The 115,343-nt window shown below is 31.5% G+C and carries 75 protein-coding genes (2 of these 75 running past the window's edge); 64 read left to right on the forward strand and 11 right to left on the reverse strand.

The genetic code is table 11. The features are described from left to right. The 25 genes from Q0L44_RS03310 to Q0L44_RS03430 form a co-directional block, all read left to right on the forward strand. Nucleotides 1-832 carry the 3' portion of a formylglycine-generating enzyme family protein gene (locus tag Q0L44_RS03310; RefSeq protein WP_296635245.1) on the forward strand. It extends 197 nt beyond the left edge of the window, so only the last 832 of its 1,029 coding nucleotides appear in the window; its start codon lies off the left edge, out of view; the stop codon is at nucleotides 830-832. A 720-nt stretch (nucleotides 833-1,552) separates the two neighbouring features. Then, a complete protein-coding gene (locus tag Q0L44_RS03315) occupies nucleotides 1,553-2,380 on the forward strand; it encodes an SDR family oxidoreductase (protein WP_296635248.1) in 828 nt (275 codons plus the stop codon). 93 nt (nucleotides 2,381-2,473) lie between these two features. Continuing rightward, entirely contained in the window at nucleotides 2,474-3,661 is a 1,188-nt protein-coding gene (gene uxuA, locus Q0L44_RS03320; RefSeq protein WP_296635250.1) for a mannonate dehydratase, read from the forward strand. Between the two features lie 26 nt (nucleotides 3,662-3,687). Further along, nucleotides 3,688-4,530: a 5-dehydro-4-deoxy-D-glucuronate isomerase gene (kduI, locus tag Q0L44_RS03325; RefSeq protein ID WP_296635252.1), complete on the forward strand. Its 843-nt coding sequence runs from the start codon at nucleotides 3,688-3,690 to the stop codon at nucleotides 4,528-4,530. A gap of 4 nt (nucleotides 4,531-4,534) precedes the next feature. Further along, complete coding sequence (locus Q0L44_RS03330; protein ID WP_296635255.1) at nucleotides 4,535-5,329, forward strand: gluconate 5-dehydrogenase; 795 nt, start codon at nucleotides 4,535-4,537, stop codon at nucleotides 5,327-5,329. A 63-nt stretch (nucleotides 5,330-5,392) separates the two neighbouring features. Continuing rightward, nucleotides 5,393-6,556, forward strand: a complete 1,164-nt coding sequence (locus Q0L44_RS03335) for a DUF4861 family protein (protein WP_296635256.1) — start codon at nucleotides 5,393-5,395, stop codon at nucleotides 6,554-6,556. A 14-nt stretch (nucleotides 6,557-6,570) separates the two neighbouring features. After that, nucleotides 6,571-7,557: a TRAP transporter substrate-binding protein gene (locus tag Q0L44_RS03340; protein ID WP_296635259.1), complete on the forward strand. Its 987-nt coding sequence runs from the start codon at nucleotides 6,571-6,573 to the stop codon at nucleotides 7,555-7,557. Further along, nucleotides 7,557-8,027, forward strand: a complete 471-nt coding sequence (locus Q0L44_RS03345; protein ID WP_296635261.1) for a TRAP transporter small permease — start codon at nucleotides 7,557-7,559, stop codon at nucleotides 8,025-8,027. The genes Q0L44_RS03340 and Q0L44_RS03345 overlap by 1 nt, the downstream gene beginning before the upstream one ends. 3 nt (nucleotides 8,028-8,030) lie before the next feature. Continuing rightward, nucleotides 8,031-9,329, forward strand: a complete 1,299-nt coding sequence (locus Q0L44_RS03350) for a TRAP transporter large permease (protein WP_296635264.1) — start codon at nucleotides 8,031-8,033, stop codon at nucleotides 9,327-9,329. A gap of 57 nt (nucleotides 9,330-9,386) precedes the next feature. Beyond that, a complete protein-coding gene (gene uxaC, locus Q0L44_RS03355; protein ID WP_296635267.1) occupies nucleotides 9,387-10,793 on the forward strand; it encodes a glucuronate isomerase in 1,407 nt (468 codons plus the stop codon). 230 nt (nucleotides 10,794-11,023) lie between these two features. After that, nucleotides 11,024-14,152 carry a TonB-dependent receptor gene (locus Q0L44_RS03360; protein WP_296635269.1) on the forward strand — a complete coding sequence of 1,043 codons (3,129 nt, stop codon included), beginning with the start codon at nucleotides 11,024-11,026 and terminating at the stop codon, nucleotides 14,150-14,152. Nucleotides 14,153-14,163: 11 nt separating this feature from the next. After that, on the forward strand, nucleotides 14,164-16,074 hold the full coding sequence (locus Q0L44_RS03365; RefSeq protein ID WP_296635271.1) for a RagB/SusD family nutrient uptake outer membrane protein: 1,911 nt from the start codon (nucleotides 14,164-14,166) through the stop codon (nucleotides 16,072-16,074). Nucleotides 16,075-16,111: 37 nt separating this feature from the next. Then, a complete protein-coding gene (locus Q0L44_RS03370) occupies nucleotides 16,112-19,201 on the forward strand; it encodes a SusC/RagA family TonB-linked outer membrane protein (protein ID WP_296635274.1) in 3,090 nt (1,029 codons plus the stop codon). 24 nt (nucleotides 19,202-19,225) lie between these two features. Continuing rightward, on the forward strand, nucleotides 19,226-20,956 hold the full coding sequence (locus Q0L44_RS03375) for a RagB/SusD family nutrient uptake outer membrane protein (protein WP_296635276.1): 1,731 nt from the start codon (nucleotides 19,226-19,228) through the stop codon (nucleotides 20,954-20,956). A 38-nt stretch (nucleotides 20,957-20,994) separates the two neighbouring features. Beyond that, nucleotides 20,995-22,164 (forward strand): DUF5627 domain-containing protein, encoded by a 1,170-nt coding sequence (locus Q0L44_RS03380; RefSeq protein ID WP_296635278.1) that lies wholly within the window; start codon nucleotides 20,995-20,997, stop codon nucleotides 22,162-22,164. 219 nt (nucleotides 22,165-22,383) lie between these two features. Further along, complete coding sequence (locus Q0L44_RS03385) at nucleotides 22,384-25,917, forward strand: sulfatase-like hydrolase/transferase (RefSeq protein WP_296635281.1); 3,534 nt, start codon at nucleotides 22,384-22,386, stop codon at nucleotides 25,915-25,917. 125 nt (nucleotides 25,918-26,042) lie between these two features. Then, nucleotides 26,043-28,148, forward strand: coding sequence for a BNR-4 repeat-containing protein (locus Q0L44_RS03390; RefSeq protein ID WP_296635286.1), 2,106 nt, complete (start codon nucleotides 26,043-26,045; stop codon nucleotides 28,146-28,148). Between the two features lie 483 nt (nucleotides 28,149-28,631). After that, entirely contained in the window at nucleotides 28,632-28,775 is a 144-nt protein-coding gene (locus tag Q0L44_RS03395) for a hypothetical protein (protein ID WP_296635288.1), read from the forward strand. A 639-nt stretch (nucleotides 28,776-29,414) separates the two neighbouring features. Continuing rightward, nucleotides 29,415-30,386, forward strand: a complete 972-nt coding sequence (locus Q0L44_RS03400; RefSeq protein ID WP_296635290.1) for a Gfo/Idh/MocA family oxidoreductase — start codon at nucleotides 29,415-29,417, stop codon at nucleotides 30,384-30,386. Beyond that, nucleotides 30,387-31,751 (forward strand): family 43 glycosylhydrolase, encoded by a 1,365-nt coding sequence (locus Q0L44_RS03405; protein ID WP_296635292.1) that lies wholly within the window; start codon nucleotides 30,387-30,389, stop codon nucleotides 31,749-31,751. 9 nt (nucleotides 31,752-31,760) lie between these two features. Next, the gene (locus Q0L44_RS03410) at nucleotides 31,761-34,028 is read left to right on the forward strand and encodes a glycoside hydrolase family 3 N-terminal domain-containing protein (protein WP_296635295.1); all 2,268 of its coding nucleotides are present in this window, start codon (nucleotides 31,761-31,763) and stop codon (nucleotides 34,026-34,028) included. Nucleotides 34,029-34,034: 6 nt separating this feature from the next. Beyond that, nucleotides 34,035-35,177 carry a glycoside hydrolase family 88 protein gene (locus tag Q0L44_RS03415; RefSeq protein ID WP_296635298.1) on the forward strand — a complete coding sequence of 381 codons (1,143 nt, stop codon included), beginning with the start codon at nucleotides 34,035-34,037 and terminating at the stop codon, nucleotides 35,175-35,177. Nucleotides 35,178-35,189: 12 nt separating this feature from the next. After that, nucleotides 35,190-35,507 (forward strand): L-rhamnose mutarotase, encoded by a 318-nt coding sequence (rhaM, locus tag Q0L44_RS03420; RefSeq protein ID WP_296635301.1) that lies wholly within the window; start codon nucleotides 35,190-35,192, stop codon nucleotides 35,505-35,507. Between the two features lie 39 nt (nucleotides 35,508-35,546). Continuing rightward, nucleotides 35,547-37,721, forward strand: coding sequence for a beta-xylosidase (locus Q0L44_RS03425; RefSeq protein WP_296635304.1), 2,175 nt, complete (start codon nucleotides 35,547-35,549; stop codon nucleotides 37,719-37,721). A gap of 212 nt (nucleotides 37,722-37,933) precedes the next feature. Beyond that, a complete protein-coding gene (locus Q0L44_RS03430; RefSeq protein ID WP_296635307.1) occupies nucleotides 37,934-38,407 on the forward strand; it encodes a hypothetical protein in 474 nt (157 codons plus the stop codon). 84 nt (nucleotides 38,408-38,491) lie between these two features. Here the strand turns inward: Q0L44_RS03430 and Q0L44_RS03435 are convergent, their stop codons facing one another. Continuing rightward, entirely contained in the window at nucleotides 38,492-39,418 is a 927-nt protein-coding gene (locus Q0L44_RS03435; protein ID WP_296635310.1) for a hypothetical protein, read from the reverse strand. 239 nt (nucleotides 39,419-39,657) lie between these two features. Between Q0L44_RS03435 and Q0L44_RS03440 the strand changes: the two genes are divergently transcribed. From Q0L44_RS03440 to Q0L44_RS03460, 5 genes are all read left to right on the forward strand, one after another. Next, nucleotides 39,658-43,125, forward strand: coding sequence for a glycosyl hydrolase (locus tag Q0L44_RS03440; protein ID WP_296635313.1), 3,468 nt, complete (start codon nucleotides 39,658-39,660; stop codon nucleotides 43,123-43,125). A gap of 137 nt (nucleotides 43,126-43,262) precedes the next feature. Then, complete coding sequence (locus Q0L44_RS03445; RefSeq protein ID WP_296635316.1) at nucleotides 43,263-45,197, forward strand: RICIN domain-containing protein; 1,935 nt, start codon at nucleotides 43,263-43,265, stop codon at nucleotides 45,195-45,197. 74 nt (nucleotides 45,198-45,271) lie between these two features. Then, nucleotides 45,272-46,399: a T9SS type A sorting domain-containing protein gene (locus Q0L44_RS03450; RefSeq protein WP_296635318.1), complete on the forward strand. Its 1,128-nt coding sequence runs from the start codon at nucleotides 45,272-45,274 to the stop codon at nucleotides 46,397-46,399. A 192-nt stretch (nucleotides 46,400-46,591) separates the two neighbouring features. Next, entirely contained in the window at nucleotides 46,592-48,508 is a 1,917-nt protein-coding gene (locus tag Q0L44_RS03455; protein WP_296635321.1) for a hypothetical protein, read from the forward strand. A gap of 222 nt (nucleotides 48,509-48,730) precedes the next feature. Then, nucleotides 48,731-48,919, forward strand: coding sequence for a hypothetical protein (locus Q0L44_RS03460; RefSeq protein ID WP_296635323.1), 189 nt, complete (start codon nucleotides 48,731-48,733; stop codon nucleotides 48,917-48,919). Nucleotides 48,920-48,968: 49 nt separating this feature from the next. On the opposite strand, the gene Q0L44_RS03465 is transcribed toward Q0L44_RS03460, so the two are convergent. From Q0L44_RS03465 to Q0L44_RS03475, 3 genes are read right to left on the reverse strand one after another with little or no spacing between them, the layout of a single operon-like run. Then, nucleotides 48,969-50,162, reverse strand: coding sequence for a Gfo/Idh/MocA family oxidoreductase (locus tag Q0L44_RS03465; RefSeq protein WP_296635326.1), 1,194 nt, complete (start codon nucleotides 50,160-50,162; stop codon nucleotides 48,969-48,971). A gap of 3 nt (nucleotides 50,163-50,165) precedes the next feature. Beyond that, the gene (locus Q0L44_RS03470) at nucleotides 50,166-51,509 is read right to left on the reverse strand and encodes a Gfo/Idh/MocA family oxidoreductase (protein WP_296635328.1); all 1,344 of its coding nucleotides are present in this window, start codon (nucleotides 51,507-51,509) and stop codon (nucleotides 50,166-50,168) included. Next, on the reverse strand, nucleotides 51,509-52,885 hold the full coding sequence (locus tag Q0L44_RS03475; protein WP_296635331.1) for a DUF1080 domain-containing protein: 1,377 nt from the start codon (nucleotides 52,883-52,885) through the stop codon (nucleotides 51,509-51,511). The genes Q0L44_RS03470 and Q0L44_RS03475 overlap by 1 nt, the downstream gene beginning before the upstream one ends. A 132-nt stretch (nucleotides 52,886-53,017) precedes the next feature. Between Q0L44_RS03475 and Q0L44_RS03480 the strand changes: the two genes are divergently transcribed. From Q0L44_RS03480 to Q0L44_RS03570, 19 genes are all read left to right on the forward strand, one after another. Then, complete coding sequence (locus Q0L44_RS03480) at nucleotides 53,018-53,263, forward strand: L-rhamnose/proton symporter RhaT (protein WP_296635465.1); 246 nt, start codon at nucleotides 53,018-53,020, stop codon at nucleotides 53,261-53,263. A gap of 77 nt (nucleotides 53,264-53,340) precedes the next feature. Further along, on the forward strand, nucleotides 53,341-56,175 hold the full coding sequence (locus Q0L44_RS03485) for a DUF1553 domain-containing protein (RefSeq protein WP_296635334.1): 2,835 nt from the start codon (nucleotides 53,341-53,343) through the stop codon (nucleotides 56,173-56,175). Nucleotides 56,176-56,185: 10 nt separating this feature from the next. After that, nucleotides 56,186-57,649 (forward strand): DUF1501 domain-containing protein, encoded by a 1,464-nt coding sequence (locus Q0L44_RS03490; protein WP_296635335.1) that lies wholly within the window; start codon nucleotides 56,186-56,188, stop codon nucleotides 57,647-57,649. Between the two features lie 14 nt (nucleotides 57,650-57,663). Beyond that, nucleotides 57,664-58,767, forward strand: coding sequence for a 6-bladed beta-propeller (locus Q0L44_RS03495; RefSeq protein WP_296635338.1), 1,104 nt, complete (start codon nucleotides 57,664-57,666; stop codon nucleotides 58,765-58,767). A gap of 12 nt (nucleotides 58,768-58,779) precedes the next feature. Further along, nucleotides 58,780-59,049 (forward strand): hypothetical protein, encoded by a 270-nt coding sequence (locus Q0L44_RS03500; RefSeq protein ID WP_366085050.1) that lies wholly within the window; start codon nucleotides 58,780-58,782, stop codon nucleotides 59,047-59,049. Next, the gene (locus Q0L44_RS03505; protein ID WP_296635341.1) at nucleotides 59,043-59,201 is read left to right on the forward strand and encodes a hypothetical protein; all 159 of its coding nucleotides are present in this window, start codon (nucleotides 59,043-59,045) and stop codon (nucleotides 59,199-59,201) included. Before Q0L44_RS03500 ends, Q0L44_RS03505 begins: the two co-directional genes overlap by 7 nt. Before the next feature lie 9 nt (nucleotides 59,202-59,210). After that, nucleotides 59,211-60,440 carry a mandelate racemase/muconate lactonizing enzyme family protein gene (locus Q0L44_RS03510; RefSeq protein ID WP_296635343.1) on the forward strand — a complete coding sequence of 410 codons (1,230 nt, stop codon included), beginning with the start codon at nucleotides 59,211-59,213 and terminating at the stop codon, nucleotides 60,438-60,440. Nucleotides 60,441-60,493: 53 nt separating this feature from the next. Beyond that, nucleotides 60,494-61,930, forward strand: a complete 1,437-nt coding sequence (locus Q0L44_RS03515; protein WP_296635345.1) for a sulfatase — start codon at nucleotides 60,494-60,496, stop codon at nucleotides 61,928-61,930. Nucleotides 61,931-61,938: 8 nt separating this feature from the next. Continuing rightward, entirely contained in the window at nucleotides 61,939-62,106 is a 168-nt protein-coding gene (locus tag Q0L44_RS03520) for a hypothetical protein (RefSeq protein ID WP_296635348.1), read from the forward strand. 75 nt (nucleotides 62,107-62,181) lie between these two features. Next, entirely contained in the window at nucleotides 62,182-62,358 is a 177-nt protein-coding gene (locus Q0L44_RS03525) for a hypothetical protein (protein ID WP_296635351.1), read from the forward strand. Between the two features lie 21 nt (nucleotides 62,359-62,379). Then, nucleotides 62,380-62,712, forward strand: a complete 333-nt coding sequence (locus Q0L44_RS03530; protein ID WP_296635354.1) for a glycosyl hydrolase — start codon at nucleotides 62,380-62,382, stop codon at nucleotides 62,710-62,712. A 5-nt stretch (nucleotides 62,713-62,717) separates the two neighbouring features. Beyond that, a complete protein-coding gene (locus Q0L44_RS03535) occupies nucleotides 62,718-65,018 on the forward strand; it encodes a glycosyl hydrolase (RefSeq protein WP_296635467.1) in 2,301 nt (766 codons plus the stop codon). Between the two features lie 245 nt (nucleotides 65,019-65,263). Beyond that, on the forward strand, nucleotides 65,264-66,937 hold the full coding sequence (locus tag Q0L44_RS03540) for a T9SS type A sorting domain-containing protein (RefSeq protein WP_296635357.1): 1,674 nt from the start codon (nucleotides 65,264-65,266) through the stop codon (nucleotides 66,935-66,937). A gap of 49 nt (nucleotides 66,938-66,986) precedes the next feature. Then, entirely contained in the window at nucleotides 66,987-69,854 is a 2,868-nt protein-coding gene (locus tag Q0L44_RS03545; protein ID WP_296635359.1) for an alpha-L-rhamnosidase, read from the forward strand. Between the two features lie 76 nt (nucleotides 69,855-69,930). Then, nucleotides 69,931-70,932, forward strand: coding sequence for a T9SS type A sorting domain-containing protein (locus Q0L44_RS03550; protein ID WP_296635362.1), 1,002 nt, complete (start codon nucleotides 69,931-69,933; stop codon nucleotides 70,930-70,932). Then, nucleotides 70,933-72,519 carry a sulfatase gene (locus Q0L44_RS03555; protein WP_296635365.1) on the forward strand — a complete coding sequence of 529 codons (1,587 nt, stop codon included), beginning with the start codon at nucleotides 70,933-70,935 and terminating at the stop codon, nucleotides 72,517-72,519. 3 nt (nucleotides 72,520-72,522) lie between these two features. Continuing rightward, nucleotides 72,523-73,275, forward strand: a complete 753-nt coding sequence (locus Q0L44_RS03560) for a DUF1080 domain-containing protein (RefSeq protein WP_296635367.1) — start codon at nucleotides 72,523-72,525, stop codon at nucleotides 73,273-73,275. 503 nt (nucleotides 73,276-73,778) lie between these two features. Then, a complete protein-coding gene (locus tag Q0L44_RS03565; RefSeq protein WP_296635370.1) occupies nucleotides 73,779-75,515 on the forward strand; it encodes a sulfatase in 1,737 nt (578 codons plus the stop codon). A gap of 392 nt (nucleotides 75,516-75,907) precedes the next feature. After that, a complete protein-coding gene (locus tag Q0L44_RS03570; protein WP_296635372.1) occupies nucleotides 75,908-77,308 on the forward strand; it encodes a cellulase family glycosylhydrolase in 1,401 nt (466 codons plus the stop codon). A 73-nt stretch (nucleotides 77,309-77,381) separates the two neighbouring features. Here Q0L44_RS03570 and Q0L44_RS03575 read toward each other — a convergent pair whose 3' ends face one another. From Q0L44_RS03575 to Q0L44_RS03605, 7 genes are all read right to left on the reverse strand, one after another. Beyond that, a complete protein-coding gene (locus Q0L44_RS03575) occupies nucleotides 77,382-78,284 on the reverse strand; it encodes a sugar phosphate isomerase/epimerase family protein (protein ID WP_296635375.1) in 903 nt (300 codons plus the stop codon). A 36-nt stretch (nucleotides 78,285-78,320) separates the two neighbouring features. Further along, a complete protein-coding gene (yiaK, locus tag Q0L44_RS03580) occupies nucleotides 78,321-79,328 on the reverse strand; it encodes a 3-dehydro-L-gulonate 2-dehydrogenase (protein WP_296635378.1) in 1,008 nt (335 codons plus the stop codon). Between the two features lie 119 nt (nucleotides 79,329-79,447). Beyond that, entirely contained in the window at nucleotides 79,448-81,028 is a 1,581-nt protein-coding gene (locus Q0L44_RS03585) for a ThuA domain-containing protein (RefSeq protein WP_296635380.1), read from the reverse strand. 175 nt (nucleotides 81,029-81,203) lie between these two features. Next, a complete protein-coding gene (locus tag Q0L44_RS03590) occupies nucleotides 81,204-82,118 on the reverse strand; it encodes an aldose 1-epimerase (protein WP_296635382.1) in 915 nt (304 codons plus the stop codon). Between the two features lie 22 nt (nucleotides 82,119-82,140). After that, a complete protein-coding gene (gene xylE / locus Q0L44_RS03595) occupies nucleotides 82,141-83,562 on the reverse strand; it encodes a D-xylose transporter XylE (protein WP_296635387.1) in 1,422 nt (473 codons plus the stop codon). 68 nt (nucleotides 83,563-83,630) lie between these two features. Further along, nucleotides 83,631-84,947: a xylose isomerase gene (gene xylA / locus Q0L44_RS03600; protein ID WP_296635389.1), complete on the reverse strand. Its 1,317-nt coding sequence runs from the start codon at nucleotides 84,945-84,947 to the stop codon at nucleotides 83,631-83,633. 83 nt (nucleotides 84,948-85,030) lie between these two features. Continuing rightward, nucleotides 85,031-86,518, reverse strand: coding sequence for an FGGY family carbohydrate kinase (locus Q0L44_RS03605; protein ID WP_296635392.1), 1,488 nt, complete (start codon nucleotides 86,516-86,518; stop codon nucleotides 85,031-85,033). 482 nt (nucleotides 86,519-87,000) lie between these two features. Here Q0L44_RS03605 and Q0L44_RS03610 point away from each other — a divergent pair, with 482 nt between their 5' ends. The 15 genes from Q0L44_RS03610 to Q0L44_RS03680 all read left to right on the forward strand — a co-directional run. After that, entirely contained in the window at nucleotides 87,001-87,936 is a 936-nt protein-coding gene (locus Q0L44_RS03610) for a T9SS type A sorting domain-containing protein (protein WP_296635394.1), read from the forward strand. 84 nt (nucleotides 87,937-88,020) lie between these two features. Further along, nucleotides 88,021-88,335 (forward strand): L-rhamnose mutarotase, encoded by a 315-nt coding sequence (gene rhaM / locus Q0L44_RS03615; RefSeq protein ID WP_296635397.1) that lies wholly within the window; start codon nucleotides 88,021-88,023, stop codon nucleotides 88,333-88,335. A 110-nt stretch (nucleotides 88,336-88,445) separates the two neighbouring features. After that, nucleotides 88,446-90,923, forward strand: coding sequence for a BNR-4 repeat-containing protein (locus Q0L44_RS03620; protein WP_296635399.1), 2,478 nt, complete (start codon nucleotides 88,446-88,448; stop codon nucleotides 90,921-90,923). A gap of 167 nt (nucleotides 90,924-91,090) precedes the next feature. Further along, on the forward strand, nucleotides 91,091-93,694 hold the full coding sequence (locus tag Q0L44_RS03625) for an alpha-L-rhamnosidase (protein ID WP_296635403.1): 2,604 nt from the start codon (nucleotides 91,091-91,093) through the stop codon (nucleotides 93,692-93,694). A gap of 18 nt (nucleotides 93,695-93,712) precedes the next feature. Continuing rightward, a complete protein-coding gene (locus Q0L44_RS03630; protein ID WP_296635405.1) occupies nucleotides 93,713-93,904 on the forward strand; it encodes a hypothetical protein in 192 nt (63 codons plus the stop codon). Further along, the gene (locus tag Q0L44_RS03635; protein ID WP_296635408.1) at nucleotides 93,897-96,674 is read left to right on the forward strand and encodes an alpha-L-rhamnosidase; all 2,778 of its coding nucleotides are present in this window, start codon (nucleotides 93,897-93,899) and stop codon (nucleotides 96,672-96,674) included. Before Q0L44_RS03630 ends, Q0L44_RS03635 begins: the two co-directional genes overlap by 8 nt. Nucleotides 96,675-96,680: 6 nt before the next feature. Beyond that, complete coding sequence (locus Q0L44_RS03640; protein WP_296635410.1) at nucleotides 96,681-98,687, forward strand: hypothetical protein; 2,007 nt, start codon at nucleotides 96,681-96,683, stop codon at nucleotides 98,685-98,687. 41 nt (nucleotides 98,688-98,728) lie between these two features. Next, complete coding sequence (locus Q0L44_RS03645) at nucleotides 98,729-100,177, forward strand: sulfatase (protein WP_296635412.1); 1,449 nt, start codon at nucleotides 98,729-98,731, stop codon at nucleotides 100,175-100,177. Nucleotides 100,178-100,296: 119 nt separating this feature from the next. Beyond that, nucleotides 100,297-101,337, forward strand: a complete 1,041-nt coding sequence (locus tag Q0L44_RS03650) for a GntR family transcriptional regulator (RefSeq protein WP_296635414.1) — start codon at nucleotides 100,297-100,299, stop codon at nucleotides 101,335-101,337. 140 nt (nucleotides 101,338-101,477) lie between these two features. Further along, nucleotides 101,478-105,530, forward strand: coding sequence for a two-component regulator propeller domain-containing protein (locus Q0L44_RS03655; RefSeq protein ID WP_296635416.1), 4,053 nt, complete (start codon nucleotides 101,478-101,480; stop codon nucleotides 105,528-105,530). A gap of 129 nt (nucleotides 105,531-105,659) precedes the next feature. Beyond that, nucleotides 105,660-108,689, forward strand: a complete 3,030-nt coding sequence (locus Q0L44_RS03660; RefSeq protein WP_296635419.1) for a sugar-binding domain-containing protein — start codon at nucleotides 105,660-105,662, stop codon at nucleotides 108,687-108,689. A 16-nt stretch (nucleotides 108,690-108,705) separates the two neighbouring features. After that, complete coding sequence (locus tag Q0L44_RS03665) at nucleotides 108,706-109,092, forward strand: hypothetical protein (RefSeq protein ID WP_296635420.1); 387 nt, start codon at nucleotides 108,706-108,708, stop codon at nucleotides 109,090-109,092. A 3-nt stretch (nucleotides 109,093-109,095) separates the two neighbouring features. Next, nucleotides 109,096-112,575 carry a glycosyl hydrolase gene (locus tag Q0L44_RS03670; protein ID WP_296635423.1) on the forward strand — a complete coding sequence of 1,160 codons (3,480 nt, stop codon included), beginning with the start codon at nucleotides 109,096-109,098 and terminating at the stop codon, nucleotides 112,573-112,575. Further along, on the forward strand, nucleotides 112,575-113,999 hold the full coding sequence (locus Q0L44_RS03675; protein ID WP_296635425.1) for a BNR-4 repeat-containing protein: 1,425 nt from the start codon (nucleotides 112,575-112,577) through the stop codon (nucleotides 113,997-113,999). Before Q0L44_RS03670 ends, Q0L44_RS03675 begins: the two co-directional genes overlap by 1 nt. Nucleotides 114,000-114,014: 15 nt before the next feature. Further along, on the forward strand, nucleotides 114,015-115,343 hold the 5' portion of the coding sequence (locus tag Q0L44_RS03680; protein ID WP_296635428.1) for a sulfatase-like hydrolase/transferase. It continues 9 nt past the right edge of the window; 1,329 of the gene's 1,338 nt are visible here — the first part of the coding sequence; it begins with the start codon at nucleotides 114,015-114,017; its stop codon lies off the right edge, out of view.

Raw genomic sequence — 115,343 nt, forward strand, 5'->3', positions numbered from 1 at the left:
TGAGGTAACTAATAAACAATTTGAACAATTTATTAAATCAACAAATTATATTACTGTTGCAGAGAGAAAAATAGATTGGGATGAAATAAAAAAGCAACTACCATTAAATACATCAAAACCACATGATTCCATTTTGCAACCAGGTAGTTTAATATTCAATAAGAATATTGACGTTGTAGTCAACATGAATAACTATAATCAATGGTGGACATGGAAGGTTGGAGCAAATTGGAAACATCCTGAAGGTCCAGAATCTTCGCTTCTTGGTAAAGAAAATTATCCTGTAGTTCATATTGCTCTAGAAGATGCACTAGCTTATTGTAAATGGGCAAACAGACGATTACCTACTGAAGCTGAATGGGAGTCTGCTGCCCTAGGAACTAATAATAATACTATTTATACATGGGGTAATAATTCAGAAGAATTAAATTTTAAAGCCAATACTTGGCAAGGCCAATTTCCCACTAAAAATGAATCAAAAGATGGTTATGAACTTATTGCACCTGTTATGTCTTACCCTCCAAATAGTATCGGTTTATATGATATGACAGGTAATGTATGGGAAATCACAAGTGATTTATTCAATGTGAATTATTACAGACATATAGATATTTCTAAAACAATCTTAAATCCAAAAGGAGCTAAAACATCATACAGTCCAAGTAACCCTTACGAAAAAGAATATGTTATGAAAGGAGGTTCTTTCTTGTGTCATGTTTCTTATTGTGCAAGTTTTAGAATCTCAGCTAAAATGGGATTTGCTGTAGACTCAGGGTCTGACCACATGGGATTTAGAACTATAGCAACAAAAGAGATGCTTTTAAAGAATTAAAAAAGGTTCATTCAGAAAAAATAATATTAGATCTTTCGATATTTCAAATGAGTTATTTACTATTGTAGAATAATCGGTTTTTTTAATCCTTATTTTTTATGATTATTATGTTTTGTAAATGAATTAATCAGTTGAAAATCTAATTCATATCATTATTTCTGTACTTTCTGCTTACTTGAGCTAGTGCTATTCTTGTAGAAAACACCAATTTCTAACTTAAATATTTTGTTTCGTAATCTCCTAAAGTTTTTGATTAATTGATGTTTTGAATTGATCTAAATATATTTTCAATTTTCTTGTTTAATTTTTATTAAATTATTGTTTAGAAATTTTTTACTTTATTTTAATGCAAAATTGTAAAGGATATGTTAGCGTTTCTAAAATTAATTTTGTTTCTTAGTATTCTATTAAACCAATTTAGAAAACCATTTGTTTGTTTGATATAAGTTTGCTTTCTCTTGGGTAAATAATTACATATCTAATTTTATATTAATGTAAAATTATTCCATATATTCTTTAAATATTTTATTTTTTGAAATGATGACATAGATTTTATAAATATTAATCTTTTCATTTTTTACAATTATATTGTTTAAAAACAGTCAGTAAGGTAGTTTTGTGTTTAATAAATACGCTTACCAAGATAGTACAGGACATGAAGTTTATTTTAAAATATTAATTTTATTTATTAATAAATTGTAATATATATTTTAAGTTTTTATGAGTAAAATAATAGTAATAACTGGTGCAGGAGGAGTGTTATGTAGTACAATGGCAATCGAACTTGGAAAGCAAGGTCATAAAATAGCTGTATTAGATTTAAGAGAGGAGTCTGCAAATAAAGTAGCAAAAGAAATTAAAGATGCAGGAGGAGAAGCTATTGGAGTTGCTGCAAATGTTCTAGAAAAAGATTCTTTAGAAAAAGCAAAAGAAATTGTTAATGATGCTTTTGGTAATGTAGATATTCTAGTAAATGGAGCAGGAGGTAATCATCCTTTAAGTACCACTTCTAATCCATTTTTTGCAATTGAAGATTTAAAAAATACAACAGAAGGATTTAAAACTTTTTTTGATTTAGATCCAAAAGGAATTGAATTTACTTTTAACTTAAACTTCTTAGGTTCTTTAATACCTACTCAGGTTTTTACTAAAGACATGGTTGGTAGAGAAGGATGTTCTATTTTAAACATCTCTTCAATGAATGCCTATACACCATTAACCAAAATACCTGCATATAGTGGTGCAAAAGCAGCTATATCTAATTTTACACAATGGTTATCAGTGCATTTTTCTAAAGTAGGTATTCGTGTAAATGCTTTAGCTCCAGGGTTTTTCTTAACAGATCAAAACCGCGCATTATTAACTAATGAGGATGGAAGTTTAACGCAAAGAGGGCAGCAAATTATAGATCAAACACCAATGGGACGTTATGGGACTCCAGATGATTTAATTAGTGCTACCAAATTTTTATGTGATGATGCGTCAGCTTTTGTAACAGGAATTGTAATTCCTATTGATGGTGGTTTTTCAGCATATAGTGGTGTATAATAAAGCTTTTTCTCAATTATATATTCTTATAATCTTTTAAAACTGATTTTTTATTAATGCAGCGAAAGCTAAATATTAAAAACAATTAGAACAATGACTCAAAATTTAGAACAAACTTGGCGTTGGTATGGGCCAAATGATCCAGTTTCTTTATCAGATATCAAACAGTCAGGAGCAACAGGGATTGTTTCTGCATTACATCATATACCAAATGGAGAAGTTTGGACAATTGAAGAAATTACGAAAAGAAAAGAACTTATAGAAAACGTAGGTTTAACATGGTCCGTAGTAGAATCTGTGCCAATCCACGAAAATATTAAAACTAAATCGGGAGATCACAAACTGTACATTGAAAGATACAAGGAAACATTACTAAATTTAGGTAAATGCGGAATTGACATTGTATGTTATAATTTTATGCCAGTTTTAGATTGGACACGCACCAATTTAGATTATGAAGTTTCTGATCAATCTACAGCATTGCGTTTTGAAGCTGCTGCTTTTGCTGCTTTTGAGTTGTATTTGTTAAAAAGACCAGGAGCAGAAAATGAGTATTCAGATGCTCAAAAGCAAAAAGCTTCTGAATATATACAGAACGCATCCGAAGAGGAGCAAACTAAGTTAGTACGAAATATTATTGCTGGTTTGCCAGGAGCAGAGGAAGGGTATACTTTAAAGGAATTCAATCAAATATTAGCAACGTATAAAAATATTGGACCTAAAGAATTAAAAGCAAACCTGTTTTCGTTTTTATCAGAAATTATTCCAGCTGCAGAAAAAGCTGGTGTATTAATGTGTATTCATCCAGATGACCCGCCATTTCCAATCTTAGGTTTACCAAGAGTAGTATCCACAGAACAAGATGTTGAAGATATTTACAATGCAGTACAATCTCCAAATAATGGATTAACATTCTGTACAGGATCTTTTGGTGTAAGAGCTGATAATGATCTAACAGGAATAGTAGAGCGTTTAGGGGATAGAATTCACTTTATTCATTTAAGAGCTACAAAACGTGATGAAGATGGAAACTTCCATGAAGCAGATCATTTAGAAGGAGATGTAGATATGTATGCAGTACTAAAAGCCTTAATTTTAGAGCAGCAAAAAAGAATTGCAGTTGGAAGACAAGATATACGCATGCCTTTTAGACCTGATCATGGACATAAAATGTTAGATGATTTAAAGAAAAAAACCAATCCTGGTTATTCAGGTATTGGGCGTTTACGTGGTTTAGCAGAATTACGTGGATTAGAGTTAGGAATCAGACGTTCTTTATAAATATAAACAAACACAAAAAAATAAAAATGGCAACTACTTTTGAAACAAGATATGCTTCAAGCCCGCAAGCAGTAAAAAAATACGATACACAAGAATTAAGAGATGAGTTTTTAGTTCCAGATTTAATGCAACCAGGAAGTATAAAGTGGGTTTACACTCATTATGATAGATATATGGCAGGTGGAGCAGTTCCAACTTCAGAGGCTTTAACTCTAGAAACGATTGACCCTTTAAAATCTGATTACTTTTTAGAAAGAAGAGAAGTTGGAGTTATTAATGCTGGAGGAACAGGAACTATTATTGCTGATGGTGAAAAATTTAAAATGTTGCATAAAGACGCTTTATATCTTGGTAAAGGTGTAAAAGAAGTTGTTTTTAAAAGTGATGATGCTAACAATCCAGCAAAATTTTACATGAATTCTGCACCTGCACATTCAGCTCATCCAACAAAACAAGTTACCAAATCAGAAGCTAATAAAATTGAGTTAGGTAGTTTAGAAACTGCAAATCACAGAACAGTAAATCAAATGATTATTGGCGGCATTGTAACTACTTGCCAATTACAAATGGGAATGACAGAATTAAAAATAGGTTCTGTTTGGAATACTATGCCTGCTCACGTCCACGATAGAAGAATGGAAATATATTATTATATGGACATTATGGATGAGCAAGCAGTTTGTCATTTTATGGGAGAACCTCAAGAAACACGACATATTTGGATGCAAAATCACGAAGCTGTAATTTCTCCACCTTGGTCTATTCACTCAGGTTCTGGTACATCTAACTATACATTTATTTGGGGTATGGCTGGAGAAAACCTAGATTACAATGATATGGATGTTGCAAAAATTACAGATTTAAGATAATAATATGTCTCAAACACTATTTGATATTTCAGGAAAAGTAGCTTTAGTAACAGGTTCTACACATGGTTTAGGAATGTCTATGGCTATGGGATTAGGAAAAGCAGGTGCAATCATTGTTGTAAATGGTAATTCATCACAAGAAAAAATAGACAATGCAGTGGCTTTGTATAAAGCAGAAGGAATTAACGCTTTTGGCTACAAATTTGATGTTGCTGACGAAACTCAAGTTATTGCTGCAATTTCTAAAATTGAGGCTGAAGTTGGTAATATTGATATTTTAGTAAATAACGCAGGAATCATAAAAAGAACGCCACTTGCAGAAATGGAGGTAGCAGATTTTAAACAAGTGATTGATATAGATTTAGTAAGTCCTTTTATCGTTTCTAAACACGTTATTAAAGGGATGATGGAACGTGGAGCTGGTAAAATTATTAATATTTGTTCTATGATGAGCGAATTGGGTAGAAATACTGTAGGAGCTTATGCTGCAGCAAAAGGTGGTTTGGTAATGCTAACCAAAAATATGGCTACAGAATGGGCACGTTTTGGTGTGCAAGTTAATGGTATTGGACCAGGATATTTTGCAACTTCGCAAACTGCTCCAATTCGCGTAGATGGACATCCGTTTAATGATTTTATCGTAAATAGAACACCTGCGAAAAAATGGGGTGATCCTAATGATCTAGCAGGAGCGGCAGTGTTTTTGTCCTCTAAAGCAAGTGATTTTGTAAATGGACATATTTTATATGTTGATGGAGGAATTTTAGCAACAATCGGGAAACCTTCAAACGAAGAATAAATTAATAATAACATCCTATACTATTTTAAATAGTGTAGGATGTTTTATAACAAAGCATTTATAATGAAAAAAATAGTTTTCTTTTTTCTAACCGTTTCTCTTTTTATTAATTGTGATAAAAAAGCAGAAATTATTTCTACAGTCACAATAAAAAACAACTTATCTATTGATAGAGAATTTGAAACAGTAGAGTTTGATATTTCTAGTATATCTTCAGAGGAAACTGTTGGTTTAGTAGTTTTAGATGCTGAAAATAAAGTTGTTACTTCACAAATAGTCGATACAGATTTAGATGGTAAAAATGATGTGATTTTATTTCAACCATACATAAAAGCAAACGATACGAAAACATATACTTTGTCAATTTCTGATGAAAAGAAAGACTCAATAACAGATTATTGTTATTCGCGTTTTGTGCCAGAAAGAACGGATGATTATACTTGGGAAAACAATAGAGTTGCCTTTAGAACTTTTGGGCCAGTAGCTCAAAAAATGGTAGAAGATGGTATAAAAGGAGGAACATTATCAAGTGGAATAGACGCTTGGTTAAAACGTGTAGAGTACCCAATTATCAATACTTGGTACAAAAGGAATGATGTTAAAAAAGGAGCCTATCATAAGGATTATGGTGAGGGTTTAGATAATTTCCATGTTGGTGTGAGTCGTGGAATTGGAGGTACTGCTGTAAAAGTAGATACTTCGTATTATTTTTCTAAAAACTATACTTCTTATAAAACTATTACAACAGGCCCAATTAGAACAAGTTTTATATTAACCTATGCGACTTGGGATGCTAATGGAAAACAAATAGATGAAACCAAGCACGTTTCTTTAGATTATGGTCAGAATTTAACACGTTTTGAAATTGATATAAATGGTACAGAAACCATATCCTCAGGAATTACTTTACACAAGAAAACAGGAGTTACAAATGAAGATGATGCTAACTTTTGGGTTAGTCATTGGGAGACTTTAGATGATTCTGAAGTAGGAACAGGAATTGTAACTACAAAACCATATTTTTCTGGTTCAGAGAAATATGTAACCTCAAGAAAGGATGAAAGCAATCATTTTTTACACTTAAATGTTTTAGATCATAAAGTTGTTTTTTACAGCGGTTTTGGATGGGTAAAGAGTAAACAATTTAATAATCAGCAAGAATGGGAAAATTACTTGGCAGATTTTTCTAAAAAAATAAATAGTCCTTTGATTGTGACTAAAAACTAAATTAACTTATAAAAATGAAGACACCTCACTTTTTTCAATATCTATTTGTGCTAACCATTTCAGTATTTGTTTTGGGTTGTCAATCAGAAACATCAATTACGACTTTACGATTAGGTCATTCTTTAGATACTCAGCATCCAGTACATAAAGCTATGGTGATTTTAGGTCAGGAAATAGAAAAGCAGTCACAAGGAAAGTTAAAATTAAACATCTATCCAAGTGGACAGTTAGGAGGAGAAAGAGAGTGTTTAGAATTGTTACAAATTGGTAGTTTAGATATTACAAAAGTATCTGCTGCAGTTTTAGAAAATTTTATCCCAGAATACAAAGTTTTTAGTGTGCCATATATTTTTAGAGATAAATCACATACGTTTAGCATTTTTGACAGTAATATTGGAGAAAATTTATTATTGAAAGGTGAGAAATTTAGACTTCGAGGTTTAACTTTTTACGATGCAGGTAGTAGAAGTTTTTATATGAAAGAAGCACCTATAAAATCGCCATCAGATCTAGTAGGAAAAAAAATTAGAGTACAAAAAAGTAATATGGCTGTGGCTATGGTAAATGACTTGGGAGGTTCACCAACACCAATTTCTTGGGGAGAATTATATACTGCATTACAACAAGGAGTTGTTGATGGAGCAGAAAATAATCCACCAAGTTTTTTTACGTCTAAGCATTATGAAGTTTGTAAATATTATTCTTTAGATGAGCATACTGCTGTGCCTGATGTTTTATTAATTGGAACAGATACTTGGAGTCGTTTAAATAATGAGCAAAAAATATGGGTAAAAAAAGCAGTAAAAGTAAGTACAATAGCACAGCGTAAATTATGGGCAGCATCGGAAAAAGAATCTTTAGCTGCTGTAAAAAAAGCGGGTGTAGAAGTGGTTTATCCTCAGAAAAAACCTTTTGAAGAACAAACTAAAGGGATATTGAAAATGTTTGATGGAAATGAAGAAATGAAAAATTTAATTACTTCTATAAAAAATCAACAATAATGAGATCAAAAATTGACAGTGTTTTAGAAAAGTTACTGCTTATTATTTTAGTATTAATGTTAGTAAGTGTGGTTTGGCAAGTGTTTTCAAGATTTGTTTTACAAGCTCCAAGTACCATGACTGATGAAATTTCAAGTTTCTCATTAATTTGGATAGGATTACTAGGCTCTGCATATGCAGCTGGTAGAAACTTGCATTTAGCGATTGATTTAATTTCAGAAAATATTGTTAAAAAAAGGCAAGGTTTTTTTAACGGAATTGTTTTTATCTCCGTTGCTTTTTTTGCATTTACAGTAATGATAATTGGCGGATTTAGGTTAGTTCAATTGAGTTTTCAATTTGGCCAAACATCAGCAACTTTAGAAATTCCATTAGGATTTATTTATATGGTAGTCCCTATTTCAGGAATTTTAATTTGCTATTATAGTATTGATACACTTTTAAATCTAAGAAAATTAAATAAATCATAATTTATGAATTTAGTAGAAGTTTTTATTTTAGTAGTTAGCTTTTTAATTTTCTTATCTTTAAGAGTTCCCATTGCATTTGCTATTGGTTTAGCAGCACTATTTACATTATTAAGCGCAATGCCTTTTTTGCCATCCGTAACAACTTTGGCGCAAAGAATGGCAACCTCATTAGATAGTTTTACTTTGTCTGCTATACCATTTTTTATCCTTGCAGGACAAATTATGAATAGAGGTGGAATTGCAGTCCGACTCATAAATTTTGCCAAAGCCATAGTTGGACCACTTCCTGGAGGTTTGGCATTTGTAAATATTATTTCATGTATGTTATTTGGAGCTATTTCTGGTTCTGCAGTAGCAGCAGCTTCAGCAATTGGAGGTTTTATGAATCCTATGATGGGAAAAGATGGTTATGATAAATCTTTTAGTGCTGCAGTAAATATTACGAGTGCAACAACTGGTTTAATTATTCCGCCAAGTAACGTGTTAATTGTGTATTCTTTAGCAAGTGGAGGTGTCTCTATTGCAGCATTATTTATTGCTGGTTATGTGCCAGGTTTGTTAATTGGGTTGGCTTTAATGACTGTTGCATTAGTGTATTCAATCATAAAAAAATATCCGACAGATAAGATGGTTGGTTTTAAGGTTTTCTTTAAAAGGTTTATTGATGCTTTTCCAAGTTTAATGTTGTTAGTGGTTGTTATTGGTGGAATTGTAGCTGGAATTTTTACAGCCACAGAAGCATCAGCAATTGCTGTAATTTACACCTTAGTTTTAGGTTTTGTATACAAAGAAATTACAATTAAAGATATTTCTCCAATTTTATTGGAAACGGTTAAAACATCAGCAATTGTATTGTTATTGGTTTCTACTTCTATTGCAATGTCTTGGGTGATGAGTTATGAGAATATTCCACAAGAAATTAGCAATACCTTATTGGCAATTAGCGATAATCCAATCGTAATTTTAATCATCATTAATTTAATTTTATTATTTGTTGGTGTATTTATGGATATGACTCCCGCAGTTTTAATTTTTACACCAATATTCTTACCAATTGTTACAGAATTAGGTATGAATCCTATTCATTTTGGAATTATAATGATTATGAACTTATGTATTGGACTTTGTACACCACCTGTAGGCTCTGTACTCTTTGTTGGTTGTAGTGTTGCCGATTTAAAAATACAGCAGGTTATAAGACCTTTGTTACCTTTGTTTTTGGTAATGATTGCAGTATTACTTTTAATTACATATTTTCCAGAATTAACACTTTGGTTACCAAGACAATTTGATTTGCTGTAAAATCAAATTTAAAATTTATACTTTATAAATAATAAGATGAATCTCAAATAACTTTTTATGAATACAACTCATTTTATTACTGATGCTTTTTTATTGCAATCAGATATTGCTGAAATGCTTTATAATAAATATGCAAAAGATTTACCTATTATTGATTATCATAATCATTTATCACCACAATTGATTGCAGATGATAAACCAATAAAAAATATTACTGATGCTTGGTTAAATGGCGATCATTACAAATGGCGAGGAATGAGAGCCAATGGTATTGAAGAAATTTATATTACTAGTGATATAACTTCTAAAAAAGAAAAATTTTTAAAATGGGCAGAAACTGTTCCGTACACATTAAGAAATCCTTTGTTTCATTGGACACATTTAGAATTAAAACGCTATTTTAATATTGATGAACTTCTACAGCCATCGACTGCAGAAACGATTTATGAAAAAGCAAATTCTATTTTAGAGCAAAAAACACCTGCCCAATTATTAGAAGATATGAAAGTTGAGGTTATTTGTACTACAGATGATCCTACAGATAGTTTAGAATATCATAAAATAATTGCAGAAAAAGGATTTTATACAAAAGTATTACCAACATTTAGACCAGATACTTTATTACTAATTGGAAAAGAGAATTTTTCGAATTATATAAATAAATTATCTTCAATTGTTGGTTTTCCTATAACTAATTTATCAGATTTATTAAAGGCTATTAGTAATAGAATAGATTATTTTAATGATTTAGGTTGTAAACTTTCAGATTATGGAGTAGATCAATTATATGCTTATGATTTTACAGAAGAAGAAGCAAATACTATTTTTAAAAATGGTTTAAAAGGAAATTTTATCTCAGAAGATGAAGTGAAAATTTATTCTTCCTGCATATTATTTAATTTATGTAAAATGTACCACAACAAAAACTGGGTACAACAATTTCATTTAGGAGCATTAAGAAATAATAATACTAAACTTCTAGATCAAATAGGGTTAGATGCTGGAGTAGATTCTATTGGTGATTTTAGTTATGCAAAAAACATGTCAAATTTATTCAACAAATTAAATATTGAAAATTGTTTAGCAAAAACAATTACTTATAATTTAAATCCATCTGAAAATGAGGTTTTTGCAACAATGATGGGTAATTTTAGCGAAGCTGGAGTTCCTGGTAAAATGCAATGGGGCTCTGGTTGGTGGTTTTTAGATCAAAAAGAGGGTATGGAAAAGCAGCTTAATACACTTTCTAATATGGGGCTGCTAAGTCGTTTTGTTGGAATGTTAACTGATAGTCGTAGTTTTTTGTCATTTCCAAGACATGAATACTTTAGGCGTATTCTATGTAATGTAATTGCAAAAGATATTCAAAAAGGACTGGTGCCCAATGATATTGAATTTATTGGAAAAATGATACAAGATATTTGTTATAATAACGCGAAAAATTACTTTAATTTTCAAAACTAAGATTAAAAAAAATATTATTTAGTTTTTTTCTTGTCTCTTTGAAAATATTTTTAGGAATTAGATAATTTAAATCACTTAATAGGTAAAATAACAAAGTTATCAGTACAGTACAGGATACTGAAATTGTTAAACATTTGTAAAATTGTTATTGGTAAGTTGAATTCCTAATAATTGCATTTTACATGAATTCAATCAAATAAAATAATCATATGTTAAATTTTAAACTTAAAATGAAATTAAAACAAAAAAGCAAGAGATCAGTTCCATCATTTATGGTAATGCTTTTTGTGATTACTTGCAGTTTTTCATCAATTAATTTACAAGCACAAGAAAAAGTTACTGGAGTTGTAAAAGATGAGGGAGGTATAACCTTACCAGGTGTAAGTATTCTTCAAAAAGGAACACTGAGAGGAACTCAAACAGATTTTGATGGAAATTACACCATAGATTTAACAGTTGGTGAGAGAATTTTAGTTTTCTCTTATTTAGGTTTTAAAACTGTGGAAATCCCTGTAATGGGTAAAAAAGTTGTTAATGTAATTCTAAAGGAGGAGGCAGAAAGCTTAGATGAAATAGTAATTGTTGGTTATGGAACTCAAAAGAAAGAGAGTGTAGTTGGTGCTATTTCACAAGTAAAAGGTGATGATTTAATGAAGGTTACAGCTGGTATAACTAATGTTGAAGAAGCTTTGCAAGGTAATTTACCTGGAGTTACTGCTATACAAGGTAGTGGTGTTCCTGGAGAAAACAACATGAGAATATTTGTTCGTGGTAGAAGCTCTTGGAATGGTGAAGGTGGTCCGCTTGTGCTTGTAGATGGTATTAAGAGATCGATGTCAGATATCGATATGAATGATATTGAAAATATTTCTGTACTTAAAGATGCTTCTGCAACTGCAGTGTTTGGTGTAGAGGGAGCTAATGGAGTAGTAATAATTACAACAAAAAGAGGTCAGGTAGGAAAAGCGCAACTTCAATTAAGCGTTAATTCAACTATTAAAATGGTTTCTCAATTACCAGAAAAACTAGATTCTTATAATGGTTTTTTAGAAGCAAATAGTGCTATATTGAGAGGTTTAGCACAGTCTCCTAATACTTGGAATAATTACACACCTTTAGATATTGTAAATAGATATCTTAATCCTACAAGTTTAGAACAAAGTTATGTTTATCCTAATGTTAATTGGGAAGAAGAATTATTGAAAGATTTTGCGCAAGATTATAGAATTAATTTATCTATACGTGGTGGAAATAAAAAAGCCAAATATTTTGGAAGTTTAGCATATCAAACAGTAAATGATATTTTTGATGGAGGAAGATATGATAATGGAAGAGGATATTTAGGTGAGTATAGATATGATAGATTTAACTTCAGGTCTAATATCGATTTTAATATTACAAGTACGACAGAGTTATCGGTTAATTTAGGAGGGTTTTTAGGGATTAGAGAGAGTCCTGGGAGTCTTGGTAATGTAACAAATGGTTTGTACTTAATAGCTCCAAGTCTTTATCCACCTGTTTATCCAGATGGTTTGTATGGTAATCCTTTTAGCTATTTTAATGTATATGTAAATCCTGTTCAAACTCTACAGGGTTCTGGTTATAATACTTACAGAAGTTTCCAGATTAATTCAGATTTTATATTAAAACAAAAATTAGATTTTATAACGAAAGGTTTATCTTTTAAGGGACGATTCTCTTTAGATAATACCCAGAGAAGTAGACAAAATTTAAATGATGGAGGTGTAATTTATAGAGTCTATGATGGTGATCAAGAAAATCTTCTTATTCCAGATGTAACTAATAGATTCGGTTATGTGCAAGATCCTTGGAATTTAGGAACTTTAGAAGTTGAAGAAGGTCAACGATCTAGAAGATTGGTGTATGATTTTTCATTTAACTATAATAGAACATTTGCTGAAAAACATAATTTAACAGCACTATTTTTAGTAAGAAGGCAGGAGTCTGCAACAGGAAGTGGTGGTGTAGCAGCTTTTCCAAGGTATCGTGAAGATTGGGTAGGAAGAGTTACTTATAACTATGATTTAAGATACTTTATAGATATTAATGGTGCTTACAATGGTTCTGAACAATTTGGTCCAGGATATCGTTTTGACTTATTTCCCTCTGTAGCATTAGGGTGGACAATATCAAACGAATCTTTTATGGAAAAAAGTGAGGATTGGTTAAATCAACTTAAAATTAGAGGCTCTTATGGTCTTGTTGGTGATGATAATTTTAGAGGAAATAGATGGTCATGGCTTACGCAATGGGAATCTGGTTTATCTGCATTTTTAGTGCCTAGTAGTTATGGAGGGCGTTCACCTTATACATTTTATAGAGAAGCGGTAGTTGGTAATCCAAGCCTTCAGTGGGAAGAAGCAATTAAATATAACATAGGAGCTGAGTTTAACCTTTTTAATGGTTTATTAACTGGTGAGTTAGATTATTTTGCAGAAGATCGTGATAAAGTAGTAGTTCTTAATTCTCAAACTCAACCAGATTTTGCAGGTACATCAGCTGCAGCTATAAATAAAGGTGTTGTTGAGGTTAGAGGTTATGAAATCGTTTTAGGGTCTAATTATACTTTTGGTAACGGTTTAAATTTGTTTGGTAATTTTAATTACACACAGGCTATAGATAAAATAATAATAAGAGATGATCCAGCATTTCAGGCTGATTATCTTAATGATGCTGGATTTAATATTGGTCAAGGAAGAACAGCTATCCCTGCTGGTATTTTAACAAGTTGGGATGATATTTATAGTTCCACACCACAAAACCAAAATCAAACAGATGTGCGCCCTGGTTATTATGATCTTGTTGATTTCGACGGAGATGGTGTTTACAATAATAATTTTGATAATGCACCTTTTGGGTATCCAGAACAGCCACAAAGAACTTGGAGTGCTACTCTAGGTGCTAAATACAAGGGTTGGAGCATCTCTGCACAGTTGTATGGTACTCAAAATGCTTCTAGATTGTTTAGTAATCAAGTATTTAGTAACTCAACACCAATAATATTCGCTCAAGATTTGGATTATTGGACTGTAGATACGCCAAATAATACAGATACCCAACCGTCATTTGGAGTTCCGGCTGCTACCAATCCAAGAGATAACTGGTTAGATGGTTCTTTAACAAGACTTAGAGCAGTTTCTTTATCGTATGATATACCAAAAAAGACATGTGAAAAATTGGGTTTAAAGAAACTTCAGGTTTTTGCAAATGGTAATAATTTATTCTTATGGTCAGATATGCCAGATGATAGAGAGTTTAATACTTCAGGAACTGCAAGAGCAAGAGGTGATTATCCAACTTTAAAAAGATTTAACTTTGGTTTTAATATGAATTTTTAATAATTATTATAATGAAAAACTATACAATAAAAATATTATTAATTTTAAGTCTTGTATTCTCATTTTCATGTGAGGACTACTTAGATGTTGCTCCAGATGCAATTATAGACGAAGAGGTGGTTTTTTCTACGTTTAAAAATGCACAGGGTTTTGTTGAAGAAATGTATGCTTTAGTAGTTTCATATGAACAACAAGGACATACTTTCCAAGATTTTCTTTTAGGTGATGATGGATTTGTTGATAGACCTACTAAGGCTAGTGGCGATATTGATGCAGGAAGATTCAATGATGTAATACGAGATAATTTTATTTACTTAAACAATCATTATAACTCTTCATACGGCTCTTCAGGGACTAATTCAGCTAACGTTGAGAATACGAACGCTTTTAATAGGCAAAGACCTGGGGTATATGATGGTAGCTTACGTGGTATTCGTAAAGCTAATATTGTAATTAGAAATGTAGAAGAATTAAATTTAATGGTAAATGCATCCCAAGCAGAAAAAGATGTTATTCTCGGACAAGCCTATTTTTTTAGAGCTTTTTTTCATAATGAAATCATGAAATTCTGGGGACGCTATCCATACATAGATGAAGTGTTAGTTGCTGATTTTGAATTAGTAAGACCAGATAGTTATAAAGAAACTGCTTTACGAGCTAATGAAGATTATAAAAAAGCGATTGAATTATTACCTGTAGATTGGGATAACGAAATTTATGGACAACTTACACTAGGAGAAAATTTAGGTAGGCTTACGAAAGGAACAGCATATGCTTTTCAGGGCAAAAACCTGCTATTAGCAGCAAGTCCTTTAATGAAAGGTAACAATGTTAGTGTAGCAACATATGACTACGATACAGAATTATGTGATATGGCAGTTGAGGCTTTCTCTGGAATTCTTAAGTTGGCTGATCAAGGACGCTATCGTTTAGCCAATTCATTAGATGAATTAGATGAAGTTTTTTGGAAATCTTCAGCACCAGGTTCATGGCCAGGAGCTTCAGAATTTATATTCGCTGCAACCGGTGGTAGTCAGGGACAAGCTACAAGATTTATGGCATCTGGAGTAGCCAAAGATATTCATACCACTTCTGCTGGATATGAAGTTATTAGTCCTACTCATAATTTTATTCATAATAACTTTGGGATGTCTAACGGACTTTCTATCGAGGACGATATTAGTGGTAAATACGGTCCAACTTTGTTTGACCCAACTAACCCCTTTGAAAACCGAGATCCTCGTTTTTATAAATGGCATATTATAGATGGAGATGTTATAGATCCTGGAGCTGATGATAAACATAAAATTGCTCAACTTTGGTTTGAATCTTCTTCAGTTAGAGGTGTTCATCGAAGTAGTAATGCTGAAAATATTAAAATTCTGAATAACACAGGGTATATGTGGACCAAATTTTACCCTAAAGTTGACGGTAAGTTTCATAATAAAGCGAATCCTATCATTAATCAATACGTGGGAGTGCGAATGCACATGAGACTTACAGACGTTTATTTAATGTATGCAGAAGCTTTACATGCATCTAAGGGAGCAAGTATAGCATCAAATTCTTACAACTTAACTGCTGAGGGAGCTATTAATCTGTTGCGTAATAGAGCAGGTATTCCTAATGTAAATTCTAATATTGTTTCAAACAACGAAGATTTTATGGAAGAATTAAGAAGAGAAAGAGCTGTTGAGTTAAGTTATGAGGCACACAGATGGGTAGATATTAGACGATGGGGAGTAGCTCATTTAGATAAATACAAAAGAAAATTAGCTTTAGATTTTCCAAAAGATAGAAGTAGTTTCACAGAATCACTTATTGTGGAAAGAATTTGTGAGTTCCCAAAACATTATTGGTTACCATTTCCTGTTGAACAAACATTACTTTACCCAGGTTTTACACAAAACCCAGGATGGTAGTAATTTGCTAATTCGTTTTAATTAATATATATAAAAAATGAAGAAAACTAAAATATATAAGTTGTTTACGCTAACCTGTTTATTGTTTTTTTGCTTTTGTAATGTTACAATTGCTCAAACACAGAATTCAAAATTAAAAGCAACTGTAGTTGATAAACAAGGAAATCCTTTAAAAGAAGTTAATGTTTTAACTTCTAATGGGGAAAAAGTATCTACAGATGCTAATGGGAATTTTCAAATTAAAATGCTTAATGAAGAAGATACCTTTACTCTTGAGAAAAAAGGATTTATTTCAAAACTTGTCAATGTACTTGATATAGATGGAGATATTATTTTAAAGAAATCTCCTCTCCTTGCATCTGAAGATGATACAATAAAAATGGGAGTTGTTACAAAAAATGTTAGAGAGATAACTGGCGCTATTTCAAAAATTAACCCAAAAGAACGTTTATTATTCGATAACACTCAATTCTTAAGAAACTATATAAATGGTTTAACTTTAGGTGTTAGAGGTTCAGATAACATAAGAGGCATAGGTAGTGCTATTTTTGTTATTGACGGTGTAATTGGTCGTGATCCCAACATTTTAAATATGGAAGAGGTAGATCAAATAGCTGTTCTTAAAGACGCAAATGCTATAGCATTATATGGAAGTCAAGCAAGAAACGGGGTTATAGTAATTAATACAAAAAGAGGAAAAGTTAATAGAAAAGAAGTTAATGTTAACGTTCTTTCAGGTTTTAGAACTCCTGTTTCTTTACCAAATTACTTAGGTTCGGCTGATTATATGACTCTTTATAATGAGGCCCTTACTAATGATGGTGTAGCTGTCGATGATGGACGAAGATTTTCAACTGAGAGAATTCAAAATACCAGAAATGGTTTAAATCCTTTTGAATACCCTGATGTAGATTATTATTCTAGCCAATTCATTAGACCTGTTACATCTTTTACCAATGTAATTACTGAATTTTCAGGCGGTAATGAAAAGAATCAGTATTATGTAAATGTAGGTTTGAATATTAATGATGCTTGGGTAAATATCAATGATGATATAAATGCAGGTTCTAATCGTTTTAATGTAAGGGGTAACATAGATTTTAAAGTAAATGATTGGATTACCAGTAGTTTAGATGGTATAGTAGTTGTAAGTAACAATAGATCATCTAGATCAAATTTATTGAGACAAGCCACTACTCTAAGGCCCAATCTTTATTCGCCATTTTTACCTTTAGACGCTATATCTACTAGTGATCCTGAAGTTGTTGGACAACTACTTGCCGCAAATACTTATAATGGAATGCTTTTAGGATCAACCCAACAATTTGGTGCAAATTCACCTATTGCTTTAGCAATAGCAGGAGGTTATCAGAATACCGTGTTTCGATCTACACAGTTTAACAATACTATTAATTTTGATTTAGATAGAATAACTAAAGGTTTATCTGCTAAGACTTATTTAAGTTTTGATTTTTATGATTCTTATAACGCAACAATAGCAAATCAATTTAAAACTTATGAACCAATCTGGGAAGGTAATAAAATAAGAAGTTTTAATGTTTTTGGTGAAGACCTTAAAGATCAAAGAGAAAATCTTAGTACAAACGATTTTATTTCTCGTTTTGGTTTTTATGGACTAATAAACTATGATACTACTCTTGCTAAAGATCATTCTTTGAATACAACTTTTTTAGCTTTTTATAATTCTCAAAGACAAAATGATGCTAAGCAAACAGATATCGATTCTCATTTTGGGTTTCAAACTTCTTATGACTATAAAAAGAGATTATTTATTGATTTAACTGCAACTTATGCAAATTCTTTAAAATTACCAGAAGGAAATAGAGGAGCTTTATCACCTACTGCAGGTATAGCTTATATTTTAAGTGAAAACTCTTTTTTGAAAAACAATAATTTTATTAACTACCTAAAAATAAAGGTATCTGGTGGTGTTATAAAATCTGACAGAGGTATTACTGCTCTAAACAGTGGTGGGTCAGTTAATAATGCTTCTAGTGCTTATTACTTATATGACTCAAATTACTCTAATGGGAGTAATATTAATTGGGCAGATGGGAACTCTAATAATATACAAACTCTAACACAAGGAGAAAATTTAGACTTAACATTTGAAGAACGTATTGATTTTAATTTAGGTTTTGAAGCTAATTTAATGAATTCTCTCTTTATAGAGGCTAATTATTTTAAAACCGAATTAGATAAACAAATTACTTTCTTACAAGATCAATACCCTTCTTATTATGATGATTTTAGACCATATGTTAATTATAATAAAAATTTATACACTGGTTTTGAGCTAGGTATAAATTATAATAAAACTTATGAAGACCTCTCAGTTAGTATGGGTACTAATATTTTATATAGTCAAACAGAAAGATCTAAGATATCCGAGGTTTTTGCCGAAAACTATTTACAAAGACAAGGAAGAGAAATTTCTACAATTTTTGGGTTAGTTGATCAAGGGTTTTATTCTGAAGCAGATTTTAACTCAGATGCTAACGGTAATAGAGTTTTAAATACTGGTTTGGCTCAACCTCAATTTGGTAATGTTCAACCAGGAGATATAAAATATCAAGATCAAAATGGAGATAATATTATTGATAATGATGATAGAGTAGCAATAGGGCAATCTAGTAGTCCTTTAACGTTTGCTTTTAATCTTAATTTAAGTTATAAAAGGCTTAGCTTTTTTGTTTTAGCAACAGGACAGTCAGGTTCTATGGGTAATAGATTAGATAGTAGCTTTAACCAATATTATTCAGTTGATGGTAATGATAAATATTCAGAAGTTGTATTAGGAAGATGGACACCCGAAACTGCAGACACAGCTACATTCCCTAGGTTATCATCGGGTACAAATCAGAACAATTTCAGAAATTCTACATTTTGGCTTTATAATAATAACTTTTTTAATATTAGCCGTGCACAGTTTACTTATGAATTTTCTGATGCTGTATGTAATAATATGGGTGTTGAAGATTTTAGTTTTAACATTTCTGGAACAAATTTATTCGAGATTTCTAAATATAAAGATATACGTCAATTAAGGATAGGTTCAGATCCTCTGACTAGATCTTTTACTTTGGGATTAAGAATGTCATTTTAATAAAATTTTTAAATTATAAAATAAATGAAAAGTTTAATAAAAAATATATTAATTGTATTTGTTTTTGCAAGTTTTATTGGTTGTGAAATTGAACCAATTGATGAAAACAGATTAAATTTTGATAATCTTAGTAACTTTCCTGAAAAGGCAGAAGGAATATTATTAAATGGATATACGGGATTAGTTAATCAATACTCCTTTTCAGAAGCAGCTACAGATGATGCCATAAATAATAATTTAAATAATAATTATAAGCGCATCGCTTTAGGTGAATTGAATGCACAATTTAATCCTACATCACGTTGGAATAGCTATGAACGTGTATTCTGGGTAAATAAATTCTTAGAAATTATAGATCGAGGAGAAACACAATGGAGTCGAGACACATTAACTAATACAATGTTTGAAATGCGTATGAAAGGAGAGGCTTTGGCATTAAGAGGTTTACATCACTTCTATATCCTCCAAGCTCATGCTGGGATAGGTCAATCTGGAAATTTATTAGGTATTCCTTATTTTACTGAATTTATTGAAGCAGATGGAAACTTTAATGTCCCTCGTCAATCTTTTGAAGACTCTGTTCAATCTATTATGGCTGATTTTAATGATGCACTTAATTTATTACCAACAGATTATGGTTTAAGCCAAGGGCAACTAGATCCATGGTATTCAAATTTAGAAGGTTTTGATTATGATAAATACGGAATAGTAAATGATAATTTCTTTGATTTACGTATTTCTGGAAGAATTGTAAAAGCTTTAAAAGCACGTTTAGCACTTTTTGCAGCAAGCCCCTCATTTTTAAATAATCAAAGTTATTATGAAATGGCAGCAGATGATGCATCTAAGATTTTAAACACAATTGGCGGTGTTGCTGGTTTAGATCCAAATGGTATTGAGTTTTATGCATCTGATAATAACATTCAGAGTAGAGAATCCCTTTGGAGAGGCTCTATAGCTGGAAATAGTACTGCTTTTGAAAAAAGAATGTTTCCACCATCAGTAAATGGAAATGGTGAAATAAATCCGACTCAAAACTTTGTAGATGCATTTCCTATGTTAGATGGAGCTCCAATAAATGAATCTAATATTTATATTTATGACCCACAAAACCCTTATGCAAATAGAGATCCAAGATTAGAAAAATATGTTGTTGTTAATGGTGCTGAATTTGGAGGAGGTATAATTAACACCGGTGTTGGTGGAGGTAACGATAGGTTAGATTCTATACCTGGGCAGTCTACAACTACTGGGTATTATCTTAAAAAATTATTGCAACCTGAAGTTAGAATTAATAATGATGGGACAACGCAAGGTAAAAGACATGCAGACGTATATTTTAGATATACGGAATTGTATTTAATATTAGCAGAAGCAGCTAATGAAATTGACGGTCCAGATCACCAAGTTAATGGTATCTCTGCTCGTGATGTAATCGCAGCAATTCGTAATAGAGCTGGAATTTTACAACCAGATAATTACTTAGCATCGATTTCAACAAAAGAAGATATGCGTAAGCTTATTAGAAATGAACGTCGTTTAGAATTAAGTTTTGAAGGGCATAGATTTTGGGACTTAAGAAGATGGGGGTTACCTCTAAATGAAACAGCTAAGGGTTATTTTTTTGATGGAAATAATTACTCTGAATTGCCTTCAGTTGAAATTAGAAACTACCAATCATTTGCAACTTATATGCCTATTCCAAATTCGGAGATTTTAAAATTTTCTGAACTTGAGCAAAACAATGGATGGTAGTGTGATTTTTGTAATTTAAAAGAATAAAAGTTTTAGACATGAAAATAAAATATTTAATAATAGCCGTACTTACTTTTGGTTTACTAGCTTGTGAAAATCAGGTAAACGAATTTGATGATTTTGGATCAACTTCAGTATATTTTCCATTTCAAACCCCTGTAAGAACAATAATACAAGGAAAGTACGATTTAGGATTTAATGATAATGATAATAATGGACGATTTGAAATCGGTGTTACTATGTCAGGAGTTTATAATAACTCTGAAGATAGAAAAGTACATTTTGAATTAGCTCCTGAATTGATAGATGCTACAGTCTTAGGGGTAGATACTGTGAATGTAGAGTTATTACCAGCTTCATATTACACCATTGAGCAAGAAAGCCCAGTAACAATACCTTCTGGGTCTATAAAAGGCCGTATACCGGTTCAACTTTCAGATGCATTTTTTGATGACCCAAAATCATTTGCAAAGTTTGAAGAGGTTCATTATGTGATTCCTTTAAAAATTACAAATTATGAAGGACTAGATTCACTCTTAACTGGAGTTCCTGCTGAAGGCGTTACAAACCCTTTTAAAATAAAAGCAGAAGATTGGGAAACTTTACCTAAAGATTATACTCTTTTTGGTATTAAGTATATGAATAAATATCAAGGTATATATTTGAGACGTGGTGAGGATGCAGTTAAAGGATTTGTAGGATTAGAAACTGTTTTTGCAAATGGAAATCCTACAGAATCAGAAACAAGGGTAATTGACAGCTCTTCAGTTTATAGATCTGAGTATGTAGTTGGCGATGATTTACTTCCATTATCAACTGCAGGAAGAAAAGAAGCGAACACTAGTATTGGTGTTAGAAGATCAGATCCAGATCTTGCTACTAATAATACATTGTCTTTAAAATTAACATTTAATGATAATGAAGAAATTACTGTAACTAATGCTGACCCAAATAGCACAGTTTCTGTAATTGGAACAGGAAAGTTTGTTGAAGACGGAGACGAATGGGGAGGAAAAACTAGGGATGTAATTTATTTAGATTTTGAATATCGAGAATTAGAAGTAGAAGTAACCGAGAAAAGGTTTTTTGGAAGGTTAATTTCAACAACAACAGCAACACTCGATTTATTACATACAGTAAAAGACACCTTAGTTATAAGAGATAGAGATGTTAAATTTGAAGAATTTACAATTAACTTAGAAAAGTAATAGATAAATTATAATTTATTTTAAATCCTAAAAAAAACCTTCATTACATTTATGAAGGTTTTTTTTAGGATTTTTTTTAAATTTATGTTTAATATTTTATTTAAGTTATAAAATTCAGGATAGGACAGGATGCAAATTGTTAGTTTTAATTCTATATTTATAATTACTTAAATTTTTACAAAAACAATTTATTTATATTAATACTTAAGAGAGTAATTTATGTATAAAAATAATTTTTTAATAGTTTTATTTTCTGTAATCTATGGTTTAAACACTTTAAAAGCTCAAAATACTTCAAGTACCAAAAAACCAAATATCATTTTTATTTTAACCGATGACCAACGTTTTGACGCCATTGGTTATGCAGGTAATAAATTTGTTCAAACACCAGAAATGGACGATTTAGCAAATAAAGGTACTTACTTTAATTCAGCTATTGTTACTACACCAATTTGTGCTGCAAGTAGAACCAGTATTTTAACTGGTTTACACGAAAGAACTCATAACTTTAATTTTCAAACAGGAAATGTTAGAGACGAATACATGGATGCTTCTTATCCAAGATTGTTAAAAGACAATGGATATTATACAGGTTTTTATGGTAAATATGGTACTAGATATAATGATTTAGACAAGCAGTTTAATGAATATGAGTCTTATGATAGAAACAACAGATTTAAAGACAGAAGAGGCTATTATTACAAAACCATAGGAAAAGATACGGTGCACTTAACTAGATATACAGGGCAACAAGCCATTGATTTTATAGATAAAAATGCTGATAATAAACAACCTTTCTGTTTATCGTTAAGCTTTAGTGCTCCTCATGCACATGATCCTGCAGAAAAACAATATTTCTGGCAAAGTGCTATGGATGCAATGTTAGAAAATACAACCATGCCAAAGCCTGCATTAGCAGATGATAAGTACTTTAATGCACAGCCAGAAATTGTTAAAAAAGGATTTAACAGATTTCGTTGGACTTGGAGATACGATAATCCAGAAAAGTACCAACATAGTTTAAAAGGATATTATAGAATGATTTCTGGAATAGATGCAGAAATTACTAAAATACGTGCGAAGTTAAAAGAAAAAGGGCAAGATAAAAACACTGTTATCATTGTAATGGGAGACAATGGTTACTTTTTAGGTGAAAGACAAATGGCCGGAAAATGGTTGATGTATGACAATTCAATAAGAGTACCTTTAATTGTTTTTGATCCTAGAGAAAATAGTCATCAAGACATAGATGATATGGTTTTAAACATCGATGTTACACAAACTATTGCAGATTTAGCAGGTGTAAAAGCGCCTATATCTTGGCAAGGAAAAAGTTTAATGCCGATTGTAAAACAACAAAAGAAATCTATAGAAAGAGATACAATTTTAATAGAACATATTTGGGACTTTAGCAAAATTCCACCAAGTGAGGGAGTGCGTACTAAAAAGTGGAAGTATTTTAGATATGTAAATGATAAGACTATAGAAGAGTTGTATGATTTAGAAAAAGATCCGCAAGAAATTAAAAACCTTGTTGGGAAAAGAAAATACAAAGAGGCTTTAGCAAACTTAAGAGCAAAGACAGAAGAATTAATTCAAAAAAACAGTGATCACTTTAGAGCTGCTCCTTCAGATTTAACAGTAGAATTAATTAGAGAACCAACTACAGAGGTAAAAATTTTCGATTTAAAACCAGAATTTGGATGGACTGTTCCCTTAGGAGCAAAATACCAAGGTGCATATCAAATTTTAGTAGCATCAAACAAAGCAAGTATAGATGCAAATAATGGTGATATTTGGGATAGTGGTAGAGTAGCATCATCAAAATCTACAGATGTAGAATTTACAGGAAATAAGTTAGAAATAGATAAAACATATTTTTGGAAAGTTAGAATTTGGGACGAAGCAAATCGTTTAGTTGATTATTCTGAGGCGCAACAATTTACAACAGGTAAAAGTGATGACTACATTATTTCTACAGAAAATAAATATTTAGTAGATAAAGTAAAACCTATTGCTTTTGAGAATAGAGGAGATTTTTACTTTATGGATTTTGGTAAAGCTGCTTTTGCAACTATCGACTTTAATTATATAGCCAAAGAACCTCATACATTAACCGTTAGAATTGGTGAAATGTTAGATGATAATGGGAATGTAAATAGAACACCACCAGCAAAAAGTAACATTCGTTACCAAGAAATTAAGGTGAATGTAACTCCTGAAAAAACAACTTACCAAATAGAAATTAATCCGGTTCCAGACAAGCGTATGAAAGGGCCAAGTAAGGCAATTCCTTTACCAGAAGGCTTCCCTGTACTACAACCTTTTAGATATGCTGAAGTAGAGGGCGCAAAAACTTCATTAAAAGCTTCAGATTTCGAACAATTAAGATACACAGGTTATTGGGAAGATGATGCAAGTAACTTTAGTAGTAACAATAATATTTTAAATCAAGTTTGGGATTTTTCTAAATATTCTATCAAAGCAACAACTTTTAACGGGTTGTATGTAGACGGAGATAGAGAGCGTATACCTTATGAGGCAGATGCGTATTTAAATCAATTAAGCCATTACACTACAGATAGAGAGTTTGCTATTGCTAGAAGAACCATAGAGTATTTTATGGAGCATCCAACATGGCCTACAGAATGGCAACAACATGTAGCGTTGTTAATTTATGCAGATTACATGTATACAGGCAACACAGAATTGATAGAACGTTATTATGAAGCTTTAAAGCACAAAACACTTTTTGAGCTATCAAATGAAGACGGTTTAATTACATCTACAAAAGTAACAGAAGAGTTTATGTATAAGTTAGGTTTTAAACCTGGTTATAAAAAACCGTTAACAGATATTGTTGATTGGCCTTCTAAGAATTTTGCGGGTAGTAAAACAAAAGGAGAAAGAGATGGGTTTGTATTTAAACCTTATAGTACTGTGATTAATGCTTTCTTTTATGAGAACATGAAAATTATGTCTGAGTTTGCTAAATTATTAGGAAAGACACAAGAGGCCTTAGATTTTGAATACAGAGCTGCAAAAGCTAAAAAAGCAGTAAACGAACAAATGTTTAATAAAGAAAAAGGAATCTATGTAGACGGTATTGGTACAGACCATTCTTCTTTACATGCAAATATGATGCCTTTAGCATTTGGTTTGGTTCCAGAAGAGCACTATCAATCTGTAGTAGATTTTGTAAAATCTAGAGGAATGGTTTGTAGTGTTTATGGAGCTCAATTTTTAATGGACGGTTTATACAATGCAGGTGAAGAAGATTATGCACTTGAATTATTGGCAAGTAAAGCTAAGAGAAGTTGGTATAATATGATTCGAATAGGATCTACAATTTCTTTAGAAGCTTGGGATTATGAGTATAAAGTAAATTTAGATTGGAACCATGCTTGGGGTGCAGCGCCAGCAAATGTAATTCCTAGAGGATTATGGGGTATTAAACCTAAAACACCAGGTTTTGGTATTGCTACCATTAAGCCTCAAATGAGTAAATTAAAGTCTAGTGCTATAGAAGTACCAACTGTAAGAGGAACAATAAAGGCAAGTTACAAGCACAATGGGCCGAGATTACAAACGTATGAAATTGAAATACCAGGAAATATGGTTGCAGAATTTTCTTTAAACGGTTCTGAAGGAAAAGAATTTATACACAATGGAAAAAGCGTTCCATCTGCATTTAAAATTGTAAGATTAACGCCGGGTAAACATACCATTCAGTTAAAAATTAATTCTTTTTAAGGGGTTATGAATACTACAATCGAGTACATATATAAATTTAATAGAAGGTAGTTTTTAACTACCTTTTATTGTTTTATAAGCTTAACAAAAAATAAATTACTAATTTTAAAAACAACTTTGTAAATATGGAAAAAGTAATATTCTCTGTTTTATTGATCTGTTTTTTCAATCAAATTCAAGGGCAAACAAAACTAGCTGTAACCTTAAATGAGGCTACAAAAGTAACCAAGCAAGATGAAGGAGGCTTGTACTTTGCTGGTACAAAAGATGTAAATTACAGATTTGGCAAAAGAATTTCCCCTCATGGAGATTGTATTGATGTTATAAACGGATATGCATTTGTTACTTGGTATAAAGGAGGTATGGATAAACGTAATTTAATGCTATCCAGAAAAAACTTAAATGTAGAAAATTCTCCTTGGATAACCATTCAGTTTCCACATCAACATGTAGGTCAAAGAGGTGAACTTTTAAACGGCACAGGTATTAGAGGAGACTCTCATAATACAGCAGCTATTGGAGTAAGCACCATAGACAATACAATTCATATTATTTATGACATGCATGCCTATAGTAAAACTAGTTTGCCTAACGATTTTTTTAACTACTCTGTTTCTAAAAAAGAAATGGCATTTGTACCAGATAATGAGTTTACATTAGATATTTTTAATGAAAAAAGAAATTATTTAAAGCAAGGTCAAAACTATGAACGTATGACGTATCCAATGATTCATAGAGCAAATGATGGTAGTTTAATAGCAAGATACAGAAAAGGTGGTTCTGGAAATGGAGATATTTTATTGTCACATTATGATGGCAACTCTTGGTCTAATAATTGGATTTATCATGAAGGCACTTTAGACTTACCAAATAGAAATAATATGTATGGAGGTGAACGTTTTTTAAATGGTAAATTTTACTCAGGTTTTTCTATTCGATATTCTACAAACAATAGTACAAGCACAAGTAATGGATATTCATTGAACAGTGGATTATATTATGCGTATACAAACGAAATTCCAAAAAATATTTCCAGTCAATGGTTTGATGTAAATGATAATCCTATTTCGTTACCAATTAAAAATAATATAGATTCTGCACAAGATCCTGTTCAAATTGCGCAACCAGGAGACGATTTTGGAACAGATACATTTCCGAAATCTGGTTCAGATCCAGCTTGGACCGTCACTGAAAATGGAGCCATTCATTTTGTGCAAAGAGTTGATGGTATAAATGTACATTATTATAAAAAAGCTGAAGATGCTAATTTTTCTAAAAATGCGGGAGGTTTAATTCCTAATCCAGATACAAGAGGAGAAGTGTATAGCTATAAAAATCATGTTTTTATGGTGGAACTTTTAAATGGAAAAGTAAACATTAAAACTACCTTAGAAGGAGAAAATAATTGGAAAATAATCTATTCAGGGCAAGAAACTACTTCGTATAATCATTTTGATGCCTTTGTTGAAAATGATAAACTCTATGTTTATATGATGGAAGATACTGGGAATAATACTGTAGGAGTAGGAGATAAACGTCCATTATATTTTCAAGAATTTACCTTGTCTGAAGAAGAGGTGCAAGAAGAAGTAGCACCAACGGTTCTTTTAGAAGCAGAAAATTTTACCACAGCTTCAAGTGATATTCAAATTGGTGCCAGTTCTTCGGCATCAGGAGGTGAATACGTAGATTCTTTTGCTAGCAACCAATTTTTAGAATATAAATTTACTATCACAGAAGTAGATGAGTACGATATTGTGTTGTTTGTTGCTGTAAGAAATAGAGATGACTCAGTAATGGATGTCGAAATAAATGGGCAACTCTATGAGAATTTTTTGGTTGCCAAAACTGGAGATTGGAACATTTATGGAGAAAACAAAATCGAAAATGTGAGTCTAAACCAAGGAGAAAATGTGATAAGACTTACCCAAAAAAGATCTTTATCTAGTGAGCCGGATAAGATAGAAATTTTCTCTAAATCGGCTTTGAAAGTTAATATTTTTAATTCGAATACTATTGTTGTTTATCCAAACCCAAGTAAAGGTGTTTTTAATGTGAAAAGTCAAATAAAAAAACTAAACTACAAGTTAATGTCTCCACAAGGTAAAGTATTAGAAAAAAGAGATTTGATTCACAATAAATTAGATTTTGTGAAATATCCAAAAGGTATTTATTTTCTTCAACTAAATTCTGAAGATAGTTTTATTGTAAAAAAAATATTGATAAAATAAGTTGAGAATTAAAATCTTCACCTTAAGATCCTTTTTGCTAAAATATTATTTAAACGATATAAGGAGTTAAATTAGAAAAAGCCTTATTTAAAAGATGTATTTTATGAGTAATAATTTTTTCTTAATACGATAAATCCATGGTAAAGATAAAAGTTATTATTCCAACTTTTAACGAGGAATTTCATGTTGAGAAAGCAATAGAATCTGTATGATTCGCAGACGAAATTATAATCATTGATTCTTATAGTTCTGATAAAACTATTGATATTGCTAAAAAAAAAATCTAAAAATTATTCAACGTGAGTTCGATGATTTTTCTACTCAGAAAAATTATGAAATAAATTTAGCATCCAATAAATGGATTTATATTTTAGATGCAGATGAACGTGTTACCCCTCACCTCAAGTAAGAACAGAAATTTTAGAAGCAGTTAAAAACCCCAAAGATTTTGTTGGTTTCTATGTAAAAAGAAGTTTCTTTTTCATGGGAAAGAAAATAAATTATGGTGGATGTCAAGGAGATAAAGTTATACGTTTATTCTTAAAAGAATTTTGTAAATATGACGGAAGCCCAGTTCATGAAACCATCGTTGCAAATGGAAAATTAGGTTTTTTTAAACATAAATAGATCATTTTTCTTATAAAAGTTATGATCATTACATTTCTAAAATGAATCATTATGCTACATTAAGAGCTAGACAACTTCATAGTAAAGGAAAAAAAGTAAACTTATTTCATGTTTTGATAAAACCTTTCATAAGGTTTTTTATCCATTATTTTGTTAGATTAGGTTTTTTAGATGGTTTTGCAGGTTTTATTTTTGGAAAAACACAAGCCTATGGTGTTCTAACTAGATATATTAAACAAAAAAATAAATGAGAACTCATAAAAATTAATCATTTTTGACAAATCACAAAGTTTTAGTTTAGATTATTTTTATAATAGAATATCAATAGAGTTAATTTAAAAAAAAGCAAAGATTTTTTTGTAAATAAAGTTTATAGATTTTAGTTAATATTTATTTTAACTCAAAGTTATATTTAAAATAATATGTAAAACTAAAGTTTTTTCCACAGTATAGTACAGGACACAATTTAACATATCTAGCAATAAATTAGCACTAACCAACTTGTCAAAACTTTATATTTAGTTTCAATTAGAAAATTACAAGACTAAAGTTCTTATCACAAATTATTAATATAAATAAAATGTATTAATAGGTTATTACATAATATATAAAGTATTAGCAAAAGAGCGAAAGTAAATAATGAGTGTAAGAAAAATTAATTGGGGAATTATTGGTTGCGGAGACGTAGCTGAAATTAAAAGTGGTCCTGCTTTTCAAAAAGTAGAAAATTCTTTTTTAATTAATGTGATGAGAAGAAATGAAGAGAAGGTAAAAGATTTTGCAAAAAGACATAGAGTTGCAAATTGGACGACTAATGCATCAGAGTTAATAAATGATAAATCTGTAAATGCAATTTATATTGCAACACCTCCTTCTTCGCATTTAGAATATGCCCTTGAAGCATTAAAGGCGGGGAAAGATGTGTATTTAGAAAAACCAATGGTATTGAATAGTAACGAAGCTACAGTTCTTTCTGAAGCGGTTATTGACGGTAATAATAAAGTAACTATAGCACATTACCGTAGAAGTCTACCAATATTTTTAAAGGTTAAGGAGTTATTACTTTCTAATTGTATTGGAATCATTTCCTCTGCTAAAATTACAATTGCACAATCAAAAAAAGCAAATATAATTGCTAAAACGGATGTAAACTGGAGAATAGATCCTACAATTTCTGGAGGTGGATATTTTCATGATATTGCTCCTCACCAATTAGATTTGATGTATTATTACTTTGGTGATATAGCATCAATAAAAAGTATTGATTTAGAAAAAAATAAAGCATCATATGAGATTGTAAAAGGCGTAATCCAATTTAAAAATGGAGTTCAATTTAATGGTAGTTGGGATTTTAATGCATTATCAGATACTGATAATTGTACAATTACTGGAGAAAAAGGAAGTATTTCATTCTCATTTTATGGAGAAGAAATTAGTGTGTCTATTGATGGAAATGTAAAAACCTATCAGTTTTCAAATCCCAAACATGTGCAACAACCAATGATAGAAAGAACAGTAGGTTACTTTTTAGGTAATAATACAAACCCTTGTAGTGTTGAAGAAGCAGCAATAGTAACCAAAATTATGGATGTTTTTTGTGGGAACAAATAAATGAGAGAAAATAAAAATATACAAAAACTCACTTTTATTTTATTGATGATTTTATCAGTATATCTGAATGCTCAAAACCCAATTGTCCCAAATAAAGGTTTAAACGATCCTCATATCCATATTTTTAACGATACTGCCTATGTATATGCTTCGCACGATAAATCTATTAAAAATAGAAAATTTATTATGGAAGATTGGTGGATTTGGTCTTCTCCAGATTTAATTAATTGGAAAAAAGAAAGCGTTTTAAAACCAAAAGACACGTATATAGAGGATGTAAATTTTACACGATGTTGGGCTACTGATGTTGCCTATAGAAATGGTAAATATTACTGGTATTTTTCTGAAGGGAATCAGCAAACAGGTGTTGTAGTTGGAGATTCTCCAACTGGTCCATGGAAAGATCCTTTAGGGAAACCATTGTTAACGTCTGAATTAACATCAACTGACGAATATGATATGGCTATTTTTGAAGAAAATGGAGAGCATTATATCGTTTTTGGAGTTTGGGATTATTATATAGCGAAACTAAATTATGATATGATTAGTTTGGCTGAAAAACCTAGAAAACTAGAGGTCAATAATGCAAGAGGACCTTATAACCAAGATGGAAATAATCTAGAAAAACCTACTGACGATAAGCCTTTTTTACATAAATATAATGGGAAATATTACTTGTCTTGGGGTTGTTTTTATGCAATGTCAGATAATTTATATGGCCCTTATGATTACAAAGATTCCGTTATAAAACAAGAAAGTTTTGTAACAGGATATGATTCACCAACTTGGCCAAATGGTTTTCAACAAGGTAGGCATGGCTCTTTCTTTGAATGGAATAACCAATGGTATTATGCGTATTGTGATATTAGTCAAACAGGAAATCGTTATTTTAGAGATACGTTTATAAGCTATGTTCATTATAAAGAAAATGGAGAAATGTCAACCATAAGAGTCGATGGAGTTGGAGTAGCAAATTATAATGCAAGTGCTAAAATTGAAGCAGAAGATTATTTTAAAGCAGAAGGAATAGAAAAAAAAGAAACAGAGAATGGTTTTGTTATAAAAACAAATGCAATTAAAAGTTATTTAAATTTCAAAAATGTTAAAGGATTATCAAAAAAATCAAAAATGACGCTAAAAGCTTCAAGTAGTAAAGGAGCAAAATTTGCAATAAAAATTTTGAGAAATTCCTTAAAAGGAGAATTAATAGGCTACAAAACAATTGAAAGTATAAGCGATAATGATTATTTTAGAGATATTACTTTTAGTTTAAAAAAATTACAACAAAAAGAAGATATTTATTTAATTATAGAACAATTAACCAATAATCAATTACAAATTGATTCATTTTCATTTTCAAAATAAAAACAACCAATGAAAAAAACACTAATTTTATTTTTATCAATTACACTTTTTTATGCTTGTGGAAAAACTGCATCAAAAAAAGGTTACAAAGACGCTTCTTTATCCATAGACGAGAGAGTGGACGCTTTATTACCGTTACTATCTCTTGAAGAAAAAGTGGCGCAAATGCGAATTTTTCATGCAAGTATTGGGACTAAACCAGATGAAAATGGAAACTTAAAACTCTCAAAAAGAGTTATTAAGAAACTGAAATTAGGTATTGCTGGAATTAAAAACCCAGGAGAACACATCGATCCCGTTGCTGCTGCTAAAATGAATAATGAATTGCAAAAATACATCATCGAAAATAATAGATGGGGTATTCCAGCTTTGTTTGTTACAGAATCTTACAATGGAGTAGATGCAGAAGGTTCAACAGTTTTTGGTCGTCCAATGACATCTGCAGCATCATTTAATCCAGAATTAGTGCAAAGACAATGGGATGTAGTAGGAAGAGAAGCACGTTTAAGAGGTATGCACATGTGTCATTCACCAGAAGCAGATGTGGTAAGAGATCCACGTTTTGGTAGAATGAGTGAAGCCTTTGGAGAAGATACGTACTTAACAACGCAAATGGTTAAAAACGCAGTTATTGGTGTACAAGGAAACTATGAAGGTTTAGGAAATGGAACACATATTGGAGCAGTTGCAAAACATTTTGCAGGTTATGGACAAGTGCTAGGTGGTTCTAATTTTGCTGCTATTGAAATTTCTGAAAGAACATTAATCGACGAAATTTATCCTCCTTTTGAAGCGGCTATAAAAGAAGCTAGAACTTTAGGAATTATGGCTTCTCATGGAGATTTAAACGGAGTTGCTTCTCACGGAAATCCAGAATTATTAACAGGAGTTTTAAGAAATCAATGGGGGTTTGAAGGTTATGTAGTTTCAGATTCTAATGATATTGCTCGTTTGTATTACTTTATGAAAGTAGCAGAATCACCAGAAGCTGCTGCTCAAATGGGCTTAGAAGCTGGTATTGATATCGACTTATACGCAGAAGATTCGTATTCTTATTTACCAAAAATGGTAGAGAAAAACCCTGAATTGATGAAATTGATAGACAGATCTGTAAGACGTGTTTTAAGAACAAAATTCATTCTAGGTTTGTTTGATAATCCTTATATAGACATAGAGGAAACTAAAAAAGGTGTTCGTGCTGAAAGTTCTTTAGAATTAGCTAAAGAATCAGATTTAGAATCAATTATTTTATTAAAGAATGAAGAGAATACTTTGCCTTTAAATAAAAATAAAAAAACGAGAGTAGCTCTTTTAGGTCCTTTATTAAAAAAGAACACTAAAGAAATGTTTGAATCTGCAGTTGGCAACAGTAATATTAAATTTGTATCAGAAAAAGGATTTAACTTAACGAATGAAAAAGGTGGTGCTCCAGAATTATTAGAAAGAGATCCAAAAGCAATTGCTAAATTGGTAAATATTGCTAGAAGTTCAGATGTTGTGGTGTTGTTTTTAGGAGGTGATAAATATACAGCTAAAGAAGCTTATTTTAGCAACAGTACTTTAGGAGATAGAGCTACTATAGATCCTGTTGGACCACAAGATGAGTTGGTAGAAAAGATTACAGCTTTAGGTAAAAAAGTAATTGTGGTATTAAAACATAGAAGAACTTTATCTATTAATGCCATCTCTAAAAATGCTGATGCCATTTTAGATACTTGGGATTTAAGTGAATTTGGAGATCACTCTACTGCTAAAATAATTTTTGGTGATGTTTCTCCTTCAGGAAAATCTCCTGTAACGATTCCTAGATCAATTGGGCAATTACCTTACCATTATAGTATGAAAGAAATCAACTACAAAAAAGAATACTTATTCTTAGAAAAAGGACCTATTTATCCTTTCGGCCATGGATTAAGTTATGGTGATTTCGAATATTCTGATATTAAAGTTTCAAGTGCAGAGATTACCCCAGATTCAGAAATTACAGCTAGTATAACAGTTACCAATAAAGGGAATGTAAAGGCAAAAGAGGTTGTACAGTTGTATGTTAAAGATGAAATTGGTTCTGTAACAAGACCAGACAAAGAATTAAAAGGTTTTCAGAAAATTGAATTCGCTGCAGGAGAGAGCAAAACAGTATCATTTACCATTACTCCAAAAATGTTGGAATTTACAGGGATTTCAATGAAAAAAGTATTAGAAGCTGGAGATTATACCTTAAAAATAGGAACATCATCTCAAAAGTATTTAGAAGCAACATTTAAACTAAAAAAATAAATTAAAATGAAGAAATCACTTTTAACGATATTAGCAGTTGTACTAATACTTTTTAGTTGTTCAGTTACGCAAAAAACGGTTGCTCAAAAGTCTATAAACTTAGATAATACAGCAATTCAAAAGTCTATGATTAAGGCTTTAGAGTGGCAAGAAGCACATCCTATTTTTGCAATACATCCAACAGATTGGACAAATGGTGCCTATTATACTGGTGTTGCAAGAGCACATAAAACAACAAAAAATATGATGTATATGGCTGCTTTAAAAAACCAAGCAGTTTGGAATAATTGGCAAACGTATAAAAGAATATATCATGCAGATGATGTAGCAATTTCTTATAGCTATTTATACGTTGCTATGAACGAAAGTAGAAGAAATTTTGCAGATTTAGAACCAACAAAAAAATTCTTAGATGAGCATTTGTACGAAGATAATAGATGGAAAGAAGGGAAGGATAAAAGTCATGAAGATAAAACCATTTTATGGTGGTGGTGTGACGCTTTATTTATGGCACCTCCAGTAATTAATTTATATGCAAAACAAACAAAAGAACCAAAGTATTTAGATGCAATGCACAAATATTATATGGAGGCTTACGATAGGTTGTTTGATAAAGAAGAAAACTTATTTGCAAGAGATATGCGTTTTATTTGGAAAGGAGATGGAAAGAATAAGAAAGAGCCAAACGGAAAAAAAGTATTTTGGTCTAGAGGAAATGGTTGGGTAATTGGTGGTTTAGCGTTATTATTAGAAGATATGCCAAAAAATTATAAGCACAGAGGTTTTTATGTCAATTTATATAAAAAAATGGCCGCTAGAATTTTAGAAATTCAACCAGAAGATGGTTTATGGAGAACAAGTTTGTTAAGTCCAGAATCTTACGATCATGGTGAAGTTAGTGGAAGTGGATTTTACACATTTGCTTTAGCTTGGGGAGTAAACAATGGTGTTTTAGACAGTAAAACCTATACACCAGCCATTAAAAAAGCATGGAAAGGTTTACTAGCTTGCCAACATGAAGATGGTAGAGTTGGTTGGGTTCAAAATATTGGTGCTTTTCCAGAGCCTGCATCTAAAGATAGTTGGCAGAACTTTGGGACCGGGGCGTTTTTAATGGCAGGAAGTGAAGTTTTAAAGTTAAAGAACTAAAAATACTTGGAAATGGAGCAGCGGTTAGCATTTAAAATGAAGTTAAAAGTAGGGCAAAAAGAAGAATATCGTAAAAGGCATAATGCAATTTGGCTTGAATTAAAATTGTTATTAAAACAAGCAGGAGTTAGTGAGTATTCCATTTTTTTTGATGAAGAAACTAATACGCTCTTTGCTTTTCAGAAGGTTAAATGGGGAGCTAGTTCACAAGATTTATCAGAAAATATCGTTGTGAAAAAATGGTGGGATTTTATGGCAGATATTATGGAAGTAAATCCTAACAACTCTCCAATTTCAAAAACTCTAGAAGAAGTTTTTTATTTAGAGTAATTCAATATCCCCCACAAAAAATAAATTAAATTCATAGTAATGAGAAGAATATTATTAATAGTGCTTTTTACAAATCTATTTATTGCCTGCAATTCGGAACAAAATTCAGATACATCAGTAAGTAAAAAAGACAAAGAAATTGCCAATAAAGTACAAGACTTAATTGGTACAATGACTTTAGAAGAGAAAATTGCTGAAATGACGCAAGATGCTCCAGCTAATGAACGCTTAGGAATACCCTATATGAAGTATGCAGAAGCATTGCATGGAGTATGGCTTGTACTGGATTATTATGGGAATACAACTGTATACCCACAAGCTATTGCAGCTGCTTCTACTTGGCAACCTGAGTTAGTAAAAAAGATGGCTTCACAGACAGCTTTAGAAGCGAGGACTTTAGGAGTTACACATACTTATTCGCCTAATTTAGACGTAATTTCTGGAGATCCAAGATATGGTAGAGTAGAAGAATCTTATGGAGAAGATCCTTATTTGGTATCTAGAATGGGTGTTGCATTTATACAAGGTTTGCAAGGTATGGGTGATGAACGTTTTGATGAAAACCATGTAATGGCAACAGCGAAGCATTTTATAGGTTATCCAGAAAATAGACGTGGTATTAATGGTGGTTTTAGTGATATGTCTGAACGTCGTTTACGTGAGGTTTATTTACCACCTTTTGAAGCGGCTATAAAAGAAGCTAAGATAGGTTCTCTTATGCCAGGTCATCAAGATTATAATGGTGTTCCAAACCACATGAACACTTGGTTATTGAAAGATATTTTAAGAGATGAATTAGGTTTCGACGGTTTAATTGTTTCTGATAATAATGATATTGCCAGATTAGGGACTATGCATTTTATTGCAGAAACTAGAACAGAATCAGCTATCTTAGGATTAAAAGCTGGTGTTGATATGGATTTAGTGATTGGAAAGATTGAGAAGCTAGCAGCATATAATTCTAAAGTACTGAAAGATACAATAACAAAGAATCCTGAATTGGAAAAATATATTGATAAAGCAACCTCTCGTATTTTAACGGCAAAATATCAATTAGGATTATTCGATGCAGCACCAAAAGAAATTGATACAAAAACGATAATTGCTGGGACCAAAGAGCATCAAGATTTTTCTTATGAAATGGCAAAAAAAGCCATTATTTTATTAAAAAATGAAAATAATGTATTGCCCTTAGACCTATCAAAAATAAAATCTTTGGCAGTAATTGGACCAAATGCACATGAAAACAAACCTAAAAAAGGAACCTATTCTTTATTGGGGGGTTATTCTGGTTTGCCTCCTTTTTATGTTTCGGCTTTAGACGGAATTAAAGCTAAAGTTGGTGATAAAGTAAAAATTAATTATGCAAAAGGTTGCGATTTATTAAGCAATTCTAAAAAGGGATTTCCAGCAGCAATTGCAGCAGCAAAAAAATCTGATGCAGTTGTTTTAGTCATTGGAGGTTCTAGAAAAACAGGAGGAGAAGGCGTAGATAGAGCTGATTTAGATTTATATGGTGTGCAAAAAGAATTGGTAAAAGCAATACATAAAACAGGGAAGCCTGTTGTGGCTGTTCTAATAAATGGTAGACCTTTATCTATTAATTATGTTGCAGAAAAAATTCCATCAATTTTAGAAACGTGGTATTTAGGTATGCGTTCTGGAGATGCTATTGCAGATGCTATTTTTGGTGATATAAATCCTGGAGGAAAATTAACAGTTTCTTTCCCAAGATCTGTTGGTCAAGTTCCAGTAACCTATTTAGAAAGACCAGATTTTATTGGTTCAGGAAAAGGTCAATTTAAAAATGCAGATAAATCGCCTTTATTCCCTTTTGGATTTGGTTTGAGTTATACAACCTTTAAATATGGTTCACCTAAATTTAAAAATGCTACTATTTCTGCTGATGGAGACACAACCATTTCTGTAGAGGTAACCAATACAGGAGACAGAACAGGAGATGAAGTGGTACAAATGTACGTAAGAGACGATTTTGCTTCTGTTGGGCGTTATAATAAAATGCTAAAAGGTTTCGAACGTATTTCTCTAAAACCAGGAGAAACAAAAACAGTAACTTTTCAATTAGGTTTTGATGAATTAAACATCTTAAATCAACAAATGAAAAAAGAGGTAGAGCCAGGAACTTTTACAATTTCTGTGGGAGCTTCTTCACAAGAAAAAGATTTGAAAAAAGCTATTCTTCGTGTAAAATAGTTTTTCTGTTATAATAGCAAGAGCCTCATATTTTAAATTAATATGAGGCTTTTTTGATCTGTTTCAGGACTGTAAAGGATAATTTTTTTTAAGTAGCATTAATTTTTCTTGAAAAGTCAATTAATAGTAAAACGATAAAATTTGGTAAGAAATTAACAATTTTATGGCTTATTTAGAGTTTTGATTAATAGCAACTCAAAAAATTAGAGTAAATGAAATCAGAATTAAAGAACAAAACAAACTTTAATCTCAAACTATTTTTATTAACTCTTGTAGCAATAGAAATAGTGGTTTGCTACTATGCATACTATATTCTAGGAGAGATCAAACAGTTTTTTTGTTTTTTAATATTGTCTTTAAATATATTGCCGTTTTTATTGTATTATTTTAAAATAAAAAAAATCGCTTTCATTTTAGGTTTAACAATTGGTTTACTCTTAATTCCCTACCAAAGTTTTTTATTTGTAAAATGGGTTCCTTTAAAAAAAGAATCAGCACAAATCATCAAATATATTTATGGTTATCAAAGGAATAATAGAGAATTTCCACAGAACATTTCTCATTACGAATTTAAAAATCCTAATTTGATTGGTTATTTTACATATAATACAAGTCTTAACGGTTTTGGTTTACAGTATTGTATTGGAACTAAAGGAACTACTCATTACTATTATCATAATGATTGAAAATGGGAATATTATCCAGATTAAAACCACCTTTTAGTATCAGTTTTAAATTAAAAAAATTAAATGTCTAAAAAACTATTTTAATTATTTATCAACCTTTTCGTGTTCTGTGTTAGCCCATCTTATTTGTGCTCTACCTCCTCGAACACGATATGCACCATATCTAATTTTTGATTGTGTTCCTCTATCAGGTTCAGGAATATTCCAATTAAAAGTTTCATTTCCAATTATTGCATTACAATAGTGTATTTTTTTTGAAGAATCGTTTGGGTCTTCTTTAAAACCTACCTCCATTACAAAAGAAGTAATCTCGTTTTTATTAACTCGTTTTAATAACACAACTTCTCTACCACTTCCTGATCCACCACGCACTAATATACGTTCTGCATAAATATCAAACGCAACCTGTTTGTCTGCGTTAATACCTGTACCGTAAACGGGATGTGCTCTATATAAACAAATAGCAGGATCTGCAGAACCACCACCACCAGTATGTTGACCCTTAGCTTGAGCGATATAACTTCCACTAGTGTCAAAAGAACCTGTATCTCCAACTTCTAATATTCTAAAGTCTCCAGTAAATTTAACATATGAACCTACGTTAGGGTTTGCTATAGGCAATGAGCGTTCCATTCGAGGTTGTAAGGTATTTGTTGCATCCTGGTTATTAGATCCAGCTGTTATATTGTATATACCCCATGTAATACCATCAATTGTACTTTCTTTATAATTGGCATAACAAGTTCTGTCGTCAATAGTCCCTACATTAACAGGGTTTGTTAAATCGTTTGATGTTCTAGTAGCATTTGCACCATCATCATTGCAAGTAGTATAATTGCCTGTATCTTCATCTGCAGCTATAACTGTAGGCTCTTGCTCAATAAATTCAAAGTCTTCAATAGATACACCTCCAAGGCTATCATTGTCATCACTTGTACAAGAAAAGAAGATACTAAAGACAATTAACAATTTAATTGTAATAGCTTGAACATTTGATTTTACTTTTATCATGTTTTTCAAAATTTGATCAAAAATATTAAATTACTATTATATAACTATCCTGATGAATGCTGATAAAAACTATTATATTGAGAAAATCTGCTTGTAAATCATTCTTCTATAAATTTATTTTTTGTACATAAACTAATCGGTTGTATTTCTTATAGAAAAATAAATGATTAATTTTAACCTGATATGGCAGGATACTTATTTCAAAATAAATTAATAATTTTAATATAAAATAGAGTAAAATGAAGAGTAATTTAGTCTTGTTTTTGTTAACATTATGCATTCTTTCTTGCCAGTTGAAAAAGGGAAATATCGAAGATAAAACCTATAGTACGGACTTAAAAGAGTTGTCCCAAAATTTTAAATCACCCTCAAAAGAATACCATCCAGAAACTTGGTTTCATTTAAACGGAAACAATATAAGTAAAGAAGGATTAAAGAAAGATTTACAAGCAATTAAAGAAGCTGGGTTACAAGGAATTCATTTGTTTAACAAAGCAGGTAGAGCTTTTCCAAACGTAAAACCCATTAAAATTTTATCCCCAGAATGGGAAGACATGATTCGTTTTGTAGCTGATGAATGCAAACGTTTAGGGTTGAAATTTACAATGCAAAATTGTCCTGGATGGTCTATGACTGGTGGACCATGGGTGCCAGCAGAAGAAGCGCAACGTGAATTGGTAGAAACAACGTATCATATTTCTGGAAACAAAAAATTCAATGAAATTTTAAAAATTGATTCTTTATACCATACTCCAGATTACAATTATAAAGATGTACAAGTAGTCGCTTTTCCAACTCCAGAAGGAGTGAATTCAAAGCCTTTTAATCCATCAAAAATAGAAACCAATAACAATTTAGTTCCTTGGAAAGCTATTTTTAATCCAAATTCTAAACTGATTGTAACAAGAAAAACAACCCATTTAGATCAACCTTTAAAAACCTACCGAAAACAAGGAGTTTTTAAAGATAACAATCAAAAAACTTGGGTTAAAACTACCTTTGATAAAAAAGTAACAATACGTTCCATTGTTTTACCACAATTACGTCATCTAATTTTGAACTTTCAATACCCAAAAATGGATATTGCTATCAAGGTTGAAGCATTATTAGATCAAGGATTTACAGAAATTACTACCTTAAATCTACCTGATGGAAATTGGAATGACAGACGAAAGCATTTAACTTTAGCTATTCCAGAAACAACGTCAAGAAAATTTAGATTCACTTTTTTAGGAAAACATTCTATTGCACCAGAATTTATAAGATTGAGTGCAAAACCTATATTACACAATCACGAAGCAAAAGCTGCAAAAGTTTTAAGACGATTAGAAAAAGACTTTGTATATGAGTATGCTGAAAACACAATTATTGATGCAAATAAAATTATAAATCTTACAGATAAATTAACTACTGATGGAAAATTGACTTGGGATGTTCCTCAGGGAAATTGGACGATTGTTCGTTTTGGACATATTAATATGAGATTAACCAATAAGCCTGCAGTTCCAGAAGCTACAGGTTGGGAATCTAGTAAATTAGATAAAATAGCCATAGAAAATCATTTAAAAAACGGAATGATTGGTGATTTGATAAAACCAGGAGGTCCAATTGGAGATGGAAAATTACAAGGTCTGCTAATTGATAGTTGGGAAAGTCACGTACCAACTTGGACAGTCAATTCTGAAGATTTATTCAAAGAATTTGAAACTCGAAGAGGGTATAGTATGAAAAAATACTTGCCAGCAACTATGGGTTTTATTGTGGATGATGCCAATACAACAACCAAGTTTTTAAGAGATGTGCGCCAAACTATGGACGATGTTTTTATTGATAATTTCTTTACACATTTTGCAACTATAGCTCACGAAATGGGTGCAGATGTGTATACAGAAGGTGCAGGAGGTGAAGTTCTGCCCATAGATCCAATGCGTTATTATGGAGTTAGTGATATTCCAATGACTGAATTTTGGTATCCAAAATCTCCATCAGCACAAAACGAATATGCTAAACCCATTTACAATGCTGCATCTGCAGTCCATTTATACAACAAACCAAAATTGGCTGCAGAGGCTTGTACTCAAGTTGGTGTAAAATGGAATGAACATCCGTTTTCTGTAAAATATCTTATCGATTATAATTTTGCAAAAGGTGTTAATCATTTGGTGTTTCATACGTTTTCTCATACCCCACAGACAGATGTTTTTCCTGGTTCGAGCTTTGGAGGAAATATCGGTTTTCCATTGGTAAGACAACAAACGTGGTGGAAATATATGCCAGAATGGATTGAGTATTTGTCTAGAAATCAATATGTGTTGCAACAAGGAGAATATGTGGCAGATGTGTTAAGATATTATGGAGATCATTTTGATAGACCACCATTTGATCTGGATTATTTTCCAAAAGGATATCGTTTCGATTATTTAAATGAAGAAATTTTACAAGAAAAGTTAAGTATTAAAGACGGAAAAATTCATGTTAAAAATGGAGGTGATTATAAAATTATTACACTAAGAGATTCAGAGAGTATGTTGTTATCAACCCTTAAAAAACTTAAAGAATTGGTATTGGAAGGTGCTGTGATTTTAGGCGATAAACCTAAAGATTCTCCAAGTTTAATGGATGATAAAAATGATTTAGAAGAATTAAAATCTATTGTTGAGGTGTTATGGGGAAATTCTAAAAACGGTGTTAAACAAGTTGGGAAAGGAAAAGTATATTGGGGAAAAACTTTAGAAGAGGTTTTAAAAGAAGAGAAAATTGATAAAGATGTAATTGTACCTGAAAATGTAAATATCAGTTGGATTCATAGAGAAATAGAAGATGCTCATATTTATTTTGTGGCTTCTAAAGATGAAAATCCTGTTGATGTTTCCTTAAGCTTTAGAATAAAGAATTTAACTCCACAAATTTGGGACGCAGTTAAAGGAAATCAACAATACGCAAAGATTTGGAAAGCCAAAGATGATAGAACAAATGTTGTACTTTCTTTACCTAAAAATGGAAGTAAAATTATCGTATTTTCTAAAAGTGATAAAAAACCAATCGCATCAAAAGTTACGCTGAATGATGAAACTATTTTAGATACTAAAACTGGATGGTATCAAATTCATAAAACAAAAAAATATCCAAAATTAACTTGGAATAAAAATGAATTTTCAGCTTCATTTTCTGGAGATTATATTTTTCACCGAGAAGGAAATGAAGATATAAAATCATCTTTTATCAAAGAAAAAACACTTCAAAATAATTGGAAATTGTCTTTCGATAAAGGTTGGGATAATCCAGAATCTATTCAAATTGATGAATTAAAATCACTCACAAAATTAAATAATGATGCTGTAAAACATTATTCAGGAACTATAACTTATACCAAATCAATTGATGTAAAAGAAATTGGAAACACTACCATTTTGGACTTGGGTGATGTTGCAAATATTGCAGAAGTATGGTGCAATGGTAAAAAAGTGGACGTAAAATGGGCTCCTCCTTTTGAGTTTGATATTAGTAAAGAAATCAAAAAAGGGAAAAATAAGTTAGAAATTAAAGTAACCAATACTTGGAGAAATCAGTTGATTTTTGATAATAGGAGACCAAAAGGAACTAAAAAAACTTGGACAACATCTCGTCCAAAAAACAACGAAACTGAGTTAGAAAAATCTGGATTAATTGGTCCTGTTATTCTAAAATCGAGTTTATTATTAAATTAGCTTTTAAAATAGTTTTTTTTCAGGATAGTTCAGGACACTTTCGCTTGAAACATAGAGTAATTTGTTTCTTATATCTAAAAACCATTATGATAAAAAATACTTTTAAATCAATATTATTAATTATTCTCCAATGCTCATTGAGCTTAGCAGCACAAGATGCTCCACCATCAGATGGTGTTTTTCGATTGAAAAATGTTGCTACAGGACAATATCTTACTGATGCAGGTACAAGTGCAACAGCAGTAACTATGACAGATTTAGATGAGGAAACACCAAGTACACATTTTAAATTTGTAAAAAGTGGATCTTATTATAATATAGATAGTCAGATTTTAGGAATTTTACGCGCGCCAGGTGTTGGAGGTCCTGGAGGAGCCTATGTAGTGGTTAGTACAACTAAAGCATCACCTGCAAGTGATACTGATAAAACTTGGACAATTTATCATAATGATACAAATGACACCTATAGATTTGAATCAAGAACAACAGGTAGATTTATGTATCATGAAGAAAATGGAACTGTAATCCATGCTGTAGTTGAAAATACAGATGATAGAAGTAATTGGAAACTTATTCCTTATGTACAAACACCAGTAGTGGTAGCAGCAGATGAAGATACAAGTACAGATCTAAATTGTCCATCTTCTGGTGAATTTCAGAATGATAGTACAAGAAATGTAGATATTGCAAATTCTGTTAATTTAGGTACTGCAGATGATAGAAGTTGTTACTCTGATTATTCAGAAAGTGAAGTTAACGGAAAAACTTGGGGTGTATACAATATAACTGCTGGATCTAACCATTGGGATGGAGAATCATTACAACCTAGAATTGAGCGTTCTCTGCCAAGATCTAGTGAAACTGGTATCGGTAGTTTCGCAAAATTTACAGGAACCTTTAGAATATTAGAAGTAGGAGATACAGGTTCTTTTAGTTCAAGTGGAAGTTATTTAGCACAGGCAAAAGGGAAACACTCTGGAGGAGGGGGTTCTAATGATCCTGCGATTCTTTTATATAGAGCTCATCCTGTTTATGGAGATGGTATTAATGCAGGTAAACAAGTCGCTTTTGATATTTATGCTGAACGTATTTTAGAACGTGGAGGAGAAGGTAGTGGTAGAGAAACTGTTTTCTTGAAACGAGTAAATAAAAATGAAGAGGTTGATTTTGTTATGGAAGTAGGTTTTAGACAAGATCCTAATGATTCTACAAAAAAAATACATTATTGTGATGCTGTAATTGGAGGTGACGTTTTTAATTATAATATTCCTTCACCAGAAAGAGGTACAGAGTCTGGTATTAGATATGGTGCTTACAGAGTAAGAGAAGGTAGAGCTCAGTTTAGATGGGCAAATACGACCTATCAAAAAGTAGAAGTTGAAGATAACAATACACCAGAGCCTTCTGATGATATTTTTAGATTGAGAAATGTGGCTACTGGACAATTTTTAACAGACGCAGGCGCAAGTGCTTCACCTGTTACGATGACAGATTCAGGAGAAGCACAAAATACACATTGGACTTTTGTAAAATCTGGTGATTATTATAATATCGATAGTGAAACCTTAGGAATACTTCGTGCATTAGGAACTGGTGCTGTGTATAGTACATCAAAATCTGCTCCAGCTTCAGATTCAGATAAAGTATGGACGATACATGAAACAGGAACAGAAAATATATTTCGATTTGAAGCTAGGAATAATAATAAATTTTTATACCATGAACAAGATGGAAGTGTTACTAATATTGTTGTTGATGAAAGTGACACAAGAAGTCATTGGGAAGCGATACCTACAAGTCAATCTTTAAGTGTTGATGATAATTTACTAAATACGGCATCTTTAAAAGTATATCCAAATCCCTCAACAAATGGTTTTACCATTGCCTTTCAAAATGTAAATAGTGCTCAAGTCCAAATTTATAATATACTTGGTAAAGTGGTGTATCGAAAAACAACTACAAATGGTATTATTGATGTTAAATCGAATCATAATTTCCCATCAGGAATGTATTTGGTGAAGGCTTTAACTGGGGATAATAAAGTATTTCATACAAAATTGATTATCAAATAAAATAATTAAATTTCTTTAATTTAACATAATTACTATATGTGTTTTGGAGAAATGAAAAAATCATAAAAATTATTATGAAAAAAAATACGTTAAAATTCCTTTTATGTTTCGCTTTTATATTCTATTCACTTTTTATAAAAGCACAAACAACAGCGCCTGATGAAGATACAGGTTCGTATACCACTTGTAATGCAGATGGCGCAAATGCCACAAGAACATCAAATGATTTACCAAACCCAGTAAATTTAGGTACTATTGATGATCGCAGTTGTTACGCTAATTACAAAGAAAGTAATGTTTATGGAAAAACATGGGGTATTTATAATATTACTCATAATTCTAATAATCAAGACTCAAACTCATTACAACCTAGAATAGAAAGGGCCTTAAGTGCTTCTCAGAAAACGGGTATTGGTAGTTTTGCTCGATTTTCTGGAATATTTAGAATTCTTGAAACAGGTAAGACTTCAAGTTCTGGATCGGATGGCAGTTACATAGCACAAGCTAAAGGAAAACATACTGGTGGTGGTGGCTCTGCAGATCCTGCGATTTGTTTGTATTTAGCAAAACCAGTATATGGTACAGGTGCTAATTCTGGAAAGCAAGTATCGTTTAATATCTATGCAGAACGCATAAAATATCGTGGAGGATCAGGAAGTGGTAGAGAAATTGTTTTTCTGAAAAATGTACTTAAAGATGAAGAAACTACTTTTGAGTTAGAGATTGGTTTTAAACAAGATCCAAACGATACCTCAAAAAAAATACACTATTGTAATGCAATAATTGGAGGCACAGTATTCGATTGGAATGTTCCTGAACCAGAAAGAGCAACGCAATCTAAGATAAGATATGGTGCTTACAGAGTAAAAGGTGGTAGAGCTCAAATTAGATGGGCAAATACAATGTATCAAAAAGCAGAGGTAGACAATCAGTCTTTAAGTATAGAAGATAATCAGTTATCTTTTTCTTCAATAAAAACATACCCAAATCCAACAAATGGTAATTTTACAATACAATTAAACCATATTGATACAGCATCAATAAGTATTTACGATGTTTTAGGTAAAAAGGTATTCCAAAAAACCAATGTGAAAGAAAGTTTAGAAGTAGTAAATCAAAATAGATTTAAAACCGGAATTTATTTGATTAAAGTGAGTAATCGAAATCAAAAAGTATATTATAATAAATTAATTATTAATTAATTAATACTTATCATTATAAGATTATAAAAACTCAGAAATTTTTTCTCAGTTTTTTTTGATGGTTATTTTAAGAAACTTTTGATTAAATAGAATATTAGATTTTGCCCTTAGCTTTCTTATGATTAAAACAGGATGAAACAGGATAGGTTATAAAGAGTTTGTTTCTATTTTACAAACTCAAAATTTTCCTTTATGAAAAGACGTAATTTTTTGCAACTTTCAGCATTAGCAGGTGTTGGTTTATCGCTACCAATGTCAGGCCTATTAAATGCTTGCACTAGTCATCCAGAACATTCTTTAGAATTTAAAAATTTAATTTCTGGTTTGTTAAAAGATTGGAGTGATGGGATGCTAAAAGTACAGATTAATAACCCGTCTAATTTAGATGTTCATGGTGCTTTAGGTTGCCCATCTTGTTCACATATTCATGGACGTTGTATGGATGCAGTTTATCCATTTTTATATATGGCAGATAAAACTGGTGATGAAAAATATGTGGAAGGTGCTAAATTAGTAATGACTTGGGCAGAAAATAATGTTTCTCAAGAAAGTGGTGCTTGGACTGTAATTAAAAATCCAAAATCTTGGAAAGGAATTACCGTTTTTGGAGCAATTGCTTTAGCAGAAGCATTACATTATCATGGTCATGTTTTAGATGAAGCAACTCGAAAAGCTTGGACAGTTCGTTTAGAAAAAGCAGGACAATATATTTACGATACTTTCACAATAGATTTTACGAATATTAATTATCCAGGAACAGCAGTATATGGATTGAATTTAATTGGGAATGTTCTAGGAAGAGAAGATTTTAAAGCGAAGAGTAAAAAATTAGCTTCTGAAGTAAAAGTATATTTTACAGAAAACGAAGGATTACTATTTGGAGAATGTAAAAAGAGCTCAAGTAAGTTAAGTGAAAAAGGCTTGCAAGGTTTAGATTTAGGATACAATGTAGAGGAAACCTTAAATAGTTTGGTAATGTATGCCATCAAGGAAAAGGATGATGAATTATTACAAATTTTAACCAAATCTCTGAACAGTCATTTAGAATTTATGTTACCTGATGGAGCTTGGGATAACAGTTGGGGTAACAGAATGTACAAATGGAGTTATTGGGGAAGTAGAACCTGCGATGGAAGTCAACCCGCATTTGGAATGATGGCGAACATCAATCCAGCATTTGGAACAGCAGCTGTAAAAAACACAGAATTATTACAAAGATGTACAGCAGATGGATTAATTCATGGAGGTCCTGGTTTTATTGAAGCTGGTATTCCACCTTGTGTGCATCACACTTTTACGCACGCAAAACCATTGGCAGCTTTATTGGATCATTGGGATCATTTACCAGAAATTAATGCAAATGCTAATTTACCAAGAACCACTGCAGATGGAGTAAAACACTTTAAAGATTTAGATGTGTATCTTTTTTCAAGGGGTGATTGGAGAGGAACAGTAAGTGCTTACGACGCAGAATATCATTATAAGTACGATTATCGTCAAGCTTCAGGTGGTGCTTTAGGAGTTTTGTATCATAATAAAGTTGGTCTTTTGTGTGCAGCAAGTATGGCAGAATATGCTCTAGTTGAAAAAAACAATCAACAAGTACAACCTGGAAAAGATATTTGTTTAACTCCAAGAGTTGAGGTCTATAAAGATGATGTTTGGTACACAAACTTATACGATTTACCAGCAACAGTTGCTTCTAAAGATGAAAATGGTACGATTGAGTTGGTTGCAGATGTTAAATTAAAAAATGTAAAAAGAGAAGAAGTTTCAGGAACTGCTTCTGCATTTGATATTGCATATAATTGTTCTGCTGACAAAACTGAAATTAAAGTAAGTACAAAACAAGATATTGAAGCACAAACTGCTTTTGTATTGCCAATTGTATCTCCTTCAATTGAAGTAGTTACTAACATTAGTGAAAACGAAATAACCATTCAAAAACCAGAAGGGTTAGTAATTATTAAAGCAAATTCACCAATAAAAACCAAAGCAATTTCAGGCAACAGAACCTTTAATATGGTTCCTGGAGTAGAAGCAATTCCTTTTGAAGTGTTTTTTGAAAAAAACATTAAAACTATAAGTATTTCGATTAGTATCTGTTAATACATTTGAACTTAAATTTCACTAAAATTGAATTCATTAGGCTTATAAAAAGCTATTTATTAATTAGTTGATTTTTGTTAATAAAAATTTTATGAAAAAAAATTTGGTTTTGAGGTTCACATAAATAGAGAAAAAATTTGTCGTGCAGGATTTGAAAAAGAAAACTCTGTAGTTTCATGCATTTTAAGCTCTGTAAGACGAGAAAATAGTAATACAGAAGAATTGGACATTTCTATTACAGGTTTAAATTCTGAAACTAAACAATACGTAACTTGTCATAAAGGAGATTTAAAGAAAGGATACAGAATTATCTTAGAAGTTATTTCAGATAGTTTTGATGCTCCATCTTCAGTTCGAGAACCAAAATCTGAGAAAGAAATAATTGCAAGAAAAATGAAACAATACCAATGATTGCAAGAAGAGTTAAAAGAATATCTATAAAAAATATTTCTAACTCACTTTAAAAAGTAAGATTATTATTCCACTTAACAATTTCATTATTATACATCGCATCTAAAGCCATTTGAACACAAACAGCTGTTTTAGCACCAGAATTAATGTTTGATAAAGGCGGTTTGTTATTTATAATTGCATTTTTAAAATCCAATAAAGCTTGTTTACTTGGGTCTAAGTGTTCTATATTAATATAATAACCTTTGTCCTTGTCCCATTGAGCAGTTGCGCCACTTACTCCATCAACTTCACCCATTACTTTATTTTTCTTCCCCTCAGGATAAAACCAAGCATCCTTATAATCAATTATTAGGGTTCCTTTATCTCCTAAAACTTTTATTTGATACCCATCTTTAGCATTACTAGTTAAACAAGAAAATTTTGCTTTTACGCCATTTTTGTATGAATACGTTAAGTGCACATTATCATAAGTTTCTCTGCCATCTTTCCAATAATCAATGCCTCCTACACCCATCACTTGTGTTGGCGTTTCTCCTAAAACCCAATTGACAAAATCAATTTGATGAGAACATAATTCCGCAGTTAATCCACCAGAAAACTCTCTGTACATTCTCCAATTGACAGCTTTTTCTAAACTTGGATTTGGCACTCTTCTTCGCCAATTTCCATGTCTGTTCCATTGGCATTCGAAAGCGGTAATATTCCCAACTTTTCCTTGACGAATTAAATCGACAACATATGTATACAATCTAGAGCTGTGGTATTGATGTCCTGTTTGAAAAACAGTATTTGATGCTTTTGTTTTATTTACTAATTGCTGAATACCTTCATATCCTTTTGCCAAAGTTTTTTCACAATACACGTGTTTGCCAGCATCTAATGCATCAATAGCAATTTTAGAATGTGTGTTAAAAGGAGTTGCAATAATTACAGCATCTATATCTTTATTGTCTAAAAGTGCTTTGTAATTCTGATATCCTTTTGTTTTAGTATTTGATTTTGCAATACCATTTTGCAATCGAAAAGGAATAACATCTGAAGCAGCAATAACATTAATATCTTCAATTTTATTAATGATTGATGTTAAACCTGTACCTCTTTGACCAGTTCCAATAACTCCAAGATTAATAATGTTATTTGGGCTAAAATTCAGTTTTGATATATTGCCAAATACAGAGTTCGCAGTTAACATTCCTGCTGATGCAATTCCTGCTTTTTTTAAAAAGTTACGTCTTTTCAAATTTTACAATTTAGGTTCCCAACCAGGTTCATAAGTTCTAGACCAAAGTTTCATAGCATCTCTGTCAAATATTTTACCGGAATTTTCATCAACATTAAAACCTTTGTTGATTCTGTATGAAATATTAGCATAATGTGTTAACATTTGAGATACTGCACCAACTTCTATAGATGATGTTAATTTTTCTTTTCCTCTAATTGCATCGAAAAAATTAGTGACATGTCTTGTGGTTAAATTACCTCCACCACCTAAAGCAAGTCCACCTTCTTTTCTTCTAGATTTATTCTCTTTAATTAATTTTCCTTTTAAGTCGTACAATTCATAACCACCTCTATCTACAAATACCAATCCTTTAGAACCATAAATGATAGTTCCTCTTCCTCGTCCGTATTTTTGGTATGCATTTCTACTATCTCCATCCCATTGAATGATTCTGTTATCTGCAAATTTAAAAGTAGCTTCCATTTGGTCATACATTTCCCATCCATCACTTTTAAATTGTCTTTTTCCTGCAATAACATCTACATATTCTGGATACTTTACATCTAATGCCCAACGTGCAATATCTAACTCGTGTGTTGCATTGTTTCCCATTTCTGCAGTACCAAAGTCCCATCCATACCAATGCCAATTGTAGTTCCAAGTATCATGCATATACTCTTTTCTTGGTGCTGGACCTTGAAACAGCTCCCAATTTAATCCTTTTGGTGGAGCAGCTTTTACTGGCACAGGAACTTTTCCCCTACGATTTGTATAAAATGCTACAGCTTTATAAACTTCTCCAATAATACCATTATGAATTTCTGCAATAATCTCTTGACTTTGTAAAGAAGATCTTTGCTGATTCCCCATTTGTACAATTTTGTTGTACTTTTTTTGAGCAGCAACTACCAACTCATTTTCATGAGGATTATGACTACAAGGTTTTTCTAAATATACATGTTTACCTGCTTGCATTGCCATAATTGCTCCTGGTGTATGCCAATGATCTGGAGTTGCCATAAAAATGGCATCTATATTTTTATCATTGATAATATTTCTGATATCTTCTTCAGATTTAATCTTATAATCTATCTTTTTGCCAACTTTTTCTTGTGCTTTTTCTAATTGACTTGGCATTACATCGCATAAATATTTTAAGCGAACATTATTTTCTTTAGCAGCGATGCCATCTATAAAACCACCATATCTTCTTCCTAACCCCTGAATAGCCAAGTTTATTCGATCATTGGCCCCAATAATATTATTGTAACTTTTTGCAGACATTGCATTAGTAGTTCCTACTAAACCAATTCCCGCAGCTGCTGTAGCTGTTTTTTTTATAAAATTTCTTCTAGATGTATTCATTATTTTTTCTTTTTTGTTTTAGGGACTCTAATCTTAATATTTCTAAACGATACTTTATCTCCATGATCTTGTAATAAAATCTGACCTTTTTCTAAAAGCCCAAAATTTGGCCATTTTGCATATTTACTTCCAGCAACCAGTTTTAAGAATTCTTCACTTCCACGATCATATTCTAAAACTTTAACATCATTCACCCAATGTTCTACATGATTGTTTATCGATTTGATATAAGCGTTGTTCCACTCTCCAATTGGTTTCAAAGGTTTTATTGGAGCTGCTTTCATTAAATCGTACAAAGAACAAACTGTTCTGCTTCCTTCATAAGAACCTCTTTTTGCATCTACATGTAATGCATCATCTAATATTTGATATTCTAAACCAATAGAAGAACCAGGTCCTTTATTAATTTCTGTATCTACATAGTATTTAATACCACTATTTGCACCAGCAGTTAATTTAAAATCTACTTGTAATTCAAAATTGCTATATTCTTTAGTGGTTACGATATCTCCACCTGCAGTTGATTCTGCACCACCAGTTTCAGCGACAATTAATTCTCCATTTTCAATAGACCAACCTTTATCAGGAAATTCAGTTAATTTAGCACCTCTCCAACCTTTAGTTGTTTTTCCATCCCAAAGCATTTTCCAACCAGACCTTTTCTCTTGAAATGTTAGCTTATTTTTTGTAATAATTGGTTTTAATGACGATTTTTGAGAGTATTTAGCAAGGTCAGTGGTTAAAATTTTTACATTTTTCCACATCGTTTGTTTTCCTAATTTATCTTTATTTTTTCCAATACTATGAACTTGAAGTCCAATAAAACCAGCAGCAGTTTTATCATCTATTAAATGAGCTGCAGGCACTCCATTTACCCAGGTTTTAATCGTGTCTGCAATCGCTTCTATTCTATAGTGATTCCATTCATTTTGTTTGAAAGCTTTTTGAGCTGCAACATTTTCTTTTAAAGGATTCAACCAAAGTCTTCTTTTTTCGTCATAAATACCTCCACTCCAAGCACGTTTTGAAGGATCTATCTCAACCTGATACCCATGTACCATTCCATCTCTATAATATGGCAGTGAATTACTACGAATTTGAATTCCAGAATTCATCACAGAATCTACTTTAAAATCAATTTCTAAAATGAAATCCATATATGATTTATCTGAACATAAAAAAGTATTTGGAGTATTTGGTTCTGTTGTGCCAATAATAGTACCATTTTCATTTTTATATGAGGCATTTCCTCCTTTAATATTCCAACCTTCAAGCGAATCGTTTGTAAAAAGATTTTCCCAAGGAGTTTCATTTTGATTGCATCCAGAAAAGCAAAATGCAATTAAAACCATAAATAATAAATTATAAAATTTCATAAAGTTAAGTTGAGTGTTTTTTAATAATTGAATCTTTACTTTCAAATTTATTTAATTGATCTCAATTTGACAACCTGCTGTGTCCTGCAGGAAAATGTTTGAGACTAAATATATTTCATTAAATATAAACTTATTTATTTTGCAGGAACCATCTGGTTTTTAAAATTCTTCTTTTATGGTATGGGAGAAAGTAAATTAGGCAATGGCGCAAGTTCATGGATTTTACACATGTCTACCATTATTTTAACAGCAAACTTTTGGGGTGTATACCGTAAGGAATGGCATGGTGTTGCTAAAAAAACTAAATGGACAATAACATCAGGAATTATAGTGATTATATCATCTGTTGTTTTGGTAGGAATAGGAAATTCTATATAGAAGTTAAACCTGATACTACAGGATAATAAAAAGCAAAATAAAAAATAATTTTAAAAATAATTTTATTTAAATAATTTATGGATACTTCAAATTGGGTACTACAATTTTTAGGACGCTTACATCCACTATTGGTACACTTTCCAATAGGTCTTTTGGTAGTTGCATTATTATTAGAGATATTAACTATAGGAGGTAAACGAAAAGGACTTAGAGAAGGTGTTAATTGGATGATTTATATAGGTACAGGATTTGCAGTATTTTCAGCACTCTTTGGTTGGTTCTTAAAAACTCAAGAAGCGTATACTGGCGATTTAGTAGATAATCATCAATACATAGGTATAGCAACAGCAGTATTAGCAATAGTTACAGCCATAATTTTAAAAAATAGTCTAAAAAAAACCATTGTAAATTTAAAAGCATATCGGTTTATGCTCTTTGCAACAGTAGTTTTACTTACCATAGCAGGACATTTAGGTGCCAACCTAACTCATGGCGAAGATTATTTAACATCCGTTTTTCCGGGTAGTAAAGAGGGATATAGCAATAAAGAATCGGGAGCATTACTATCTGAACTTAAAGGAGCAGATTCTTTATCAGAATTACAAAAAGATAAATTAAACTTAGAAGTAAGGGGTCTTTTTGCTCATAAATGTTACCAATGTCATAGTGAAAACAAGCAAAAAGGCGAGTTAGTGCTTGAAACTAAACGAGGTGTTTTTAAAGGAGGCAAAAGTGGACTGGCAGTTGTACCAGGTAAGCCAGAAGAAAGTGAAATTTACAAGCGTATTATACTTCCGGCTAATGATAAAAAGGTAATGCCTACAAAAGGTAAACTATTAACTACAGATGAGATAGCGCTTGTAAAACTATGGATTAAAGAAGGCGCACATTGGTCTGATAAAGCGGTGAAAGTTTTTCCAGAAGCAGCATTAGCCCTAGTGAAGCCAGAATTGCCAAAGGTTGAAGACATTACACATCCTATAGATAAATTAATAGCTATTTATTTTGATAAAAATAACCTGGATTGGCAAGAAGTTATTAACGATAGAGCTTTTATAAGACGTGCCTACATGGATGCTGTTGGGTTATTACCAGAACCAAGCGTAGTTAAAAATTTTATAAATGATAATAATCCAAACAAAAGAGAAGCGTTAGTTGATGATTTACTATATGATAATCAAAATTACACGCAACATTGGTTGAGTTTTTGGAATGATTTGCTACGAAATGATTACTACAGCGTAGGTGGAAAAAAACAGATTACACATTGGCTGTATAATTCGCTAATGAAAAATAAATCTTATGACCAAATAGTAACTGAATTGGTAAATCCCGTAAGAGGTTCAGAAGGTTTTATAAAGGGTGTGAAATGGCGGGGTGTTGTTAATGCTAGTCAAAGAACCGAGATGCAAGCAGCTCAAAACATTGGGCAATCTTTAATGGGTGTTAATGTAAAATGTGCGTCGTGCCATAACAGTTTTATTAGTAATTTAACATTAGATCAAGCTTATGGATTTGCAACTATATTTTCTGATTCCATATTGGAATTGAATCGCTGTGATAAGCCCATAGGTAAAATGGCGAAACCTAATTTTTTATATCCAGAATTAGGGAGTGTTGAGGGAGAAACCGTTAAGGATAGATTGTTAAAGCTATCGGAAGTGATGGTGCAGAGAGATAATGGGAGACTCTACCGAACCATTGCGAATAGGTTTTGGGATCGATTAATGGGGCGTGGTATTGTCGAACCTTTAGATGAAATGGATAATGCGCCATGGAACGCATTGGTATTAGATTGGTTATCAGCAGATTTTATAGATTCTGGTTCAAATTTAAAGCATTTAATTAAGAGCATCATGACATCTAAAGTTTATCAATTGCCTATGGTCAATTATAAAAAAGAGGAAGACTTAAAAGCAAAGTATGTCTTTAAAGGTCCTGTAACGCGTCGATTAAGTGCTGAACAATTTTCGGATGCTGTAAGTCAAATTATTGCGCCTTTATACCCGCAAGTGGCATTTAATCCTAACGGAGATGATATTAAAGCTATACGTATATGGCACCTAGAAGAAGAGTTGGGAAGAGTAGTGCTACCTGAACCTGGTAAAAGGTATTTTAGAAAATCGTTTAATGTTTCAAAAGAAACTATTAAAAAAGGAGAGGTTTTAATTTCGGTTGATAATTCTTTTGTACTTTATCTTAATGGAAAAAAGATATTACAAAATAAAAATTGGAAAGTCGTAGATAAAATAGATGTAACAAGGTATCTAAAATCAGGTAAAAATACTATAGCAATCATAGGCGAAAATAATGGTGCCATTGCAAACCCTGCTGGTATACTATTTGCTTTAAAGTTAAACTATGAAAATGGAAAAAGTATACTTTTAAAATCCGATAAATCTTGGGTGAGTTCTCGTGATTTACCTGAAGGCGATTGGGTTGCGGTTGCGTATGATGATAGTTCATGGAAAAAAGTTAGAAATTATAGTACCGGAAATTTTAAGAATTGGGGGCAACTACTTGATTTTACGTTTAAACCACACAACGAAAAATTTGCACGTGCTAGTTTGGTAAAACAACATCCGTTTATGAAAGCTTTAGGAAGGCCTAGTAGAGAAATTGTAACTACATCAAGAGAAGATCAAGCGACCTTATTGCAAGCTTTAGAACTTACAAACGGTGAATTTTTTAATTCAATTTTAGAAGAAGGTGCGCAATCGTGGTTAATAAAATATGGAGAGGATAGTAGTGCTATTGTAGATGATTTATATGAACAGGCATTGAATAGACAACCTTCAAATGAAGAAAAAACAATGATGCTGAATGTTTTAGGAAAGAACCCAAAACAAGAACAATTGCAGGATGTGTTTTGGGCGGTTTTAATGTCGCCAGAATTTCAGTTTATTAACTAAAAATAAAAAAATGGATACAAATAAGTCACGTAGAGATTTTTTGAAAAAAATGAGTGCTGCTAGTTTATCAGCAGCTGCAACTACAATTCCAGGATTTAGTTTTTTAAGTTCTTGTTCGCCTGAGGTTCAAAAAATGGCATCTACAGCAGATACTGTTATTTTACTCTGGATGGCAGGAGGCATGGCACATACCGAGACATTTGACCCTAAAGCTTATGTACCTTTTGAAAAAGGCGTAGAAAGCAAGAGAGTGTTAAGTACTTTTCCTAAGAAATCCACTATAGTTGATGATTTGTATTTTTCTGAAGGATTAGAGGGTATAGGGAGTGTAATGGATAAAGGAGCTATAATTCGTTCCTATAAATCTGCAGATTTAGGACATATTTTGCATACACGTCATCAATATCATTGGCACACTTGTTATGAGCCACCACAGTCTGTACAAGCTCCGCACATAGGGGCGTGGATAGCCAAGGAGTTAGGACCTGCGAATCCTGTTATTCCTCCTTTTATTGCTATGGGGCAACGTTTTACAATGGGGGAGTCTGAAGAGCTCAAAGCATTTCACTCTGCAGGGTTTTTAGGTACAGAATATGGGCCTTTTTTAATTCCAGACCCTTCAAGTGGTTTAGAAAGTGTGCGCCCACCAAAGGGCATGTCGCTTAAACGTTTTGAAGCACGTTATAAATTATATAAAGAACTAGCAAATAAGAGCGAGGTGATGGAGCAGGGTAGCGATTACCAGCGAGAGTCATTAATGCGTTCTATGGAGCAGTCGTATCGTTTATTAAATTCGCCCGAAGCTAAAGTTTTTGATTTATCAGAAGAACCAAAAGAAGTTTATGATACATACAATACAGGACGCTTTGGGTTAGGTTGTTTGTTGGCAAAACGATTAGCGATGAATGGAGGTCGATTTATTAGTGTGTCTACAGAATACGAACCGTTTTTGGGGTGGGATACGCACGAAAATGGACACACAAGACTTAAAAAAATGAAAGCGCTTATTGATAGACCTATAGCTCAACTTGTTAAGGATTTAGATGAAACAGGTCATTTAGATAGAACACTTATTATTTTGGCAAGTGAGTTTAGTCGAGATGCTATTATGGAGGGTAGACCTGGAGAACTTGTTAAAAATCAAGTAAATCAACCCGATATTATAAGAAAAGAAAAACACTATGGAATGCATCGTCATTTCACAGACGGCAGTTCTATTTTAATGTGGGGAGGCGGTGTAAAAAAAGGATTAGTTTATGGTAAAACTGCCGATGAAAGACCTTGTTCATCAATAGAGAATCCAGTAGTAATAGATGAAGTACATCAATCTGTTTATCATGCTTTAGGGATTCATCCAGAAACCCATTATGAAATAGAAGGTAGACCATTTTATACAACGCCAGATGGTAAAGGAAAGCCCATATTAGATTTATTTGGGAATTCTATGAAATCATCAAAAGAAAACATCGCTTAAAATTTAATTCCGTTATGACAAAGTCTAATATGAATCGTAGAACGTTTATAAATACAACAGCAAAAGCAAGTTTAGGTTTGGCAGTTGTGCCTCATTTTAACATATTAAAATCTAAACCAGAGATGTATGACGATATTATTGGTCATGGCGATTTTAAATATAAAGTGCATAAATCTTGGGGCGATTTAGATAGGGCTGTTACCCCTGTAAAGAATTGTCATGAAATGGTAATGGATTCTCAAGGAAGACTTATAATGGTGGGTGACGAAACACGTAATAATGTTTTAATCTACGATAAATCTGGTAAATTGTTAGATGCTTGGGGGGTACGTTACAAAGGAGGTCATGGATTGTCTTTGTGGAATGACGGCTCTGATGATTTTTTGTTTATTGCAGATACTAAAGGAGGAGAGATTATTAAAACCACAACTGATGGTAAAGAATTAATGATTATAGGGCATCCATCTTTATATGGAGCTTACGGCAAAAAGGATAAATTTAAACCTACCGAAAGTGCCATTGGACCTAATGGAGATATTTACATAGCCGATGGTTATGGGTCGCAGTACGTACTTCAATTTACAAAAGACGGAGAGTTTATTAGAAAAATTGGAGAAGGAAATGGCACAGGGCAAAACCAATTTCAAACAGCACATGGTGTTTGTATAGATTACAGAGGAAAAGGAGAGCCTACGCTACTTATAACCTCTAGAGCTAGTAATTGTTTTAAGCGTTTTACATTAGATGGCGTGTATATAGAGCAAATAGATTTGCCCGGAGCCTTTGTTTGTCGTCCTGTTATTCATAATGATCATTTATATTCGGGTGTATGTTGGTCTTCAGAAATTGACTATGATGCTTCAAGACGTATGGAAACTCACCCTACAAAAACAAGCCCAGGTTCTGGTTTCGTTACTATTTTGGATGACAGAGGTAAAGTAGTTTCCAACCCTGGTGGTACAAAACCAAAATACAAAAAGGGAAAGCTACAACGTATGGTTCAAGAAAAACCGATTTTTCGCCATTGTCACGATGTGTGTGTTGATAATGATGAAAATTTATACGTGTGCCAATGGAACGCAAATAAAGCGTATCCTATTAAACTTGAAAGAGTATAAGAAGCTTATAAAATTCCTTTAATCGTAAATTATCCAAAGATGATACAACCAAAAACAGATGATATTTTATTGAGTGTACCCGATTATATGCCAACCTTATTAGGTGTAATGGGAATGGAAAATAAAATACCTAAGGTAGTAGAAGGAAAAAATTACGCAGATTTATTTTTTGATAAACCTGTTAACCGCCCAAAAAAGCAATTGTATTTTGGGGTACAAAAACCGATTCTAAATCGGATACCAGAGGGTTTAGAACGAAAAACTACACATCTGCCGTGGTAAAAGATAAGGAAGGAGAAAAATTCCATTACCTCTATCATGATGCAAAAGACCCTTACCAAATGAAAAATATTTGGGGAGAAGATCCTAGTTTAGATACTAAAATGGAAACAGAATTAGTTAATTTATTAACGTCAATGAACGATCCTTGGTAAAATAAAACTATGAAAACAAACAGACGCCATTTTATAAAAAGCATGTCTGTATTGGGTGTTGTAGGGGCTACATATCCATTATTATCTTCATGCGTGGGTAAAAACGGAACAGAATATTTAAATGAAAAGATTACAAAAATCGAATTATTTCGATACGACATTAACATCCCTCGTTATTTCTCTTGGGGAACTTGGCATAATCGTCAGCATTTATTTATAAAAATATCTGCTGGAGATTTTTATGGTTGGACAGAAACTCCTGCATCAAAAAATAATCCAGATTTTAAACCTACAGATTGGGTAAAATATTTAGAACAATTTAAAGGATTGAAATTAGGGGAAGCTCAAAATTTATTAGCATCAGAACAAGTTTTAGGATCAAAAAGGTCTTTAAAAATGTTAGAATCTTTAGATATGGGACTTTTGGACTTATCAGGAAGGCTTCAAAATAAATCTGCATTAGAATTATTGGGTTTAACAGGTCGTAATTCAGTTCCAGGTTTATACTGTATTTTAGATAAAGATGAGCAAAAAGTTAGAGCAGAAGCAGAAAAAAGTATCGAACAGAACTTAAATCATCATCTAAAATTTAAAATGTATGGTGATGAGAAAGTTGATATGAAGTTACTAAAAACCATAAGAGCCATTTTAGGAGATGAAGCTATAGTAATTTCTGATGTGAATAAAGGCTATAAAAAATGGCAATCTTTAGATGAATTAAAATTAATATTGAACAGATTTAAAGACAATGGACTAAATGCGATTGAAGACCCAGCAAATCTAAAAACAAAGCAATGGATAGAATTGCAAAAGATGGTGGGTAATTTATCTTTAATTCCAGATACTCCAATGCGTCCTGCTTGGAAAGGTATCAAAAAAATGCAACCAGGAATGGGGCATATTTACAATTTGCATCCTTCAACAATGGGAAGTTTAACCCACACAGCGCAATTAGCAAATAAAGTAAAAGAAATTGGTGCAAAAGTAATGATAGGCGATGATAGTTTGGTTGGTCCTGCTTGTTCTGCTTGGCAACAAATAGCCATTGGTGTTGATGCCACTTGGGTAGAGGCGATTGAGAAAAAAGAAGATTCTAAATTGTATTTAGAGTGTTTGCAAAGTGTTGCAACCAAAAAGGAAAATAATGGGTATTATTCTTTTAAACCAAAGCCAGGTTTTGGTGTGGAATTAGATACAAATCGCTTGAAAAAAATAAGTGAACTGTATATTGAAATTTAGAAAAAACAATAGAAAATGATGACAATAAAATGTTTTAAAAAAATGATATAATAATGAGAGTTAAACAAAAAATCTCTTTTTTTTACATACTATTATCTCTTTTTGTAATTACGAATTGTCAAAGGGCACAAGTTTCTAAAAAGCCTAATGTGCTACTTATTTGTGTGGATGATCTTCGTCCAGAATTGAAGAGTTTTGGAGCAGATTATATTAGCTCACCAAACATTGACGCTTTTTCTGAAAAGAGTATTAGGTTTCAGAAACATTTTGTGAACTCACCAAGTTGTGGTCCATCTCGATATACTTTATTAACAGGGCAATATGGGCCAGCAGGAAACAATGCACTTTTTAGTAGAGCAAATAAAATAAACCAAGGCACTCAAAAAATAGATAAAAGTATTCCTGAGTGGTTTAAAATATATGGTTATAAAACAGTTTCGGTTGGAAAAGTATCTCATCATCCAGGAGGTAGAGGAGGAAAAAATTGGAATGATAGCACAAAAGTAGAGATGCCCAATGCTTGGGATAAACATTTGATGCCAGTTGCAGAATGGGAACACCCAAGAGGAATGATGCATGGATTAGCTAATGGTGAGATCCGAGTAAAATCAAGTGGTATGGACGTTTTTCAAACCATAGAAGGCGACGACAACATTTATCCAGATGGAGCAATTACAGATGAAACTGTGAAACAAATAGGAGAACTTTCCAGTAATAAAGAAAATCCATTTTTTCTTGCTGTTGGAATTATTAAACCACACTTGCCTTTTGGTGCACCAAAAATGTATTATGATAGGTATGATGGTGTTGAACTTCCCAAAATAAAACATCCTCAAAAACCAAAAGGAAAAACCACATGGCATGGATCTGGTGAATTTATGAAATACAATCGTTGGGGTAAAAACCCTAATACAGATGCTGATTTTGCGAATGATGTACGCCGACATTATGCTGCAAGTGTGAGTTATGCAGATGCACAAGTTGGTAAAATTCTTGCAGCATTAAAAAAAACAGGAGCAGATAAAAACACGATTGTTGTACTTTGGGGAGACCATGGTTGGCACTTAGGGGAACATGCGATTTGGGGAAAACATAGTTTGTTTGAGGAATCTTTGCATTCACCTTTAATAATTCATTACCCAGGAATGAAACATAAAGGCACGAATACGAATGCTATTGTAGAAACAGTCGATATTTTTCCGACTTTATGTGATTTAGCAGAAATTGAAACTCCTGAGTATGCTCATGGGACGTCTCTAAAAGAATTATTAGTAGATCCGAATGCTACTGGTCACTATGCTATATCTTACAACAATAAAGCTTCAACCATCAGAACTTCAACGCATAGAATGACACTGCATAAAGATGGATTTGTTGAATTATATGATCACTCAACAACAGAAAAGGAAACTAAGAATATAGCTGAAGTACACCCAGAATTAGTTAAAGAGCTAAAAGCGAAGTTAAGTACTAGGTTAAAATTAAAATAAATAAAATAATGATAAAAGCAGGATTGTTTGGTATTGGTTTAGATACCTATTGGCCACAGTTTGAAGGCTTATTAGAACGTTTAGAAGGTTATCAACAACAAATTGCGAACAAAATGGAAAGTTTTGGTGCTGAAGTTGTAACTGTTGGCTTGGTAGGGATTGGGAATTCTATTTAAGTGGATATTGTTTGTTATTTTTAGCAGAATAACGTTAACTTTTAAAACTATTATACATATAAACGACTCAAAATAATGGTAAGAACGTATTTTTTATTTCCAGTTGTATTTCTAATTTTCCTCATTTCTTCCTGTGAAAAAGATGCTTCAAAAAAAACGAATGAGGATTTATTTCAAAAATTCCAAGATCCACCAGCAGAAGCAAGACCTTTTGTTCGTTGGTGGTGGAATGGAAATAAAATAAAAAAATAAGAATTAGACAGGCAATTAGAATTGCTAAAAAGTGTTGGTTTTGGTGGTGTAGAAATTAACCCTATTGCAATGCCACTTGCTTTTAATAAAAGCGAGAAATCTTTAGTCTGGATGAGTGATGAATGGGTAGATATGGTTGTTCACGCTGCTAAAAAAGCCAAAGATTTAGGGATGATAACTGATATCATTGCTGGTACAGGTTGGCCATTTGGTGGCGAGTTTTTAAAAGACGAAGAAACCAGTCAGCGAATGGTAACAGATAAAATAGCCTATAGTTACAATGATGTTATTAAAGTTGATGAAGATTATTTAATCAATTTATACAAAAGAAATATCGAAAAAGTAGAGCACTAAGACATATTAGTAAAAGTACAACATACAAATTAGCCAATTTAGCTTTAGTTCCTGTAGATTGTAATACTGAGGATCAAATCATTAACCTTTTAGAACATTTAGATAAAAATGGAAAACTGAATTATAAAATTAAAAATGCTGGCAATTATTATTTGAGTTATGCACTTATTCAGCAAAATTTTAGAGTTGTTACTTTAGGACCTCCAGGAGGTGCAGGTCCAGTAATGGATCATTATAAAAAGGAAATGACTTTGGCGTATTTAAATCGCTTAAAGAAAATATCAGAACGTTCTGGTTTGCCATTAAACAAATTAATTAGAGCTATTTTTTGTGATAGTATTGAGGTTTCTGGTGCCAACTGGACAGATGGTTTTGATACACTTTTCTTTAATGCCTATGGGTATCAATTAAAAAAATGGATGCCTTTTATTTTCTATTCAGTAAAAGGAAATTATGCCAATGATAATTATACTATTGGCTTTTCATCAGAATTTATAGAAAAATTAAAGCGAGTTCGTTACGATTATAACAAACTTTTGGTGGAAGTATTTCTAAAAAACTTCACCCAAACTTACAAAGATTTTTGCGAAGAAAATGATGTGCTTTGTAGATATCAGGCTTATGGAACGCCATTTTTAATGGGAATGTTAGATGGCTATATGATACCTGATATTCCAGAAAGTAACAATTGGATTTACTCTACAGAAATGAAAGATTCTTTATGGCAATGGAATCAAAATCACGGGTATATGACGTGGAATTTGTATGCATCTGCTGGTGGACATTTAACAGGAAAAAAGATTGTTAGTTCTGAAGTAATGACCAACACAAGAGGTGTTTTTAAAACTACTTTAGAGGAAATAAAACAACACGATGATATGAATTTCATCACTAGTATTAACCATTCCATTTTACACGGTTACAATTACTCTCCAAAAGAAGAACCTTTTCCAGGTTGGATTCGTTATGGAGTTTATTTTAGTGAGCAAAATACCTGGTGGAAGCACCTAAACAGTTGGGTAGATTATAACGCAAGATTATCAACAGTATTTCAAAACTCACAAGCTAAAAAATCTATTGCTATTATTGGACCAACTGCAGATATTTGGGGAGATAAAGGTTTGGCAAGAGCACCTTTTCATACAGAACCTAAATATTTACATAAATTATGGGAACCTATTAGTCAATTAGGGTATTCTTGCGAATATATCAACCAAAATATTTTAGTCAAATCTGAAATAAAGAATGGTGAAATTTCCTTTGGAAATATGAGGTATAAATTATTGGTTTTGGCGAGTTTAAAATCCATTCATCCAGAAACAGCAGTTGCTATTCAAAAATATGTTGCTACTGGTGGTAAAGTTGTGGTGATTGATGAGCTTCCAAAAAAATCATTACATTTTAAAGATGCTGATGCAAATGACACACAAGTTAAAGAAATCATAGAAAATCTTTTGGCAGAACATCCAAAGTCAATCATTCAAATAGAAAAGCCTAAATCATTAGAAAATTTGTTTTCTTGGACAGAGAATTTTCTTCAAGAAGCTAAAATTAATCCAGATGTAATCATTAGTACTCCAACAAAAAAAGTATACCAAATTCATCAATATACAAGAGATAAAGACATCTATTTCTTTACAAATATTCATAAATATAAAACAACGGAATTCGATGCTACTTTTCCTATAGAAAATAAATATCCTTATGTGTGGAATCCAGAAACTGGAGAAAGGAAACCTATCTATTATGCTGAAAAGTCAAATGAATTACATATTTCTCTTAATCCTTTAGCATCTTTATTAATTGTTTTTGAAGATGAAAAACCAATAGAAAACATTTTAGGTAACTCAACTAAAGTTGAAAAATCCAAAGCAATTATTGGAATATGGAACGTTACAGGAAAAAGAGTAGATGGAAAAACGTTTACTTGGCAAATGAAAGAATTGACCGATTTTAGTCAATCTGAAGACAAAACCAAAAGTACTTTTAGTGGAGAATTGAGTTATAAAATCGCACTTCAAAATGATGGAAATTATACACATATAGATTTAGGAAACACAAATGGAGGTATTACAGAATTGTATATCAATGGCAAAAAAACAGGAAAACGTTGGTATGGAAAAGCAGAATATTCCATTGTGAAGTATTTGCAAGAAGGAGAAAATACAATAGAAATAAAATACACCACAGTTTTGGCAAATTATTGTAAATCACTAAAAAACCCTTTAACCAATAGGTGGACTAAAAATTATAAAGATTTGGCACCAACAGGATTGGAAGGACCAGTAGAGCTTGTAAGTTATTAATTCGCTTAATATAATTATAGTAGTTTAATATAATTTTTAAATTTTCTGGTTGATAGAAACTTTATTGAAAATCAATTGTTTTTAAGGAGTGTGCAGGATACTGTTCTTTAAAAAGTATATTATTTTTGAGTAATAAAAAGTTAAATATTACAGAAATGTTGAAGAAGTTACTTTGTTTTTGCTTTATCTTGCTACTTGCTGAATCAGTATTTTCTCAAGATTATCCGTTTAATTTGCCTTCCAATATGGAAGCAACAATTCATATAACATCTTCTAATACAGAAGTATTTAATAATCTATTACTAGGTACAAATACGCATCATTTTTCAACTACAAAAGAAAAAGACCTCATAAATAAATTAAAACCAATAACCATAAGATTTCCTCACGGTTTATGGGCAAATTGGTACGATTGGAGAAGAGATGTTACAAGACTTTTTGGAGAAGAATCTTTTCAATACGAACAAGGAGTAAATAAAACAATTAAAACAAAAAAACCCGATTTATTAGCTAATATAAAGATATTTGATACCAATAATATTAAAGTAGGTATTGATGGACTTACCCATTTAAATGCAACAAGAAAATCTGAAACAGGTAAAGGTTTTGATATGATGTGGACATTTAATATGAGTGCAGATGGTACAGATTTTAACAATGGAAGTCCAGAAACTATAGCAAGATACAATGATTTGATTTCTAGAGGATTTGAAGTAAAAGTAGTAGAATTAGGAAATGAAAATTTTTATCCAGGACAAAGAAGTTCTATCATACCAAATACTGAAGATTATATTGCTAGAGCAAAATCGATGTCTGCAGCTTTAAAAGCAAAAGACCCTAACATAAGGGTTTCTGTACCATTATTAAGAAGAGATAGTTGGGCAAACCCTAACTGGAATAAAGATTTAACAGAAGATTTGACTTATTTTGATGCAGTTACAGTACATACTTATGTAGGTTCAGATCCCGATGATTCTAATAATAGTAATGAAGCCTTCAGTACAGCACTTACAGCACGAAAATTTTTAGGAAATTCTATTTATGATTATGCACATAAAGTGGCACCTAATAAACCAATATGGTTAACAGAATGGGGTGTAAAATCAGGTGGCCCAAATGCAGTTTCTGTTTTAGGAATGGTAGATTGTTATATTTTTATGAGTCAAAATCAAGATGTTTTTGAGCGCGCTAATTGGTTTAGTGTAAATGGGCAATTAAACTCTCATTACGTTTGGGAAACTTATGTTTCTCCTAGTGGTGTAGTACGCCCAAGAATAAAGTATCCTTTAGAAAAAACACTATTTGGTTCAGCTTATAAAATCATTCGTTTGGCTTTAGAAAACACCACCTTAATAGACAGTAATGTAGAAGTAGCAAATTTGGTAGATGGTGTAAAAGCGGTTAACGCGAGAGTGGTAACAAAAAATGGAAAGACCTCCGTTTTTGTTGTAAATCTTAGTAATGAAGATGTACCTTTTAATGTAAATTTAGATGGAGTTGCATATACGGATGTGGCAGTTCATAAAGCGATTGCATTTAATAAAATGGATGAAGAAAGAGCTATGGGGATTGATGTAGATCCGTTAACTTTAATTAGTCAAGGAAGTGAAGGGATTACTTTGCCTAAATTCTCTATAAACATTATAGAATTGAGTAATGCAACATTATCCACTCCAGAAATAGTTCAAGAACAAATAATTAGTATTTATCCCAATCCAACTAAAGGTGTGTTTAACATCAAAATAAACAATGGAGAAAAGGCTCAATATAGAATTTATACAATTAATGGAGTGGAAGTTCAAAAAGGTAATTTTATATCAGAAAAACAAGTCCGTTTTGAAAATACACAAAAAGGTATTTACATATTACAATTAGAGAGTGATCAAGGGATTTCTAATCATAAAATTGTAGTGAAATAAGATAAAATACACTAAATTATAAATCTATAATCTGCTAATTCGAACATAAATGATGTTAAAAAAACAAACGCTATTCTCTCTTTTTGTAATCTCAATTCTTTGTTTTTCTTGCAAACAAGTTTCTACATCAAGAGTATCAATGTCTTTTGAGAAATTATTGGTAAACACAAAACCTAACCCAACAGCAATAGAAAATAAACAACCATTGTTTTCATGGGTAATTACTGCTGATGGTTTTAACAAATCGCAATCTGCATATCAAATTTTAGTAGCTTCTACAGAAAATAAACTAAATGAAAATGATGCAGATATTTGGAATTCTGAAAAAGTAGAAAGTGATAAGTCTACCTTTGTAAAATACGAAGGAAAGGATTTAAAAGCGATGCAATCCTATTTCTGGAAAGTAAAAATTTGGGATGAAAAAGGAACTTCTTCTTCTTGGTCTGACGTTCAAGAATTTCAAATGGGTTTGATGAAAAAAGAAAATTGGGGCGATTCTAAATGGATTACCCTAAATAAAGATACCAGAACTTCTCCATATCAATTTAGAGATTACAAAACAGGTAGAATGGGAAACCAACCTGCAAAAAAAGTAAATGGTTTTCCTGCAAGTTATTTTAGAAACGAATTAGAAATCGATAAAAAAATTGAAGATGCGCAAGTATATGTTTGTGGATTGGGATATTATGAGTTGTATTTAAATGGAGAAAAAGTGGGTGATCACGTTTTAGATCCTGCACCTTCAAATTATGATAAGCAAGCCTATTATGTGAATTATGATATTACCGAACAATTAAAATCTGGTAAAAATGCCTTTGGAATTATAGTAGGAAATGGATTTTACGGACAAAATATTTCTTGGAGCCGAGATCCAGAATCAAATAAAAAAGGGGTGTCTTACGGTCCGCCAACCGTACGTTGTTTGGTAAAATTAAATTATACTGACGGTACATCAGCAGATTTTTACACGGATAAAAACTGGAAAGAGTCTACAGGGCCAATAGTATTCAATAATATTTATGGAGGTGATACCTATGATGCTCGTCACGAAATTGGAAAATGGAACACAGTTGGTTACAATGATACTAAATGGGGTAATGTAAAAGTAACATCTCCGAAAATTAAAAAAATAAGTGCGAGTCAAATTCCACCAATTAAAAAATTAAAAGAATTAGAACCTCAAAGAGTATTTAAATGCGCTGATGGAGAATGGATTGTAGATTTTGGACAAAATATTGCAGGTTGGGTAAAATTAAACGTTGAAGAGAAAAAAGGACAATTAATTGATGTAATTACAACAGAGGCTTTATTAACAAAAGGAAAAGATATTTTTAAAGGTTCAACTGGTGGTGGAGCAAATGGAATGACCCAGATTTACAAATACATTTGTAAAGGTGAAGGTGTAGAATCTTGGGAACCAAAATTTAGTTATCACGGATTTAGATATGCAAAAATTACTGGAATTTCTAGAAAGCCAGATGCAGATATGATAAAAGCGGTTTTAGTAGCTACTGATATAAAAGAAACAGGAAGTTTTACATCTTCTGATTCATTATTAAATAAAATGCATAGTATCAGTAAATGGACAATTGTAGACAATGTACACGGAATTCCAGAAGATTGTCCTCATAGAGAAAAATGTGGCTGGTTAGGAGATGCACACGCATTTTGTGAATACGCTTTGTACAATTATGATATGTATGATTTCTATAAAAAATACATGGAAGACATCAAAACTCAAATGAGACCAACAAAAGGGCATAATAATCCTGAATTGAAATTTAAAGTTCCTACTATGATTGCTCCAGGAAAAAGAACATCTACCTACGCAAAAATAGATTGGGGTGTTGCAACAATGTATTTACCTTGGTACAATTACAAGTTTTATGGTGATGATGAAATCGTGAAAGATTATTACGAACCAATGAAAGGTTTAACCGATTTTTACTTGAATTTTAAAGGTGAAAACGGAATTATGCAAAATGGAATGGGAGATTGGTGTCCACCACTTTGGGATAGAAGAAGAAATCCAAGTGCTATGGAATGTGATCCAATTATTTCTGCTAATGCTTATTTTTATGATGTTTTAGTAGCTATGGAAACCTTTGCTAAAATGAATAAAGATGTGTCTTATGAAGCGAAGATGAAACAAGAAAAAGCAGCATTGTTAAAAGCGTTCAATAAAGAGTTTTTAGTGGATATTCTGAACACAAAGCACAAATGGTATCAAAGTCAAACTGCAACAGTACAAGCTTTACAATTTGGTATGGTGCCCAAAGACGAAATAGAAACCGTTGTAAATGGTTTGGTACACAATATAGTTGAGGTTAAAGGAGGTCATCATTCTACAGGAATTCACGGAAACAGATATATTTACACGGTTTTAAGTGAAAATGGACACGCAGATTTGGCACATCAAATTTTAACAACGCCAGATTTTCCAAGTCAAACCTATGTAATGAATTCAGGATTTACTACGTGGCCAGAACGTCAATTTATTTGGGAAGAAATGGAGGGGCCAACAAACTCTTTAAATCATCCAATGCATAGCGGTTTCTCCGCCTATTTCTTTGAGTCTTTAGGAGGAATTAAATCTACAATAGAAAATTCAGGTTATAAGGTCTTTACAGTAAATCCAGAGTTTTCAAAAGAAATAATATCCACATCAGTAAGTGTGCCAACTCCTTATGGAGATATTAAAAACGATTGGACGTTAAAAAAGAATGTATTATCGATGAATTTGAAAGTGCCTTTTAATACCAAAGCAAAAGTGCTTTTGACTAAAAATGAATTGAAATCAATCCAAATAAATGGAGAATCTTTTAATCAGTTTAAAAAGAAAAATAAAGTTGAGATTAATAAAGACTCAATTGTAATAGGTTCAGGAAATTATAATATAGAATATGTTAAATTCTAACAAATACGTTATACAACAGGATGCATCAATTTCTTATATTCTTTAATATTGTTATCTACAATTATAAACATTAAAAATGAAAAATAAATACTTAATTCTTCTTGTAAGTTTAATAGTTTCTGTTCAATCATTTGCTCAAACAGCAACTTGTGATGGTTCACTTCCTTTTGAAGAAAAAGACGGTATATTAACAATAGAAATGGAATCTGGTATTTTACCTTCTGGTTCAGACTGGAAAACTGGTAGTGAAGACGATCCTAATTTATCAGGAGCTACCATAAATTATATATATTGGGATGGGGCACAGTCTTTCAGTTCTTTAACAGGAACTTCAATAACGTACAATATAAAAATCAATAATCCTGGTACATACAGACTTGCATGGCGTGGACGAATTGGTGCTGGTGATTCTGGAGGAGAACATAATGATGCTTGGCTTAAAATAGAAGCTGATGACTTTTATGCAACAAGTCAAAATAGTTCAACTGCTACACCTGCACTAGAACCAAAACCAGATTGTACTAGTAATCCAGATAGAGATTGTCCTGAAGGTTCAAGTACTAATGGTTTTTTTAAGGCCTTTATGAATAGACATCCGATAAATAAACCTGTTGAAGAACGTTGGGGTTTTGTAACGAATACGAATGATGGTAATTCTTTTAGATTTATTTGGGCAACTTTTGATACACCTGGTAATTATTCTATAATTGTTGATGCAAGATCAAGTTTCTTTTTTATGGACAAAATGGTGTTACGTAGAACTAGTGTTTCTGACAGTGTAGCCTTCAATTTAAATAATCCAGAATCTACTTGTTATGATGCTTCATTATCCTTAAGTAATTTAAATAAAGATGAACTAAAAATTCACCCTAATCCAACAAATGGAAAAATAGAAATTAGAAATATTCCAGACAATGCAAACCTTATTATTTCTAACATTTTTGGAGCAACTGTAAAAAAAGTAAAGAATAAAAAATCGACAGAAATTATTGATATCTCTAATCTAAAAGCGGGTGTTTATTTTATATCAAATATGGAGAGAAAAAATTATTTCTTCAAAAAAATTATAAAAATATAATTGTTTAAGGCGTATAAAAGTTTTCTAATTCTGACTGCTATTTTTCTTTTTAACTGCAAAAAGGAACAAAAAAATTATTACAAAAAACCTAATATTTTATTCATTCTTGTTGATGATTTAGGTTATCATGATTTAGGTGTAACAGGAAGCAAATTTTACGAAACCCCAAATATAGATCAACTCGCCAATCAAAGTACAAAATTCACACAAGGTTATGCTGCTAGTAGAGTTTGTAGTCCTTCAAGAGCTAGTATTATGACTGGTAAATTTACAGCACGTCATGGAATTACGGATTGGATTGGAGCAAAAGCAGGAGAAGATTGGAGAAAGAGAAATCGCTTTGATAAAATGCTACCTTCAAATTATATTCAAGCTTTGCCAAAACAAGATGTTACTATTGCAGAAGCTTTTAAAACAGCTGGTTACAAAACTTTTTTTGCAGGAAAATGGCATTTAGGTAATGAAGGTTCTTACCCAAAAAATCACGGATTTGACATAAATAAAGGAGGTTTTCATAGAGGAGGTCCTTCAGGAGGATTTTTTTCACCTTTTAAAAACCCTAAATTAAAAGAAAAGGAAAAAGGGGAAAACTTGACCATTCGTTTGGCAAAAGAAACAGCAAACTTTATAACCTATCATAAAGATTCAACTTTTTTTGCTTTTTTATCTTTTTATGCAGTTCATGCTCCAATTCAAACTACGGAAACCAAATGGAATAAATACAGAGATAAAGCCGACAGTTTAGGAATTGTAAAATCGGGCTATAAAATGGAACGTGTTCTGCCAATTCGTCAAGTACAAGATAATCCAATTTATGGAGGCTTAATAGAAACGATGGATGAAGCAGTTGGTATTGTTTTAAAAGCGTTAAAACAAAATAATTTAGATAAAAATACGATTATTGTTTTTACTTCGGATAATGGAGGTGTAGCTTCTGGAGATAATTATTCAACAAGTAATTTGCCACTAAGAGGAGGTAAAGGATATCAATGGGAAGGTGGTATCAAAACGCCTTATTTTATTAAAGTCCCTTGGTATAATCAAAAAGGAACAGCAACAAACTTTCCTGTTGTTCAGACAGATTTGTATCCAACTTTGTTAGATTTATCAAATATTTCTTTACAACCAAAACAACATAGAGATGGTATTAGTTTAAAACCAATTTTAGAAGGAAAAGAAATCAATATAGAAAGACCTCTGTATTGGCATTACCCACATTATGGCAATCAGGGTGGAGAACCATCTTCTATCATACAACAAAATGGTTGGAAGTTAATTCATTATTGGGAAGATGATCGTCAAGAATTATTCAAGTTGCCAACCACAGAAAAAGAAGAATTAAATCTTGTTAAAAAACATCCAAAACTGGCTAAGAAATTAAGCAGTCAACTATTAACTTGGTTAAAAGAAGTGGGTGCAAAATACCCTGAAAAAGATGTTTTATTTGATGAAAATAAAAGAAAAACAAGATTAGAAAATATCAAAAATCAAAAATTGCAATCTTTAGAGAAAAACAGACTAGAAGTATTGTCTAAAGATTTTAAACCCAACGCAAATTGGTGGAAAAGTAAACTTACTAAAGACTAAAAAATGAAACAAATAATTTACATTACAATATTGAGTATTAACTTTTGTTTTCTTTCTTGCCAAGACAACAAAAAGAAAGAGTTTTACTCTATTTTTAATGGCAAAAATTTAGAAGGATGGAATGGTGATAAGACCTATTGGTCTGTAAAAGATGGAATTTTAATTGGTGAAGTAACTCCAGAAACTATTTTAAAAAGAAACTCTTTTGTTATTTATGAAAAAGAACAGCCAGAAAACTTCGAGTTAAAATTAGAATATAGAATTTCAACGTCAGGAAATAGTGGTGTAAATTATAGGAGTGAAAAGATTAAAAATAAACCTTTTTCTTTAAGAGGTTATCAATCTGATATTGATGGGAAAAATAAATATACAGGCCAAAATTACGAAGAGAAAAAGCGAACTACTTTAGCATATATTGGTGAGAAAGTGATAATTAAAGAAATGCAAGATTCCATACCTTTATCAAATATTAGAAAGAATGTAAAAAGAAATTGCTGGCAAACAAGAGATATTGTTGCTTCTCTAGGAGATAAAAAGGAGCTAAAAGCTACCGTTAAAAATAACGATTGGAATACAATGCACATTATTGCAAATGGCAACCATATGCAACATTTTGTAAATGGCGTTTTAATGAGCGATGTTATTGATTTAGATACTCAAAACAGAAGTGAGAAAGGCTTTATTGGTGTCCAAGTGCATGTTGGACCACCTATGAAAATCGAATATAAAAATATCAGATTAAGACATTTAAATTAGAAAAGTTTATTTTTCTTATTTTTTGGATCTCCTGGTTTTTCAAGATTTCCATTAATATAATTTAATAGAATGTTTTAACATATTCAACTATACCTTGTGATAAACTTTTATTAACATTTGTAACACTAATCCTATATAAAACTATACTAGATTTAGAACAATCCTACTTTCCTTTTTTGGGATTTTCACATCTTGAATTTAAAAATATAGAGTTTGTTAACATTTGAAAAAAATGCCAGTATTATAAATTGGAGGAGGGTAGTTAATTGCTTTTACAAATTTGTTTTTTTCAAAGCTAATATAATAACATCATATTCACTAGCTTCAATAATCTAAACATCTTTTTTTTTAATTGAATCGTTGAAACAAACTAAATATTAAAATTACAGAGTTTAAAAACAAAGTAACCAATGCTAACCTTAGATTTCATAACAGTACAGGATTCTTTTAAACTTTGTTTAATTTATTTTTGAATTACTCCTCAACGAAATTAAATAAAACGTATGAAATTTAAAAGTACATCAATTTTAATAGTGATTTTCTGTTCTCTTACTTTTTTAATATCCTGTGAAATTCCAAAAAAAGATAACAAACGGGCTAAACCACTTAACATTCTTTGGTTAGTAACAGAAGATATGGGGCCTTATATTCCACCTTTTGGAGATGAAACAGTTGCCACTCCAAACTTAACAAGATTGGCAAATGAAGGTGTGATTTTTCCTAATTTATATTCTACATCTGGAGTTTGTGCGCCAAGTAGAGCAGCAATTGCAACAGGTATGTATCCTTCTAGTTTTGGTGCAAATCATATGCGAACAACTTCATACACAGAAGTAACAGGTTTACCAAAATATGAGGCTATTCCACCACCTGAGGTTAAGATGATTAGCGAATTACTCCGTGAACAAGGTTATTATTGTACCAATAACTACAAAACAGATTATCAATTTAAAGCACCTGTAACTGCTTGGGATGAAAGTAGCCCATATGCACATTGGAGAAATAGAGGAGAAAATCAACCCTTTTTTGCTGTAGTAAATTTTACAGAAACACACGAGTCTGGTTTATTTGAACCTTATGGTTTTAGAGAAATAGAAACAAGACATTACAAATCTGGAGATAATAATTATAAGTGGAAAGGATTTGGAAAATCGCACGCAAAAAATAGAATGACTGAGGCTGAAACTCCAGTTCATATTCCAAAAGACACTAAATTTAAGGTGCCTCCTTATTTAGTTGACAACGAAGTTACCCAAAGAGATTTGTGGAAAATGTATAATAATATTGCAGAAATGGACAAACAGGTAGGTGCAGTTTTAAAGCAATTAGAAGAAGATGGATTGTTAGAAAGTACGATTATTATGTTTTATGGCGATCATGGAGGTCCTTTACCAAGAGAAAAAAGATTAATTTATGATTCTGGTTTAAACACTCCAATGATTGTTCGTTTTCCAGAAAAAATAAATGCTGGATCAAAATTTAATCAGTTAGTTAGTTTCGTTGATTTTGCACCAACATTACTTTCATTAATTGGTGAAAAACCATCAGCATATATGCAAGGTCAAGCTTTTTTAGGAGCATTTCAATCAAAGAAACCACGTGCATATATTCATGCAGCAGCAGACAGATTTGACGGTTTTACGGATGTAATTAGAGCAGTGAGAAGTCAGGACTTTAAATACATTAGAAATTATAAACCAGAGCAAGGATATTATTTACCAGTTGAATACAGAGAAAAAATACCTGCAATGCAAGAATTGTTAAAGTTGAAAAAGCAAGGCAAATTAAACGAGATTCAAAAACAATGGTTTAGAGAAAACAAACCAAAAGAAGAATTATTTGATTGTAAAAATGATCCTTTTGAGTTGAATAATCTTGCTGATAATCCAAAATACAGAGACAAGCTAAAAGAGTTACGTTTAGAAATGGACAGTTGGTTGGCCAAAATTGATGACAATCCTAATTTAGCGGAAGCTGATTTGGTTAAAAAATTGTGGAATAATCAAACCCAAAAACCAATTACTAAAAATCCAGAAGTAAAATTTATGGATGATAAAGTTGTAATTACTTGTAAAACGAATGGAGCTTCTATTGGTTATAAAACAAACCAAAAAGCTAAAAGTTGGAAAATATATTCAGAACCTTTTTCTATTTCTAAAGAAAATAAAATTCTTATTAAAGCTCATAGAATAGGTTTTTTACCAACTAAAGATATTAGTATAGAAATTGCTGAAAATTAATTAACGACAAATACTATTTTAGATTCTAAAAAAAGTACTTCAAGCAGTTAGTGTAAAAAATATTTACTCTATTCATTCTATATGATAAATACAGTAATACACTGTATGACTTATAGTCAGTGATTTAGTAAATATGCATTTGATTTTTTATTATTATTAGCAATCTTAAATTATTAAATCCTAATTTATTAAAATCTGATCCATCAAACAATGGATATCGTTAAGATTTTATTCTGAATTAAACATTTAATTTACTAGAAAGCCGAAAGAAATAATTTCTTTCGGCTTTTGTTTGTTTAATGTACTTGATTTCTAACTTTGAGCTATTGAGAATCAGTACTGCACAGGATACATGTTTTTATAATAAAAATTACATTTAATAAATTTTTTAAATGACTTTTTCTAGACTACAGTTTATAGCGATTTTTTTTCTCCTATCTATAAATACATTCTCCCAAATAAAACATGGTTTAAGAGATGAACAAGGAAAACACATGATTCCAAGAGGTTTTGTGATAAATACCAATGATCATGCAGGTGAAGTTTTTTTTAATAGTGATGATTATGCAAGACAGGTTAGAATGGGTGCTAATCACCAAGTGATACGTTTAGAATTGGGCAAACTAAGTGAGTTTCCTGGAGGAAAGTTAGAACCAAAATACCTTTCCAAATTAGATACCTTAGTTGCTTTGGGTAAAAACCACGGAATTAAAACGGTTTTTAAAATGACAGTCTATGGGGTGGATAAATTAAAATGGGAAGATTTTTGGGAAAATAAAAATGATAAAATGCACAAAACCTATATCAATGCTTGGAAAGTAATCTGGAACAGATATGCAGATGAATCTTATGTTTTAGGTTATGATATTGTGAACGAACCCCGAAAATTAAAAATGAAAATCTCTTATAAAGATCTAACTGATAGATATTTAATCCCATTATACAGAAGAATTATAGATGAGAGCCAGAAAATAAATCCAAATAAAAAGATTTTAGTGCAATCTATTTTTATGAACAAAGGCGAAAAAATAGATAACAATCAATATGCAGAAATCACATCTTCTATAAACAGGAAAAACGTTGTTTTTGCTCCACATATTTATCAAAGTAATGTCGATTTTATCAAAAAAAATATGGATCGTTTTGATAAAGAATCTGAGATGTTAAAAGCACCAATTTTAATTGGTGAATGGGGTTTTCCAACCTTTGCAAGAACAGACACAACTTTGGTTGGTAATTGGGGGCAATTAAAATACAGAGAAATGTACGTTAGAACTGCAGAGGTGTTTGATAAAATGGGAGTTGGTTCTATAAAAGCTTGGTTTTTAGGAAACAGAACAATGCAAAATTTTTTAAAACCAGGACCTTCTACTTGGTCTATTTTTAGTGATAAAACGGATGCAGGAACTGTAGAGCGTAAATATATTACTGATGTTATTTCGAGGCCTTTTCCACAGGAAATTGCTGGAGAAATTCAATCCTTTTTATTCAATTTCGCAAAAAGAGAATTGGATTTAAACATTATTTCCGATAATACTAAAGGAGCTTCTAAAATATTCATTGGGCAAAACAGGCATTATCCTGATGGTTTTTCAATCATCATCAATAACGATTTTGTGATGTATTATAATCCGTTAAAAAATGTTGGGTTAGAGGTTTATAAAACCACTAAGGATTCTAATCCTTCAGATTTTATCTGGGACACAAAAACGCAAAAATTAATCGTTTTAAAGTGGGGTAAAGACAAAACAATTTATAACATTAAAATAGTTCCTGGAATTCGAAATTTTTAAGTTTAAAAATTGATTTTAAATTAGCTTTTACTCTGTAATCGATTTTATTTTTAAGCTAAAAAGAGTAATAATTTTAGTTAAGCCCTGATTTAAAATCACTAAACATATCTTTTATAATTTCTTTTGTATTTCCTTCTTTAAGGCTTTCAAATGACACATAACCACGATAATTACTAGATTGTATTATTTTAGCAATTCGCGGTAAATCTGCTGCAACTTTAGTTCTATCTTTCTGTTTTACATGTTCTTTTACAAAGAAGTAATTGGCATAGGGGGCAAGACTTTCAATTTCTTTATAAGTATCGTCAGAAGGTAAACTTCCACAATCTAAAATTAAACCAAACCAGTCTGAATTTACTTTTTTCAACATCTCAATAACTTCTTCACTAGTAAATAAAAACTCATCATGATTTTGCAGACCTGCAATAACACCATAAAGTTCGCCATATTTTGCACAGGTTTTAAAGTCATTCAACATCCATTGCTTTACTTCTTCTTTTGAATAGGTTTTGTTTTTATGTCTTCCAGTAAAAATCCTCATTATTGGTGCTCCTATTTTAGAAGAAACCTCTAACCAGTTTTCAATCAGTTCAATGTCATTATTTCTCTTAGTAAGATTTGGAGTAGCAAAGTCATTTCTAACACCAGTCCATGCAATATCTAGTCCTAACTCAAGGGCTTTTCTTTTTAAATCAAAAAGCTCTTTATTTGAGGGTGCTTTTGGATAAGAACTGAAATAATAACCTGTTAAATCTATTGCATCCAAACCAATATTAGCAGCGTATTCCATCATGTCATAAAAAGTCATTTCACCGCTTCTAAGTTCCGAATTAAACGAATAAGCATTAATGCTGTATTGTAGTCTAGATGTTGTATTTGTTTCTAAAGGCTTGGTGTAGGTAAATAGTTTGTTAGCTCCTAGAAAAAAAGGTGCTAAAACTAAATTCTTCAAAATATTTCTTCGTGTTATATTCATAATATTTGTATTAAAAAGCAAGTTGAATTTTTACTGTTATTCTTCTGATAACATCATTATCTTTTCCCAGATACTTTTGTCAACAACGATGCCCTCTTCTAAGTTTTTTGCTCTTTTTTGTGCACTTCGTTCTCCAGGATAGTAAACTTTATCTCCAGGATTTATAGGCGCTACATTATGAGTGTAATCAATAATTTCACTTATCAGTTTTTCTTGTAAATTATTATCACCAAAAACGGACGGATAAATACAAATATACACTTGAGAAATTGCTGTCTCAATTTCTTTTGTGCTTATCTTGGCTGTAGAATTTCCACCTGATAATAAAGTGGCTAACATATCTAGAACCATAGAAAGCGCAGAACCTTTCCAGTAACCAATTGGCAATCCTCGTTCTTTAGATAAAATCTTTTCAGGATCATTGGAGAGTTCATCCTTATCATCCCATCCACCATTGTAAGGTAGTTTTTCTCCCTTTAATTTATAATCGTTAATCTTACCAAATGAAAATTGTGAAATTGCCATATCTAATACAATATGTCCTTTTTTTCTAGGTATTGATACCACAAAAGGATTATTACCAATTCTACTATCTTTTCCACCCCAAGGAGGCATATTGGGTTTGGTATTGGTAAAAAGAATCGAAATACAATTGGCATTAGCAGCTTGTTTTCCATAGGTTCCACCTCTCATCCAGTGATTCGTGTTGCGTAAGGCAACCATTCCCATTCCATATTCTTTTGCTAATTCTATTGCTCTATTCGTACATTTTGTAGCATTTAAAATTCCTGCACCAAGTTTTCCATCCCATCTTTCGATGTTACCAAAAGAAGTAACTTTCTCAGCTTCAGCATCAATTTTAATGATTCCTTTTTTTATATAATCGATAAATAGAGGAACTCGATTAATGCCATGAGAACTTACACCATCTAAAGTGCTTTCGGTAAATACATCAGCAATTAATTTAGCTTTTTTATCACTAAATTTATACTTAACAAAAAGCGTATAAAGAACTTCTTGCATTTTTTCTGGCGAAATTTGCATAAATATCTATTTCTGGTTCTAATTAGTTACAAGGTTTTCTTTGTTGTAGTAAGAATTATTTAGTTGTTATGATTTTAATTTAATAATTAGTTCTTTACCTTATTTTTATTAAATTATTTTTACAATTGTCTTTTAAATTTTCTAGGTAATTTTTTAATGGATTTTATCTGAATATTTTTATAATAAACTTCAGCAGCTTCAGATTGAATTTGAATACGACCTTTTGTTAAAGGCATAGTTTTACCCTTTGCATTTTTAAATTTAGAGTTGTACAAAGCCATTACAACTTTGCCATTTACAATATGAATACTTGTTCCTTCAAAACAAATGAGTTCTAGGGTATTCCATTTTCCATGTGGTTTTTCATTATCAAAACCTTTATTTGCATGATTTGGTATTTTTTTATCTGCACTAGAAAAAGGATGTAACGTTCCACTTTTTACATAACTAAATTCTTTTTCTCCTGCTCTTTTTTCTGAAGGAATCTCTATTAATGTTCCGCCTAAACCATAATAGTCACCAAGGTCTCCTTCTTGAATCTGAAATTCTTGAGAAGACATCCAAACATTCCAAAAAGTTCTGTAAGGCCCAAAAGAATGATATAAAAGACCACTATCTCTTTCTCTTAAAAGTCTAGGTTCCCAAACTTCTTCACCCCATTTAAATTGTAACTTTAAATGATAGTTTTCATATTCTTGTTTGCTAATTATTGCTCCATAAATTTCACCAGAAATATGCAGTATATTTTCATTATTTTCTGTTATAAAATTAAATACATTTTTAGGGTCATTATTTAAACCTAAAGGAATTCCATTTTTACCATCACTTTTAGAATTTATATTTTCTAAATTTTTAATAGTTTTATGAGGTACTCCTATAAATACATCCCAATTTTTGGTGTAATCTCCTTCAAAAAGGTGTGTCCATTTATTTGCAGACGGTTTTTTTATTTGTTTTGAGTTTGTAGCCCATAGAATTCCACCTTTTATCATTTCTTTAAAACGAGTATCTTCATAAGATTCATTGGTATGACCTAAACCTGTATAAAAAATTCTGCCTCCATTATAATGGTGAAACCAAGTAATAGGATGCTCATTAGTATTCATCTTTTTTCCTTTGTAAGAAGTTTCATCAACAGAAACTAATACATTTACGTGTTTCGCTACAGGTTTTTGAAAATTATACCATTCGTCTTTAAAAATTTCTTCTTTTTGTAGATGACTTACAGCAGGATGGTTCATTTCTTTATTGATAAAAACTTTTGCAAGCTGTACTTTTGGATGATTTTTAAAGGTAGCACCCACCATATTTGTAAACCAAGGCCATTGCTCTTCAGTGTTTGAGGCAGCATGAATTCCTACAAAACCATTTCCGTTCGCAATGTATTTTTGAAATGCTTTCTTTTGATTTTTATCAAATAAATTTCCTGTGGTGTTTAAAAAAACAATAACATTATAATTCGATAAATTATTTATAGAAAAATCATTTGCATCCTCCGAAAAATCTATGTTCCAATTCATCTCATTTTTTAAATTCACAAAGTAATTAATACCCGCTGGAATGGATTTATGTCTAAAACCTGTTGTTTTGCTAAAAACCAATATTTTAGGATCGTTTTCTTGTGAAAATCCTGATAAAAAAAAGAATGCAAAAAAAATTAGAAATAGTTGTTTTTTGAAATTTATTATAAATATTTTCATGGATATTAATATTATATTATATGTGGTGTATTGCTGTATTCGTGATTTTTATATATAGTTTTAATATTTTGTGTAAAAGATGTACGTTACAACTTTTGTTGTTATTTTTAAATTTTACAACTAACTATAGAGAAATACAAAACACTAATAAAACAAAAAGAAATTAAAATATATTTTACTTCTTGCTATTTGACTCAACCTTTAAATTCCAATTAATTATATATTTACTTTGGGGTAATAATTCTTTTAAACCGATCCCATTATTAAAACTATCTGAAACACCTGTTGTTGGTTCTATGGCAATAGCGTTTTTATACGGTGGTGTATAAAGTTGAACATAAGAATCTGTTTCAGATGAATTTAAAGACAACTTATAATATGGTGTTTTAAAGACAACTTCTTTGTTATCATCTAAAACATAGCAATCATCTAAAAATATATTTTTTATAGTAAAACCCTTTGAATGTATGTTATTTATAACTTTTTCTGTTATACATTTTTCATCTAATTTCAACTTTTTTTTTGCATCGAATACAATTTTAGAATTTTCTAAATTACTGCTAAAAAAATATGGGTGCCAGCCAATTGTAAAAGGAAAACTTTTTGAACTTGTATTCTCTACTTCAACATTAATAGTTAATACAGTATTTGTTAATATATATTCTACATAAAATGAGTAGGTGTAAGGAAAACCTTTGTTCAAGTTTTTTTCTTTGTAGACGAGTTTTATAGATGCAGAATTTCTATCACAATTCTCATTAATTACTTCAAAAGTTTTATTGTAGACTAAACCATGCATTGCATTATGTAATTCTATCTCATTTATATCTAATTGAAATTTTTCTGCCTTATAGTTGTAAGTTCCATTTTTAATTCTATTCGCAAAAGGAAATAGCAAAGATGAGGCATATGTTTTAGAATATGGTATTGACTTCATTTCTTTAATAATAGAATGATTACCAATTGTGAGTTCTTGTATACTTGCACCTTTATTTAAACTAATTTTCGCAAAACTGTTATTTTTAGCATTAGATATTTCTAATACATTACTATTAGTTTTTTGATTTTTAATATGATTTATTTGAAACAACTTATTATTTTTTAAAAGAAAATTATTTTTTCCAAAGCTCTTCCATTTCTTCTAACGTTTTACCTTTTGTTTCTGGAACAAATTTTATAATAAATAGCATAGCTAAAATACTCATGATTCCATAAACCCAATATGCAAAACCATGATTAAATTTTTCTGATAGGTAAGAATTATCGTTCATCATTGGGAAAGTTAATGATACTAAATAGTTAGAAATCCATTGAGCTGCAACTGCAATAGCTAAAGCTCTACCTCTAATTTTATTTGGAAAAATTTCTGATAGCAAAACCCAGGTTACTGGTCCCCAACTCATAGCAAAACTTGCCACGTATAACATCATACAAAATAATGCTAAATATCCTGTTGCTCCAGAAAAGAAAACAAAGCCAAGAGATAACATAGCAATTGCCATACCTAATGCACCAATAACCATTAATGGTTTTCTACCGTATTTATCAACTGTTTTTATAGCTAGAATTGTAAATAAGAAATTTACAATACCTACTATAATTGTCATTAATAAAGCAGTATCTGTGCCAGAAGAAATTGTTTTAAATATTTCTGGCGCATAATATAAAACTACATTAATACCTACAAATTGCTGTAAAATTGACAGTAAAATACCTACTACAATTACTAACCAACCAAAAGATAAAAGATTTCTGGATATTTTTTCATCCATAGAATCTTTTATTTCCTCTAAAATTACAATTCCTTTTTCTTCTCCATTCACTTTTGTTAAAACACTTAATGCTTCCTCAGGTTTATTTCGCAGCACTAAAGAACGTGGGGTATCTGGCACTAAAAATAATAAACCTAAAAATAATCCAGCTGGTATTATTTCTGAAGCAAACATCCATCTCCAGCCAATTTCATTCAACCAAGCATCCGAACCACCTGTTTTAGAAATAAAATAATTTACAAAATAAACTACCATAAAACCACCAACAATAGCTAATTGATTGTAGGAAACTAATTTACCTCTACTATTAGCAGGAGCAATTTCTGCGATATAAAGAGGCGACAGCATAGATGCCAAACCAACACCAATACCACCTATAATTCTGTATAGAATAAAGATTGTTGAATAGGTGTGATCTAATTCACCAATAGGTGCTAAAAACATTTCAGGCATGGCAGAACCTAAAGCAGATATTAAAAACAAAATTGCTGCTAAAATTAATCCATTTCTTCTACCAATTTTTTTACTAATTAAGCCTCCAAAAATTCCACCAACAATACAACCAATTAATGCACTAGAAACTAAAAAACCTTTGAAAGCACTTGCTGCAGTTTCTGATAATCCCTTGGGAATTACAAAAAAATTATCTAAAGAACCTACTGTTCCTGAAATTACTCCTGTATCATATCCAAAAAGTAGACCACCTAATGTAGCTACTAATGTTAGTTTTAATAGATATCCTGATTTTGCTGATTTTCCCATATTGTGTTTTAGTTAATTATTATTTAATTGATAAAACTTATTCTAAAGAAACTAAATGATCTTATTTATTAAATGTATTGATTGATAATGTTCTCGAATAACTCTTGTTTTCCACTTTGTAAACTTAACTCGCCATTTTCTTGTGCGATTTTGTACAAATCGGACAATTCTAATTTACCAGTCTCGAAGTCTTTACCTTGTCCACTATCAAAAGAACTGTATCTTTTTTCTCTTAAAGTGCTATAAGATGATGATTGCATAATTTTATCCGCAGTAATTAAAGCTCTAGCAAATGTATCTGCTCCTCCAATATGTGCATGAAAAACATCTTCCATATCTGTAGAATTTCTTCTAATTTTTGCATCAAAATTAACACCTCCGCCTTGTAAACCACCAGCTTCTAAGAAAACTAACATTGCTTCTGTAGTTTCTTGAATATTGTTTGGAAACTGATCTGTATCCCAACCATTTTGATAGTCGCCTCTGTTTGCATCGATACTTCCTAACATTCCTGCTTTGGCTGCAATTGCCATTTCATGTTGCATAGTATGTTGTGCTAAAGTAGCATGATTTACTTCAATATTCATTTTGAAATCTTTGTCTAAACCATATTCTTTTAAGAACCCGATTGCAGTTGCAGAATCAAAATCGTATTGATGTTTCATTGGTTCCATTGGTTTTGGTTCAATGAAAAAAGTTCCTTTAAAACCTTGTGCTCTTGCATAATCTCTTGCCATTGTTAAAAACTGAGCCATATGATCTAACTCACGTCCCATATCCGTGTTTAACAAAGACATATAACCTTCTCTACCTCCCCAAAAAACGTAGTTTTCTCCACCTAATTTAATGGTTGCGTCTAAAGCTAATTTTACTTGTCCACCAGCCCTTGCAACTACATTAAAGTCTGGATTTGTAGAAGCTCCATTCATATAACGTGGATTTGAGAAACAGTTTGCTGTTCCCCATAATAATTTGACGCCAGATTCAGCTTGTTTGCCTTTGATATAATCTGTAATTGTATTTAATCTTGCTTCTGATTCTGCAAAAGTTGCACCCTCTTGAATTAAATCGTAATCATGAAAACAGAAATAGTCAAAACCCATTTTGGTGATAAATTCAAAAGCAGCATCTGCTTTATCTTTTGCTGCTTGAATTGGATCTGAAGATTGATCCCAAACAAAATTTTGAGTTCCAGGGCCAAAAGGATCTGAACCTTGTCCGCAGAAAGTGTGCCAATAGGCGACTGAAAATTTAAACCAATCTTTCATCTTTTTACCAGCAACAATTTGTTCTGGATTGTAGTATTTAAATGCAAGTGGATTGTCTGATTCCTTTCCTTCAAATTGAATTTTGTTGATTCCTTTAAAATATTCTTTATTTGCCATTATTGTGAGTTTTTGCCATTCGCATTTCGCTTTTTGGCAGTTTATATATTTTGCAAAAGGCTAATTGCCAAAAGCTATTTTTATTATTTATTTAAAATTAATTCTAATTCTTTTTTCCAGTTGTTGTAAGCTTCTGAATATGGTTTTTTGTCTTCAAAAGGCAAAAATGTCATAATATGATTATTATCCATAATCGATTTGCTGAATTTTTTAAAATCTCCTGTGTGTAAGTTTGCGGCTCTTGCAGCACCAATAGCACCTGTTGTATTGTAAATTTCTATTTCTTGTTCTATTAAAGTAGCAACTGTATTTGAAAAAATTTCTGAACGGAATAAATTGTCATTTCCAGCTCTAATTACTGTTGGATTAATACCATCTGATTTTAAAATTTCCATTCCGTAAACAAATGAAAACGCAATACCTTCTAAAGCAGCTCTGCATAAATGACCTTTGTGATGATTATTAAGATTCATATTTACGATTCGAGTACCAATTTCTTTATTGTTTAGCATTCTTTCAGCTCCATTACCAAAGGGAATTAAGTAAACGCCATCTGAACCAATAGAGATTTCTGAAGCTAATGAGTTCATTTCTTCATAGGATGAAACTGCCAAGTTATTAAGCAACCAACGATATTGTATGCCTGCTCCATTAATACATAATAACTTGCCGATTCTTGTTGCTGCATCTTTTTGATAGTTTACGTGCGCAAAGTTGTTAACTCTTGAACTTTCTTTAACCGATAAACTATCTGTAACAGCATAAACTACTCCAGAAGTTCCACCAGTTGCTGCAACTTCTCCAGGATTAAAAACGTTTAGTGATAATGCGTTGTTTGGTTGGTCTCCAGCTCTATAATAAATAGGAGTTCCAACTGCAATTCCACTTTCTTGAGCTCCTTTTGCATCGACTTTAGATTGAAAACCAATAGTGTTTACAATATCTGGAACTAAATTTTGATTTATTTCATAATATTCAAACAGAAAATCGGCAACTGAATTATTTTTAAAATCCCAAAAAATGCCTTCTGATAAACCAGAAATTGTAGTATTTATTTGATCTGAAAATTTATAAGCAATATAATCTCCAGGTAACATAAACTTATAGATCTGCTTATAAATATCAGGTTCATTTTCTTTTACCCATTTTAATTTTGATGCTGTAAAGTTTGCTGGTGAGTTTAATAAATACTTTGCACATTTGTCTTCACCAATTTCTGCAAAAGCTTTATTGCCAGTTTCTACAGCTCTAGAATCGCACCAAATAATAGATTTACGAAGCGGGTTCCCTTTTTTATCAACAAGAACCAAACCGTGCATTTGGTAAGAAATACCAATGCCTTTTATTTGATTTTTATTGATGTTATATTGTTCTTTTAAGTTCGTAATTGCTTTGCAAATGTGAACCCACCAATCGTTTGGTTCTTGCTCTGCCCAACCATTTTTTTGAGCGAACATACCCATTTCTTCTCTAGGTTCCTGAACAACTCCTAAACTTTTACCAGATTCAATTTCTACCAATGCTGCTTTAATGGAAGAGCTTCCTATATCTAATCCTAAATGGTATTCCATTTTAGTATATTGTTTTATTGTTACAATTCTAGTTTTTTAATACTTTAATTATATCCTGCTCTGTCCTGATTTTTAATTCAACGATAACTGATGCTTCTAGTTAGTTATAAAATTTTCTTATTATTGATTTTAAATTATAACTTTAAAACTGAAAATTACAGAAAGCTTTTCAGACAAATTGTTGGTAATGTTTTTTTACTGTTATTTTAAATATACTAATCATTTGGAGTATTTGCGAATGAAAGATAAATTCTATGAAAAATATTTGGTTAAATAATTGGAGATTTAGTATAATATTTAAAATAAAAAAAAAAGAAAAAACATTGGTGTTAACCTTATTTAATTATTATAATCAAATTGTACGAAAGGATGATAGAATAGATCTTAAATATAGAAAAATAAAAAAAACAGTACAGTGCAGGATAGCAGAATATAACAAAGGTTCTATATTGCAACTATTAATTAAATTAAAATATTCTATCATGAAAAAACAATTACTTAAATTAACTTTATTCGCATTTGTAATGCTTTTAAGCTTTTCAACATTGCAAGCACAAGCATTATGGACGACAAACGGTACGTATAAAATTTCAACATCTGGTTTAGATACAAATCTTTATTTAACTATTAACGATCAAACTGGTACTTTAGAATGGGCAGAAGAAAAAGATGGCGATGATCCAACACAGGTTTGGACCGTGCAAGACCATAGAACTCCTGCAAGTACAGGATTAATGGAAATTTTTGCAACTATTCCCGAATTAGGTAACTTTACTCTGACTACAACTGGAGTAGAAGCAGATCATCCAAATTATACTTTATCTGTTAAAGCTGGAGATCCTTTAGAAGTTGAATATACAGCACCTACTGGGGGTGATACTCCGGATGATACTTCGGATGACGCTCCAGCTGTTTATTTTGGGGACTATTCAGGTTTAGACCAGTTTCAAAGAAGAAAGGCTAAAGTTAATGCAGATGGATTAGCTGATTCTGCTGGAGCTAACCCAGAAGATGGAAACAATGCTTTATTTATCAAAACACCATGGGGTGGTAATTCAAGATATGGTATAATTCCAACGGCAGCAGGTGAAGCAGTTCAGTTTGATGGAGGAGGTATCGATGTAATTCAATTCCATCTTGTAGAAGCAGCAACAGCAAGCGTAAACACTTTTGGAGTAGATGCTTTTGTAATTATAAATCCAGTTAGTAATAACCAGTTAACAATTAAAGGAGCTACATCTAAAGTTAGCAGGCTTAATGTTTATTCTGTACTAGGTAATACAGTATTATCTAAAGTTATTGATAATCAAAACGGAGATATTAGCGTTAACGTTAGTGCTTTATCTTCAGGTTTATACATTGTTGAACTTAATGGTGAAAACGGAGAAAGATTAACAAAGAAAATTATTAAGCAGTAGGCTTATTATTCAAAATAGTTAAAATTTTAAAACATCCTATTCAAAAGAATAGGATGTTTTTTTATTCAAATTAAAATATACACAATGCAAAGAGTCGCTTTTAAAATGAAGTTAAATAAAGGCCAGAAAGAAGCTTATGTAAAAAGGCACAATGAAATTTGGCCTGAATTAAAAGTATTACTCAAAGAAAATGGAGTTAGCGAATATTCGATTTTTTTCGATGAAGAAACCAGTACGTTATTTGCTTTTCAAAAAGTTTCTGGAGCTGGTGGCTCACAAGATTTAGCCAACAACCCAATTGTAAAAAAATGGTGGGATTTTATGGCAGATATCATGCAAGTAAATGATGATAATTCTCCAATTTCAATTCCATTGGAAGAGGTGTTTTATATGCCTTAGTAGTATAAATTAGCGCAAAAAACTTTTAACTTTTCTGGCAGGATACAACAAGATAGCTTCAAAGAGCATATCACCTACTTTTATTCGAATTACTATTAATAATAGGAACAATGCATAAAATTACTTTTAATAAATTTAAATTCAGCATACTTACGCTTCTTGCAGTCAGTATACATTCTTTTTCACAAGTCACTTTTGAAAAAGAGGTAAAAATAACCGATTTAGGTTTACACTTCGATGGAAACAAAGTTGGGGCTACAGCATCAAATTCAGGTGATAATGCTGCTTATGATTATTTTTTTGGTAGAAATATTTCTGCCCATGGAGATTGTATAAAAACCTATGGCGAATATGTATTTATGACTTGGTATCGTGGAGACAAATCAGATCGTCATGTAATGTTAACACGTTATAATACAACTACAGGTGTAGGTGTAGATATCGAGTTTCCTCACAGACATACAGGTTATCAAAATAAATATTGGATTGGAGAATCTCATAATACCATAGCAGTTGCAATAAGTCCTTTAGATGGTACAATCCATCTATTGTATGATATGCATGCGTATAGTAACTCAAGACCATCTGATGGAAGTTTATCTGATGACTACTTTAGATATAGTTATTCTGTAAAAAATGCAGCATCGCTTTCTGATGAAAACTTTACTTTAGACAAATTTGTAAAAAACAGTACTAATGGTTACAAACATTTAAGTTTAAATAGTGGAAGATCAGGTTATCCTGATGAAGAATATTCCAATTATTCTGCATTAACATATCCGCAATTCTTTACCAATGACTTAGGAGACATATTTATGTATATGCGTGAAGGAGGTAATAATAATGGAGCTTATAAATTCTCTAAATATGATGCAAATACCGCTACTTGGTCTAGTTTTACGCATTTTAATGTATTAAATGCTAAGAGCCAACCTGAGATAGAGTACAATTGGGGGCTTTATGGAAACATGAAATATGTTAATGGAAAAATACGAATTGGTTTTCAAAGAAGATTGGCAAATAATAACGATAAATACCAATACCAGAATGGTGTTTATTATGCGTATTCTGATGATCAAAATGGTTTTAGTCAATGGAAAAACCATTCAGGAACTCCTTTCTCGTTACCATTGTATGATGCAGATAGAATTAAAGTAATGGAGCCTGGTGATTATGTGCAAACGACTCAAGAAGACAAAGTATATATAGTAGGCAATTTTGATTGGACAGTAACAGAAAAAGGAGATGTTCATATCATTAGTAAAGTGAAAGACAATCAGTATAATGTTACCAAGTATTTACATACCTATAAGCCTTCAGGAGCTACAGAATTTACAACAACCGAAGATTTTGCAGGTGGAACTTCTATTTATACTGCAGGAGATGATGTTTTTATTATTGGTTTAAAAAACAATCGAGTTTTTGTTCAAAAGACAGAAGGAGGAACAAACAATTTTACCACAGTTTATCAAGCAACTTCTGGTAGGTCTTTTGTCCATGGTAGAGTACATATTGCAAATGGGAAACTCTACTATTATTTGATGGAGAAAAAATCTGGAAATGCCCAACCTTTGTATTTACAAATTATAGATTTAGACATTGTAAAAGAACCTTTTAGAGTTGCTATTACTTCTCCCACGAATGGGCAAAATGTTAAAGTCGGAGAAACTATTGCAATTACTGCAGATGCCGTTAATGAAAATGGATCAATCTCTAAAGTAGAGTTTAAAATTGACAATACCGTTTTTGATACCTCAACATCAGCACCATACAAAGTAGATTGGATTCCAACAATAGAAAGAGATTATAAGTTACAAGCTATAGTATACAATGAATCTAATGAATCTGTTTCATCAACAGTTGTTAATGTAACTGCAAAAACATTTGATCCAGAAGATTTATCAGAAGATATTTATAGATTAAGAAATGTAGCAACAGGAAAATTTTTAACAGATTCAGGAGCAGCTGCTACACCAGTTACTATGACAGATTCTGGAGAAGAACAAAACACACATTGGAATTTCCTAAATAGTGGAACTTTTGTGAATATTGATAGCGAAACATATGGTGTTTTGCGTGGACCAGGAGCTGGTTTTGCTGGTGGAGCTTATAGAGTGGTTAGTACTGGTAAAGCACCACCAACTGCAGATAATGATAAAGTTTGGCAAATACATTATAACGCCTCAGATGAAACATATAGATTTCAATCTGGTAATAGTGGTCGATTTTTATACACTGAAGAGAATGGAAATGTAACCCATATTATAGTTAATGAAACAGATAACAGAAGTAAATGGAAAGTGATACCAACAAGTCAAACGTTAAGTATAGATGATAATAAAATAGCAGATACTTCAATTAATATCTATCCTAATCCAACCAATAATAATTTTACAATAGCAGTTAAAGGAATAAATAAAGCTGATATTAAAATTTATAATTTGATAGGAAAACTTATTTATCAGGCTTCTACAGATAAAGAAACTACGCTAATTAATAATTTTGGAAAATTCAAATCAGGAATCTATTTGGTAAGAGTTTTGGGTGATAATCAAAAAATTTATAATCAAAAGCTTATAATAGAATAAAAATAAGACTTTTAATATTCTTAAAAAAGAAGGTAATCATTAAATTGTTACCTTCTTTTTTGTTTTATTTTATTTAAGGACAGGTCAGGATAGTTTTTAAGAAAAAAAATAACATATTGCTATTAGGTTAAATTGAATTAATAATTTTTAAAATCTAACACTATACAATGTTTAAAAACTCTAATTTCAGACATTTTTTTTTCGCAATAGGCTGTTTCATTTTTCTAAGCTTATCATCTTGTGGAGAAAAGGTAACTGTAGAAAAAGCAAATGAGTTAACCATTTCAGAGGGTTTTAAAAATCCTTTAGGTTTTTACAATGCAAAACCAACATTTTCTTGGAAATTACCAGCTTCAGAAAGCAATAAAAGTCAATCTGCATATCAAATTGTAGTTGCAAGTACTCCAGATTTATTACCTGATAATGCCGATTTATGGGATTCTGAAAAGCAAGAAAGTTCGCAATCTACTTTTGTAAAGTATCAAGGGGAAATATTGCAATCTCGTCAAAAAGTATATTGGCAAGTAAAATATTGGAATCAAAATGAAGAAGCATCTCAATGGAGTAATATAAATTTTTTTGAATTAGGTTTACTAAATAATTCTGATTGGATAGCAAAATGGACAGGTCTAGATACAGCAAAAGATAGCATTAAAGGTGTTAGAAAGTTTTTAATGCACAGACCACAATACTTAAGAAAAGGTTTTGATTTGTCTTCAGATGTTAAATCAGCAAGATTATACATCACTGCAAAAGGTGTTTTTGATGTGCATTTAAATGGTATAGATGTAAGTGATGATGTGTTAACTCCAGGCTGGACGCCATACAACAAACGTATTGAAACATTAACTTATGACGTAACAGAATTATTATCTTCAGGTAAAAATGCAATAGCTGTAGAATTAGCTTCTGGGTGGCATTCAGGAAGAATTAGTAGAGGAACAGCTGTTTATGAAAATTTTGCCTCACCAAAAATTTTATGTCAGTTAGAAGTAACTTTAAAAGATGGTTCTAAAAAAACAATTATTTCTGATGAATCTTGGAAAGGCACAACAAATGGTCCAATAAGATTGGCAAGTTTGTACGATGGCGAAGTATATGATGCTAATTTAGAAATACCAAATTGGACTAAAAAAACTTTTGATGATTCCTCTTGGGAAAGTACAAAAGTAGAAGCTATTTCTCATAATGTAAAATTAGCACCAAAACGTCATAGTACTGTTAAAATAATGGCAGTTTTAGAAGATGCAGAAATTGTATCAACCACTAAATCTGCTGTAATTTTTGATATGAAACAAAATATGGTGGGTGTGCCAAAAGTAACTGTTCCAATGAAAAAAGGAGATACTTTAACCCTTCGTTTTTCAGAAATGTTATTGTCTGATAATACTTTTTACACCAAAAATTATCGTTCAGCAAAATCAACTGATTATTACGTAGCAGCTAAAGATGGTGTTGTAGAATATGTACCAAAATTTACGTTTCACGGATTTCAATTTTTAGAATTAAGTGGTTACGATAAAAATGCGAAACCAGACGCTTCTTGGGTGCAAGGTATAGTACAACATTCAGATTTTGAGAAAAACGGAACGTTTACCTCTTCTCACGATAAGTTAAATCAATTACAAAGTAATATAACTTGGGGATTACGAGATAACTTTTTTGATGTGCCTACAGACTGTCCGCAACGTGACGAACGCTTGGGTTGGACAGGAGATGCACAAGTAATTGCACCAACAGCATTGTTCAATTATAGTACTCACGCTTTTTGGACGGCTTGGTTGCAAAGTCTAAGAGAAAATCAGTCTGAACACAAAAATGGTTTAGTGCCTTTTATAGTGCCAGATGTGTTGCAAAACAAAAATGGTGGTTCTGGTTGGGGCGATGCCTGTGTTATTGTTCCTTGGGATATTTATAACATAACAGGAGATGTTACCGTACTTGAAGATAGTTATGAATCTGCAAAAAAATGGGTTGGATACTACCAATCTAAAGTTAGAAAAAAACCTTATATCCCGATAATGCATTCTTTTGGAGATTGGTTGCAGCCATATCCTTCTAAAAGTTTAAAAAAGGGAAATAGAGGAGATACGCCAAAGGAATTGATTAATACCGCTTATTTTGCGCATTCCGCACATTTAATATCTAAAATTGCTGGTGTTTTAGGTAAAACGGATGATGCAAAAAAATATGCAGCTTTATACAAAGCTGTTGCCAACGCTTTTGAAAATGAATTTTTTGATGAAAACGGAAAGTTTAAACAGGAAAGACAAACGCAAACAAGTTATTTACTAGGTATATATTTAGAATTATTTCAACCAGAAACCAAACTAAAAGCACAGTATCACTTGCTTGAAGAAATTAAGAATGCCGATTATCATTTAGGAACAGGATTTTTAGGAACACCAATTCTACCAAAGGTTTTAGATGATATGGGAGAAATAGATTTGATGTATAAAATTTTGTTTAAAGAAACCTATCCATCTTGGTTTTACTCTATAAACCAAGGGGCAACCACTATGTGGGAACGTTGGAATAGTTTTAGTAAAGAAGGTGGTTACAACTCGCAAAGTATGAATAGTCTAAATCATTATGCATACGGAGCTATTGGGCAATGGATGTATGAACGTATTGCAGGACTTTCAGCATTAGAGCCTGGATATAAAAGGATTAAAATTGCACCAATACCAAATAAACCCTTAACTTCGGCTGAAGCAAGTGTTTATACTCCTTATGGAAAAGCATCTTCTTCTTGGAAGTTAGAATACTGAACTTTTAACTTAGATGTTATGATCCCTCCAAATACAACTGCAGAAATTCATTTGCCAAAAGGAGCATTGAAAAGTAAATTATCTATAAATGGTAAATCAATAGATGAGCTTTCAAATATTAAATTGATAGAAACCAAAGACAAAATTGTTATTCTATCTGTAAAATCGGGAACATACAATATAACAACCAAACTAAATTCTTATGAATAAAAAATCAATTTTCAATAGTTACATTATCGTTTTTTTAAGCCTACTTAGTTTAGGTTTTATATCTTGTGAAGAACAGCCTGTATTAGAAAGTGCATCAGAGTTAACCATTTCTGAAGGTTTTAAAAATCCTTTAGGTTTTTACAATGCAAGCCCAACATTCTCATGGAAATTACCAGTTTCAGAAAACATTAAAAGTCAATCTGCATATCAAATTGTAGTTGCTTCAAATCCAGATTTATTGCCTGATAATGCAGATTTATGGGATTCTAAAAAACAAGAAAAAGACAAATCAGTTTGGATAAAATATCAAGGAAAACAATTACAATCCAGACAAAAAGTATATTGGCAAGTAAAATATTGGAATCAAGATAAAGAAGCTTCAAATTGGAGCGACATTAATCATTTTGAATTAGGGTTATTAAATAATTCTGATTGGCAAGCAAAATGGGTAGGTTTAAACACGGCCAAAGACAGTATAAAAGGCAGAGGTAAGGTGTTAATTCACAAACCTCAATATTTAAGAAAAAGATTCGAATTAACAGATGATTTAGCTGTTGCAAGATTATACATTACTGCTAAAGGTGTTTTTGATGTTTCCGTAAATGGAGAAAATGTAAGTGATGATGCAATGTCTCCTGGTTTTACAACGTATGACAAACGTATAGAAACATTAACTTATAATGTAACTAATTTAATAGAATCTGGACAAAATGCTATTGGTGTAGAATTGGCCTCAGGTTGGTATTCTGGAAGATTATTGTGGGGAACAACACCTTGGGATAATACAATTTCACCAAAAATATTGTGCCAACTGGAATTAGAAATGAAAGATGGTTCTAGAAAAATAATTATTTCTGATGAATCTTGGAAAGGAACCACAAATGGACCACTTCAATTTTCAGAAATTTATGATGGAGAAATTTATAATGCCAATTTAAACATGCCAAATTGGACAACTATTAATTTTGATGATAAAAACTGGACAAAAGTTGAAGTAGAAAATATTGATAATACTATAAAATTAGAACCCAAAAGACATACTACTGTTAAGGGTAAAATAAAATTAAAGCCAACTAAAATCACTAAAAAAGAGGAAGCTTTAATTTTTGATTTGAATCAAAATATGGTTGGTGTTCCTTTGGTAAAAGTACCTATGAAAAAAGGAGATACACTTAAAATTAGATTTGCAGAAATGTTATCGCCAGATGATACTTTTTATACTAAAAATTATAGAAGTGCACACTCTACCGATTATTATATTGCATCTAAAGATGGAGAAATTGAGTACATGCCCAAGTTTACATTTCACGGATTTAGATTTGTAGAATTAACTGGTTTTGATGCTTCAAAAAAAGTTTCTAAAGATTGGGTCACAGGCGTTGTGCAATATTCAGATTTTGATGACAATGGAACATTTACATCATCACATCCAAAATTAAATCAACTGCAAAGTAATATTGTTTGGGGTTTGCGAGGGAATTTTTTGGATATTCCAACAGATTGTCCACAACGAAATGAGCGTTTAGGTTGGACAGGTGATGCACAAGTATTTGGGCCAACATCTATGTTTAATGCAGATGTGTATAAATTTTGGGCAAGTTGGCTACAAAGTGTTCGCGAAGCACAACTAGAAGATGGCACTATTCCTTGGACGGTTCCAGATACTCGAGGTAATAAAATTGCAAGCTCGGGCTGGGGAGATGTAGGTACAATCATCCCTTGGAAAATCTACATGCGAACTGGAGATATTGGTTTTTTAGAAGATAATTTTGAAATGATGACACAATGGGTGGCTCATCACGAGTTAAAATCAAAGAATTATATCTCTAATATGATGTCTTTCTCAGATTGGTTACAACCGTATCCAGAGAGTGGTAAAAATACGGGTGATACGTCAAGAAATTTAATTGGCACAGCATTTTTTGCACATTCTGCTAAATTAACTGCGCAAGCTGCTGAAGTTCTTGGAAAAACTGCAGAACAGAAAAAGTACGAAGAATTATACAAAACAGTAGCAAAAGCATTTGATAATAAGTTTTTTGATGAAAGTGGTGCCGTAAAAGGTGTTGCAGAAACGCAAACCTCTTATTTATTAGCATTAGCTTTTAACCTATTGCCAGAAAATAAGATAAAGAATGCGCAGACCAATTTATTGCGCAAGCTTAAAGATGCCGATAACCATTTGCGTACAGGCTTTTTAGGAACCCCATTATTATCTAGAGTTTTAGATGATATGGGAGAAACAGATTTAATCTATAAATTAATTTTTAACGAAACCTATCCGTCGTGGTTCTATTCTATCAACCAAGGAGCAACTACTATTTGGGAGCGTTGGAATAGCTATAGCAAAGCAGAAGGATACAACCCTATGAGTATGAACAGCCTTAACCATTATGCTTATGGAGCCATTGGTGAGTGGATGTACGAACGTATTGCAGGTATTGCACCTTTAGAAGCAGGATATAAAACCATTGAAATTGCACCACAAGTTCGTCAGCCTTTAACAGCTGCTTCGGCAACTTTAAATACACCTTACGGTAAAGTATCATCTTCTTGGGAAATTAAAGGAAATATATTTCAATTGCATGTTACTGTTCCACCAAATACATCAGCAAAAATTATTCTTCCTTCGGACACAGCAAAGCCACTTGAGTTAGACGGCGCAACGTTTCAAGAAAATGCGTCTGTAAAATTAGTTGATATTGGAAATAATTTATTTGAATTAGAAGTGCAACCAGGGTCTTATACCTTTCAATCTAGTATAAAATAACTTGAAATGATAAAATTAAAATTACTAACATTTACACTTTTAGCATCAAGTTTATTTTTAAATGCGCAATCTGCAAAATTCAATATTCCAATTGTTGATGACGAAGTTATATTTCAGGAAAACAATGGTATGGTAGCCGTTGAAGCAGAATATTTTAACAAACAGAGCAATTCAGAACAACGCCAATGGTATATCACTTCAAAGGATGCTACAACCAGTGTTGGACGTGATGAAGATAAGCCACATCATGAAGGCGCAAGCAATGGTACTTACATTGAAATATTACCTGACACGAGAGTCACACATGCCGATAAGTTAGTACAAGGCGAAAATTTTTCTAACAAAGCAGGCGAGGTCGCTGTGCTGCATTATAAAGTAAGATTTAGTAATCCTGGACGCTATTATGTTTGGGTGCGTGCATTTAGCACAGGAAGCGAAGACAATGGTTTACATGTTGGATTAAATGGGAAATGGCCAGAAAACGGCCAACGTATGCAATGGTGCAAAGGAAAAAATAAATGGACTTGGGAAAGTAAGCAAAGAACAAAAAAAGAACATTGTGGTGTGCCTAGACAGATTTTTTTAGATATCGATAAAAAAGGTTTACATGACATACAATTTAGTATGCGAGAAGATGGTTTTGAGTTTGATAAATTTATACTAACAAAAGACAGTAATTATATTCCAAAAGAAGAAGGTTTAAAAGTAACCACGCTTTGGCCTTTACAATCGTATTACAAGCAAATTGGAGCTTCTCTTTTAGAAAATAAAACTTTACCTATTGCCGATTTTCCTATAAAAAACACAGGGTTTTACAAACACGCTGGCGGAAAATGGTTGGGTATCAATCCAAATAAACAAAAAGAGGCACAAACAACTACACCTTTTACATTTAAAAATGGAAATTACGATTTGGTATTTGTTGCTGTTGGCGAAAATGATGGGCAGTCAGAATTTACTATAAGCATCAACAATAAAAAACTAGGCACCTTTAAACCACCATTAACCAAAGACCTCTTTGAAGAAAGCGAAAGCAACAATGCCCTTTGGGAAAATATAAAATTTAAAAAAGGAGATAAAATTACGGTACTTGCCAAAGTTGGTAGCGCAGATGGCAAAGAATGGGCAAGGGCACGCTGGTCGGGTATTATTTTTACGCCAGTAGGTAAAGGAAAAGACGTTGTAAAAACACCCTATGTAGGAACCTTAAAGGTTGTACAAAATAAAGTGCCAGCAATTAAAGCGCCCATAGGGCGTATTGCAGTTGTGGCAGATGGCAACTCTCCAGATCCCGACGACCTTGGTGGAACAGCCGTATCATTAGCACTACTTAGAGCAGCCGGACTTGAAAATAGGCTGGTACATTACTCCCATAGTTGCGATTTGGTGCGAGTAAACAGAATATCAGAAAAAGCAGAGATAGAACGCCACGCCCTTATGCAAAGTGTTTGTGATGTTACCGCAAGACGCTGGGGCGGTTTTGATGGGCTTACCTTTTTTGACGCAAAATGGCAACAAAAAGAAACAGTAAAAGACCTACGCAATGCTATAAATGCATCTAGCGCAAATGACCCACTTTGGATAATTGAAGCTGGCGAACCAGATATTATAGGTTTTGCCCTAAAAGCCTCAAAAAAAGACAAACATAAATATGTAAAAGTTATCACACATCACCCAGCTAATGACGATGCCGGAGATTTTTACACATGGCAGCAAATATTGGATTTTGGAGTGGAAGAAGTTCGCATTCCAGATCAGAATATCAAGCTAAAAGTCAACTTAGCTGAATGGAATTGGGCAAGAGATCATAAAGACAAAAGATTACAGCAAGTTTGGGTATTTGGTAAAATGGCAGAAGTCGATGATGTTGTGAAGTTCCAAAGAGGAAAATGGGATTGCTCTGATGCCGGTATGGTTTTATATTGGATAACTGGTGCTAATATAAATAAAGGCTTAAAACAAGGAACTGTTAATGATGTAAAAAGTATTTTATTGAATTATATAGAGAAGTAGATTAAAATTTTAAAAAAACCTCAACTAAAATTATTTATTAAATGAATAAATCTGTAATGCTATTTATAGCAACTCTTGTGTTTTCTTCTCTTAGTGCGCAAGAAGAAAAACCAAATGTTTTAATTTTTTATGTTGATGATTTACGTGCAGAAATTGGTGCTTATGGAAGTAAAACAGCAATAACTCCAAATATAGATAAGCTTGCAAAAGATGGTGTTCTATTTAATAAAGCTTATGTGCAACAGGCTATTTGTGCTCCTTCTAGAATGAGTACTTTAACAGGTTTGCGTCCAGAAACTTTAGGGATTTATAGCATATTTACGCCGTTAAGAAAAGTACACAAAGAGGTGGTTTCTTTACCTCAATTATTTAATAAAAATGGATATAAAACCATTAGTATTGGGAAAGTGTATCATCATAGTAGAGATGATAAAAATGTATGGACTACTTATTTTGAAAAAGAGAAAAACTCTTATTTAAAACCTGACAATATCGCATTAATGAAACGCTTAAAAAAAGAAGGTGTAAAACCTGTAAAAGGGCCTGCTTTTGAAAATGCAGATGTATTAGATGAAGTTTATAAAGATGGTAGAGCAGCAAAATATGCCATAGAAACCTTGTATAAAGTAAAAGATGATAATTTTTTGATGTTTGTGGGTTTAAGTAAACCACATTTACCTTTTAATGCACCAAAAAAATATTGGGATTTATATAATAAAAATGATTTTAAAATTCCATCAAGAACAAAACCAGAAGCCATTTACAGATTAGCTTTAAGTCCTTGGGGTGAATTAAAAGGGTATCATGGAATTCCTAAAAAAGGTGATTTAAATGATGACTTAACAAGAGATTTAATCCATGGTTACCATGCATCCATCAGTTATATTGATGCTCAGATTGGTAAAGTAATAAAAACGCTCGAAGATTTAGATTTAAAGAAAAATACAATGATTATTTTTATGAGTGATAATGGTTATAAAATTGGTGATTATGCTTCTTGGTGCAAACAATCGAATATGGAAATAGATGTAAGAGTCCCTTTAATTATAAGTAGGGAAAACAATTATAAACAAAGAGTTACGAACAAAACATCTAATGCGCTAGTAGAAAATGTTGATATTTACTCAACTTTAGTAGAGATTTGTAATTTAAAAAACGCGCCAGTCTCTGATGGGAAAAGTATCCTTCCAGTATTAAATAAACCTAATAAAAAATGGGATAAAGTTGCATATAGCGTGTATGCTAGAGGTAAAAAAATAATGGGAGTTACTACAACAGACGGGAATTGGAGATACACTGAATGGCGAAATTCTACCACACATGAAATTCTTGGGGCTGAATTATACGAGCATAAAAACAGCTTAGTTTCTTATGTAAATCTTTATAAAAATAAAAAATACAAGAAAATAGAACAAAAAATGAGGACACTTTTAGAAAGTCAATTTCCAAAAGACAAGCCTTTTTTACAAAATGATCAACCTAGAAAATAAACTATTTGATAAAAATATTAATACAGTATAGAAAAGTGTTAAAAAACTTTTAGTTACCCTATTTAAGATTTTTAATTTTTTAATCTATCCTACTTTTATATAGTTAAAAGTATAGAATTATGGCAGATTTAATTAAACTCGATCCGAACTCAATTGTTCCAAAATATTTGCAAATTATTGATGCAATCGTTCATAATATATCTTCCGGGAACATTAAAATTGGAGATAAAATTCCATCTATCAATACATTAAGTAAAGAGACTTACCTTTCTAGAGATACAGTTGAAAGAGCTTACAGTGTATTAAAAAAACATAAGGTTGTAGTTTCCGTTCATGGAAAAGGAACTTATGTAGCTGAAACAGGATTAATTACCAAACCTAAAATTTTATTCTTAGTCAATAAGTTAAGTCCTTACAAAATTAAAGTTTATAATTCGTTTTTAGAAAAATTGTACGCCAGTTCAACGGTAGATCTACATAGTTATCATTGTGATGAAACATTGTTTCTAGAATTGATGGCAAAATACAAGTCATCTTACGACTATTTTGTAATAATGCCACATTTTAGAACCAAAAACTTATTACATGTCAGTACAACTGAAAAAGTAACCAAAGTCATTAACAAAATCCCTAGAAAAAATTTAATTTTATTAGATAATAGCGATCATAACATTGATGGAGATTTTAATGAAGTTTATCAAGATTATAAGAATGATATCATATTTGCATTAAATGAAGGAGCAGAAAGTATAGCTAAATACAATAAATTAACAATTGTGTATCCTAAGACATCTTTTTATCCTTATCCAAAGAGTATATTAGATGGTTTTAAACAATTCTGTGCCCAAAATAATTTTAAATTTGATATTATTGAGGAGGTAACTTCACAAACTTCAATAGAAATTAAAAATTTGTTCATTACTTTAGAAGATGATGATTTGGTAAAAGTTGTTAATAAAATAAAAAGCAGTAATTACAAATTAGGAAAAGATATTGGTGTAATTTCTTATAACGATAGTCCTTTAAAACAACTATTAGGGATTACTGTAATAAGTACAAATTTCTCATCAATGGGCAAAGAAGCTGCAAGAATGATTTTGGAAAAGGAAAAAGGAAAAATACAAATTCCTATTACTTTTATCAATCGAGAATCTTTATAAATAACCCATTCTTAAATCAAAATTTTATGTAAGGGAAATCTATATTAGATTTCCTTTTTTCATGAATAATGCCGTCAATTAAATTGTATTTTTTACCTTCGAGAATATATTTTTACCTTAAAGCTTCAATTAGTTTTTTAATGAAACAGAAACGATTCTTATTCTTATTCCTATTAGTTTCAAACTTTTTATTTGCTCAAGTAAATAATTTTAATTTTAGAAATATTAATATTTCTGATGGACTTTCTAATAATACAATAACATCAATTAAAGAAGATAAATTTGGTCAAATATGGTTTGGAACAAGTAATGGATTAAATAAGTATAATGGGCAAGAGTTTACTGTTTATAGAAATGTTCCTAGAGATAAATATAGTATAAGTAATAGTGGTATTTCTGATATTTTAGTGGATAAAGATGGGTATGTTTGGGCTGGTACCTTTAATGGTTTAAATAGGTACAACCCACAGACCAATACCTTTAAAAGGTATTACAAAAGGCCCTCTAATAAGAATTCACTAACGAATAGCTTTATTATTTGTAGCTTAGAAATGCCTAAAGGTGTTATTTGGTTTGGAACTTCAAATGGAGTTTCTATTTATGAAAAAAAGAATGACAAATTTAAAAGGTTTTTACAGGGTAATTTGCAAGAAGGTGTAAGATCTATATATGATATTTATCGTGATAAAAATCATAGAATTTGGTTAGCCACTAATAATGGTATTATAAAAGTAGATAGAGATAAAAATAAAAAATTTGCAATTAAAAAATATACAAGAGACAATAGAAAAACAAATTTTGTTGTCAATAAAATCTTAGAAGTTTCATCAAACATTATTGGAATTGGAACCAAATACGATGGCTATTTATATTTTAATACCGAAACCGAAAAGTTTATATGTCCTAAAGAAATAAATATCCCTCAAAATTTAGACGTAAGAGACCTTGCGTTTGATAATGATCAAAATTTATGGATGGCCACAACAAGTGGTCTTTTTATAGTTACTCCTGAAAATAAGACAATTTATATCAAAGAAAATAATGCAGATAATTATGGTACAACTCAAAACTTTATAAGAAGTATTTACAAAGATAAAAAAGGTTTTATTTGGTTAGGAACTCAAAATGGAGGAGTAATTACTTGGGATAAATCATATCAAAATTTCTTGCATTTTAAGAACAAAAAAGTATACAATAATATTACAAATAGTATTGTTTCAGATAAAAAAGGTAATATTTACTTTGCAACTGATGCAGGTGTAGTTAGTGTGTTAGATAAAAAAGGGAATGTTTCTGAAATATTTAAAATAGCAAGTTCAGAAAAAAATATAAGCTACCCTATAAAATCATTATACTATAATAAATCTGATGACTTATTGTTTATTGGTGCCCAAAATAAAGGACTTCTTGTCTATGATGTAAAATCAAAAAAAATCCGTGAAGACCTTATTTCTAGAGATTTGCAAGATTTAATAGGGAATTCTATAATATATGATCTTAAAAAAGATTCCAAAAATAATTTACATATTGGTACATTTAGTAAAGGATTGATTCGTTACAATTGCGAAACAAAAAAACTAAGAATTTTCACAAAAAATAAAATAGCTACAAACATTGTAAAAAGTATTTTTATTGATGAAAATGACGATTTGTTAATTGGAGGTTTGGGTGGTGTATCAACCATAAAAATTGATAAGAATGGAAAAGCTGAAACAAAAAATTACTTTAAAGATAGACCTTTAATTACGTATAATATTAGTGCAGTAATTAAGGATGTTAACGATGTAGTTTGGGTAGGAACTACAACAAGAGGCTTGTATCGTATTGAAGGGAATAGCACAAAGCCCATCACTTTTCCTGATAGAAATAAATTTTCTAAAGTCAATTCAATTTTAGAAGGAGAAAAAGGAGTTTTATGGTTAAGCACAGATATAGGTATTGTACAATACAATACCATAATAGGAAAAAGTTTTACTTACGATCAAAACAATATTATAGTAAATAATAGTTTTAGAGAAAACGCAGCATTAAAAATTGGAAATCATTTTTATTTTGGAGATCTATATGGAGTAACTACCTTTAATCCTTACAAAATTGTAAAAAGTAACGATGTACCTAAAGTAGTCTTATCCGAATTAAAAGTTAAAAATGAAATTGTAAACATAGATGCTAATGATGGGATTTTATCTAAAAGTTTAAACTATGCAAAAGTGTTAGAGTTAGATTATGATAATTCTAATTTTTCTATCAGTTATGCGTTACCAAATTATATAAACTCTAAAGGAAATAAATATGCATTTCGTTTAAAAGGTTTGGATGATTCTTGGACTTATACCAAACAAACAGAAGCTTTTTTTACCCTACAAAATGCAGGAATTTATGAATTTCAGGTTAAAGCAGCAAACCATGATAACGTTTGGAATAATAGACTTACAAAAATTAAAATTATTATACAGCCAGCACCTTGGAAAACTTGGTGGGCATATGCTATTTACTTCATTGTGTTTTTTGGTTTTATTTTTGGTTTCGTTTGGTTTATTCAATCGAAATCAAGATTAAAAGACAAGTTAGAATTAGAATATATTACTAACAAAAAAAATGAAGAATTAAATAAATTTAAGCTTCAGTTTTTTACAAATATTTCACATGAGTTTAGAACACCATTAACTTTAATAATTGCGCCACTTCAAAATATATTATCAAATTATTCTGGCTCGAGTGATTCTTATAGAAAATTAAAAATCATAGAAAGTAGTACGAATCATCTATTGAGGTTAATCAATAGATTAATGGATTTTAGAAAGTTAGAGAGCAATCAATTTCAATTAGAAGCTGCAAAAGGTAACATTGTCAAATTCTTACAAGAAATTTATTTGTCTTTTACAGAACATGCTAAAGATGGCAATTACAATTATCAATTTATAACTACAGAAGAAGAAATATTACTCTATTATGATCGATATAAATTAGAACGCGTTTTTTATAATTTGATATCAAACGCATTTCGATATACGAAAAAAGGAGGGGCTATTTTTGTTAAAATACGACAAGAAAATCAAGAGGTTATTATAGAAGTAGAAGACTCTGGAGTAGGTATTGCAGATGAGTTTATAGATAAAATCTTCGATCGATTTTTTGAAGTTGCTGTAAACAAACAAACTGATTCAGATCATTTAAAGGGAACAGGTATTGGGTTATCTATAGCTAAAAACATCGTAGGACTTCATTATGGAAATATCTCTGTGGTTAATGTAAAACCTAATGGGGCAAAGTTTTCAGTAGCTCTTAAACTTGGAAAAGATCATCTTGCTGAAAAAGAGATTTTAAAAGGTTTCAAAAAAAGTGATGATGTTTCTCAATATGTAACACAAATAGATTTATCTAAATATGAGGAGGTAACAAGTCCCATAGAATTAACTTTAAAGGAAAAAGATTATACGATACTTATTGTGGAAGACAATGTAGTGTTAAGATCTTTTATCAAAGAAATTTTAAAAGAAGATTATAATGTTTTACTGGCAGAAAATGGAGAGGTAGCATTAAAAATGGCTATTAAACATCTACCAGATTTAATAGTTAGTGATGTTCTAATGCCCAGAATGGTAGGTACAGAATTATGCTCAAAAATTAAAACAACTTTAGCAACTAGTCATATTCCAGTAATTTTATTAACATCAAGAACATCTTTAATATATAAGTTTGAAGGTTTAGAAAGTGGTGCAGATGATTATATTACAAAGCCATTTAATTTAAAAGAATTCAAACTAAAAATCAAGAACATTTTAGTTTCAAAACAAAATTTAAAAGATAAATTCAAATCCGATAGCAGTTTTGAATCTTTAGATTTTTCTTTAACTTCACTAGATCAAAAATTATTAGAAAAAGCGTTTCAAATTGTTAAAGATAATATTGCTAATCAAGATTTTAATATAGCCCAATTTTCGGAAGATTTAGGTGTAAGTCGTTCAATGCTTTTTACCAAAATAAAAGCTTGGGTAGATGCTACACCAAATGATTTTATTCAAGAAATAAGATTAAATTACGCTGCAAAACTTCTAGAAATCAATAAACTAAGTGTTTCGGAAGTGAGTTATAAAGTAGGTTTTAAAAGGTCAAAATATTTTAGCCAATGTTTCAAGAAAAAATATGGATTAACACCAAGCGAGTTTTCAGAAAAATTTAAAACTATTTAATGCCAATTCATTTTAACTCTCTCTATGCACCAGAAAAACCTGATACTTTAATATCCTGACAGTACAGGATTATTTTTCAGTTATTAAAAGTTAGGTTTGATTTTTATCTTTAAAAATCGCAGAACTAAAATGAATAAACTACTATTAACCTTATTTTTACTAGCATATTCAATTTCTTATAATGCACAGCGTAAAGAAATAAACTTTAATAACAATTGGAACTTTATTCTAGAAGATAATCCTTTGTTTTCTAAAGAAGACATTGATGTTTCTTCTTGGCAAAACCTAAACGTTCCACACGATTGGTCTTTTGAAAAAGGTGTAAGAAAAGGTGGAGATCAAGGTCAAGGTGGAGGTTATCACGATGGTGGAATTGGCTGGTATCGTAAAACTTTTGATGTAAAAAAAGAAACACTTTCTAAAATTACATACATCAATTTCGATGGAATCTATATGAATAGTGAAGTTTGGGTAAATGGTAATCATTTAGGCAAAAAGCCTTATGGATATATCAGTTTTCGATACGATATTTCAAAATATTTAAAAGAAGGGAATAACACTATTGCTATTAGAGTTGATAACAGTTTAGAGCCTTCAGCAAGATGGTATCATCCATGTGGAATTTACGCACCAGTAAAATTGATAGAAGTTCATCCAACTCATTTTAAACCCAATTCTATTTTCATAAAAACACCTTCTATTCAAGAAAATAAAGCAACTGTTTCTATTGACGCAGAAATCAACGGAAAAATAAAAGGTTTAAAATATGAAGTAAAACTATTTTCTTCGGATGGAAAAGAACTCAAAAAAAAATCTGAGAAATTAGAAGCAGCAAACCCAACCTATCAATTTGAAGTAAAAAAACCACAATTATGGAGTCCAGAAACGCCAGTTTTATACAAAGCTGTTACTCAAATTTTAGATGGTAAAAAAGTAATCGATGAAATTGAAACTACATTTGGATTCAAAACCGTAAAATGGGAAACCAAAACAGGTTTTTGGTTAAATGGAGAAAATGTAAAGCTTAAAGGAGTTTGCGAGCATTGGGAAGGTGGTCCTGTTGGTGGTGCTTGGACAAAGCCAATGTTACGTTGGAAACTACAATCGTTAAAAGATATGGGTATCAATGCCATTCGTCCTTCACACAATCCAACTCCACCAATGTTTTATGATATTTGTGATGAAATCGGTTTGTTGGTAATGGATGAGATTTTTGATGGTTGGCACAAAAAAGCTCCACAGGATTATGGCAAACAAGCTTTTGATGAATGGTGGCAAAGAGATGTTACAGAATGGATTACCAGAGATAGAAATCATGCTAGTATTTTTGTGTGGAGTTTAGGAAACGAAACACACAGTCCAATTGGTCCTGAATTGGTGAAATTCGGAAAAAATTTAGACCCAACACGTTTATTTACTTCAGGAGCAGGAAACCCTGAAGATATGGATATAACAGGCGTGAATGGTGGCTCTGAAACAAAATTGTTCATAGAAAGTAAAACCTTTGAGAAACCATTTATTTCTACAGAAGCACCACATACTTGGCAAACAAGAGGATATTACAGAACTCAAACTTGGTGGAGAGACAATAAATTACCAGGAACGTATGAATTGCCAAACTTAACCGAAAAAGAAATCTTTTTTTACGAAGGAATCAACCCAAAAAATTGGAGAAACAGAAAACAGAGTTTTAATTCTTCTTATGACAATGCTACAGTAAGAGTTTCTGCAAGAAAATATTGGGAAGTAATGCGTGATAATCCTTGGCACAGTGGTCATTTTAGATGGACAGGTTTCGATTATTATGGAGAAGCAGGTTTGGTTCATGGAGGTTTGCCTTTCAATTTATTTATGGGTGGTGCTTTAGATGTAGCAGGATTTAAAAAAGATTTATTTTACTTCTACCAAAGTCAATGGACAACAGAACCAATGGTTCATATGTTACCACATTGGACACATCCAAGAATGAAAAAAGGCACTGTAATTCCTGTCTGGATATATTCTAATGCAGATGAAGTAGAACTATTTTTAAACGGAAAATCATTAGGAAAAGACAAACCAGGAATCATTTGGAACGAAATGCAATGTGAATGGATGGTACCTTATCAAGAAGGAAAACTAGAAGCAGTTGCATACATCAAAGGAAAAGAAGTGAAAAGAACTTCCTTTTCTACAAGTAAACAACCATCAAAATTAAAAACAAGTTTACAAAGATTAGATGCCGAAGACAGTTTTACAACAAGTTATATTATTACATCAGAAAGTTTAGATGAAAACGACAATTTGTATCCTTATGGAGAAAACAAAGTGTATTACAATATTCAGGGTGATGTAAAAACCATTTCTATGGAAAATGGAAATCCTATTGATCCTACAAGTAGAACTAAATCAGATTTTAGAGCCCTGTTTTTTGGAAAAAACAGATTGTTTTTAAGAGAAAAACCTAATGCCAAAAAAGCATCAATAATTACAGCATCAATTTTAGGTGATAAAGCACTTTTTACATCAAATAAAATAACGATTGATGCAAAACAAATTTCAGTTTTAGGAAGTTCAACTTTTGATGATTTAACAATTTTGTATACTATAAATGGAGAAAATCCAGAAACTAATGGAATAATGTATAAAAACACTTTTGAAGTTTTAGATGGAACTACTGTAAAAGCAATTGTAAAACAAAGTGGAAAAGTAGTTTTAAGAATGGTAGAAAAATTCGGTAAAAACGAAGGGTTGTTTTGGGGCGATGAACATTCTAAAGATATGTGGATTGGTAGAGGTGTCAATATTTCTGCAGAAGAAGGTATTTTAAAAGGAAGTGCCACAGCAATCAGAGGTGCAAGACGTTTTAAAGGTACAGGATTTGTAGATTTTAAAGGTGGTGAAGGATCTGTAGAATTCTATCAAGAAAATGATGGTGAAGAAGGTGATTACAGTATGCGTTTTAGATATATGCACAATAATGTTGGTCAGTTGCATACAATGAAGTTATATTTAAATGATGAGTATATAAGAACTTTAGAATTTAAAGCAACAGGTGGTTGGGAAAAAGAATGGAAATTTGTTCCAGCAATATTAAGATTGAAAGCGGGTGCAAATAGCATTCGAATTGAAACTACAGGAAAGAGTGGTCCTTTTATTGACGAATTATTTATTGATTAATTTTTCAAAGAATTATATGAGCAAAATAGCTACATTTTATATCAAATTATTGGTTGTACTTTTAATAAGTTTAACTAGTTGTAGTAATGCTTTAAAAGAAGGCGAAAATAGTTTAGAAATACAAGTAACTAACCAATGGACAAACCGTTTAATTGGAGATGAAAAATTACCGAATCAAACAGGATATAATGTGAAAAGAGGAAGTCCTGGTTTTGGCGATTCTGAGTTTAGAGGAAAGTTTAAAAAAATGCCCAAGTGGTTTAGAGATAATCAACCACTTCCAGAAGGTCCAAGAAGCACATTTAGTGCGTATTCTTTTCAGAAAACAACAGATAAATTATTGCCATCTGGTTTATTGGGACCTGTAACTATTTCATCATCAAAAATTATTAAAAGAAAATAACAAATGAAAAATATAGCTGTTTTAATTCTATTGTCTCTGTGTTTTGGATGTAATCCTCAATCAGAAAAAGAAACACAAACGATAACTTTAGAACAAGGCTTTAAAAATCCGCCAAACGAAGCCAAAGCCAGAACTTGGTGGCATTGGATTAGCGGAAACGTTTCTAAATCTGGAATCACAAAAGATTTGGAAGCAATGAAGGCAGTAGGTATTCAAGAAGCACAATTGTTTAATGTGCATCTAGGTTTTCCAAAAGGTCCTGTTAAATATCTAAGCGAAGAATGGTTAGATTTATTCAAATTTTCGGCAGAAGAAGCGAAACGTTTGGATTTAGAAATGGCATTTCACAATAGCGCAGGTTGGTCGTCTTCTGGTGGACCTTGGGTAACAGAAGAAAACGCGATGCAAACCGTAGTTTTTAGTGAACTTGTAATTTCAGGAGGAAAATCAATAAAAGAAACCCTACCAAAACCTAAAACAAAATTTAATTACTATAAAGATATTGCTGTCTTGGCATTTCCAAAACCAAAGGAGACAAAAAAAATAGAGGGTTTAGATTATAAAGTACTATCCGAACGTGTTCGAAATCATTTATTACCAGACACTAAAACGATTCCACAAGCTTCATTAATTTTAAAAGAAAAAGTTGTCGATTTATCAGATAATTTTTCCAATGATGGTGTTTTAGAGTGGAATGCACCTAAAGGCGATTGGATTATTTTAAGATTTGGGCACACACCAATTGGTACCACAAATCGTCCTGCGCCACCAGAAGCGAAAGGGTTAGAAGTGGATAAAATGAGTAAAACTGCAGTAGATGCCTATTGGAAAGGAGGAGTTCAGCCAATAATTGACAAACTTGGAGATTTAATAGGAATCACTGTAAATAATTGTTTGATTGATAGTTACGAAGTAGAAACTACAAACTGGACAACTGGTTTTGAAACTCAATTCAAGAATTTAAGAGGCTATGATTTAACAACTTATTTACCAACTTTAGCTGGCTATTATTTAGAAAGTGGTGAAGTTTCTGAACGTTTTTTATGGGATTTTAGAAGAACTATTGGCGATTTAATTGCCGAAAACTATTACGCGCATTTTGCAGAATTATGCCATAAAAACGGGATGCAGTTTTCTGTAGAACCTTATTGGGGACCTTTTGACAATATGCAAGTGGGTGCCACTGGAGATATTGTAATGTGTGAATTTTGGAGTGGTGGCTATCCGTTTTTCGATTCAGCGAAATTTGTGTCATCAATCGCTCATTTAAACGGAAGTTCTATTGTAGGAGCAGAGTCTTTTACCGGAATTGGTGGTTGGGACAAACACCCAGCAAATATCAAGTCAATTGGAGATCAAGCTTGGGCGCAAGGAATTACACGTTTTATTTTTCATACCTATGTGCACCAACCTTGGGATGTTGCTCCTGGTTTGGAGTTGAGTTACCACGGATTTGATTTTAACCGATTAAATACTTGGTGGTTGCAAAGCAAAGGCTACATGGATTATTTAGCACGCTCTCAGTATTTGTTGCAACAAGGTAAAAATGTAGCCGATGTTTTAGTGTTTACAGGAGAATCCTCGCCAAATATTGGTTTTATAAAACCTGAAATTAAAGCAATGGGTTTCGATTATGATTTAATTGGTGCAAATAAATTAAAAGATTTAACTGTTAAAAACGGAACCATTTATTCCTCTGTTGGAAATACTTATAAAGTTTTGGTCTTACCAGATTCTGATTTTATAAAACCAGAAACATTGCAAAAAGTAAAAGAATTGGTAGATGGTGGCGCAAAAGTGATAGGTAAAAAGTCTTCACAATCTCCAAGTTTAACTAATTATCCAAATAGTGATGATGTAGTTAAAAAACAAGTTGAAGAATTATGGACTTTTGGTTTGGTAAAAGACATTTCAATTGAAACCGTTTTAAGTGAAAAAACTCCAGATTTTAAAGTCGAAGTTGGAGATGCATCTGATCTGAGTTTCATCCACAGAAAAACAGCTGATGCCGACATTTATTTTATCGCCAATACCAGAAAAGAAGCAAGAGAAATTACTGCACGATTTAGAGTTACTGGAAAACAACCCGAACTTTGGAATTCAGAAAAAGGAACTATTGAAGATTTAGTAGTATTTAATGAAAATGAAGATGGAACAGCAATTCCCTTGTCTTTAGGTATGGAAGAATCTGTATTTATTGTTTTTAAAAAACCGGTAAATAAAAACTATTTTATGGCTACTCAAATGGATGTAGAGCAGCCAAAATTAGAACCTCTTTCAAATTTACAAATCATAAAAGCAGAATATGGTACATTTTTGCAAGAAGGTTTGGTTGATATTACTGATCAAATAAATAATACCATTAAAAACGGAACATTAGATTTTAAAATGTCTCGCGCTTTTTGCAATTGTGATCCTGCAATGGGGTATAAAAAAGAATTTAGAATGGAATATCAAATAGGCAATACAAAAAAGCAGTTATATGCAGAAGAACGTGAACATATTGAAATTCACGCAGGCAATCAAAAATTAAAAGTAATCAAAGCAGTTTTTGGTAAGTTTAAAGGAGAAACCACAGGTATTCCTCAACATTATAAAACGGATGATGTTACGCAAGAGATACAAAAACAAATGGCTTCTGGCAATTATAACATTCTAGTTAATAATAAATTAATCAATAATAAAATACCTGAAGGAGACAAAACAACGCTAAAAATTACGTTTATCACAGAAGGAGAAGAACGAACAATGTTTATTCCTAAAGGACAAATTTTGAAATTATCCAAAGATAAAACGAAACCAAAATTGTTTTATAATGATGGTGCAATCCATTGGATAACTCCTTATTCTGGAAAAATAACTTACATCAATCCATCAGGAGAATCAAAAACTGCTGAAGTAAAAGAGGTAACCAAACCGATTGATTTATCCAGTGATTGGGAAGTTGCTTTTCCTTTAGAAACAGGTAAAAGTATAAACGAGACGTTTAATACTTTAAGATCTTGGTCAGATCATAAAAATGAAGTAATTCAACACTTTTCTGGAACAGCAACTTACACAAAAGAGCTTGTTTTAGCTAATGATATATTGCAACAGGATAAAACCATAGAACTCGACTTAGGAAGTGTTGCTATAATTGCAGAAGTAATTGTGAATGGCAAAAATGTTGCAACTTTATGGAAAGCCCCTTTTAGAACAAACATTAATGATTTTTTAAGAAAAGGAAAGAACATCTTAGAGATAAAAGTCACTAACTTGTGGCCGAACAAATTAATTGGCGATGAGAAATTGCCTTTAGATTACAAACGTAAAGGCAATAAAATAAAAGCTTTACCAGATTGGTTACTTAAAAATACAAAACGCCCAAGTGACAGAACTACCTTCCCATCTTGGAAACATTGGGATAAAAGTGATAACTTATTAATTTCAGGACTTTTAGGTCCTGTAAAACTCAACATTCATACAATAACAAAAATAGAATAATGATAAAAAAACAAACTATACTCAAAATAAGTTTATGTCTATTTTTATTGGGATGTAATGCTAGTAAAAAGGAAAATTTAGAAACAGAAGTAGATTATTTTGCAGACAATGGTTTTGGGAATGCTGTTGCTTTGGTGCAACATCCATCTGGAGTGTATCATAAAGGCATTACTTATGTTGCTTATCAAGGTGCATTAGAAGACCCTTTTGTGGCTTCATATAATCATACTACTAAAGAATGGAAAGGACCTTTTAAAGCAGGAGTTAGTGAAATGGGCAAAGATCCAAATCGTAAAAAAAATATAGACAATCATGGCAAACCTGCCATTCTTATTGATAAAAACGATTTTATTCATATTGCTTTTGGAGGTCATGGAGGAACTCCAAAAGACGGAACAAATCCTTTAGGAAATCATCATTATGGAAAAAATTTACACGCAGTTTCTAAAAAACCATTGGATATTTCTGCTTGGGAAACTTTAGATAACATTTCAATATTTGGTACCTATAGTCAGTTTGTAAAAATGGATAATGGAGATATGTATTTATTTTACAGACATGGAGCACATAGAAGCGATTGGGTATATCAAAAATCGACAGACAATGGGGTTACTTTTAACGAACCTGTTTCATTTTTAAAACACAAAAGAAGAACAGAAATTGAAGCAGAAGATTCTTGGTATCCTTGGGTAAACAAAGGCAATGGAGGCGATATTATTGTTGCATTTGATTATCATATTTGTAGAGATAATAAGAATAAACAAGACAAACGTGGCCATATACTAGAAAGACATAATTTGTATTATATGGTTTTTGATACAAAAAACAACGAATGGGAAAATGTTAAAAATGAGCCTTTAGAAATGCCTTTAACCAAAGAAATGGCAGACGAAAAAGCTTTGGTAAATGTAATACCTAACGATTGGACTTTTCAAGGGGTAACAGATGTAGATTTAAATAGAAATCCGCAAGTTATTGTGCTAGTTGGGTCAGATATTGGTGCAAAAAGAAGTGGTCCAAAACGATTACAACATTATAGATGGAATGGACAAGATTGGATACAAAGCAAGAATACTGATTTGCCTAGAGGAAACGGAGATTTGGAAGTAACATCAGCAAAAGAAGTAAGCATTTATTTAGAAAGCGAAGCGAAAAACTATGTTGGAGAAATAAGCAGATGGGATAGTTTTGATGGCGGAGCATCCTTTAAAAAGAACAAAGTTTTTTTAAGTAGAGAAAATTCTGGGTTTATTATATCTGCACTTATCGATAATCCACATCCTGATGCTAAAATAATTGTTGGGCAAAAAGAAGAAGGCTCAGATTTTAGAAAAATGTATCTTGTGGGAGATAATGGTCCCATAAAACGAAATAAAAAAGAAACAATACTTGAAAAACCAGTAATAAAACAAACCAAAAACTAATAAACCAAACCTAAAATGAAAATCATTCAAAAACTATCTTTAGGAATATTTGCAGTAAGCATCTTAATTTCTTGCGGAAAAGGAACTAAAAAGGAGACAGAAAGTGTTTCTAGTAAAGCACAAAATCAACCAAATATTGTATTTATTCTCTCTGACGATCAGTCTTGGACGGATTATAGTTTTATAGGTGATGAAAATATAGAAACACCAAGAATAGATCAATTTGCAAAAGAGAGTTTAACGTTTACAAGAGGCTATGTACCCACACCTTTATGTTCGCCATCTTTGGCAAGTATAATTACAGGTTTGTATCCAAAAGATCATGGTGTTTTAGGAAACGATAAGGTGTATGATCGTGTAAAAGGAAATCGAAAAGAGAGTCAAAAAAATAGAGCAGAAGCTTACAAACCAGTAATTTCAGCTTTTGAAAAACAAACCACTTTGCCAGATATGTTAAAGGAAAAAGGGTATTTATCTTTCCAGACAGGAAAATGGTGGCATGGAAATCATAAAATTGGTGGTTTTGATTATGGAATGACGCATGGAAACCCAAAAAGAGGTGGAAGACATGGAGATTTTGGATTAACCATTGGAAGAAAAGGCCTAGATACTATTAATAGTTATGTAGATGTTGCTTTAAAAGAAAAGAAACCTTTCTTTTTATGGTACGCACCATTTTTACCTCACAGACCTCATAATCCTCCATCTAGATTATATGAGAAATACAAAAAGAAAACAGATTCTGAACACCTAGCAAAATACTGGGCAATGATAGAGTGGTTTGATGAAACTTGCGGTGAATTATTTGATTTAATTGACGATAAAGGATTAACAGAAAACACATTATTTGTCTATGTATGCGATAATGGTTGGAAACAAGACCCTGAAAAAAGTGGCTATATGAAAGTATCTAAACGAGCACCTTATGATTTAGGAATTCGTACACCAATTATGTACAAATGGGCAGGTAAAATTACCCCTAAAATGGATACAGAAACCATTGTTAGCAGTATAGATATGATTCCTACAGTATTGGATATATTAGATATTGAAAAACCAGAAAACTTACCAGGAATTAATGTTTTAGATGAAAAAGAACTAAGTGAAAGAAAAGGTTTTTTCGGAGAAGTGTATGCGCATGATTTTGATACCATAGAAAATAGTATGTTCTATAATATGGCTATTTTCCCTCCGTATAAAATTATTGTACCAGATCCTGTAAGAAAGAAAGATGAAGTAATACAGTTGTTTAATATTGATAAAGATCTTTTTGAAGAAAATAATTTAGCAGATAGTAATCCGTTAAAAGTGAAGGAATTGCAAGAAAAAATTAAAAATTTTAGA

This window comes from Polaribacter sp. (assembly GCF_024639685.1).
GTDB lineage: Bacteria > Bacteroidota > Bacteroidia > Flavobacteriales > Flavobacteriaceae > Polaribacter.

What these genes read in the sequence shown, in the direction of transcription:
- Q0L44_RS03315 (WP_296635248.1), top strand. Translation starts at nt 1,553, where the DNA reads ATGAGTAAAATAATAGTAATAACTGGTGCAGGAGGAGTGTTATGTAGT.
- uxuA (WP_296635250.1), top strand. Translation starts at nt 2,474, where the DNA reads ATGACTCAAAATTTAGAACAAACTTGGCGTTGGTATGGGCCAAATGAT.
- kduI (WP_296635252.1), top strand. Translation starts at nt 3,688, where the DNA reads ATGGCAACTACTTTTGAAACAAGATATGCTTCAAGCCCGCAAGCAGTA.
- Q0L44_RS03330 (WP_296635255.1), top strand. Translation starts at nt 4,535, where the DNA reads ATGTCTCAAACACTATTTGATATTTCAGGAAAAGTAGCTTTAGTAACA.
- Q0L44_RS03335 (WP_296635256.1), top strand. Translation starts at nt 5,393, where the DNA reads ATGAAAAAAATAGTTTTCTTTTTTCTAACCGTTTCTCTTTTTATTAAT.
- Q0L44_RS03340 (WP_296635259.1), top strand. Translation starts at nt 6,571, where the DNA reads ATGAAGACACCTCACTTTTTTCAATATCTATTTGTGCTAACCATTTCA.
- Q0L44_RS03345 (WP_296635261.1), top strand. Translation starts at nt 7,557, where the DNA reads ATGAGATCAAAAATTGACAGTGTTTTAGAAAAGTTACTGCTTATTATT.
- Q0L44_RS03350 (WP_296635264.1), top strand. Translation starts at nt 8,031, where the DNA reads ATGAATTTAGTAGAAGTTTTTATTTTAGTAGTTAGCTTTTTAATTTTC.
- uxaC (WP_296635267.1), top strand. Translation starts at nt 9,387, where the DNA reads ATGAATACAACTCATTTTATTACTGATGCTTTTTTATTGCAATCAGAT.
- Q0L44_RS03360 (WP_296635269.1), top strand. Translation starts at nt 11,024, where the DNA reads ATGAAATTAAAACAAAAAAGCAAGAGATCAGTTCCATCATTTATGGTA.
- Q0L44_RS03365 (WP_296635271.1), top strand. Translation starts at nt 14,164, where the DNA reads ATGAAAAACTATACAATAAAAATATTATTAATTTTAAGTCTTGTATTC.
- Q0L44_RS03370 (WP_296635274.1), top strand. Translation starts at nt 16,112, where the DNA reads ATGAAGAAAACTAAAATATATAAGTTGTTTACGCTAACCTGTTTATTG.
- Q0L44_RS03375 (WP_296635276.1), top strand. Translation starts at nt 19,226, where the DNA reads ATGAAAAGTTTAATAAAAAATATATTAATTGTATTTGTTTTTGCAAGT.
- Q0L44_RS03380 (WP_296635278.1), top strand. Translation starts at nt 20,995, where the DNA reads ATGAAAATAAAATATTTAATAATAGCCGTACTTACTTTTGGTTTACTA.
- Q0L44_RS03385 (WP_296635281.1), top strand. Translation starts at nt 22,384, where the DNA reads ATGTATAAAAATAATTTTTTAATAGTTTTATTTTCTGTAATCTATGGT.
- Q0L44_RS03390 (WP_296635286.1), top strand. Translation starts at nt 26,043, where the DNA reads ATGGAAAAAGTAATATTCTCTGTTTTATTGATCTGTTTTTTCAATCAA.
- Q0L44_RS03395 (WP_296635288.1), top strand. Translation starts at nt 28,632, where the DNA reads ATGGGAAAGAAAATAAATTATGGTGGATGTCAAGGAGATAAAGTTATA.
- Q0L44_RS03400 (WP_296635290.1), top strand. Translation starts at nt 29,415, where the DNA reads ATGAGTGTAAGAAAAATTAATTGGGGAATTATTGGTTGCGGAGACGTA.
- Q0L44_RS03405 (WP_296635292.1), top strand. Translation starts at nt 30,387, where the DNA reads ATGAGAGAAAATAAAAATATACAAAAACTCACTTTTATTTTATTGATG.
- Q0L44_RS03410 (WP_296635295.1), top strand. Translation starts at nt 31,761, where the DNA reads ATGAAAAAAACACTAATTTTATTTTTATCAATTACACTTTTTTATGCT.
- Q0L44_RS03415 (WP_296635298.1), top strand. Translation starts at nt 34,035, where the DNA reads ATGAAGAAATCACTTTTAACGATATTAGCAGTTGTACTAATACTTTTT.
- rhaM (WP_296635301.1), top strand. Translation starts at nt 35,190, where the DNA reads ATGGAGCAGCGGTTAGCATTTAAAATGAAGTTAAAAGTAGGGCAAAAA.
- Q0L44_RS03425 (WP_296635304.1), top strand. Translation starts at nt 35,547, where the DNA reads ATGAGAAGAATATTATTAATAGTGCTTTTTACAAATCTATTTATTGCC.
- Q0L44_RS03430 (WP_296635307.1), top strand. Translation starts at nt 37,934, where the DNA reads ATGAAATCAGAATTAAAGAACAAAACAAACTTTAATCTCAAACTATTT.
- Q0L44_RS03435 (WP_296635310.1), bottom strand. Translation starts at nt 39,418, where the DNA reads ATGATAAAAGTAAAATCAAATGTTCAAGCTATTACAATTAAATTGTTA.
- Q0L44_RS03440 (WP_296635313.1), top strand. Translation starts at nt 39,658, where the DNA reads ATGAAGAGTAATTTAGTCTTGTTTTTGTTAACATTATGCATTCTTTCT.
- Q0L44_RS03450 (WP_296635318.1), top strand. Translation starts at nt 45,272, where the DNA reads ATGAAAAAAAATACGTTAAAATTCCTTTTATGTTTCGCTTTTATATTC.
- Q0L44_RS03455 (WP_296635321.1), top strand. Translation starts at nt 46,592, where the DNA reads ATGAAAAGACGTAATTTTTTGCAACTTTCAGCATTAGCAGGTGTTGGT.
- Q0L44_RS03470 (WP_296635328.1), bottom strand. Translation starts at nt 51,509, where the DNA reads ATGAATACATCTAGAAGAAATTTTATAAAAAAAACAGCTACAGCAGCT.
- Q0L44_RS03475 (WP_296635331.1), bottom strand. Translation starts at nt 52,885, where the DNA reads ATGAAATTTTATAATTTATTATTTATGGTTTTAATTGCATTTTGCTTT.
- Q0L44_RS03485 (WP_296635334.1), top strand. Translation starts at nt 53,341, where the DNA reads ATGGATACTTCAAATTGGGTACTACAATTTTTAGGACGCTTACATCCA.
- Q0L44_RS03490 (WP_296635335.1), top strand. Translation starts at nt 56,186, where the DNA reads ATGGATACAAATAAGTCACGTAGAGATTTTTTGAAAAAAATGAGTGCT.
- Q0L44_RS03495 (WP_296635338.1), top strand. Translation starts at nt 57,664, where the DNA reads ATGACAAAGTCTAATATGAATCGTAGAACGTTTATAAATACAACAGCA.
- Q0L44_RS03510 (WP_296635343.1), top strand. Translation starts at nt 59,211, where the DNA reads ATGAAAACAAACAGACGCCATTTTATAAAAAGCATGTCTGTATTGGGT.
- Q0L44_RS03515 (WP_296635345.1), top strand. Translation starts at nt 60,494, where the DNA reads ATGAGAGTTAAACAAAAAATCTCTTTTTTTTACATACTATTATCTCTT.
- Q0L44_RS03520 (WP_296635348.1), top strand. Translation starts at nt 61,939, where the DNA reads ATGATAAAAGCAGGATTGTTTGGTATTGGTTTAGATACCTATTGGCCA.
- Q0L44_RS03525 (WP_296635351.1), top strand. Translation starts at nt 62,182, where the DNA reads ATGGTAAGAACGTATTTTTTATTTCCAGTTGTATTTCTAATTTTCCTC.
- Q0L44_RS03540 (WP_296635357.1), top strand. Translation starts at nt 65,264, where the DNA reads ATGGAAGCAACAATTCATATAACATCTTCTAATACAGAAGTATTTAAT.
- Q0L44_RS03545 (WP_296635359.1), top strand. Translation starts at nt 66,987, where the DNA reads ATGATGTTAAAAAAACAAACGCTATTCTCTCTTTTTGTAATCTCAATT.
- Q0L44_RS03550 (WP_296635362.1), top strand. Translation starts at nt 69,931, where the DNA reads ATGAAAAATAAATACTTAATTCTTCTTGTAAGTTTAATAGTTTCTGTT.
- Q0L44_RS03560 (WP_296635367.1), top strand. Translation starts at nt 72,523, where the DNA reads ATGAAACAAATAATTTACATTACAATATTGAGTATTAACTTTTGTTTT.
- Q0L44_RS03565 (WP_296635370.1), top strand. Translation starts at nt 73,779, where the DNA reads ATGAAATTTAAAAGTACATCAATTTTAATAGTGATTTTCTGTTCTCTT.
- Q0L44_RS03570 (WP_296635372.1), top strand. Translation starts at nt 75,908, where the DNA reads ATGACTTTTTCTAGACTACAGTTTATAGCGATTTTTTTTCTCCTATCT.
- Q0L44_RS03575 (WP_296635375.1), bottom strand. Translation starts at nt 78,284, where the DNA reads ATGAATATAACACGAAGAAATATTTTGAAGAATTTAGTTTTAGCACCT.
- yiaK (WP_296635378.1), bottom strand. Translation starts at nt 79,328, where the DNA reads ATGCAAATTTCGCCAGAAAAAATGCAAGAAGTTCTTTATACGCTTTTT.
- Q0L44_RS03585 (WP_296635380.1), bottom strand. Translation starts at nt 81,028, where the DNA reads ATGAAAATATTTATAATAAATTTCAAAAAACAACTATTTCTAATTTTT.
- xylE (WP_296635387.1), bottom strand. Translation starts at nt 83,562, where the DNA reads ATGGGAAAATCAGCAAAATCAGGATATCTATTAAAACTAACATTAGTA.
- xylA (WP_296635389.1), bottom strand. Translation starts at nt 84,947, where the DNA reads ATGGCAAATAAAGAATATTTTAAAGGAATCAACAAAATTCAATTTGAA.
- Q0L44_RS03605 (WP_296635392.1), bottom strand. Translation starts at nt 86,518, where the DNA reads ATGGAATACCATTTAGGATTAGATATAGGAAGCTCTTCCATTAAAGCA.
- Q0L44_RS03610 (WP_296635394.1), top strand. Translation starts at nt 87,001, where the DNA reads ATGAAAAAACAATTACTTAAATTAACTTTATTCGCATTTGTAATGCTT.
- rhaM (WP_296635397.1), top strand. Translation starts at nt 88,021, where the DNA reads ATGCAAAGAGTCGCTTTTAAAATGAAGTTAAATAAAGGCCAGAAAGAA.
- Q0L44_RS03620 (WP_296635399.1), top strand. Translation starts at nt 88,446, where the DNA reads ATGCATAAAATTACTTTTAATAAATTTAAATTCAGCATACTTACGCTT.
- Q0L44_RS03625 (WP_296635403.1), top strand. Translation starts at nt 91,091, where the DNA reads ATGTTTAAAAACTCTAATTTCAGACATTTTTTTTTCGCAATAGGCTGT.
- Q0L44_RS03630 (WP_296635405.1), top strand. Translation starts at nt 93,713, where the DNA reads ATGATCCCTCCAAATACAACTGCAGAAATTCATTTGCCAAAAGGAGCA.
- Q0L44_RS03635 (WP_296635408.1), top strand. Translation starts at nt 93,897, where the DNA reads ATGAATAAAAAATCAATTTTCAATAGTTACATTATCGTTTTTTTAAGC.
- Q0L44_RS03640 (WP_296635410.1), top strand. Translation starts at nt 96,681, where the DNA reads ATGATAAAATTAAAATTACTAACATTTACACTTTTAGCATCAAGTTTA.
- Q0L44_RS03645 (WP_296635412.1), top strand. Translation starts at nt 98,729, where the DNA reads ATGAATAAATCTGTAATGCTATTTATAGCAACTCTTGTGTTTTCTTCT.
- Q0L44_RS03650 (WP_296635414.1), top strand. Translation starts at nt 100,297, where the DNA reads ATGGCAGATTTAATTAAACTCGATCCGAACTCAATTGTTCCAAAATAT.
- Q0L44_RS03655 (WP_296635416.1), top strand. Translation starts at nt 101,478, where the DNA reads ATGAAACAGAAACGATTCTTATTCTTATTCCTATTAGTTTCAAACTTT.
- Q0L44_RS03660 (WP_296635419.1), top strand. Translation starts at nt 105,660, where the DNA reads ATGAATAAACTACTATTAACCTTATTTTTACTAGCATATTCAATTTCT.
- Q0L44_RS03665 (WP_296635420.1), top strand. Translation starts at nt 108,706, where the DNA reads ATGAGCAAAATAGCTACATTTTATATCAAATTATTGGTTGTACTTTTA.
- Q0L44_RS03670 (WP_296635423.1), top strand. Translation starts at nt 109,096, where the DNA reads ATGAAAAATATAGCTGTTTTAATTCTATTGTCTCTGTGTTTTGGATGT.
- Q0L44_RS03675 (WP_296635425.1), top strand. Translation starts at nt 112,575, where the DNA reads ATGATAAAAAAACAAACTATACTCAAAATAAGTTTATGTCTATTTTTA.